The organism is Acinetobacter sp. 802_lipA (assembly GCF_058242885.1).
On record NZ_JBZAYP010000001.1, the window covers coordinates 1,960,204 to 2,075,546 of the forward strand.

A 115,343-nucleotide genomic window follows, 5' to 3' on the forward strand; every position below is an offset into this window, starting at 1 on the left:
CAGCCTACTAAACTCAGACCCGTCGCCAGTGCACAGGCGATTAAAATTTTCTTCATGAGATAGACTCCTTAGCACAGAGGGAGAAGCCGAACAGTTAAAAATGGCTGTTGGGCTGAGTCAAAAAATCCAGTTCTTCTTGGCTTGAGTTGCGGCCAAGGACTTGGTTCCGATGTGGATAGCGTCCAAAACGATCGATAATCTCTTTGTGACGCTGTTCAAAATCGAGGTTAATCGGATTGCCTAAGTCTTCGAATAATTTTAAAGCATATTGATGAATAAGTTTCGATTCACTATGCATAAAGGGCATATATAAAAAACTACGTGGGTGGCAGTGCTGCATCCAGTTTTAGCGTGATGGCTTCTTGTGCCAAAGCGTCCTGAGCAAAGACCAAAGAACTGTTGCGATACAGGTTTCTCGACAGTTGGTCGAGCACAATAATTTCAGCCAAACGCCCCTCAGCACTACTGCGCCAAGACCATAGCTCAGCATGCGCCGCTTGTTGATGAATTGTCTTAAATTTTTCTTCGATGAGTGCATCGAACGCATCATTTTGGCTAAACCACCAGCTTTGGTTTTTGGGATCGAACCAAAAATCTAAAATTTCTTGATAATTCATAAAGTTTACAATTCTTTAGCATTTATTCTTCAATACAATCACACTTTTGATATGTCTAATAGCGTAACTTTGTGATAAATATTTTCCGAAAAAATAGAACAGATGGTTTACTTGAAAATAGGACTGGGTGTAATGTGCCGAATTAAAATCACGTTATACTGATATAAACTGATGATTTTATTTTATTCGTCGTTGTAATTGTTTCTTCCAAAAAGTGAGATTGTAATGGGTCAACCCGCATCTAAATCTACAGCTGTGTTACCGACTTGGGTCAATTCATCACTTTTGCAAGGGATGTTACGTGGGATTGAGCGTGAAAGTTTGCGCATGCAAAGTGATGGTTTTTTATCACAAGCCGACCACCCTCAAGCTTTGGGTTCTGCACTGACCCATCCGCATATTACGACGGATTATTCGGAAGCTTTATTAGAATTTATTACACCGCCCCAGCCCAGCATTACCGAGGCGTTGCACTATTTAAAAGACATTCATAGCGTGGCGCATCGTCATCTGGAACATGGTGAAAAGCTCTGGCCGCTGTCGATGCCATGTATGTTGGATGACAATGACGATAAAATCCGCTTAGCCCAATATGGCAGCTCAAATATCGGAAAGTTCAAGACCTTGTACCGTCATGGTTTAGGGGTACGTTATGGTCGCCGTATGCAAACCATTTCAGGTTTACACTATAACTTATCTTTTCCTGATCAGCTTTTTGAACAATTACAACAACATGAAACAGATGAGGCACTAAAAGCCTTATCTGCACAAGACTATCGTAGTCACCGCTATTTTGGTTTGATCCGCAACTTTATTCGCCTTACGCCGTTGGTGATGTTTTTGGTCGGGGCAAGTCCATCGGTCTGCCAGTGTTTTATGACAGGGCGTGAACATCATCTGTTGCCATTGCTACGCGGGACCTTGTATTTACCGTATGCGACTGCTTTACGCATGGGACGTTTTGGTTATCAAAACTCAGCACAAAAGCAGCTCGGGATTCATTACAACAATATCGACGGTTATCTCGAAGGCCTACAAAAGGCAGTCAAAACGGCTTATGCGCCGTTTAGTCGCTTAGGCCTCAATGATGCGCAGGGCGAGCCGATTCAAATTAATGATCATGTCCTACAAATTGAAAATGAGTACTACAGTTTGGTGCGGCCAAAGCAAGTGCCGCAAGCAGGGGAAACACCATCACAAGCGCTGAGCAATCGTGGTGTCGGTTATGTGGAACTGCGTGCGGTGGATGTGAATCCGTATAGCCCAATTGGGATCAATGAAGATACCGCAGGTTTCTTAGAAGTGCTGGCGCTGTATTGCTTACTGCTGGATAGCCCAGATTTATTACCTGCAGAGCAAGATCAAATCGAGAAAAACCAAGCGGAAGTGGTCAATCGTGGTCGTGCACCGAATGCTGCAATTACTGTGGGTGAGCAGTCATTCCCGATTGAAGCATGGAGTCAGTCTCATTTAGAGGCGATGCAAGAACTGGTTGTGTTGTTAGATCAGTGCTATGGCACCACACTCTATAGCAAAGCGATGACAGTCATGCAACAGAGAGTCGCTGAAGTTGATGATACTTTGTCGGCGCAGATGATCGAAGATACTTTGGAAGCGGGTGGGACATGGGGCTTTGGTAGCCAAATGGCTGCACAACATGCATCGAGTTATGAGCGTCATCAGTTGAGTGCAGAGACATGGGCTTATTTTGACGATTTAGCTACGCAATCACTGCAACAACAACAGCAATTAGAGCAAGACAGTCAACTGAGTTTTGAACAGTATCTTGCACAATTTAGATAAAAAATTAAGAGGATTGACCATGCAATGGAGTTATCGCTTCGTGAGTGGTGTTTTGGTTTTAGCCAGTATCATCGGGATGGCCTTTGCCTTGTATTTAGAGCACGGCCCCCTACAGTTAAACCCATGCCCACTCTGTGTGTTCCAACGTGTGGGACTGATTGGACTGGGGATTATTTCGCTGATTGCTTTTTTGCATAACCCCGCATCGAATGGTTTTAAACGTTTTTATGCATTTTTAGGCAGCCTCTCGATCTTATGGTCCGCAGGTGTGGCAGCACGTCACGTTTGGTTACAGAGCTTACCACCTGATCAAGTGCCGAGCTGTGGCCCAGGCTTGGATTATTGGTTAGACACGTTGCCGCTGCGTGCTGTGTTTGAGCAAGTTTTAACAGGTTCAGGTGAATGTGCACTGGTAGATTGGACTTTCTTGGGTCAGTCTTTACCTGTGTGGTCTTTGGTGTTTTTTGTGGCACTGGCGTTGATTAGTCTGTGGCAATTGTTGCGTAAATATCCAAGCCACGCGAAGAAAAAATAATAAAGATAAAAAAAGCCAACGTGATGTTGGCTTTTTTATGAGGTGAATGAGGGGGCCTAGGTGAGCGCAATGCCCTCTAAGTCATCCAACCCGATCATATATTCATGCACTTGACCATATTCCGTTTCAGTTGGATTTGGATAGAACCAATTGACGATTTGTTCGGCAACACTGGCATGGGTGTGTAGCTCAAAATGGTTTAAGCCATAGAAAATGGCTTTATGTGAATCGGGGACTTTCAGTTGAAAGCGTGGATTCATATGCTCGCCTAATGCACTTTTCACACTGACCAAATAATCCCCAATCACATTGAGCGCACGATATTTGCGATGTTCAAACTCAATGGTACCTGCCACCAAGAAGGTATTGATATGGGAGGGTAAAGGGGCTGGCTTACGATTGTCATCAACATGACCAATACGCGCTTCATTATGTTCCCAGTCATCGTCTCGCACACTGCCATGACGTAAGTCTAAAATACCGTTGCTGCGAATGTTGACGATATGCCCAATAATTTTGACAAAAGGGAAACGTCCCAATTTGTCCTGCAAATGGAAGCCAAAACGTTCTAAAGCCGCACCATGATGAGGAGAACCAATACAGACCATGTTTTCCACCACATGAATCCAGCTTTGCATATTTTGTTTGCCGTAGAACAGCGCACTGCGCGAAACCAGTCCGCCCATACTGTGCCCAATCAGATCAATCGAGCTAATCCGTGGGTTACGGTTGAGTAAATCTTGTAGTGAGTTGGCAAAGCTACGCCCATTGGCTGAAATACGACGACCCGTGTTGTAATTGAGATATAGCATGGTATTTTGTGCACGTTGCGCCAGCAGTTTTTCCCCTATACCGCCATAACGGGCGGTGCTCCAGTACAAATGGTTCATACATAGACCATGGACCATAATCACCACGCGACCAGACAACTCGCCTTGCTGGATGGCACCGTAATGATCATAAAACACCATCGGTAGCGCCACAGGGTTGTGATATTTCAGTAAATAGTCGCCCAAAACACCATTCAGCGCCCCAACTAAATAATGCATGGTTGGGGTTAAGGGTTTGCGATGCAAATTTGGAAATTTTTCAATGATATGACGCAAACTTGGCGCCAATAAATAGCTACCGTAGTTTTGCAGAGTATTGAAGGAAAATTGGTAAATTTTTTCAATTGACCGTGTCGACAGAAACTTCTTGGAACTGGTTTCATTCATCCCAAATAAACTGATTAAAATTTCACGCTGAATGGCCTGAATTAAATCGTGGACGACATCGCCTAAGCGGTTTGTCACCAACTGAGCAATCCCTTCTAGCAGGTCGGCTTGGCTGGGAGGAGTACGATCCCATTTACAATAGGTCTCGTGCAGAGGCGTTAAACTTGGCATTTTTTCTACCCTTGTGTTTCTGTGTCCAAAGGGACTTTATTTTTTTCAACGATCACGGTATAAATTCTTAGCACTCTAGCTTATCTAATTCATCTCGAACAACTTTTACAATAGCGATGAATACACAGATGACCTTATTTTTTTGTCTGACAATTTTTATATCCATACAAAATAATACAGTCGGCTGATGCCATCTCTTTTGAGTTCAATAAAAATGATGTAGAAGAGTAAATGTACAGCATGAATATTATTTATTTACATGGCTTTCAAAGCAGTTCTTTATCGATTAAAGGTCAATTGCTGAAACGCTATTGCGAATCTCGTCCACAGTGGCATGTGCATTTGCCAGACTTGAACATGCCGCCACATTTGGCCTTAGAAAAATTGGCCGCCTTGATTCAGGAGTTGGATCAGGTGGTGCTGGTGGGCAGTAGTTTAGGTGGGTTTTATGCGACACAACTGGTCGCGAAGTTGGCAGTGCCGGCTGTGCTGATCAATCCAGCTATGCAACCATGGCATTTGTTCAGAGATCTATTTGGTGCGACTCAACTGCCCTATAGAGTCAATGAACATTGGACGCTCGATGATGCGCAATTGGACTATTTAGAGCAGATTGAGCTGCCATTTGTGCAAGATGCAGACAAAATTTTAGTGTTATTGCAACAAGGCGATGAAGTTTTGGATTATCGTGAAGCACAGCGCTATTATAATGGCGCAGCGCTCGTGATCTCGGAAACGCAAGGCAATCATGCGATGGAAGATTTCGCAGAAAAAATACCGATGGCATTACAGTTTTTATCGGACTGCTTAAAATAAGGAAACAGTACAACGTGTCTCAATATACGGCTCAATCGCTTGAAGTATTATCTGGTTTAGATCCGGTACGTCGTCGTCCCGGCATGTATACCGATACCACACGCCCAAACCATTTGGCGCAAGAGGTTATTGATAATGCAGTCGATGAGGCACTGGCCGGTCATGCCAACAAAATTACTGTCACCGTTTATAAAGATGGTTCGCTCTCAGTCGAAGACAATGGTCGTGGCATGCCTGTCGATATTCACCCTGAATACGGTCAAAGCGGGATCGAGATCATCTTAACCAAACTGCATGCTGGTGGTAAATTCAGTACCGACAACTACCAGTTCTCAGGTGGTTTGCATGGCGTAGGCATTTCCGTGGTAAATGCCTTATCTAGCCGAGTCGAAGTAGAAGTTCAGCGTCAAGGCAACCTCTACCAAATGGCGTTTGAGCAGGGTGAACCGACTGCGCCCTTGACGGTGTTAGAAGGCAAAGCTCCGAAGCGTGCCACAGGAACCACCGTTCACTTTTGGCCTGAAGCCAAATATTTTGATTCACCGAAATTCGCTCTGAAAGCGCTGAAGCACAACTTAAAAGCCAAAGCCGTTTTGGCGGCAGGTTTGCAAATCAATTACGTTGACCAAATCAATGACGAAAAAATCGTTTGGCAGTTTGAAAATGGCCTCGTCGATTATTTGATGGATGAAATTGAAGATCGTGAGATTCTGCCTCATCCAGCCTTTGTGGCAACAGGAGATGCTGAGCGTGCCAGTGCTGAATTTGCCATTTGTTGGAATGTCGATGGCGGCGAATTGGTTCAAGAAAGTTATGTGAACTTGATTCCAACGGCACAGGGCGGAACCCATGTAAATGGTCTACGCTCAGGTGTGACCGATGCGATGCGCGAGTTTTGTGAACTGCGTAATTTGCTGCCACGTAATATGAAGCTGTCGGCTGAAGATGTTTGGGATGGTGTGAACTATATTTTGTCGTTGAAGTTCCAAGAGCCACAGTTTTCAGGCCAAACCAAAGAGCGTTTATCCAGCCGTGAAGCGTCAGGCATTGTTCAAAACATTGCCAAAGATGCTTTTGCACTGTGGTTGAACCAAAACTCCGATATTGCCATGCAGTTGGCTGAAATGGCGATCTCAAAAGCGGGTCGTCGTCTGAAAGCTGCGAAAAAAGTTGAACGTAAGAAAATTGTGGCAGGGCCGACGTTACCCGGCAAACTGTCAGACTGTGTTGGACATACCTTAGAAGAGTCTGAACTGTTCATTGTGGAAGGGGATTCTGCGGGTGGTTCAGCCAAGCAGGCGCGTGATAAAAACTTTCAAGCGATCATGCCTATTCGTGGAAAAATCTTAAATACGTGGGAAGTCTCTTCTGATGAAGTCTTGGCTTCGCAAGAAGTGCATAACATTGCCATTGCGATCGGGGTCGATCCGGGGTCGGATGATTTATCCGAATTACGTTATGGCAAGATTTGTATTTTGGCCGATGCTGACTCGGATGGTCTACACATTGCGACGCTGTTGTGTGCTTTGTTTGTGAAACATTTTCCAATCTTGGTTGAAGAAGGACATCTGTATGTGGCGATGCCACCGCTGTATCGAATTGATGATGCAAAAGATGTGCACTATGCCTTGGACGATGATGAGCTTGAAAGCATGTTAAAAAAATGCAAAACCAAGAACCCGCAAATTACTCGATTTAAAGGTTTGGGTGAAATGAACGCAAGCCAACTGCGTGAAACCACGCTGGATCCAAACACACGCCGTTTGGTGCAGTTAGACTTGGATGACAGTCATTTTACCGCAGGTTTATTGGACAAATTACTGGCAAAAAAACGCTCCAGTGACCGTAAAGAATGGTTAGAGCAGAAAGGTAACTTGGCCGAGTTGGTGGTTTAATATATTGATAAGCCTGCGTAAAGTGGGCTTATCTATTATGATGACTAAAAACTAAATTGGCTTTAAGAGAATAAAAATGGAATATCAAGAAAAACATTTAGCGGAAAATATACGAAATGATATGGGCATGAATGAAGAAGAATTACAGGAAATGCGTGAAGCTGATGTGGATGATGAAACACTACATGCCTTAAGCTTAGCAGGGCGTGTCGAATGGAAAAAAAGAATTTTGTATTATGCCAATTTATTAAATTCTGAGATGAAAAAAATTTTAGACAATGAGTTAGCACTAGGTAATCGAATCAGTGATGCACATTGTGATTATCCTGAACAAGGCTCAATACACGTTACCCTTGCTGAAAAGTTTAAAGGAAATTATAAAGAACAAAATGTTAAATATACGAAAGGTAATGATCCACATTATTGGTTTGAAGATTACACATCACTAAATCAACCTAGGCATATGATTCTGCATTAAATGCATAAATTGTGTTATTTGAACACTTTTAATCTAAAAATAAAAAGCCCGTACATTGCGGGCTTTTTGTTGCGCAGATGGGCCATAAGATTGCGCTTAATCTGTGCACAATTTTTCAGTCAATCAATTGAATTAGGCGAAATGAATTGATTTGGAACAAATGATGTATACAAGTTTGTATGCAGAAAAGTAGCCATTTGGGCGAAAATCTACCTAAAATACAGTGCATTTAAAAATAAATAAATGATTGATAAATATTGAAATAATTAAAAATTTGATAATGATTTTCACATCGTAAAACCCTGCTTGGCATAGAAATTGAATTGGCACTCATAGCGCGAATAACAATCATGCATTGCAAAATGCACCCTAAGTTTCAAGTTTGGAGAAAATCAAGATGTTCCAACAAAAATTACTCACTAAAACATTCCTTGCAACTGCAATGATGGGGACTATTGCTTTGACAGGTTGTTCAAAACCTGCGGAGAAAGCGGAAACAGCAACGTCTGAGCCAACAGCGGCAGTGAGCAGTGGTGACACCATCAAAGTCGGAATTTTGCACTCGCTCTCAGGCACCATGGCAATTTCTGAAACCTCTCTCAAAGACACAGCATTGATGACCATCAATGAAATTAATGCCAACGGTGGGGTACTGGGCAAAAAGTTAGAACCTGTAGTGGTCGATCCAGCATCTGATTGGCCTTTATTTGCTGAAAAAGCACGTCAACTCATTACCCAAGATAAAGTCGCGGTGATTTTTGGTTCATGGACATCGGTATCGCGTAAGTCAGTGTTACCTGTGGTAGAAGAGTTGAATGGTTTATTGTTCTATCCCGTGCAGTATGAAGGGCAGGAGCAGTCGAAAAATATTTTCTATACAGGCGCCGCACCGAACCAACAGGCGATTCCTGCGGTGGAATATTTGATGAGCGAAGAGGGCGGTAAAGCAGAGCGCTTTGTGCTACTCGGTACGGACTATGTCTACCCACGCACCACCAATAAAATTTTACGTGCGTTCTTGAAGTCCAAAGGTGTGGCCGATGCGGACATCATGGAAGAGTACACCCCCTTCGGTCATAGTAACTATCAAACCATTGTCGGTAATGTGAAGAAATTTGCTGCGGGTAAGAAAACCGCAGTAATTTCAACCATCAATGGCGATTCTAACGTACCGTTCTATCGTGAGCTGGGTAACCAAGGCATTAAAGCTTCGGATATTCCAGTCATGGCCTTCTCTGTGGGTGAAGAAGAACTCCGTGGTATTGATACCAAACCATTGGTTGGACATTTGGCTGCATGGAACTATTTCATGTCGGTGAAAAATCCAACCAACACCGAATTTGTCAATAAAATGAAGCAGTATGCGGTGCAGTATAAGTTGCCGAATGCTGACAAAATCGTGACCAATGACCCGATGGAAGCCACTTATGTGGGCATCAATATGTGGAAGCAAGCGGTTGAAAAAGCAGGCAGTACCGATGTTGATAAAGTTCGTGTTGCGATGGCTGGTCAAGAATTCAAAGCACCTTCAGGCTATACCTTAAAAATGGATGCTGAAAATCATCATCTACAAAAACCAGTGATGATTGGTGAAATCCGTGGTGATGGTCAGTTTGATGTGGTCTATAAAACACCAACTGTGATTAAGGCGGAACCTTGGAGTCCGTACATTCCTAAATAATTTTCTTAAGCGTTGAGCCTACTGCGATCGCTGTGGGCTTTTCAGTAAGCACACCCCGATGCGGGATGTTTTAAACAAGCTTAAGGACGTCATATTATGAATCTTAAATTTTTTTGTGCTGCACTGCTGTGCGCAATGGCACAGCTCGTGAGTAGCAGTGTTTGGGCTGAAGAGGCTCAACTTTCTGCTCAGACCCAAAGCGTATCAGCATCGAATGATACGATTCAACGTTTTGTCAAGGCTGAGTTTGCTGAGCGCCGTGCCATGCTCAACCAATGGCCGGGGACGATTGAAGAATTTGATCGATTGGTGGCACTGATCGACAGTGATGAGCTGTATCGGGACAGCGCAGGCACGACGTATATTTTAAAAAATAATGAAAAATTATTGCGTTATCCCGATGAGCAAGTAATTAAAACTTGGCCGGGGGATTTGTCTCAGGTAACTTTGGTCAACACCTTACGTAAAGCCTTAAACTTTGGACAGGCACAGGCCAAATTAAAATCTGAAGAATCTGCCCAACGTTTAGCAGCCATTGATATTTTAGAAAATAATCTGTCTGAACTGAATGTTGCGCAGATTAATCAGCTCTATCTGCATGAACAAAATAATAAAGTTAAACAGCGCTTGGCACAGCTCAAAGCGCGCCTCGACTTTGAAAGTCCAGATGTTTTAGTCCAAATTCAGGCTGCTAAAGTCCTTACCGACTCCAATCGTCCCGAGGTGCTGGCACTGGTTGAGCAAGCTTTAACTCAATCAAACTTGAACCCCGAACTCAAAGCTGTGTTGGTGGATGCCAAAAGTCAGATTAAAACACGGATTCAGGCCAGTGAATGGGCTGGACATGTGTTTTCAGGTTTCAGTACAGCCAGTATTTTACTGCTAGCAGCGCTCGGTTTAGCCATCACTTATGGCCTGCTTGGTGTGATTAATATGGCGCATGGTGAGTTGATTATGATTGGGGCTTATACCACCTATGTGGTGCAAAGCCTGTTTAAGACCTACTTGGGTAGCTATGTCGATTGGTATTTGATTGCTGCCATTCCTGCGGCGTTTGTGGTAAGTGCACTGATTGGCATGTTGATTGAACGGACGGTAATTCGACCACTATATGGTCGTCAGCTTGAAACGTTGTTGGCGACTTTTGGCGTCAGTCTGATTTTGATGCAATTGGTCCGGATGATTTTTGGCGCGCAAAATGTCGAAGTCTCGAATATTTCATGGTTATCAGGCGGTATTGCGCTGAGTCCAAGTTTAATGCTGCCGTATAACCGGATTGCCATTATTGTGTTTACGGTTGCGGTGCTACTGCTGTTGGTTTACCTACTCAATAAAACCCGCTTTGGTCTGTTTGTACGTGCCGTAACACAAAACCGTCAAATGGCACGTGCTGTCGGTATTCGCTCTAGCCGTATCGATATGTTGGCCTTTGGGCTGGGTTCAGGCTTAGCTGGTCTAGCGGGCTGTGCCTTAGCACAAGTGGGCAATGTTGGGCCTGATTTGGGTCAGAACTATATTATCGATGCTTTCTTGGTTGTTGTGGTGGGTGGTGTTGGACAAGTTTGGGGAGCTGTGCTGGCGGCACTTGGTTTAGGGATCAGCGGTACAGTCCTTGAAATTGGGATGGGGGCTGTTCTTGCGAAAATTATTCTACTGGTTCTTGTGATTTTGTTTATTCAAAAACGTCCACAAGGTTTGTTTGCCATCAAAGGCCGTTTTGTGGAGTAAGCGCATGAAAATCACTTCTTTATTTTCCGATAAACCTTATAGTGCGCTCGCTATTGCGGTCTGCTTTGCGGTGATGCTGATCCTGCCTTGGTTACATTTACTACCAGTCGATTCAGCCTTTCATCTCTCTGCGTATTGGGTCACCTTGATTGGCAAAATCATGTGCTTGGCTCTGGTGGCTTTGGCGTTGGACTTGGTTTGGGGTTATGCAGGCATTTTAAGCCTAGGCCATGGCTTGTACTTTGCCCTTGGTGGTTATGCCTTCGGCATGTATCTGATGCGCCAGACGGCAGGTGACAGCCTGCCTGACTTTATGCGTTTTTTAAGCTGGACTGAACTGCCGTGGTATTGGGTGGGTAGCAATCATTTCTTATGGGCTTTGGCCTTGGTGGTGTTGGTTCCCGGTGTGGTGGCCTTCATCTTTGGTTTCTTTGCCTTTCGCTCCAAAATTAAAGGCGTGTATTTTTCGATTATTACGCAGGCGATGACATTTGCTGCGGCACTGTTATTTTTCCGCAATGAAACAGGCTTTGGCGGAAACAATGGGTTTACAGGCTTTAAGACTATTTTAGGCATGGACATCACTTCTGCACCCATGCGTGCCACCTTATGTTCCTTAACGGCTTTGGTGTTGATGCTGTGCTTCGTGGGGTTGCGTCATCTCATGAATAAACCCTACGGTCGTGTGCTGGGGGCAATTCGGGACAGTGAAAACCGCTTGCAGTATTTGGGCTATCGTACGCTGTGGTACAAGCTTTCTGCATGGGTGCTGTCCGCAGTGATTGCAGGTATTGCAGGAGCATTGTATGTGCCTCAGGCTGGCATTATTAACCCAAGTGAAATGAACCCCGTTAATTCGATTGAAATGGCGGTGTGGGTGGCTGCGGGTGGGCGTGGGACTTTGATTGGTCCAATTTTGGGTGCAGGGTTAATTAATGGCGTGAAAACCTATTTCACCGTGGCTTATCCAGAAGCATGGTTATTGATCTTGGGTGCTTTATTTATTGTGGTCACTATTTTCTTACCCAAAGGTGTGATTGGTCTATTTGACCGTTTTAAAAAGGAGCGTAGCGAATGAGTGAGCTAATTCAACCTCATGGTGGCCATGCTTCAGACGGCTATGGACGTCCCAAAGAACAAGGTGCCGACTTTAGCCATGGGATTGCACTGTACTTGGAAAAAGTCAGTGTTTGGTTTGATGCCTTTCGTGCCTTAAATGATCTGTCTCTATACATTCAAGAAGGGGAGCTACGCTGCATTATTGGGCCCAATGGGGCAGGTAAAACCACACTAATGGATGTGATTACGGGAAAAACCCGACCGACAGAAGGCTCGGCTTTTTTTGGGCAAAACTATGATTTGGCCAAGATGAGTACCGAGCAAATTGCGGAAGCAGGCATTGGGCGTAAATTTCAAAAACCAACGGTATTTGAAAACTTTACAGTGATGGAAAACTTACTGCTTGCTGCACCCAAAGATAAGCGGGTGAAGAAAAGCTTTTTTAGCAAACTAGATCCAGACGCACAGCTGGCTTTGGACGAGTCCTTAGCGCAAATTCGCCTAGAAGAATGGGTACACAAACCTGCGGGGCTGTTGTCACATGGACAAAAGCAATGGTTGGAAATCGGCATGTTGCTTATGCAACGCCCTAAGCTGATTCTACTTGATGAACCCGTGGCCGGTATGACCGATGCCGAAACGGAACGAACCGCTGAGCTATGTTTAGAGCTGAAGAAAAATCACACCTTGGTGGTGGTTGAACATGACATGAGCTTTATCGACACCATCAGTGAAAAAGTGACGGTACTGGCTCAAGGGGCGATCTTAGCCGAAGGTACATTGGCTGAGGTACAGGCCAATGAGGATGTGATTGAGAAATATTTAGGACGTTAAGGAGCCGACCATGTTAGAAGTCAAAGACGTCAATCAGTTTTACGGTGGCAGTCATATTTTAAGAGATGTTTCATTTCAGGCCCCTGTGGGAGAGTGCTCCGTGGTGCTGGGGCGGAATGGCGTTGGGAAAACCACCTTACTGAAATGTTTAATGGGGATTTTACCGATCAAGTCCGGACAGATTCTACTTGATGGTCAGGACATCTCGAAAATGAGTCCCGAGCAACGCGTGCGTGCAGGTTTGGCTTATGTGCCGCAAGGGCGTGATATTTTTTCAACCTTAACAGTTGAAGAAAATATCCTGATTGGTATGGCCAAGTTTAAGGGGGCGAAAACTCGAAAAGTGCCTGAGCATTTGTATGAAATTTTCCCAATTTTAGATGAAATGAAGCACCGCCGAGGCGGGGATTTATCAGGGGGGCAGCAGCAGCAACTGGCCATTGCGCGTGCTTTAGCATCAGAGCCTCGGGTGTTAATTTTGGATGAGCCTACAGAAGGCATTCAACCTTCTATTATCAAAGACATTGGCCGAGTGATTCGTAAACTGGCGGATGGCGGCGACATGGCAGTGGTTTTGGTCGAGCAGTTTTATGATTTTGCCGAAGAGCTGGCCGATGCATATACCGTCATGGCCCGTGGGCAAGTGATTGCGCAAGGTGCAGGCTGTGAAATGCCTGCAAAAGGTATTCGAGAATTGGTGGCGATTTAAGCTTTTTTATTCTCCCCTCTTCCAAATGGAGAGGGGGAAGCCTCCCTTTTAAAAGGGAGGTTTGGAGGGATTTATTGTTTTTAAATCTCGGTATTTTCATCCCATAGAAAATAAATACCATATTGCCCCGTTCTAAATTCGCCCCCAATAGACTTCCCTGAATCTGTAAGTAAGTGCTTTCCATTGTCTGTTAGGTTTAAATAGCCTTTATTGACTAACTTTTCTAGTAAATCTGGGGTTTTAATACCAACTTTAGCAGCAAGTTTTGCTGTAGTTAACTTAGTAAAGGTCGTAATTTCCTCTTCATTTTCTTTCATTTCTGAAACTGGAGAAGCCTCAGCTTTTACTTCATCTAGAGTAATACGTATTTCATCACTAATACGGATAATTCGTTGAGCTTCCTCATAAGCATCTTTGAAGACTTCGTTATCTTCATACTTACGAACTAAGATCCCCATTTCATTGTTATTGACTTGGCTGAACTCATAAAGGTTTAGACTTGAAATAATGCATTCACTTTCATTGACATAACATTTTGCATGCAAGTTTTTGCAGAAGCTAACGCGAACATAATCCAACTTTTGCATCCATTTAATTTCGTCTGGATGTAAATCACTTTTTCCATAAACAATACGAATATCAATTTTGAGACGATCTTTATCTTCTAGCAGTTCCTTAATTCGGTCATTTAAACGGAGATAAGGACTAATTAAAATGAGACGCTCTTTGGCATTTTTGATGAGTTCTTCAAGAAAAAAATTAGTACCGCTCGTATTTAAAAATTTTGCCATTGAACCCTCTGATTATTTTGAATAATTAAATGAGATATTAACGCATAAATACTTGGTTAGGCATGATCTAGACGTGTAATTTGAATTTTTTCATCAAGCTGAAAAATATCACAATGGTGTTCTGTCCTCATCCAGTCAAAACCGAAAACTCCTTTGGGGATTCGAATGTTTGAGTCTCAATATATACATCTGCGAGGAGGGGTAAGTTTTAGTCTGTGTTGGTCGGTCTTTGGGTTGGAAGTAAAGGTTGGTCATCTTTCAATTTGTATGAAAAATTACTCATACAAATTGATTGAGCTATCTGCTTTTAGACGCGTTAAGCTAATGCAAAGCAACAACAATAAGAGCAGCCATATGGACACATTATTATTAAGTATTCCGCCCAATGCTTTGGAAACGTTGATTTTAGAATCTATTTCTGTCGACGATGTGCTGAATTCGGAGCACATCGAGTCACATCTGCTTTTAGGTAAAAACTGGAAAATCTTACAGACCTTATTACAAGGCAGTTTTAAGTCCGGCACTTCTTTACTGGCCTTGAGTGTGCAAGCCGAGCATCACTTGGCAGAGCGCCAAAAACAACTTGCAGATGTACGTTATAACACCGCGGTGCGTGTGGTTGAAGTTCAAGAGGCTTTAGAAAAATTAGCTATCGATGACTTTAAAAAACATATGCAAACCACGTGTTTGAAACGCTTAGAACAGGAACATGGCATTCAGACTGAATCGATTGAATTGCAATTTGCCGAGTTGAGTTTAGTCTTTGCTCAGCTCAGAAACTTTTATGAACATGCGGCCAAGCATACCTATGCCGTAATTAGCGTAACCAGTGACAATTTAGTCCCGACCTCACTGATTTAGCAGCAGTTGCATCAACACCAGATCACGCCATTGCCCAAACTTCTGTCCGACTTGGGGCATATAGCCAGTTTGTACAAAGCCAAACTTTTCATGTAAAGCAATTGAAGCCAGATTGGCGTGGTCAATTCCTGCAACCATGACATGCATGTGCTGCATTTTTGCTTGTTCAATCAAATACGCTAAAAGCTGTTGACCTAAGCCCTGACGGGCATAGTTGGGTGAAATATAAATCGAGTGTTCAACGGTATAACGATAGCCTGAAAAATTACGGAAGGTGGCATAGTCTGCAAAGCCTGCAATGGCCTGCATTTCTTGGTCTTCCACCACGCAAAATGGAAATTGGTTTTGTTGAAAGTGTAGTAGTTGTTTTTGGAAATGTGCTAAATCATAGGCATGTTCATTCCAAGTGGCCATGCCATGTAAGACTTCTGCATTATAAATATTTTGGATCTCGGGCAGATCGTGTTCAGTAGCCAGACGAATGAGAAAAGACATGAAGGCAAGGTTGTATGCGTTGGGAGGGTTATCATGCTGCTTTTACATAAAAAAAAGCAAGACAGAAGTCTTGCTTTTGGATATTCACAAAAGTGAATTAGAAGTGGTATTTAATTAACGCACTTACGTCATTTTGGTCAACGCCTTTATAGCCGTATTTGTTATTCCAAACTGAGTGCTCGATACCTACGTAAAGGCGTGTATCTGGAGAAATGTGTTTACCTACATTCCATTTATACTGACTAGTCCAGTTTAACTCGCTTGCATGATTTGCATTTTCACCTGTTGACCAGTCAAGGAAGGCATCAACTAAAAAGTCTTCAGAACCAAGTTTGAACGGTACTGCATAGTTGATGGTCATTTGATAATCATCATCAGTCAGGTCGTTATCTGCTTTGTAGAAGTTGATGTTTGCATACTGTGTATATGGCACGTTTAAGGTAAAACCAATACCATAGAGGTAGTTATTGAAACCTTCACCGCCTTCCCATGTCGTTGCAACTAGCACATCTTTAACTGGGCCAAGCTCAAGTTTAGTTCCTGTCATTGCACTTAAGCTGAAACGTGGTGCAACTTCAAAGTAAGTTTCATTGCCATCAGCATCGTTGTTGGTACGGTCAGCGAAAGCGAAGAAATCGCCATATTTGAAGCCCGCTGCGTATTCTGCAGTAATGGTTGTTTGCTCAAGCTTTTCGTCTTCAGTTTTGAACGGTGATTTGTAGTTTTCACCATATAAACCAGTGAAGCTAAAGTCTTGCCAAATCGGCGCAGCTTGAGAGATTGCTGCAGCAGAAGATAATGCTACGAAAGCAGCAATTTGAGTCAGTTTCATGAATATTTCCCCAAAAAATCGGATACAGGATACCGATTATTAAGCAAAAATAAAGCCAAATTTGACGAATGTCATGGAAAATAGATATCAAAATGAGCCATTTTTTATACTTTTTTTACCAAATGGTTTAATGTTGCCTTTCAGGCATGACACTTAATTTGATATGGACCTTCATGGAAAAAATGTTAGGTGATTGAATAATAAATTTAGCAATATCGACATGATACAGCTCGGGAAAATCCTAGAATGGAACAGCGTTTGCACTTATTTGGGGATGTTTGCAAAGAGTGAATGATCGATGAGTGGAGTCATTCCTGCCGTAATTGAAGTTGTCATAATCATGAGATTTTTTTGTTCATTCTAGCCAATGAAGTCACGTGAATAGTTAGAAGATGGAATCAAATCCATCTGTTTTTAGCCATGCAAGTAAGGGCTTGTCACAATAAGTATCCTTTTCATATTTTTTTAAAAATATCACTTGCATAATTTTCAGTTAGGCCCGATATTCAAAGGAGAAGGACACAGATCTGCAGACTCAAAAGTGTTCATCATTCAATCGATGGAGGTTATATTCCAAAGCAATTGAAGATGGTCGAATACTGTTAAAACAGTAAGTTACAAGTGTGCCAAGACATAAAAATCTTCGTACAAAAAAAGAGTCGAATAAAGAAAGAGAGAGGATGTTATTTTATGAACATAGAAATCCGTACAGATAAAAACATTCAAAATAGTGACCGTTTAATTAGTTATATACGCGAAGAGCTGAATCAAGAATTTCAACGTCACAGTGAGCGCATTACCCACTTTTCAGTGCATCTAAGTGATGCCAATAGCCATAAAGGCGGAGATGACGACATTCAATGTATGATTGAAGCGCGTCCAGCAGGTTTAAAACCCGTGGTTGTAAATCATAAAGGTCATAATGTTGATACCGCGATTCATGGCGCGATCGATCGCCTTAAACGTAGTTTAGAACATACCTTTGAAAAAAATGATAAACCACGTGCTGGCCAACCTGTATATGCAGATCAGGATGATGGCCTAGTTGATGATGAGGAAGATTAAACCTCACCGAATTTAAAGAAGCCCCTCAATCAGGGGCTTTTTTAATGCTGGACACTCACTTTTATCCAACATTACGGATAACAAATGTCCCGTTTATTCGGCATAATAGAATAAACTGAATTGAAGAGCGTCATCTCCATGTTAACCGCGCAACAACAAGCTTTCGTGCAAGCACTTGAAGAATTAGATCTTCAACAAGTTCAACGTCTATTGACCGATGGGTTAAGTCTCAATTTTATCGATCCTGAAAAAGGACCTGTGATTTCTGTTTGGTCAGACGGCTTATTCAAATGGTGGGAAGCGATTTGCGAAGCGTATGAAGCAGGTGCACCACTGTCAGAACAAGAAAAACAACAGACTCTAGCGGTCCATTTAGACATTCTAGAACAACTGATTCATGGTAAAGCAAACTTGCATTTGTGGGATACAGAAGAAATTTATGGCCCACTTTGGGATGCTGCAAGTGCTGCATGTGCGCCAGCGGTCAAACGTTTGTTGGACGAAAAAGTCGATCCAAACACCAAAGATGAAGATGGCTTAACTATTTTATCTTCAATTAGCGATTTATTCTTTGATTGTGAATTTGACGAAATTAATTGGGCCGAAGCATTGGCTGAAGAAAAGCAAACTTTAGAGTTGCTTCGTCAGCATGGTGCAAAAATGACAAAAGAATTAGCTTAAACAGCGAGATCATCATGATGCAATTAAAACATTTAGGTTTATGTGTAGCCGCTGGGTTCAGTATGAATGCGATGGCTGCAGATTTTTCCTTTGACCGCCCAGGTTCGGGCATAAGGACAGGGATTACGCCTGTGGGGCAGTTGGCTTGGGAGCAGGGCTTGGCCAATGCGCACTATGCTGAATCGACCACGGCTGATGGTGAAAAAGTCAAAACCACCAGCTTAAATGCAGATATGTTATTGCGCACAGGTTTAGCTGAAAACATCGAATTGCAATTGGGTTGGGCTGGGCCCTCTTGGCAACAAATGAAAGTGGCAGGCCATAAGTCTGAAACAGATGGTTTGGGTGATGTCAGTGTGGGTGTGAAAGCGGCGATTCCTTTGGATGATGAACGCTTGACTATGGCGGTACTGGCTGAAGCGATTATTGCCACAGGTAATGATGGTTTCACCAATGAAGATGATATTTATAGCCTGTCATCTGTGGTGGCATACGATTATAGTGACCTCGTGTCGACATCCATCACCATGCGTTATGAAGTGCAAAATAGTGATTGGGCCATTTCTGCAATTCCGACTTTAGAATATCAATTTACCGATAAACTCAGTGGTTTTTCTGAATTGGTTTATCGTAAAGCAGAAAGTCAAGACAATGAATATGCGCTCGGTACAGGTGTCATGTATGCGGTGAATAATCGGATGCAGTTGGACGCAAGTGTTGGTGTCGACTTAAATGGTTCAGATAAAAGTTATTATTCAGGACTTGGCGTTTCATACTTATTTTAATTAGAAAAAAGAATATATTATGAAAAAGCATCTTCATCTGAAACAGGGGATGAGCGGCAAAACGTGGTATCTGGCACTGTCAGTATTGATCATCAATCTGTGTATCTGGACCAGTATCCTAAACGTTCATGCGGAAACTCCACTTCTTTCAGCTGAAGATGCTTTTCCATTTACAGTGGAATCCACGACTGAGCATACGGCTCAACTGCACTGGAATATCCCTGAACAGTATTATCTGTATCAGCACAAATTTGAAGTACAACAGGCAGGTCAGCCGCTCAAGCTTGAGCTACCTCCTGCGCATGATCTGTATGATGAAAACTATGGACACACCCAAGTTTATTATCAACAAGTGCAATTTGACTTAGACACGCAGGCTTCACAAACTTATAAGGTGACTTGGCAAGGTTGTGCCAAAGATCGCATTTGCTATCCGCCGCAAAGCATTGAGTTTAAAACTGATGTCAATGGCTTGGTCCGCCTACAAGACCAAGCGGGTGGATCAAAACGACTGTTAGATTTAGCCGCGCAGTCGAATCCGCAATTTGAGCCGATCAACCCCACAGTCACTGCTGAACCCGCCGCAACAGCTTCCGATGCGATGGCTGCGCAAGACCAAATTTGGTCTGAAGAGTTAGCCAAAAGCTCATTGGCTTATGGTTTATTACTGTTCTTTGGCCTTGGGATATTACTCGCGTTTACGCCGTGTTCATTACCGATGTTGCCGATTTTAACCTCTTTAATTATTCGCGATAGCAAAGGCCTGAAAGCATGGATGATTGCCTTGGTCTTTGTGTGCAGTATGGCCATGGTCTATGCCATTTTGGGCTTGGTGGCCTCATCTGCGGGTTTGAATTTCCAGCGTTGGTTACAACAGCCATCCACCCTGATTGCTTTTAGCATTCTTTTTATTTTATTCGCGCTCAATCTATTTGGTTTGTTTGAACTTAAACTGCCGCAAGCCGTGGTGAATAAACTTGATCATATCCAGTCTATGCAAAAGGGTGGAAGCCTGATCAGTGCTGCGATTATGGGCATGATCTCTGCACTGTTGGTTGGACCGTGTATGACTGCACCTTTGGCAGGCGCTTTACTATTTATTTCACAGACACAAAGTCAGTGGCAAGGGGCCATTTTGTTGTTCACCTTAGGGTTTGGTATGGGTACACCGCTGTTAGTGGCAAGCGTACTGGGTGCTAAGGTATTGCCTCGTGCTGGGCTGTGGATGAATCAGGTTCGGGTATTCTTTGCTTTCATCATGTTGGCTTTGGCGCTGTATTTTGTGCGTCCTTTGCTTTCTGAAACATGGATGCAAGCACTGAGTCTGCTGCTAGGCTTGAGCTTTATTATTTATGTGTTGTATCGTTTGATGTGGCATAAAACTCAGTTGCGTATGCTGTACATCGTGGCTCTAGTCATTGGCGGGACGTACATTGCCTATAGCCAATATCAGCAGAGTCAGCGTTTCTTTGAAGCGCCAGTGGCTGCATCTGCGCGTTGGCATGTGGCAGCGACGGCAACGGAGTTTAAGCAGCTCTTGGCACAAGCACCAAAAGGTCAAAAGATTATTGTCGATGTCTATGCGGATTGGTGTGTTGCTTGTCAGCCGATTGAACACCGTATATTAAAGTCTGCAAAGGTACAGCAAGCGCTTGCGCCATATTATTTGATTAAATTGGATTTGAGTCATTACGATGCAACCCATCAAGTACTTTTAAACCAGTGGGATATTTTAGGACCACCGACCTATTTATTCTTAGATGCCTCACAACAAGAAATTCGTGGTTTACGTTTAACGGGTGCATTTACTGAGGCTGAACTGCTAGCTCAATTACAACGTTTTTAACCTGAAGGAGAGCGGGGGATGCAACGTTTATATATTGCCAATAAAAATTACTCCAGTTGGTCGATGCGAGCATGGCTGGTCTTGACTGCATTTAACATCGATTTTGAAGAGGTACTGGTTCGCTTTGATGCGACAAATCCCAGTTTTAAAGAGCAACTGTCCCTCATTCATGCCAATGCCAAAGTGCCCGTATTGGATGTGGGCGAATTTAAAATTTGGGATTCTTTAGCCATCTGTGAATATTTGGCCGAGCAAAATCCAGATTTAGCCCTGTGGCCCAAGCTGACCCATTTGAGAGCACAAGCACGGAGTATCAGTGGTGAGATGCACAGTAGTTTTATGGCACTACGCCAATTGTGTCCAATGCATATTCAAGCGCAGTACAGCATAGCTGAGGGTCAAGCTTTGTGGGCGCAGCATGCTCAATTAAGAGCAGATGTTGAACGAATTGAACAAATTTGGGCACAGCGTTCGGATGAGCATACCTTTTTATTTGGTGATTTTTCTATAGCCGATGCCTTCTATGCCCCTGTAGTGATGCGTTTCAAGAGTTATGCACTACCTGTAGCCGAACGCAGCCAGCAGTATATGCAACACATTATGCAGCATCCTGCGGTTACACAATGGGTCGACGCGGCACGGGCAGAAGCAGTTTAGTTGGGTGAAATGTGCTGTGTGTCTGCACATGCGGCGCTATATTTGATCTCACAGGGATTGATTTCTAAATAGCATTTGATTTGATTACGTCCACTGGCTTTAGCGGCATAGAGTGCTTTGTCTGCTTGATCCAAAAGCTGTTGCGGTTTCAATTTATCCGTCGCTAGGGCAATGCCGAAACTGGCAGTAATGCGAATTGCACGTCCATCTTCATTTTGAATCACTAAATCTTCAATGGCTGCACGGCAACGTTCCGCAATTTGACGGGCTTGTAGGTCTGATGAGTGTTTTAAAATCAGAATAAATTCTTCCCCCCCAAAGCGCCCCACTAGGTCATGTTTTTGTATCTGGTCATTTAATTCTTGTAATTCTTGGCTCACAGCGATGAGCACGTTATCTCCCATATGATGTCCAAATTGGTCATTGATGTTTTTAAAATGATCGAGGTCTAAAAGCACGATGGCATAGGGGCAAATTTTATCATGATGCAACTCATCTAAGCTTTGGTTAATACTGCGGCGGTTCAAGGCGTTGGTGAGTGGGTCGGTCTGACTTAAATGTTGAATGAGTCGCTCACGATGCCGCCATTGACTGAGTAAGATTTCAAATAAAATCAGACAAGTGACAAGAATAGGGGCAATGAAATACAGCATTGAAAATAACCAAAACCCATTATAAAACAGCTTGCCGTTAATGGTGAAAAGTGGAGAGTAGGGCATGACATCTATAAAACTGAGATAGCCTGAAAAGACCAAAAAGCTGGTTGCGGGAATCAGCATGATATAAATGATTTTGCGTTTAAACAGGACTAAGCCCACGGTCAGCAAACAAATGTAGGCAATCATAGTCATTGGGCTTAATACGCCAACGAAATAACTGTCTTGGCAAAGAGAAATGACAAAAATGCCGATTGCGACATAGGGTAAAAAACGCTGTACCCAGACGCGATCATGTAGGACATAGCAGGGATAAATCAGTCCTGACAAGGTCAGTAAAAAGATAGAGTTCAGTACAAATTGGATGCGTACAATATCGAGATTGACCACCTGCCAATATTGCGGGTTTAGTAGGATAAAGCTATCCCAACCGAGCCAAGCAACATGAATAATGCAAGCCAAAACCAACATCAGAATGCACTTTTTCAAGGTGCTCCAATTCATGATGACTTCCTCTTCCAGTAAATAGTGAGAAAGTTTATTTTTATTTAATTTTTTAGAGCTGGAGGCTAGTGAATTCATTCAATCTTTTTATCCTCTTACTTTCATATTCTTTTTAATTTAAATAGTGTAATTAATTCTTAAAATTGAATTTAAAGATAGCATCTAAAATCATAGAAAAAATATCCCTATAAAAAGGGAAAAGTGTTCTATTTTTGCAACATAGTGTTTTAAATAAACCAATTATTCTAAGAGCGGGATTCTTTTAAGATGCAGCTATTCAATAAAGATTATGCGGGAACATCCCATGAAAGTTTTACACATTGATTCAAGTATTATGGCGGATGCCTCTGTATCTCGTCAGTTGAGCCAAGCCATTGTTTCGCAACTCAGCGAAAAGCATGCACAAGTTGAGGTTGAATATTTGGATTTGGCAACGCAACCGATTCCACACTTAGACGCAGAAATTTTAATGGGTCAAAATGCAGAACAATCGGCTTTGGGCGAACGTATTATTCAACAGTACTTAGATGCGGACGTTGTGGTGATTGGTGCGGCGATGTATAACTTCGGGATTACTTCGACTTTAAAAGCATGGATTGACCGCATTAGTGTTGCAGGTCGTACCTTTAAATATACGGAAAATGGTCCTGTCGGTTTGGCTGGTGACAAGAAAGCCTATATTGCCAGTAGTCGTGGTGGTGTCTATGGTGAAAATAGTCCTGTTGACTTCCAAGAAGGCTTCTTAAAAACTGTTTTTAATTTTACTGGTGTGACCGATGTTGAAATCATTCGTGCTGAAGGCGTGAATACGGGCCCAGAGCTGAAAGACAAAGCCATTGCAGCAGCTCTAGCGCAGGTGCAAACGATCTAATAACAATAACTGTAGTTCCATGATTCCTCATTTGGTCAGCGTTAAGCTGACCTTTTTTTATGTGGAATGTGTCTAATCTTGGTCGAGCGCTTGAGCAAACGTTGCTATATCATCTAACGCCATTTTAGCTTCAGGAAACCATGCATTAAACATTTGAAAGTTATGCCACATGCCTGTGTATAGTTTAAATGTCACATCTACACCTGCCTTGGTCGCTTTATCTTTAAACCGCTGGGCATCGTCCAAGAGAATTTCTTTCGAACCGACTTGTACAAGGGTAGGCGGGAGGTCTGCTAAATCATCAAATAAAGGTGAAACGAGCGGGTCCGCTGGGTCAATTTGCTCTGGAACATAATAGTCGATGCCTGTTTCAAGGGCTTCGATCGATAACAGTGCATCGAGCTTGCTGTTATAGCGAATAGATTCACTGGTTAAGCTTAAATCCAAAAATGGCGAAAGTAGAATTAATCCACTGACTTGAGGGCGTTGCTCATCACGAATTCGCAGAGCCAAGGCTAGCGCTAAATTTGCACCACATGAATCCCCCGATAAAATAATATCTTTGGCTTGTATCCCTTGCTCCAATAACAGCAGATAAACATCAAACAGCGCATCAATGGCTTCAGGATAGGGGTGTTCTGGCGACAACGGATAGTCAAGGTGAATGACTTGCATTTGTGTGATAGCTGCAAGGTCTGAGACAAAAGCGCGATGGGTATTCATTGAACCTAAAAAGAAAGCTCCACCATGAATATGCAAAATGAGCTGAGTGGCTTCAGTTTCAGGTTTTAACTCTTCCGCACGCAGGCCTGCAAGACGTAGAGGACGAATCTGGATCGACTTATTGATCGGAAATGCACGACACATTTGTTCAAGAAGAAAACGCTGACTACTGGGGGGGAGACTAAAGCGACTTGGGGTTCGAATCGTGGTTTTTAAAAACTGCTCTGTAATGATTTGTTTCCATGGATCGGCAATCTTCATAGTTATTCCATTTTGTTATTTGTTTTACCTTGAGTTTGTGTATTTACCAACATAATTTACAAGGTTACACTAATTGGTCACATTGAAAAATTGAAAAATTGTTGTGACTTTTTAATAATGATAGTCGTCTATACTAGACTAGGGAAATGAAAAAAATGAAAAAAATTGCACTTGCGTTAAGCGTACTAGGATTAACCGCTCTAGCTCATGCAGCAGATCCGCTGAATGGCACTGTTTGGAAAACGATTGATGACAAAACTAAACAAGCGAAAGCATTGGTTAAATTCACAGAGCAAAAAAATGGAACTTTAACTGCGAGTATTCAAGGTATTTTGACACCAGGTGAAGAAAATGCATGTACCAAGTGTGAAGGCCCATACAAAAACAAATCGTTGAAAGGTTTAACGATTGTACATGGTCTGAAAAACGCGGGTGGTACAAGCTATGAAGGTGGATCAATTTTAGATCCGCAAACGGGTAAAACTTATAAATTAAAAGGCAACATTGCTGCTGGTGGTAAAAAACTAGAGCTTCGTGGCTATATTGGTGTGGCTGCACTTGGCCGTAACCAAACTTGGATTCGCGCGAACTAATCTCATCCAACAAAAAAAGCCGAGCAATTGCTCGGCTTTTTTGTTTTTGTTATGCCTTTAGGGCACGAATTGCATCTTCATTGAAACCCACAATAAAACCATCGGGTGTTGCAATCACGGGGCGCTTAATGAGACTGTGATGGGTCGTGAGAGTATCTATCAGTCCTTGCTCTGAAGCTAAAGCAGTGTCTTGTTCTGCTTCAGTCAGCTTACGCCAAGTGGTACCTTTCTTATTCAGGACCACATCTGCCCCAATCTGATCGAGCCATGTTTTGACAGTCGTAGCATCAATGCCTTGTTTTTTATAATCATGAAACTCATACGCTAAACCTAACTCATTCAGTAGGTCGAATGCTTTTTTCATTGAATTACAATTTTTAATGCCATACACATTTAACATGGAAAACCCTTCTGAATTTTAAGCTGGGTTTAGAGTAACGGAAAAAGCAGAGCAGCTCTAGTGTCGCGATTTAAGCCAATAGCGTCATCGTCTTGTCATAAAAGCGTTTTAGAATCAAATCAAAGAAAAATAGAATACAAAAATAAAAAATATTAAAAAGTAGAAACTAAAAAAGAGAAAACCCGCATTTAATCATCCTGATCATGCGGGTCTCATTACAACGTCCATTGTCACATCCTTGAAAACCAACTATATCCATAGTTCGTTTTAATTTCATCCTACGGCGTCCTGTCCTTGTGCTGTCATCCTGACATCGTCCCTTTGCCGTGGAAACATAATGCACTGATTGATTGATCAGAAAAAGACTCAAAAAACGGCAGATAATGTAGGTTAAAAACGCATATTCAGTAAACAAGTGTTTACTGAATATGAGCTAAATACTTAAATTTTTCTAGATTTTGTAGTCAATAATGACAGGTGCATGGTCGCTAAACCATGTTTCTTTATAGACCCAAGCATTGACTGTACGGGCTTTCCAGTCAGGTGAGCACGCTTGATAGTCAATGCGCCAGCCCACGTTCTTCGCTCGGGCCTGTCCTCGGTTTGACCACCACGAATAAAGCTCAGCCTCTGGACGCACTTCACGGAAAGTATCGACATAGGCAAGTTCATCATAAATATGATCGAGCCAAGCGCGTTCGTGCGGTAAGCAACCTGAGGCTTTTTGGTTGCCTGACCAGTTTTTAATGTCGATGCGTTTATGCACGATGTTGTAGTCACCACAGACAATCACGGATTTATTTTCATCACGCCATTGTTTCAAAATTTGTTTGTATTCTTCTAAGAAGTGGTCTTTACGTACTTGTGCCTCTTCACCAGAAGAACCCGATGGTAAATAGAGTGAACAAATATGCACGTTTTGGTCTAAGCCTAAGTCAAACTCAGCCGAAATAAAGCGGCCTTGAGAATCGGCCAATTCAAAACCAAGTCCATCCGTGACTGAAACAAACGGTAAACGGCTATAAATAGCAGTGCCAGCATACCCTGGACGTTCAGCAGGGAACAGGTGAGTATGCCAACCTTCAGGTTTAAATTTATCGGTCCATTGTTCGTGGGTGATGCGAGATTCTTGCATGCAAATCACATCAGCATCTGATGTGGCAATCCAATCAAAAATCCCTTTTTTTTCTGCAGAACGTAGACCATTTACGTTAATTGAAACTACACGTAAAATTTTTTGATCACTTGGATAGCTACTCTTTGGTATCATGCGCAAGTCTTACCTCAATTTGAAAATACGGAGCACCGCATGACAACGCAAGCGACATTTAACCCTCAAGCTTTTATCGAACTCGCATTATCACGTGGTGTGCTTAAATTTGGTGAGTTTACTTTAAAATCGGGTCGTGTGAGTCCTTATTTTTTTAATGCAGGTCTGCTTAATGACGGTGAAGCCTTGTCATTACTGGCGTCTGGCTATGCAGCCAAACTGACAGAATGCAACAATGTTGAGGTGGTCTTTGGTCCTGCGTACAAAGGGATTCCTTTTGTTGCTGCAACAGCGGTGGCTTTGTCACAAAACCATGGGGTAAGTGTGCCTTGGGGTTTCAACCGTAAAGAAGCCAAAGATCATGGTGAAGGCGGGGTCTTGGTTGGTGCATCTGTTGCAGGCAAAAAGGTCTGGATTATTGATGACGTGATTACTGCGGGTACAGCGATCCGTGAAGTAGTCACCATTTTGAAAAATGCAGGTGCGCAGATTGCAGGTGTGTTGGTGGCATTAGACCGCCAAGAAAAAGGTCAAGGTGAACTGTCTGCGATTCAAGAAGTCCAAAAAGAATTGGAAATTCCTGTGCATGCATTGGTGACCATGAAAGATTTGATGAATTATTTAGAGGCTAAAGGTGAGACAGAAGCTTTAGCAAAAATGGAAGCCTATCGCGTGAAATATGGCGTTTAAGCGTTGAAACAAAAAAGGGAAGCTTCGGCTTCCTTTTTTATTGGCTCTCTCATTCGGTTGGCGTTTGGCTATGCGCACCTTCCCAACCAATTATCGCAGTTTTACGTGTTGTCCCCCACATATAGCCGCCACGTTGCCCTGAAGACTGAATGACCCGATGGCATGGAATTAAAAAGGCAACGGGGTTGCTGCCAATGGCTGTTCCGACCGCTCGTGAAGCACGCTCTTGCCCAATCTCTTGGGCAATATGTGCATAACTGCTGAGCTGCCCCATGGGAATTTTGAGCAGACTTTGCCACACCTTGAGCTGAAAGTCGGTGCCTTTCAGATGCAGTTTAATCTCTGATAGGCTGTGTTGATCTTGCTGAAAAATCGCGAGTGCTTTGCGTTGTAATTCATCCTGATCTTCAATAAATGTCGCACGTGGGAACTGTTTTTTCAGATAGGCCAATGCATCCCGATCTGCTTCGGTAAAGGCTATATGACAAATCCCTTTAGGGGTCGAGGCAATAATGACGGAGCCAAAAATGGTCTCGGCAAAGCTATAGTGAATGTGGAGTGCTTCACCGCCATGTTTATATTCTGCGGGCGTCATACCTTCGATTTGGACAAATAAATCATGCAATCGGCTGGTACTAGAAAGGCCAGTGTCAAAAGTTGCTGCAAAAATATTATTTTCTGTGTGATTTTTCAAAACTAACTTTGCATATTCCACACTAATGTATTGCAGAAATTTCTTCGGACTAATACCAGCCCATTCGCTAAACATACGCTGAAAATGTGTAGGACTTAAATGCACGTGTTCTGCAATCTCAGCCAAACTGGGTTGCTGTTTGAAGTTTTGTTCAATGTATTCAATTGCCTTTGCCACACGTGCGTAATTGCTATGTTCTGTCATGATTACTCGTGGAAATCATTTAACTTAAGAAAACACTAACAAATCCAGTCAGGCCTGAAAATCCGTTTCTTGCGTTTTATAACAAAAGATTCAAAGCATTTATTGATTGGCATAATCGTCCCTTGATAAGCATAAAAAAGCGGAACAGTGACCTGTTCCGCTTGAGATGGCGTTTTAACTAAAGGGGTTTAGAACTGATAGTTCAAACGCATGAGGAAGCTACGTGGTGTACCTGGCATACAGTCCGAACGCCAATATTCTTTATTGGTCAAGTTACTGACAGCTAAGGTCAGGTTCCATGGATCAGCACTATAACCAATGGCTGCATCGACACGATTGAAACCATCCATCTTGGTCAAGTTATTGATGTTTGGATAGTAAGAGCCCACATAAGTCACACCGACTTCACCATAAAGTTTTTCGGTAGGTAAGTAGCGGACAAATAGGTTGCCTGTATTTTTAGAGGTGTTAGACAATTTATTACCTACATTTTGAGGGTTTTCTTTGTCTTTCTTTACTTCGGCATTAGTATAGCCATAGCCACCACGAACAAATACATTATCCAACACACGGCCAATGAAACTAAATTCTAAACCTTGGGATTGATGTTTTCCACCAACAGCCCATTTATCAAGAATATCTGGGTTTGGTCGGTAGCGAATATTATTTTTACTGATGTCATAAACAGAAAGCTGTGTATTGAGACGCTCATCTAACCAGTCGCTTTTGACCCCAATTTCATATTGTTCATTGTATTGCGGTTCTGCATCATACAAACTTGGATCAGTGTCGACATCAATTGAAATATTGCCTCGTCCACCGTAAGGGGCAAAACTCTTGTTATAAGAGGTATAGAAGCTGTGCTGTGGTGTAGGCTGCCATACAAAGCCAATATTAGGACTTACAGTTGTATCATCATAGTGCTGGGAAATATCTTTTATTTTATTAGTCGATTTAAAATCGTATTGATCATAGCGCACACCGAGCATCATTTTGAGTTCAGGTGTAAAGCTAATCAAATCTTGCACGAAGAAACCTAAACTGCTGCCTTCGTGATAATTATGCTGTCTCATTTGCAAAGGGCCACTACCGCGACTAGATTCGCGTTCACCCGTAAGTGGGTTGACGTAACCATAAATCGCAGAGCCATTTTGATTGGTATTTGCTAAACGTGGTTCGCGCTCTTCATATGCCCAATCACTACCGAATACAAGGTTGTGTTTAATCATACCTGTATCGAACTCGCCTCGAATATCAAAGGTATTGCTGGTGGTTTTGTTGTCAGTTTGCTGCCAGTAGTAAATCTGAGAGATTTCTCCAACATGGCCCTGACATGTGCCTGCATTACGAATGACGGTTGTCTCTGTGGCGCAGTATCCGCCTAAATAGAAATGATCGAAGTTTTGCTTGGCGGTAACTTGTTGCCCAATGAAATTTCCAATTCGGCGCAAATTCGTAATTTAAATCTGAACGAATGACTTGTAGTACATCATCAACGTAATCGCCTTTTTGTGCAAAGCCCGTTTTAATGGATGTTCCAGCAGGTAAAACACTATAAGAAGGTCCACGGTCTGGTACTCGACCTAATTTGTCATAAGTATATTGTGTGGTCCACGTAAGGGTTTCATCATCATTTTTATAAGTGAAACTTGGCGAGATCATTTCAATTTTACTGTCGATGCCTGAACGGAAACTATCCGCTTCACCGTATTCACCCGTCAAGCGCACAGCCCAGTTGTCATTTACGACTTGGTTAATATCTGCTGTTGCACCGTAGTTATCATATGAGCCTACGTAAGTACCGACTGAGCTTTTTGAGTCAAAGTTGGCATATTTACTCACCATATTGACCACACCGCCGCCTGCACTACGACCATATAACACCGAGGCAGGGCCTTTTAAAATTTCAATGCGTTCAATGTTGGCTGTACTACGACGCACTTGGCCACTTTCACGGATACCATCACGGTAAATATCACCCGAGTCGGCAGAGAAACCACGGAGGGTAATGCCATCACCGCGCATATCGTAGCTGGTTGAAACCCCTGGTGTGCCTTGTAGCATTACACTGAGGTCGTTAGAGCCATAGATTTTATATTTCTGTACATCGATGGTGTCGACGGTTTGAGGAATGTCTTTTTTCTTTAAACCATTCCGTGTGACATTGGCCTGATCGTAATCAACATAGCTTTTGATTGGATCAAGTTCACTCATTGCCTCAATTTTCAAGGTAGGCAAAACTGCTGCTGTATTCGATTTGTTTGTCATCGCTTGAGAGGAGGAGTTCTCATTATTTTGTAGCGTTGCTTCATCCGCATAAGCTGCATGCGCATTTAAAATCATAAAGCTGAGAAGGCTATATTTGAATAGGTTAGAACCACAAAGCGGCTGTGGTGAAAATTTCATCATGATTTAAGGCTCGGAGAGAGTGAATTGCCAATAAAAATGAGAAGTATAATCATTTACTAAAAATGAACAAGACTTACGGTAATATTCATTTTTTCTACATAGTTTTACTGGGTTGAAAAGTACAGCTGTACAGGCTTTTTAATTTTTCTAAAAAATTGATAAATAAGCATTAAAATTTGAAGAAAATGCAAAAGAATTATTTTTGTGCATTTTCCATGCATTTTTTACAGCTTAAAAGAACGCCTATTTTTTCTTGGCGTCCTTGCTCAGTTTGTACCCAAGGGCGGTTTTGCCACGGTGGAGTATGGCGGACATGTTGTGTGTGACCACAGGTAAGCTCCGCCACCCAATGATGTTCTTCATCTAGATGAAAACCGACAATCGCTTGTTGCACTTAAGTATCTCGACTGTCGTGTTGGATCTGTTCCAAACCGTTTAAAAAACGCTGACACAGTTGATGGATGGCCACCAAATCATCGGGATCTAGACCTAAAGAACACGCCAGGTCAAATGGAATGGCCATAATTTTATCTTTGGCTAAGAGTGCTTTTTCCAGCAGAACGACTTTTTTCATACGTTCATCTTCTTTGACGGCAACACGCTTTAAAAACTGTTTTTCTTCTAGTTTTTTAATAATTGGGGTTAAGGTGCCTGAGTCAAAAAAGGTTTTTTGTCCAATCTCGGTCAGCGTCACATTGTCCTGCTCGTATAAAGCCAACAAAACAATAAATTGTGGATAGGTCAGATCGTAAGCCTGTAAGCGTGGACGGTATTGACGAACCATGGCATTGGTTGCGGAATACATGGCAAAACACACGCGGTTTTCTAAAAGAGGGGTGTCCGCCATGTTGAATGTCCTTGGGTGTTAATGTCTGTAAAGCAGTATAAATGAAATAGGGGTAAAAGTGTATTGTGCATAATAATCTTGTGCACAAGTTAATTGTGTGCGATATTATTCTGAGAATGAGGTCGATTCAGTGTTTGAAGCGACTTTAAGTAATGATATTTTGATGAATGGAAGAAATGTAATGACCACAATTTATGATTTTCAGGCCGAACTGTTGGAAGGCGAGCAAAAAAATCTGGCCGATTATCAAGGCAAGGTTTTATTGGTGGTGAATACTGCCAGCCAATGTGGTTTAACTCCACAATTTGAAGGTTTGGAGCAGTTATATCAGGACTATCAACTGCAAGGTCTGCTGATCTTAGGCTTTCCCTGCAACCAATTTGCACAGCAAGACCCTGCGAGTAATGAAGAGATCGGCAGCTTTTGCCAGCGTAACTATGGAGTCTCTTTCCCAATGTTTGCCAAGGTCGACGTGAATGGGCCTACAGCGCATCCGCTGTATCAGTATTTAACCACTGAAGCTAAAGGCATTTTAGGTAGTCAAAGCATCAAATGGAATTTCACCAAATTTCTCATTAACCAAAAAGGGCAGGTGGTGAAACGCTATGCGCCGATTGTTAAACCTGAAAAAATTGCCAAGGATATTCAACGCCTTTTGACTTAATGGAGAAGGTATGGAAAGGAGCTGTCGCGTGGTAATAGACACATACTCCCTTTGTTGAATTGAGCAGTTAGCATTTGATTTGTTACTACAATGTGTTGTAGTTATTTGAATAAAATAGATTTTTTAATCTTTAATTATTACACAACTTGTTGCACCCAAACCTGAAAACTTCGCTATACTTTTTGCCAAGTTTAAAAAATATGAGCGTGAGAATTATGCGTGTACTGGTAGTGATGGACCCGATTGAAACGGTGAATCTAAAAAAAGATTCCACCATGGCCATGTTATGGGCAGCAAGCCGTCGCGGACATGAACTGGGTTATGCATTACAACACGATTTATATATCGATCAAGGTAAAGCCTTTGGTCTGATTTCTCCCTTAAAAGTGTTTGAAGACTACGATCATTATTTTGAGTTGGGTGAACAGCAAAAAGAGTCCTTGGCCGATTACGATGTGATCTTGATGCGTAAAGATCCACCATTCGACATGAACTTTGTCTACACCACCTATATCTTGGAACAAGCGGAACGTGAAGGCGCGTGGATTATCAATAAACCACAGTCCTTACGTGACTGTAATGAAAAACTGTTTGCCACGCAGTTCCCCGAACTCCAAGTCCCTACATTAGTGACTTCACAACAAAGCCTGATCCGTGAATTTATCAAAGAACATGGTGATGTGATTGTGAAGCCTCTCGATGGGATGGGTGGCATGGGAATTTTCCGTTTATATCAAGATGGTGTGAACATTGGCTCAACTTTGGAAATGTTGACGGAAATGGGCACACGTCCGATTATGGCGCAGCGTTATATTCCTGAAATTGTGGAAGGGGATAAACGTATCTTGCTGGTCAATGGTGAACCTATTCCGTACTGTTTGGCGCGTATTCCACAAAACGGCGAAGTCCGTGGGAATTTGGCCGCAGGTGGTTTGGGTCAAGCACGTCCTTTGACTGATAATGACAAGGCGATTGCTGCAAAAGTGGGACCCTTCTTACGTGAAAAAGGTTTGGTTTTTGTCGGACTTGATGTGATTGGCAATTATGTGACCGAGATTAATGTCACTAGTCCAACCTGTATTCGTGAGATTGATGCGCAATTTGGCACCTCGATTGCCGATACTTTATTTGATGTCTTGGAAGCTGGAAAAGCCAGCTAAAACGACAGAAAAGGAACCTGAAATGGTTCCTTTTTTACTTCATGGAGATGGTCGATTTTGAAATAGAAGTGTACTTTGCTGCAAATTGTATCAATTTGGTTGAAAATAAAGCGGATTATGTTGCCAGACACTACAAATTTTCATCCTGCTCAAATGTATGCGCTCAGATGGTATTTCTAAGTACCAAAATGAAGCGAATTGGGCTTTAAAATTATGTTAAATATTTGATTCAAATCAGCTTCATTGTTTGATTTTTAAATATAGCCAATTGCGCTGTCGAGCCTGATTGTGTGCTGTAGTTTGAGTAAAAATGCACATCTGATAACAAATCTAGTTTAAACTTGAAAATCAGTAGAAAAAAACAATCAATTGCCTGTTGAAAAAAAGTAAATAATCTTTCGCGGCTATGCGTTTGTGATTACAATTGATCGCTTAAAATTGAATTTTGTTTCCATATTTTTAGAATTGAAGAATTAGACTGTGACCGAAGCAACACAAACAAAGCCGAAACATGTAATGATGATGGCTGCCGGAACGGGCGGACATGTTTTTCCAGCACTTGCTGTGGCTAAGGAATTACAGCAACAAGGCTGTCAAGTCTCGTGGCTTGCTACGCCTACAGGTATGGAAAATCGCCTGCTTAAAAATCATGATATCCCAATTTATCAAATTGATATTCAAGGTGTGCGCGGCAATGGCTTAGTCCGCAAAGTATTGGCACCCTTTAAAATTTTAAAAGCCACTTTAAGTGCAATGCGTTACATGAAGCAGCTCAAAGTCGATGCCGTCGCGGGCTTTGGGGGTTATGTCGCTGGGCCAGGTGGATTGGCTGCGCGCGCATTGGGTATTCCTGTCATTATTCATGAGCAGAATGCGATTGCGGGTTTTACCAATACGCAGTTATCACGTATTGCCAAAACAGTGTGCCAAGCTTTTCCAAATACCTTTGCTGCACAAGATAAAATTGTGACCACGGGTAATCCCGTCCGCAAAGAGATTACGGAAATTTTAAATCCGTCTTGGCGTTATCAAGAACGTGAAAAAGCTGGAGCCACGCTTCGAGTTTTAATTGTGGGTGGCTCGTTGGGTGCACAAGCGTTAAATGAGCGTGTTCCTGAAGCATTGAAGCAATTGAATGTGCCGTTAAGCATTTATCATCAGTGTGGTCAAAACCATGCAGATGCGACCCAAGCGCGTTATGCCGATGCACCTGAACAACTTCAGGTTGAAGTCCATCCTTTTATTGAAGATATGGCCCAAGCTTATAGCGATGCCGATTTAATTATTTGCCGTGCTGGGGCATTAACCGTAACCGAGATTGCGACTGCGGGGGTGGCTGCGGTGTTTGTTCCACTGCCAAGCGCTGTGGATGATCACCAAACGGCCAATGCAAAGTTTTTAGCCAATATCGGTGCAGCCAAAATTTGCCCACAAGCAAGCATGACGCCTGAGAGTTTAAAAGCATTATTATTACCCTTGATGAACCGTCAGTTATTGTCTGAAATGGCAGTGAAAGCACGTCAGCAAGCACAACCCGATGCAACCCAACATGTGGTTCGTTTAATTCAAGCATTGTAAACCGAGTATTTTATGTCGCCATCTACGCCTGCTGATCAAGCAAAAAAGTTAATTAAAGTGCCAGAAATGCGCCGTATTAAGCACATCCATTTTATTGGAATTGGTGGTGCGGGTATGTGTGGTATTGCCGAAGTGTTAAAGAACCAAGGCTACAAAGTCTCAGGTTCAGATATCAAGGCATCAAAAACCACGGCTCAGCTTGAAGAAAACGGCATCAAAGTCTATATCGGGCATACGGCTGAAAATATTCAAGGGGCAAACGTGATTGTGGTGTCGACTGCAATTGATGCAGAAAACCCAGAAATTAAAGCAGCCATTGAAACGCGTACGCCTGTGGTGCGCCGTGCAGAAATGCTGGGTGAACTGATGCGCTACCGTCATGGGATTGCTGTTGCGGGAACGCATGGTAAAACCACGACTACAAGTCTAGTCACGTGTATGTTGGCAGAAGAAAATCTCGACCCAACCTATGTGATTGGTGGGTTGCTGAACCGTACTGGTGTGAATGCTGCGCTGGGCGCGAGTCGTTTTATCGTGGCAGAGGCAGATGAATCAGATGCTTCATTCCTGCATTTGCAACCGATGGCCACCATCGTGACCAATATTGATGCAGACCATATGGACACCTATGGTGGTAGCTTCGATGTCCTAAAAGATACCTTTGTACAGTTCTTACAAAAACTACCGTTTTACGGCTTGGCTGTGGTGTGTGGCGATGATGCCAACATTCGTGAAATCATGCCGCGTATTGGTCGTCCATTGATCACATATGGTTTTAACGAAGACAATGACATTCGTGCAGTGGATATTGAACAAGAAGGCATGCAGTCGCACTTTACCGTATTACGTAAAGATCGTGAGCCTTTGCGTTTAACCATCAATTTGCCGGGTTTACATAATATTTTAAATGCGCTTGCAGCAATCGGTATTGCAACCGATGAAGGGGTATCTGATGCTGCGATTGCACGTGCGTTAGAAAGTTTCAGCGGCGTAGGCCGTCGTTTCCAAGTACAGGGCGAATTTGACATCGACGGCGGTAATGTGAAATTGGTGGATGACTATGGTCACCATCCAAAAGAAGTCGAAGCGACCATTAAAGCTGCACGAGCAAGCCATCCAGACCGTCGTTTAGTGATGATGTTCCAGCCGCACCGTTTTAGCCGTACCCGTGACTGTTTCGATGACTTTGTGGATGTATTGTCACATGTCGATCAGCTGTTGCTGCTTGAAGTCTATCCTGCGGGTGAAAAACCGATTGTGGGGGCAGATAGTCGTTCATTGGCGCGTAGTATTCGTTTACGTGGCGATGTAGAGCCGATTTTGATCGATCCAGTCGAAGGTAATTTGCAGCATGCGTTGAAAAAAGTGTTACAAGCGGATGACTTGTTATTGACGCAAGGCGCAGGTAATGTGGGGGCTATCTCGGTTGAGCTTGCAAGCAATCATTTATATTTAAAATAATCACGTTTTGTGATTACTCAATGAATAAAACAGTCATAAAGTTTAAGGATATCAACGTGTCAAATGCTTCAAAATTCGGCAAAGTAGCGGTGTTGCTTGGTGGTAAGTCTGCTGAGCGTGAGGTTTCTCTAGATAGTGGTGCAGCTGTACTTGAAGCATTGGTTCGTTCGGGTGTAAATGCAGAAGCTTTTGATCCGCAAGAGCGTAGTGTGACCGAATTGGTCGGTTATGACCGTGCGTTTATTGTGTTACATGGTCGCGGTGGAGAAGACGGTCAAATCCAAGGGGTCTTGGAGTGGCTCAATATCCCGTATACCGGAACAGGCGTACAGGGTTCTGCTATTGGTATGGATAAAGTTAAAACCAAGCAAGTTTGGCAGGGTTCAGACTTACCGACAGCACCCTATCGCATCATTAGCCAAGAGTCAGATTTAGCTGAAGTGGTGGCGAATTTGGGTCTTCCACTGATTATCAAGCCGGTACACGAAGGTTCAAGTGTCGGCATGAGTAAAGTCGAAAAAGCAGAAGATTTGGCAGCGGCAATTGCCAAAGCGACCCAACACGATGCTGTGGTGATGGCTGAAAAATGGATTACGGGACGTGAATTCACGATTTCATTTTTAAATGGTCAACCGCTACCTGTGATTCGTCTACAACCTCCTGCGGATGTGGCTTTTTATGATTATGAAGCGAAATATCAGCGTAATGATGTGGAATACGGAATTCCGTGTGGCTTAAGCACTGAAGAAGAGCAAAAGTTGCAAGCGCTTTGCCTCCGTGCATTCCAAGCGGTGGGTGCAAGTGGTTGGGGTCGTATTGATGCGATGCAAGATGAGCAAGGCAATTTCTGGTTACTAGAAGTGAATACAGTACCTGGGATGACCAGTCACTCTTTGGTGCCGAAAGCAGCAAATGCAGTGGGTTATAGCTTTGATGCGCTTTGTGTCCAAATTTTAGAGCAAACATTGACAGGTGCGGCTCACTAAATGGCGCAATTACCTGCTTCTATGCGCCGTAAACGCGCAGCGATTACTTCAATACACGATAAACCACCGACGCGTAAGGAAAAGCTTGCCAACTTTGGTGGTTGGGTGATGTTGGTCGTTGCCGTGGCGGTGCTGTTGGTTGGTATTTATGGCTTATATCAAGTCATGACAGATGCACGCGTGGCCGAACTTGATGTAGTAGGCGTACGTTCTGAGGCGGAAAAGAATCAGGTGATGGGACATGTTTCACCAGCCATTACCCATAATTATTTCACCTCAGATTTAGAAGAAATTCGTGATCGAACTTTAGAGCTGGCTTGGGTCGATCGTGTGGTGGTTTCGCGGGCATGGCCGAATGCGATTCGCGTTCGCGTCATGCCTCGGCATGCAATTGCACGTTGGGGGACAGGGCGCCTCTTAAGTGACAGTGGTGACGTATTTAGCGAAGTGACACCGAAAAATAATCAGAATTTGCCTTTATTACACGGCCCAATCAGTCAGTCTAAAATGATGATGCGCCGTTATAATGAAATTAATCAATTATTCCAACCAGTCAACCTTCGTTTAAAAGAACTATATTTAACGGAGCGTATGACTTGGTTTATGCAGTTCGATTCAGGTTTACGTGTTATCGTAGATCAGGATCAAACCATGAGTAAGCTGCAACGTTTGAGTTATTTGGCTCAAAGTGATTTGAAGCCAGTTTGGGCCAAAGTATCTGCCATTGATTTGCGTTATCGGAATGGCTTGGCCATCCAATGGAAGAATGCTGCCGCACCAAAGATAGCAAATGGTCATTTTGTTGTAACGATTGATGACACAAGCATTGCAGGTGGAGCAGCAGCAAAGCCATAATACTTGGCTTTAAAACAGAGGCATAAAGCCATAAATTAAACAAACATGTGATGGTAGTAGTAAATAATGAATGAAGCGGTTCCCTCAGTTGTTGCGATTGACATTGGGACGCACAAAGTTTCAGTTTTGATTGGTAAGGTACATGCGCCAGACAATATCCAAGTGATAGGAATGGCAACTGCTCGTAACCGAGGCATGAATAAAGGAAAAATTGTAAGTCTTGATAAAGTCATTACAGCGATAAAAAATGCCGTGCAAGAAGCAGAAGATATGGCTGAATGCCGTGTCCATTCCGCGTGGGTGTCGATCCCAAGTGCCGAGTTAAAAAGCTTTTATGCCTCTGGACGAACGCCAGTTGAAAATACTGACCATACAATTACAACAAGTGAAGTGGTTCGTGCATTAGAGTTGGCCAAAGCCAGCCACATGACCTCGGATCATTATTTGGTTAGTGCTGTTCCACTGGGCTTTGAGTTGGATGACTCCACTGAGTGGGTACAAAACCCAATACGAATGTCTGCCCACAGCATGATTGGTCATTATCAGTTGATGATGTTACCGATTAGCACCATGCAAAACCTTGATCGGGCCTTAAAAGGTGCGAACATCGGGGTGGAGAAACTGGTGGTGTCTTGTCTGGCAACGGCAGAAGCGAGCCTACTCAAAGATGAAAAAGAGTATGGCGTTTGTTTAGTCGATATTGGTGCAGGTACCACCAACATTGCGGTGTATTTGGATGGTCGTTTGGCGTTGACACATACTTTGCAGCGTGGTGGCGAACATGTCACCCGTGATATTGCTGCTGTGTTACAAACCACCACTGAAGAAGCAGAGCGAATTAAATTACTCTATGGGTGTGTCGACATTAAGTCGGTTAAACCGGACCATATGATTCAGATCCAAGGGATTGATGGTCCGCAAACGATTAGTCGTATTGAGCTGACTGAAATCGTGATTGCGCGTTATGAAGAAATCTTAGGCCAAGTTCGCCAAGAGCTAGAGCGTAATGGTGCGATTCATGGTTTGTATCATGGTGTGGTGTTAACTGGTGATGCCAGTCAAATCGAAGGTATGGTGACGTTGACCCGTCGTATGTTGGGTGTGTCTGCGCATTTGGGTAATCCACCTGTGCAAGTGACAGCAGATGAGCAGAATATTGCCGCACTGCGTCGCTCTCAGTATGCCACTGCCGCAGGTTTGTTGATGTTTAGTCAGAGCGAAACACAAGACACCATAGTGGAACCAGAAGATACAGAAAAACTGTCTCTGATTAAACGCGTTGGACGTGCTTGGTCTGGACTCAATGAAAAGCTGAAATCTGTTTTTTAAGTTGAATTTTTTTGGAATATTGTTAAGAAGTTGTACAACGCATCGCTTAAACTTGACAAGCTATGGCTTGCACAGCATGCTTAAAAGCAATTTTGTTTATTAAGATCAAGGCAGTATACGGGCTTAAGTGACTGCCAATAACGAATTAGGAAATCTATAGGTCATGGCCTCATTTGAATTTTTAGAAGATGATCAAACCGATAGCAACGGTCAAGCCCGTTTTACTGTGTTTGGTGTTGGTGGTGCAGGTGGTAACGCCGTACAACACATGCTTGAGTCAGATATTCAAGGTGTAAAATTTGTATGTGCCAATACGGACAAGCAAGCGCTAGACCGTATGAATGCACAATTCAAAATCCAGTTGGGTGAGCAAAGTACCCGTGGCTTGGGTGCAGGTGCCAATCCAAATGTCGGTCAAGCAGCGGCTGAAGAAAGTCGTGACTTGATTCGTCAACACCTTGAAGGCACTGACATGGTGTTTGTCACTGCCGGTATGGGTGGTGGTACAGGTACAGGTGCTGCGCCGGTAGTTGCTGAAATTGCTAAAGAAATGGGCATTTTAACTGTAGGCGTGGTAACGACACCGTTTAATTTTGAAGGTAAACGTCGTCTTCAGTCTGCGGAGCAGGGCATTGAAGCATTAGAAGCGCATGTTGATTCGTTAATCATCATTCCAAACCAACGCTTGTTAAAAGTTTTCCGTGACATCTCAATGAAAGATGCCTACAAAAAAGCGGATGATGTCTTGTTAAATGCGGTCCGTAGTATCTTTGATTTGGTAGTACGCCCAGGTCATATTAACCTTGACTTCGCTGACTTGAAAACTGCGATGAGCACACGTGGTTATGCCATGATGGGTGCGGGTTTAGGTCGTGGTGAAAACCGTGCACGTCAAGCGGCTGAACAAGCGATCCGTAGCCCATTGCTAGATAATGTCACCATTATGAATGCCAAAGGGATTCTGATTAATGTGACGGGTGGTGATGACGTTACGTTTGGCGAAATCGAAGAAATTACCGACGTTGTAAACCAAATTGTCGATCTAGACGAAGGCCAAGTCTTCTATGGCACCGTATTTGATCCAGATGCGCGTGATGAAATCAGTGTCACTGTCATTGCAACCGGTTTGACTCGAAATTCAGCAGATTCTGCTGAGCCAGTGAAGCGCCCAAGTGCACATGTGCAGGTAGCACAACATGGGCATGCAGCGCAAGCGGTTGTTGAAGATGATGATGTGCCTGCAATCCAGCGTCAGAACCAAGACGTGGCTGCTGCAGCAAGTTCTGCATCGACAGTGAGTGCTGCACGCTCAACTCCAATGAGTATTCAAGATTACTTGAAAAATCAACAACGTAAGTAGTGTTTGTCTATGTGGTTAAGCCGCATGTGATGAAGAAAAGGTAGTCTCTGACTACCTTTTTGTTTTTTATCAATGGCTAAATATGCTAACGTATAGCGGTTTAGTGGTGAGATGATATGAAACATGTTGAAACAAAGAACTCTACAACGTGTCGTTAAAGCAAGCGGCATTGGTTTGCATAGTGGTCAAAAAGTCTTAATTAACTTTGTGCCACATCATGCGGACGGAGGAATTGTGTTTCGTCGTATCGATCTCAATCCACCCGTCGACATTCGTGCAAATGCGATGTTGATCCAAGAAGCCTTCATGTGTTCAAACCTAGTTCAAGAAGATGCCAAAGTCGGTACCATTGAACATGTTATGAGTGCAATTGCAGGTCTGGGTATTGATAACCTGATCATTGAAGTGTCTGCCTCTGAAGTACCAATTATGGATGGCAGTGCAGGTCCGTTTATTTACTTGCTCATGCAAGGCGGCCTTAAAGAACTGGATGCCCCTAAAAAATTTATAAAAATACTCAAACCTGTTGAAGCACTCATCGACGACAAGCGCGCCATTTTCCGCCCACATGAGGGTTTTCAACTCAACTTTACCATTGACTTCGACCATCCCGCTTTTAAGAAAGAATATCAGTCTGCCACTATTGATTTTTCAACCGAAACCTTTGTTTATGAAGTCAGTGAAGCCCGTACTTTTGGTTTCATGAAAGATTTGGATTATCTCAAAGCCAATAATCTCGCTTTGGGGGCGAGTTTAGACAATGCCATTGGAGTCGATGAAACCGGTGTGGTGAATGAAGAAGGTTTACGCTTCTCAGATGAATTTGTTCGTCACAAAATATTAGATGCGGTGGGGGATCTTTACTTGCTCGGCCACCAAATTATTGCCAAATTTGATGGATATAAGTCTGGGCATGCTTTGAATAATCAATTATTGCGCAATGTCCAAAGTGATCCAAGCAGCTATGAAATTGTAACATTTAATGACGAAGATCAGTGTCCAATTCCTTATGTGAGTGTGACTTAAGTCATTGTCTTTATTGTGTGATGTTATATTGTAACAATAAAAAGTGTGATGAATTTATCATTTTAAAAACGCAATTCTGAAGCTAGTCGAGACGAGGTTACTTTTTTTTGCTTGCCAAACGGCGCATTGCTTGGCTAAGCTTAGGGTCGCTCACAAAGTCAGCAGCACCTCGAATTAAGTCTTGAGTTTCTGTGCTTAGCGATCTTGAAATAGATTGTATCTTTGCGGGTGTTTGAGAGGGGATTCTCAAACGAACTTGGAGTTTTTGTAGGTCTTTAAACTCATCAAGTTCCGACAGTTGTGCAATATATTGTTTTTGAAGGTAACCAAGTTGACTAATCATCGCTTGATTTTCGCCGGTAATCGTCAAAATACCATATTGATAACAAACAACCTGCCACTGCTCTGGTTGCGGTAGGATAGGTTGAATCAGTTTTGTAAGTTTCTGCCATGCAGTCACTTGCTTTGAGAGAAACGTTAAGTTTCCTGTTTTTATGTGTTTTCTGGTTTGTTGAAAGAGATTCACTGGTTCGGACATACATATTTCCTTCATGTTAATGTCTTAATCTTATGCGCTTCTTTCGGTAGATATCAAGGACGAGATCACGCAAGAAACATTCGTAAGAACAGTTTTAAGAGGTTTTTTATGCATATGCGACGTATTTTGTTGGCTTTTTCTTTTGCGGCATCGGCTGCTTCAGTAGCCTTCGCTGATTTGGTAGAACTCAATACAAATAATGCATCTTCGGATCGAATTGAGCAATTGACACGCACTTTATCAGAAGGTGCTTATACTGAATCTAATGATATTGATGTTCCTGCCGAAACGAAAATGACCGTTCAGCTCCGTGAAAAAACGGTTGAACTTAACAACGCTTCACTGTCGAAAAAATACGGTTCAGAATTCTCTGCAAAAAGTTTTTCAAATAATGCATATTCGTGGTTAGTGACACACCCACTTCCAAGCGCACGTGTGAGCTCAAGTTACGGCGGCCGTACTATGAATGGTCGTGCTGAGCGCCACTCAGGTCTAGATCTTGCTGCGCCAAGCGGTACACCGATTTATGCGACAGGTCCAGGGATTGTGACCAAGTCAGGTTGGGGTACGGGCTATGGTCAATACGTTGAAATTAACCATGACAATGGTTACATCACGCGCTATGCCCATGCATCACGTTTAATTGCTCGTGTTGGCGACCGTGTAGACGCGGGTGAACATATTGCCAATGTTGGTTGTACAGGTCGTTGTACTGGCCCACATTTACACTATGAAGTAGTTAAAGATGGTCAACGCAAAAACCCATCGACTTATCTAGCAATGTTGCCTTAAATCCGATTTGATCGATGATCCGAACTTACCGTTGGTCTGATGCTTGAAAAAGGAATACAGCTCTGACGAAATCTAAGTTAGCATCAAAAAGCAGCATTAAATGTATAAAAAACCGCCTAAATTGGCGGTTTTTTGTTATCTTGGGTAACGAATGGTCAATGACTATTTAGTTGCTAAATAGTATGGCTCAGCCATATTCAGCTGTAGCGATACTCTTATAGGACGAAAGTATGATACATATTAGCGTATAAGATTAGGATATCGAAATAGGTGAATTATGGCGTTTTATGGTGATACTGACGCGCAAGAAACGCAAGAATGGCAAGATGCGTTTGACTCCGTTTTACAACACATGGGGACTGAGCGTGCAGCTTTTCTACTAGAAAAACTGTATCAACAAGCAATCGCTAAACATGTCCCTATTCAGCGTTTAAACACGCCTTATTTAAATACAATTTCAGTGGCTGAAGAACCTGCAATGCCAGGCGATCAAGACATGGAGCGTCGTATCCGTGCGTTGATTCGTTGGAACGCCTTAGCGATGGTACTCCGTGCCAATAAAACGGGTGATGACTTAGGTGGTCACTTGGCAAGTTTTGCATCTTCAGCAACATTATATGATGTGGGTTTTAACCATTTCTTCCGCGCGAATAGTGATAGCTTTGGCGGTGACATGATCTATTATCAAGGTCACTGTGCGCCAGGAATCTATGCGCGTTCATTCCTTGAAGGTCGTTTGACTGAAGAGCATCTAAACAATTTCCGTCGCGAAGTGGACGGTGTTGGCTTACCTTCTTATCCGCATCCATACTTAATGCCTGATTATTGGCAGTTCCCAACGGTATCGATGGGTCTTGGCCCAATCATGTCGATTTACCAAGCACATATTCAAAAATATTTGATGAACCGTGGTTTGATTAAAGAAGAAAATCGCAAAGTTTGGGCATACCTTGGTGATGGCGAGATGGATGAGCCAGAAAGCACAGGTGCAATTTCACTTGCGGGGCGTGAAAAATTAGACAATCTCATTTGGGTTGTAAACTGTAACTTACAACGTCTAGACGGTCCAGTACGTGGTAACGGTAAAATTATTCAAGAATTAGAATCTTTATTCCGTGGTGCGGGCTGGCGTGTCATTAAAGTGGTTTGGGGCCGTCATTGGGACCCACTACTGGCTAAAGACAGCACTGGCGCTTTAAAGTCGGTTATGGAAGAAACACTGGATGGTGAATACCAACGCTTACAAGTGAAGGGCGGTGCATATGCACGCGAAAAATTCTTTGGTAAATACCCAGAAGCGGCTGAGTTGATTAAAGACTTAAGCGATGAAGATATTGATAATCTAAATCGTGGTGGTCATGATCCGTACAAAGTTTTTGCAGCCTATGCAGAAGCATGTACAGCCAAAGGTCAACCAACTGTAATCTTGGCGAAAACTGTTAAAGGTTATGGCTTGTCTGATGAAATTGAAGCAGTAAACAAAACGCATCAAATCAAAAAGATGCAAATCGAATCTTTAAAATATGTACGTGATCGCTTCAATTTGCCATTTAACGATGAGCAATTAGAAGAAGTGCCTTTCTATCGTCCAAGCGAAAACTCGCCTGAATTGAAATATATGAAAGCACGTCGTGAAGCACTAGGTGGTTACTTACCTGCACGTCGTAAAGAAAGCGAGCAGTTGGCTATTCCAGAACTTTCTGTCTTTGATGCAGTATTAAAAGGTTCACAAGGCAAAGAACAATCAACCACCATGGTGATGGTTCGTTTAATCGCTGCATTGTTAAAAGAAAAAGCAATTAAAGACCGTGTTGTTCCTATTGTTCCAGATGAAGCACGTACTTTTGGTCTAGAAGGTATGTTCCGTCAGTTAGGTATTTATGCAGCCAATGGTCAGCATTACACGCCTGAAGACCAAGAACAGTTGATGCATTACCGTGAAGCAAAAGATGGTCATATGCTTCAAGAAGGTATTAACGAAGCAGGTGCAATGAGCGCTTGGGCAGCATTGGCAACCAGTTATTCAACCAATAACTTACCCATGATTCCAATGTACATGTACTACTCTATGTTTGGTTTTCAACGTATTGGCGACATTGCATGGGCTGCAGGTGATGCACAAGCACAAGGTTTCTTATTGGGTGCAACAGCAGGCCGTACAACGCTCAATGGCGAAGGCTTACAACACCAAGATGGTCACTCACATATTCTTGCGAACACGATTCCGAACTGTGTGTCGTATGACCCATGTTTTGGTTATGAATTAGCAGTTATTGTGCATGATGGTTTACAACGCATGTATGTGAACCAAGAGCGTATTTTCTATTACTTAACGGTAATGAACGAAAACTACGAGCATCCTGAAATGCCACAAGGTGCTGAAGAAGGCATTAAACGTGGTATGTACTTACTCCAAAAAGATGAAAAAGCCACTGTTCAGTTGATGGGTTCAGGTGTAATTCTGCGTGAAGTCATTAAAGCTGCTCAAATCTTACGTGATGAATACCAAATCCATTCAAATGTATTTAGCGTAACAAGTTTCAATGAACTTGCACGTGATGGTATGGCATGTGAAGAATACAACCGCTTGCATCCAATGAGCGAGAATGTGAAAGAAGCTTGGGTGACTGAGCAACTGCGCGGCACAGAAGGGATCGTAGTTTCTGCAACAGATCATATGCGTGCTTATAGCGAACAAATTCGTGCATATCTTCCAGACAACCGTCCATTCGTAGCATTGGGTACAGATGGTTATGGTCGTTCAGATTCACGCGCTAAATTACGTAGCTACTTTGGCGTAGATGCTGCACATATTGTGGTTGCCACACTGAAGAAATTGGCTGATGAAGGTGAGGTGGATGCACGCTTAGTGAAAGATGCCATCTCTACATTTGAATTAGATACGGACCGTCCAGTAGCTTGGGCTCCTCAAGCAACGCCATCTGTACACGCTGTAGCTGACTACAAAGAGGAGAAATAAGTATGCAAATTACAACTCCTGATATTGGTGTAGATAAAGCCGTTGTTGCTGAAATTTTGATCAAAGTTGGCGATACCATTGCGGTTGATGACAGTGTTGTTCAATTAGAATCAGACAAAGCATCTGTTGAAGTGCCTAGCACTTCAGCAGGCGTTGTTAAAAGCATTTTAGTAAACTTAGGTGACTCTGTTGCTGAAGGTGCAGCGCTGATTGAGCTGGAAGCCGAGGGACAAACTGAAGCGCCAGCAGTACAAGCACAGGCTGACGTTGTACAAGCTGAAGAAAAGGCTGCACCCGCTGCTGTTGCTGAAACGGTTGCACCCGCTGCCACTACAGCATCACAAGTGATTGATGTGCAAGTGCCAGATATTGGTGTGGAAAAAGCAACCGTTGGTGAAATTTTGGTGTCGGTTGGCGATCAAATTGACGTTGATCAAAGCATCCTTGTGGTTGAGTCAGACAAAGCGACTGTGGAAGTCCCGAGTACGATTTCAGGCACAGTGGAATCAATTAGCGTTCAAGTTGGTGACAGTGTTAAAGAAGGTGTGGTGATTCTGACTGTAAAAACAGCAGCTTCAGTTGCACCAGTGACTGCTGAGCCTACTCAAGTTGCAACACCTCAAGCCACCACTGAAGCTCAGCCTGCTGAAGCGGCGCCACAAGTTGCTGCTGCGCCTGTAGGTGCAGTTGAAATTGCAGTGCCTGACTTGGGTGTGGACAAAGCGGCTGTTGCTGAAATTTTGGTGTCAGTAGGTGATACGGTTGAAAAAGACCAAAGTATCATCGTGGTTGAATCAGACAAAGCAACGGTTGAAGTACCAAGTACAACAGCAGGTGTGATTAAAGCCATTCATGTTGCATTGGGACAAAATGTATCGGAAGGTGTGGCTTTGGTGACCATTGAAGGTGAATCTTCATCAGCACCCGCTGCTGCACCTGCGGCGGCTTCTGCTCCAGCGCCTAAAGCTGAAGTTAAAGCGCAGCCTGCGCCAGCAGCACAGTCAGTTGCGGCTCCTGTGTCAGAACAGGGTGCAGACAAGCTGACGAAAGCGCAGAATGACGCCAATGCGAAAGTCTATGCAGGCCCAGCTGTACGCAAGCTGGCGCGTGAATTAGGCGTCGTATTGTCTGAAGTAAGCGCATCTGGCCCGCATGCGCGTGTCATGAAGGAAGACCTGAAAGCATTTGTCAAAGCGCGTTTAACTGCGCCTCAGGCTGCTCCAGCCGCTCAGGCTGCTGCTCAAGTTTCTGGCTTGCCAAAGCTTCCGGATTTCACAGCGTTTGGCGGTGTCGAAGAGAAAGTGCTGACACGTCTGCAACAAGTCTCTATTCCGCAGTTGTCTTTAAACAACTATATTCCGAAAGTGACTCAGTTTGATTTGGCGGATATTACTGAGCTTGAAGCTTGGCGTAATGACCTTAAAGGTAACTTTAAGAAAGATGGCATTAGCTTGACCATTATGGCTTTCATTATTAAAGCTGTTGCGCATTTGCTGAAAGAAGAGCGGGATTTTGCCGGTCACTTGGCTGATGATGGCAAGTCTGTACTCTTGCGTAACGAAATTCATATGGGCATTGCTGTAGCAACACCAGATGGTTTAACCGTTCCGGTACTACGTAATCCAGACCAGAAATCAATTAAAGACATTGCGGTGGAGCTCGGTGTATTGGGTCAGAAAGCACGTGATAAGAAGCTTTCGCCGAAAGACCTACAAGGTGCAAACTTCACGATTTCAAGCTTAGGTGCAATTGGTGGTACGGCATTTACACCATTGGTGAACTGGCCACAAGTCGCAATTTTGGGGATTTCTCCAGCGACGATGCAACCAGTATGGAATGGTCAAGGTTTTGATCCGAAACTGATGTTACCGTTGTCACTGTCTTATGATCACCGTGTGATCAATGGGGCCGATGCAGCGCGCTTTACCAATAAGCTGACCAAGTTGTTGAAAGACATCCGTACTTTGCTGATCTAATGATCTAGCTTTTAGCCCTGCTATTCTCTCTTCTCAAAAGAGAAAAATAGCGGCTGGAAGCACTGAAAAAATACCTCAATAAAGACCCTGCTTCGGCAGGGTCTTTTGTATTTATCGATTGCCAAAAAACATATTTTCGCCTAACATGGTGTTACTTCATTGGGGAGTAGCCGCTGTTCTTCAGAACAGGTGATGATCAACATATTTGCTCTAAAACGAGCATGGTCATCATAGCAAAGAACCAAATGAGCTTCTAAAGAGCTTTCTTTTGTTGGCAAGACCTTTGATTTACCACTCTGCAGATTTTGGCTAGCAGGAGAGGTGAGTCATTGGTATTTGTTATGCTAGCCAGAGAAAGACATCATGTATGAATTCCTCCTCTCCACAGCCATCGTGGCTTTAGCTGAAATGGGCGATAAGACCCAACTGCTTGCATTGTTACTTGCTGCACGTTTCCGTAAACCCGTCCCAATTCTATTGGCTATTTTGCTGGCAACCATTATTAACCATGGCGTCTCTGCCGTTTTAGGTCAATGGATCACCACAGTTTTAAGTCCTGATGCGCTGATCTGGATTCTCTCGATTGGTTTCATTGCTATGGCGGGTTGGATGTTGATTCCTGATCAGTTGGATGATGAGTCAGGCAGCATTAAGAAATGGCAGAAACTTGGGGTGTTTGGCGCAACGTTTGTGTTGTTCTTTTTGGCCGAAATTGGAGATAAAACCCAAATTGCTACCGTGGCTTTAGCGGCACGTTTTGACAGTATAGTTTGGGTGATGTTGGGTACGACTTTCGGGATGATGTTGGCCAATGCACCGGCGGTCTTTATTGGTGATAAGTTGGCGACCAAGTTACCAATTGCTTTAATTCATAAAATTGGTGCGGCTATTTTCTTGGCCATTGGTGTTGCGACACTTGTACAGCATTATTTCTTCTAATTCACCGTAAAAAACAGGAATCCCGACTTAAAAAATCGGGATTTTTTATTGAAAAATGATCTTCAATTTATTGATATATCAAATGATATTGGTCGCAAATGCATTGTAAGTTTGTGTAAATCCATATATGTTGTAGGTATTAAAAAGTCTTTTAAGAAAAAACAGCATTTTGAGGGGATGGGCATGGCATTTGACCGCACAACGTCACAGGTTTTATATGATGATGGCACACATAAGTGTATTAGCTTTACCAGCTTGGTCAAAGGCGAGGGTGTACAGGCAAATCAGTTTTTAATTATTGACCATGAGCGTGCTGCGGTCTTAGATCCGGGTGGTGATTTAACCTATGTGCCGCTGACCATGGAGTTGAATAAATATACGCGTTTGACCAATCTTGATTTTGTGATGGCCTCACACCAAGACCCCGACATTATTACCTCAATGCCGCGTTGGTTGGTTTATACCGAAGCGAAAGTGGTGGCATCTAAACTTTGGGCACGCTTTTTACCCCACTTGAACTCTGCTTTTATGAGTGAGCGGATGAAAGGTAACTGGCTGGATCGTTTAGTGGAGCTGCCTGACCACGGTCAGGTGATTACGTTGGGGCAATCTTCGATTATTGCTGTGCCTGCCCATTTTCTACATTCGGTGGGTAATTTTCAGTTTTATGACCCGATTGCCAAGATTCTATTTTCAGGCGATATGGGGGCATCGATGGTGGATGATGCCTCAAAACCTTTGGAAAACTTTGCTGCGCATATTCCTAAAATGAAAGGGTTTCATCAGCGTTATATGTGCAATAACAAAGTGATTCGTTTATGGGTCAATATGGTCCGCACCATGGATGTTGAAATGATTGTGCCGCAGCATGGTACACCGTTTATTGGGCAAGAGCAGATTCATCAATTTTTAGACTGGATTGAGACTTTGGAGTGCGGTACCGACTTGATGGATGAGAGTGTTTTTACCTGCCCAACTTGAGTGACAAAATAGTCGTAAATTTTGCTTGTTTGGCAACCACAATTTTTTTAATATTTTCTTCCAAAAAGAGTTTTTGAAAATGAGAATATAAAGGATGTTGTCTCAAGTTCCAACGGAAGATGCCTGTTTAAGCTGCGGGGCATGTTGTGCCTTTTTTAGAGTCTCATTTTACTGGGCTGAAGGCATCTCCATGCCTGAACATTATACAGAGCCAGTGACGGCTGTGTATTCATGCATGGCTGGAACCAATCAAGCCAGCCCACGCTGTATTGCACTGCAAGGTACCATTGGTGAGCAGGTGAGTTGTGGGATGTATGAACAGCGTAGCTCTTCATGTAAAGAAGTTCAAATCGCTGATGATCAATGCAACAAAGCGCGACGTGCGCACAATATGATTCCATTTGTGCAATTGGAAGCGAGCATTGCCGTCAATGATGAAGGTTTTGATCAAGTGTGTTAATCGGTAAAAGCAGAGTCAAGGCTCTGCTTTTTTAGTTTTAGAAAGTAAATCAAATTCATCTTAAAACAAGAAATAAAAAATAAAGGTGAAAATGAAGGTGTCAAATAAAATATGGGTTTTATCACTTTATTTTCTAAGATAAAAAAATAAATTTTCAATTGAAATGAAATTTAAGTTCATATTTGTTTATAATAGCGCACGGAAATTACCAGTGAGACTGCCATGTTGACCATCGTTCAAGACGCGTTAACTTTTGATGATGTCCTATTACTCCCTGCCTATTCTACTGTTCTCCCAAAAGATGTCTCATTAAAGACACGATTCACGCGCGGCATTAATTTAAATATCCCCCTTGTTTCAGCAGCAATGGATACGGTGACTGAATCACGTATGGCGATTGCGATGGCGCAAAACGGTGGTATTGGTATTTTGCACAAGAACATGGATATTGCTGCACAAGCTGCAGAAGTCCGTCGTGTGAAAAAATTTGAAGCAGGAATGGTGAAAGATCCAATCACTGTGACACCTGAAACCACAGTACGCGAATTGATCTCGATTACTCAAGCCAACAACATCAGCGGTGTGCCTGTTGTGAAAGATGGCAAAGTGGTCGGTATTGTCACAGGTCGCGATACACGCTTTGAAACGAACCTTGAGCAACCTGTAAGCAACATCATGACCGGCCAAGACCGCCTTGTGACTGTTCGTGAAGGTGAGTCGAAAGAAAATATTCAAGCATTGCTACAAAAGCATCGCATTGAAAAAGTTTTGGTCGTTGGTGAACACAACGAACTCAAAGGTTTAATTACAGTCACTGACTTCCGTAAAGCGGAAAGCTATCCAAGCAGCTGTAAAGATGATCTTGGTCGCTTACGTGTGGGCGCTGCCGTCGGTACAGGTGTAGAAACACCAAGCCGTGTAGAGGCTTTGGTTGAAGCGGGTGTAGATGCAATTGTCGTAGATACGGCGCATGGCCACTCTGCGGGTGTGATCGAGCGTGTACGTTGGGTGAAAGCGAATTACCCACAAGTCCAAGTGATTGGCGGTAACATTGCAACTGGTGATGCTGCATTGGCACTCCTTGATGCAGGCGCAGATGCGGTCAAAGTCGGTATCGGCCCAGGTTCAATTTGTACCACTCGTATTGTGGCGGGTATTGGTATGCCGCAGATTTCTGCGATTGATAGCGTGGCTAATGCACTAAAAGATCAAATTCCATTAATTGCAGATGGTGGTATTCGTTTCTCTGGCGATATGGCGAAAGCGATTGGCGCGGGTGCGAGTACGATTATGGTCGGTTCACTCCTTGCTGGGACTGAAGAAGCGCCAGGTGAAGTGGAATTCTTCCAAGGTCGTTACTATAAAGCGTATCGGGGTATGGGGTCATTGGGCGCGATGGCAGGCGCAACAGGTTCTGCGGATCGTTATTTCCAAGACTCTAAAGCAGGTGCTGAGAAACTTGTTCCTGAAGGGATCGAAGGTCGTGTGCCATACAAGGGACCAATGGGCAACATTGTGCACCAAATGATGGGCGGTTTACGTTCTTCTATGGGTTATACAGGTTCATCTGTGATTGAAGATCTTCGTCAAAATGCGAAGTTTGTGAAAATCACTTCGGCAGGTATGTCGGAGTCACATGTTCACGACGTGACGATTACCAAAGAAGCACCGAACTATCGCGTTGGCTAATTCAGCTATACCAATTGTTCAAAGTAAAAGCCGTCATTTTTATGACGGCTTTTTCGTTTTGGTGTAAAGTGTTGGCAGTAAAAAAGTGATGATTTAGATCACCATTAAGAAGTGAGTAGAACATGAGTTATTTTGGTACCGATGGTATTCGCGGTAAGTTTGGCGTCCTCCCTATTACCCCTGAATTTGCCCTTAAGTTAGGCTTTGCCGCAGGGAAAGTTTTAAAACGCCACAGTAAAAAATCAAAACCATTGGTGGTACTCGGTAAAGACACACGTTTATCGGGTTATATTTTAGAGTCAGCATTACAAGCGGGTTTAAACGCAGCAGGGGTGTATGTACATTTACTAGGCCCATTGCCAACCCCAGCGATTGCACATTTGACCCGTGCTTTACATGCAAGTTTGGGTATTGTGATTTCGGCATCACATAATCCTTATTTTGATAATGGGATCAAGTTCTTTTCCAGTGAAGGTAAGAAACTACCAGATGCTATTCAAGAAGAAATTAATCAAGAACTTGAAAAAGAATTAGTGATTGAAGACACGGCAAACTTGGGTAAAAGTGTCCGCGTAAAAGATGCCAATGGGCGTTACATCGAGTTTTGTAAATCCACATTTCCATACCATTTAGACTTGAATGATTTAACCATTGTGGTGGATTGTGCAAATGGTGCTGCATATAACGTGGGTCCATCGGTCTTTCGTGAGCTCGGCGCCAAGGTCATTGCCATTCATAATGAGCCTAACGGTGTAAATATCAATGAGCAATGTGGTTCAACACACCCTGAAAGTTTGCAACAAGCTGTAGTTGAAAGTGGTGCAGATTTGGGTATCGCTTTTGATGGGGATGCAGACCGTGTTATTTTGGTGGATAAAGATGGCAAGCTAATTGATGGCGACCATATTTTATATATCTTGGCGACACAGAGCGCTAAAAAACCTGCTGGAATAGTGGGTACCTTAATGTCAAATATGGCTTTAGAGCTGGCTTTGGAAAAAGCCGGTGTAGTGTTATTACGTGCCAAAGTGGGAGATCGCTATGTATTACAAGGTCTAGAAGAAAAAGGTTGGGTCATTGGTGGTGAGCCATCAGGACACATCTTAACCTTGGATAAAAGTACCACAGGTGATGCCATTATTGCCGCCCTTCAAGTGCTTACGGTGATGGTCGAGCAGAAGAAAGCGCTGCATGAATTGGTTGCTGACTTTAAGCTTCTACCGAATGTGTTGGTGAATGTACGTTTAGAGGCGATGTTTGACCCTTATGCGGTGCCTGCTTTGGTGGCTGAATTTGAGAAAGCCGAACAACAACTTAAAGGTCGTGGTCGTTTGTTGATTCGTAAATCAGGTACTGAGCCTGTGATTCGTGTCATGGTGGAAGGAGATGATCTCGATGAAGTCAGCACTTTAGCCCATACATTGGCTGATGCTGTACGTGCGAATGCAGCTTAATAAGGAGTGAAAAATGAGTGATTTAATTAAAGATCTCAGTGAGCTTCGTTTAAGTTATCAAAAAGGCGAGCTGCATGAAGATCGAGTAGAAACCCATCCACATGCTCAGTTCTTGCTTTGGTTTAATCATGCCTTAGAAGCACAACTGCACGAACCCTATGCCATGTCATTGGCGACAGCAAGTGCGCAGGGTCGCCCACATGTGCGAACGGTATTGCTACGTGGTGCAACTGAAGCAGGTTATGATTTTTATACCAATTATGACAGCCAAAAAGGCAATGATTTGGCAGAAAACCCATATGCAGAGTTACTGTTTTATTGGCAAGAGCAGGAACGTCAGATTCGCATTGGTGGTAAAGTAGTCAAAATTTCTGAAGCAGAATCGACGGACTACTATCATAAGCGGCCACGAGATAGCCAAATTGCAGCACATATCAGTACACCACAAAGTGGTGTGATTGAAAGCCGTGAGGTATTGCAACAACGTTTTGAGCAATTGCAAAGCCAAGTTGAAGGTAAATCAGAACTGAATAAACCTGTCTTTTGGGGTGGCTACCGTCTCGAGCCTGACTATTATGAGTTTTGGCAAGGGCGTCCGAACCGTTTACATGACCGTTTAAGTTATGAAAAACAGCAAGATGTTTGGATGCTGAAGCGTTTGATGCCATAAATGTCAGCCATTCAAATTAAGCAAAGACCCTTCATTACCCGTCCTGAATTATTTCAGGACATTCCTGCGTTTATTGCAGAAATTTTAGCCCGTCGTGGGGTGGCGTCAACGGAGGAGCTGGAGTTAAAGCTCAAGCATTTACTGGCCCCTAGTCTGAAAGGCTTAAATGAAGCGATTCAGTTGATGGATGCTGCAATTGATCAGCAACACAAAATCGTGATTGTGGGTGATTATGATGCAGATGGTGCAACTAGCACCGCTTTAATGATCTTGGCTTTGCGAAAAATGGGGGCGCAGGTAGAGTATCTGGTTCCAGATCGCTTTAAATATGGTTATGGCTTAACGCCTGCGATTGCGGATTTAGCATTTACCAGCTTTACACCTGATTTATTGATTACTGTGGATAATGGTATTTCCAGTCATGACGGCGTGAAACAAGCACAAGATCATGGTATGCAGGTGATTATTACCGATCACCATTTGACCACCAAGCCGACTCCCAGTGCCCAAGCGGTAGTGAATCCGAACCAGTTGGGGTGTGATTTTCCAAGTAAAGCCTTAGCTGGGGTAGGTGTGGCCTTTTATGTCTTGGCTAACTTATCAACCTATCGTAAAAAACTGAATAAGTCTTCGGCAGTTATGAGTCAGTATTTGGATTTGGTGGCATTAGGCACCTATGCCGATGTTGCTAGTCTTGACTATAACAATCGTATCTTGGTCGATGTTGGCCTGAAGCGTATTCAACAACATTTATGTCGTCCGGGCATCAGCGCTCTACTGGAGATTGCAGGTCGAGAAGCTGCAAGTTTAAAAGCGCAAGATTTGGGGTTTGTACTGGGACCACGTATTAATGCGGCAGGTCGTATGGAAACCATGGATATCGGCATTGAATGTCTGTTGGCACAGGACTTTGCTTCCGCTTATCCATTGGCAGAACAACTGAATCAGTTGAATGTGGAACGTCGTCAGGTTGAAGCGACGATGAAACAAGAGGCATTAATAGCCTTGGATCAAATTCAACTGGATGATACGGTCTTACCTGCGGCTTTAATTATGTTCGAGCCGCATTGGCATCAAGGGGTGATTGGCATTGTTGCAGGGCGTTTAAAAGAACAGTTTCATCGTCCGAGTATTGTGTTTGCTGCAGATGAAGATGGGATACATATCAAAGGTTCTGCCCGTTCGATTGAAGGAGTGCATATCCGCGATGCCATTGAGTGTGTTGCTGAGCAATATCCACATTTGGTTAGCCACTTTGGGGGACATGCTGCGGCAGCGGGTTTAACCATTCAAAAAGTCCATTTTGAAGAGTTCAAGCAGGCCTTTGAAGTACTGATGGCAGCTCAGGATGAACGTTTATTTACTGCGACTTTATGGACCGATGGTGAGTTAGCTGCACAGAATATTCAAGTTGAAACGGTCGATCTTCTACAGCAGATTAGTCCATGGGGGCAAAAGTTTCCAGCGCCTATTTTTGAGGGAAATTTTCAAATTTTAGATTTTCGCTGGCTGAAAGAAGTGCATTTAAAATTACGTGTTGCTTTAGACAATGGACAGGTCGTGGATGCCATTGCTTTTAATGCGGCAGACAAATACCAGTTCAATGAGATGAACCATCAAATTCGTTTGGTCTATGAGCTGGATAAAAATGAATTTCGTGGCAATGTCAGCGTACAACTTCGCATTTTGCATTTAGAACAACACTAAAAAACCGCTCTAATAGAGCGGTTTTTTTTAATACATTTTAGTTGCAATTAGAAGCGATAAGCACCACGTAGGCCAAACACATTGTCTTCATCAGCAAAGTCAATAGAACCTTCTAGACTGACTTGTTGAGTGAAGAACTTTTTCGCACGGATGGTAAATATTTCAGCATCTTTTTCATCGGTATCAGAGAAACCGAGGCCCACACTAAAAGTTTTATTTAAGTATAAGTCAGCATCAAGGTTGTAGTAATCGATGTCACCAAAGACTGCACCACCTTCAAAGTTCATGTCATAAGCACCCACTTGAGTGACATATTTGGCGCGTAAAGTTGGATCGACATCATCGCCATTATCATTATCGTAGCCAAATAAACCAGCTGCAACCAATAAGCCAGGAACAGGTAGATAACCTACTTCAGCAGAATAAATCGTGGTATCTAGGTCTTCAACACCATCGGCTTCGTGTTTGGTTTGCCCAATATTACCGTTCAGGTAAAAATCAGAGTTTGGAATAAAATACTCAAGTCCAACATTAAAGTCTGTGACTTCGTAATAATCATAATCAATGTATGAAACTTCGCCGTTGAGATTACTTGAGCGATTTAAGAATGCAGCTTCATTCAGTGGACTGTTTTTGACTTGAACAGGGTTGAAGTAGTACGTGCCATCTACGCCAAAACCTATTGAAGTGTCCCCATGATCAGGATCCGCCACAGCAATGGTGCCGCCGATTTCCGCTTGGTAAGCATGTGCAGTCCCAAAGCTTGCGATCAGTGCTGTAGTCAGCGCAATTTTTTTAAGCATTTTAGAGGTTCTCTCTTTGTTATAAAAATATGACTGTTCTATGACAGTTGTAACGAAGTGTACAAAAAAGTAGCAGGGAGTCAATCTTTATTTATAACAATGCTTTATCAGAGTGCAAAAAGCCCATTCGAAAATGGACTTTGAGTATTCAAGGTTTTTAATTGGTTTTAGAAACGATATTTTGCCGCTAAGCCAAAGCTGTTGTAGTCATTATTGAATTGTTCACCGAAGCCTACACGACCCTCTAAGCTCACTTGTGAAGTAAAGAATTTACGTGCATTGATACCAAACTCATTACGATCATTGATGTCGTTGCTGTAATAATCAACACCTACGCTTAGGGTTTTATCAATGAAGTAGTCTGCAGCCAGATTGTATTCATCTAGATCACCAAATGCAGCACCTGCTTCTAAATTGATGTCTTTACCATTAGATAATGTAGTCACGTATTTGGCACGTAGAGTTGGATCTACACCATCATCTTCATCAGTATCCCAACCTTTAACACCTGCTGCAATCAACAAGCCAGGTGCTGGTAAATAACCCACTTCTGCACCATAGGTGGTCAAGTCATTGTTTAGGTCATCATTATCTTTCAGGTCATGACCGCTCACATTACCACTTAAATAAAAGTCTGAATTAGGCACATAGTATTCAGCACCTACGCCATAAGTATGCGCTTCAGAATCACCGACTTCGTCGTATTGGTATTTTGCGTTAACGTTACTTGTACGGTCTAAGAACGCTGCTTCTGCAAGTGGCGCATTACGTGTTTGAACTGGGTTGAAATAGTATGTGCCATCTACGCCAAAAGAGCCGCTTGAACTACCGTTGTCTGGATCAATTAGGCCAGCTGAAGCACCCACCTCTGCTTGGTATGCATGTGCAGTACCTGTGATCGCTAGAGCGGAAAGTAATGCTGATGCAATTGCTAATTTTTTCATGGTATGTACCCCTCGTAAGTGGAACTGTATTTCATTAATTTTTTGTTACAAGTTCAGTCTAGGGCAAAATAAAAAAGCGTCAACCAAAGGAAAGTTACCGCTTTGTTGCAAGCGTAAACTTGTGTAATATTTTTTATTTAAGTTATTGAAATAAAAATGAAATAATTAAATGTTTTGTTTTATTAAAATTGTGTAGATTCTGTGGATTTCATAATTATTGATGTTATTTCAATCAATTTTAACTCAAAATGTTTATTCCGTTTGTATGTTTAGAACACTTCTCAGGTATGTATTTTATTAGATGGTTCGTATTTATATGCAGCTTGATTGCGGTTCAAGAGAATGCTTTTTTGGAGGTTAAATAGTCTTAAGCTCTAGAAAGAAGGGTGTGATTTTGTCGAATTTGAGATGAATAATCCTAGCCGTCGACTGTGATATAATCAGCGGCTATTTTTCGCTTTATATTGATTGAGAGTAATTCACGTGGAAATTAATCCGTATCTAAACCAATTAAAAGACTTAAACGACCGTGGTCTCACATTACGGGGGTATCTTTGACTACGATCTGAAAAAAGAGCGTTTAGAAGAGGTTCTCCGTGAATTAGAAGACCCAGCGATTTGGAATGATCAAAGCCGTGCACAAGCCATGGCAAAAGAAAAAGGCGAACTTGAAAACGTCTTAAATGTGTTAGATGGTTTGGCAACGCAGCTTGAAGATGCGCAAGCGATGCTTGATTTGGCAGTCGAAGCTGATGATGAGAGTCTGTTGGCTGATGTGCAGGCTGAATTGACCTCTGCAGAAGAAGAGTTGGCGAAGCTTGAATTCCGCCGTATGTTCAGTAACCCAATGGACCCAAATCCATGTTATGTGGAAATTCAAGCCGGTTCAGGTGGGACAGAAGCACAAGACTGGGCTTCAATGCTACTGCGTATGTATATGCGCTGGATTGAACGTCATGGTTTTAAAGCTGAATTGATGGAAGAATCCGACGGTGATGTGGCAGGGATTAAGTCAGCAACCATTCGTGTGGAAGGTGAATATGCCTATGGTTGGTTACGTACCGAATCGGGCGTGCATCGCTTAGTACGTAAATCGCCATTTGACTCGGGTAACCGCCGTCATACGTCATTCTCTGCTGTGTTTGTCTCGCCAGAAGTCGATGACAACATTGAAATTGATATCAACCCATCTGACGTACGTACCGATACTTACCGTGCTTCGGGTGCAGGTGGTCAGCACATTAACAAAACAGACTCTGCGGTACGTTTAACCCACGCGCCAACAGGGATTGTGGTGGCGTGTCAGAACCAACGTTCACAGCATGCCAACCGTGACCATGCTTGGAAACAGTTACGTGCTAAGTTGTATGAGTTGGAAATGAGCAAACGTAACGAAGCGGCTCAAGCACTTGAAGACTCGAAGTCGGATATTGGTTGGGGCAGCCAGATTCGTTCTTATGTGTTGGATGACTCGCGTATTAAAGACTTACGTACGGGTGTTGAAAACTCCAACACCGGTGCAGTACTAGATGGTGACCTTGATAAGTTTATTGAAGCAAGCTTAAAACAAGGTTTGTAATTTAAATGATGAATGAAAGCAAAGGGTTATCAGTTATTTTACAATATATCTAAAAAAATCGATATTAAAATCGAAAAAATGCGATATATTAGGTAAAACAAGCTGACAACGCTTTGTTGCCCATTAAACGTGTCTTGAGTATGGATATAGATTTAATTTTTAAAGCCTTGGCTAATCCAACGCGTCGCCAAATTTTGGAATGGTTAAAAAAACCGGAACAATTTTTATCGAGTGACGAATGTGGTGACTTTAGACGCGGCGTATGTGCAGGTCATATCGAACGGTTGGGAAATGTATCGCAATCGACGATGTCGAACCATTTGTCCGTTTTACAGCAGGCCGGTTTAATTCAAGTGGAAAAATATGGACAATGGTCTTATTTTTCTCGCAATGAAGCGTTGATTCAGCAATTTATCGAACACCTACAACAACACCTTTAACAGGTGGGAGTAACGATGGCTGAATTAAATTCTCCTTTAACGCTCGGTGCGTTAGAGCTTAAAAACCGTGTCATCATGGCGCCGCTGACCCGTAACCGCGCAACTGCTGATCGCGTTCCAACCCCAATGATGGTTGAGTACTATGCGCAACGTGCAAGTGCTGGCCTGATCATTTCTGAAGCTACAGTGATTTCTGAAGAAGCCAATGGCTATTTGAATACTCCAGGATTGTTTACCGATGCTCAGGTCGAAGGCTGGAAAAAGGTCACTCAAGCGGTTCATGAGAAGGGCGGTCTGATTATTGCCCAGCTTTGGCATGTTGGTCGTGTATCGCATCCGGATCTGTTAAATGGTGAAACACCAGTCTCTGCAAGTGCAGTACAACAGGCGGGTCATGTCAGCTTACTACGTCCAAAACGTCCTTATGTATTGCCACGTCCTTTGGAGGTTTCTGAAATTCACGCGATTACCGAGCAATATAAGCAAGCCGCGATTCGTGCTAAAGAAGCCGGTTTTGATGGTGTGGAATTACATGCTGCCAATGGTTATCTGATTGACCAGTTCTTGCAAAGCAAAACCAATCAGCGTGAAGATGAATACGGCGGTTCAGTGGAAAATCGTACACGGTTCCTGTTAGAAGCAACTGATGCACTGATTGAAGTATGGGGCGCAGATCGTGTAGGGGTGCATTTTGCGCCGCGTTGTGATGACCATGACATGGGCGATGATAATCCACGTGAAACATTTGGCTATGCCATGGAGCAGCTGGGCAAACGCAAGATTGCCTTCTTCTTTACCCGTGAATATCTGGCTGAAGACAGTATTTCTGAATATATGAAAGAGCGTTCTGGTGGAGTGCCTTATATTGCCAATATGCAACTGAGTCGTGAAGATGCGATTGAGCTGTTGGCAGCTGAAAAGGCAGATGCCGTTGCATTTGGTAAAGCCTATATTGCGAATCCAGATCTGTATGAGCGTCTACTGCAAGATGCACCATTGAATGAATTGAAACTGGAAAACATGATTGGAACAGATGTCGCGGCAGGCTATGTGGACTATCCAACTTTAGCTGAAATGGAAACTGCTGCGGTTTAAATTGCTTTTCCGTTAAATTCGCGACAAGATAACAGCGCAATTCATGGGATAATATGAGTTGCGCTGTTTTATTTTTGCATTGATTTTTGGAGCACGTATTTGGCTACTCCTTTTTGGTATAACGCAGCACTTGCGCTGATCAAACCGCTGTATAAGTCTAAAATAAAAAAACGTGCAGAGAGTACAGAACAATTTCAACAAGAATGTCTCGAACGTTTCGGGCCGTTTCAACCGGTTAAAAATCGCCAAGCGATTTGGTTCCATGTGGTGTCGGTGGGTGAAACCAATGCAGCGCAGCCTCTCATCGAGCATTATTTAAAAGCGGGTCATCCAGTCTTGGTGACCAATACCACCAAAACGGGTCAGGCGCGGGCCAAATCACTATTTTTAAAAGCACCGTATCTAGATCTGTTCCAAGCTGTATATTTACCTGCGGATCAAAAACCTTTAGTTCGTCAGTTTTTCGCATTGTATCAGCCCAAACTTTTGGCTTTGGTTGAAACTGAACTCTGGCCGAATTTAATTGCCCAAGCGGGGCAGAGTCAGGTGCCATGTATCTTGATTAATGCACGTCTTTCTGAAAAATCAGCCAAAGGCTATGCCAAAGTATCTAGCCTTACGCAGCCGATGTTACACGGACTAGATCAGCTTTTGGTACAAGATCAGGCAACTGCAGAGCGCTTTATTCAGCTTGGTTCAGTGCCATCGCTAACACAGGTGGTGGGGAGTATTAAGTTTGATATTCATGCGCCAGAATCGTTTGTCAAACAGGCAGCTCAGCTCAAGCAAGAATGGTCACTCGCTGGGCGTAAGATCATCACTATTGCCAGTACTCATGCACCCGAAGAACAAAAACTGTTAAGCGCATTTAAGCCATATTTGGATGCACAGCCTGAACTGTTGTGCATTGTTGTACCACGTCATCCAGAGCGTTTTGATGAGGTCTTTGCTGTTGCACAAAGTTTAAATTTAAATACCACTCGCAGAAGTACGGGACAAAGCATAGAGGCGGACACCCAAGTCTATTTAGCCGATTCGATGGGGGAGATGTGGTTATGGTATGCCTTATCTAATGCCTGTTTTGTCGGGGGATCACTAAATGAACCGGGTGGCGGACATAATATTTTAGAGCCAATTGCGTTACATGTGCCGACGGTTTTGGGCAAAAACTATTTTAATTTCCAAACAATTGTCGATGAATTTGTACAAGCCAACGCGGTGAAAGTTGTTGAGGATGCTGAACAAGCTGCTGCGGTGTTGATGATACTGTTAGAGGATACTGAGCAGGCCAACACACTGAATGAATCTGCACAAAAGATTATGCAGTTAAATACGGGCTCTTTGAAAAAGCATATTCAAGTGATTGATGCTTATTTATAAAACTTGAGTGAGTTTGTCATTACTACAAATACTGTAGATTTTATGGATGGTTTTGCGTAGGTGGTTCTTACTTTTCAAAGATGACAAATAACAAAAATCTTTTGCTGTGCTAAAGGTACATCCTGTACCTCAGCACAACGGGCGACATTCTTGTCGCCTTTCACGATGACATGTGCTGATGAGGCCTCCACTGTTTGGATTTTTTCTATTTATTATGAATATTGTTCTCTTAGATTCGCGCCAAACTGAATCGGAATTTTGGTCCATTAGCGCCAAGCGTCAGCTGGAACATTTACAGGCTCATTTACAGATTAAGGTTGGCGATACTTTAAAAGTTGGCATTCGAAACCAAAAGCGTTATGTGACAGAAGTTGTAGAGATCTCTGAAACAGTTGTACGTATAAAACCCTTATATAAAGAGCCTGTACCAGCCAAACTCCCAGTAACTTTAATTGTCGCGATGCCACGTCCTAAAGTTCTACGTCGTTTGGTCATGGACGCGGTGACTTTAGGGGTTGAAAAAATCATTTTGCTGCACAGCTATCGGGTCGATAAAAGTTATTGGCAAACCCCATTTTTACAACAGTTGGATCAATATGTGACTTTGGGGCTAGAGCAGGCAGGCGATACGATTGCACCGAAAGTTGAAATTTATAAACGCTTTAAGCCTTTTGTGGAAGACATTTTACCTAGCCTGATTTCAGCTAATTGTCCTGCCTATGTGGCACATCCCTATAGCGATGCCAAAATGCCTTTTGCGATTCAACATCCCTGTACGATTGTGATCGGGCCGGAAGGTGGATTTATCCCTTACGAAGTTGAACTACTTGTAAAAAACGGCTGTCAAGCGATGAGCTTAGGCAGCCGTATTATTCGGACTGAAACCGTGATCCCTTATGTTTTAGGGCGCTTATTTAGCGGTTGAAGTTTCTGTCGGGTAGCTGTCATTTTTTGCGACGCGAACTTCTTGGACTGGGTAAGGAATAGAAATTCCTTGCTCAGCAAAGGCTTGAACCACATATTCTTGTACTGAACTGATCGAGCCAGATACCGTAGTTTCTGTGGTGTTGACCCACCATTGAACTTTAAGATTTACTGAAAAATCTGCAAGTGCAGCGACGTTCACGCTAAAACCCGGTTGACTTAAAATGGTCGTATCTCGGTCTAAAATGCCTAAAATAATATCTTTGGCTTTTTTGATGTCATCTTCATAACCAATACCGACCAAGAACTCGCAGCGACGACGTGGATAGGCGGTGTTAACAGTGACCGCACTGGTATACACAGTCGCATTCGGAATCACGATACGACGACCATCTGGCGCACGTAAGTAAGTGGCACGAATTTGAATATCTTCAACGTTGCCTTCCATACCCGAGACAATAATGTCATCGCCAATCTTAAACGGTTCACCCAGTAAAATCAGGATCCCTGAAAGAAGGTTTTGGAAGATATCTTTAAATGCAAAACCAATGGCAACCGAGCCAATCCCCAAAGCACTCATCAGCTGACCAGGGGTGAAACCCGGAATCGCAATCACCATGGCAATCAGGAAGCCAATAAAGACGATGGCCGAACTGCCGACACGGTTCAGGACAAGGACAAGGTTTTGTTTGGTATAAGAACGATCAGATAGTGCTTTACGAACAAAAAGCTTAAACAGTTTGGAGAGCAAATAAAAAATGACGAAGGTAATCAGCGCAATACAAAAATAAGGCATACGCTCCCAAAAACTATCGACAAATTTGTCGATGGTGGAATAGGCGTCATTATATTTTGCTGTATGTGCAATTACACTTTGGGTGGTTTTCGCTGTCGCGTCATGTAGCATCTCTGACGTACCTTGAGCAACCTCGCTCAAGGTATGGGTTTGTTCTGACACTGGTGCTCCAATCGCTGAAAATTTGGCATATTTTGCCTGAAAATTGTGTGTATTTAATAGAGAAAAGCGTATGAAATTATCGCATTCTGAGTGATTGATAAACGGATAAAAATCTATCTGTCTGTTTTTTAAATGCTTGATTTTTTGAATCAAGGTGCTGAGCCATGCTCCTATGTATGAAATAGCACAGCCTGAAGTGTAACAATATGCTTAAAAAGCCTAGCTGGAGCCACTTTACGGAGTTCGACGTTGTTCATGTTACGGATTAAACACAGGATCTCATTGAAAGATCACTATAAAATGTGTTTTAAATTGTAGAAATAATATACGACCAAAGCCGTGTTGATCTGTTTAAAAAACAATCGTCATACTGTGGTTATGCAGTCCAATAATAAACCAATAACTGTGGCATGAACTCTCGCGATGAGAGTCAGAATATAAGGAAGTATGATATGAAAGAAGTATATCCTGTACCTGCAGAATTTGAAAAAACTGCGCGCACCAATGAACAAGAATATTTTGAACGCTATCAAAAATCGATAGAACAACCTGACGAGTATTGGGCTGAACAAGCGTTGAAGCTAGATTGGATCAAGCCTTTTAGCCAAGTTAAAAACACCAGTTATGATAAAGACAATTTTAAAATTGAATGGTTTGCCGATGGCCAGTTAAATTTAAGTGCCAATTGCCTTGATCGCCACTTAAAAGAGCATCCGTATAAACCTGCCATTATTTGGGAAGGTGACCATCCCTCACGCCATAAAATCATTTCCTTTGCTGAACTGTATGACGAAGTGTGTCGTTTTGCCAATGTCCTGAAAAAGCATGGCGTGGTGAAGGGTGATCGTGTGGTGCTGTATATGCCAATGATTTCAGAAGCGGCCATTTCGATGTTGGCCTGTGCCCGAATCGGTGCCGTGCATTGTGTGGTGTTTGGTGGTTTCTCGCCTGATTCATTGGCAAGCCGAATTGATGACAGCCAAGCCAAAATTGTGATTACCGCAGACTCTGGAATGCGCGGGGGTAAACCGATTCCGCTGAAAGAAAATGTAGACGCAGCATTGAATCTACCCGGGACAGACTCAGTACAGAACGTGATTGTGGTACACCGGACAGGCAATCCAATCATGCTTAAAGAAGGGCGTGACTTGTGGTATCACATGGAAATCATGACGGTCAACGAGATTTGTCCAGCTGAACCGATGAATGCCGAAGATCCCCTATTTATTTTATATACCTCAGGTTCAACCGGTAAGCCCAAAGGTGTGTTGCATACCACTGGGGGCTATTTAACTTATGTGAATAGTACCTTCCGTGAAGTGTTCGACTTAAAACAAGATGATGTGTTTTGGTGTACAGCCGATGTGGGCTGGATTACGGGACACTCTTATGTGCTGTATGGCCCCTTGTCGAATGGAACGACGACAGTGATGTTTGAGGGGATTCCACAGTATCCAAGTTGGGCACGTACAGGCCATATTGTCGACAAACACAATGTGACGATTTTATATACGGCTCCGACAGCGATCCGCGCCATGATGCGTGAAGGGGATGCCTTTGTCCGTGAGAGTGACCGTAGCAGTTTACGTTTGATTGGTTCCGTTGGAGAGCCGATCAACCCAGAAGCATGGAATTGGTTCTATACGGTAGTGGGAGAAAGCCATTGCCCAGTGGTGGATACTTGGTGGCAAACGGAAACTGGTGGAATTTTAATCTCTCCACTTCCGGGTGCGACACCACTTAAACCGGGGTCTGCAACGCGTCCTTTATTTGGAATTCAACCCGCTTTGGTCGATGCAGAAGGCAACGAGTTAGAAGGTGAGGCTGAAGGCAATCTGGTGATTAAGGATTCATGGCCGGGACAAATGCGAACCATTTGGGGTGATCCTGAGCGGTTTATCGAAGCGTATTTTGCAACCTATCCGGGAACATATTTCACGGGGGATGGTGCACGCCGTGATAAAGATGGTTATTACTGGATCACAGGACGGGTAGATGATGTGCTGAATGTGTCAGGGCACCGCTTAGGTACGGCCGAAGTAGAAAGTGCTTTGGTGGCACATGAGGCGGTGGCTGAGGCTGCGGTAGTGGGAATGCCACATGAGATCAAAGGACAGGGGATTTGTTCCTTTGTTACTTTACAAGCGGGCACTGCACAAACAGAAGAACTTCGTGCTGAACTGATTCAGTGGGTACGAAAGGTGCTCGGTCCTGTGGCAACCCCAGATGCCTTACATTGGGCACCGTCTTTACCGAAAACACGTTCAGGTAAAATTATGCGTCGTATTTTAAGAAAAATTGCAGCGAACGAGTTAGATAGTTTGGGTGATACATCGACACTGGCTGAACCGCAAGTGGTCGAAGTGTTGATTAAAGAAGTGTATCCAAACGGATAAAAGCGACCTAAAAAATACCGTCTCAAGCAGACGGTATTTTTATTTTGGTGTACCGATGGAATACATCGGGTTGCTTTATAGCAATTTGTAAGTGCAAGACGTTTAGAAATTAAATAGTTCTAACGCTGATGGATGCTTTCTAAGGTATCCACCATCGTCCGTGTCATCTGATCAATTTCATAATTGACCGCATCGCCGACTTGTACCGATGCCCACGTGGTCAGACGCAAAGTTTCAGGAATCAAATCAACTGAAATTTCATGGCTGTTACGATCAACACGGTTGACGGTGAGGCTACAACCATTCAGACCAATAAAACCTTTTAAGAAAAAGTATTTGATATTACCCTCGGGAATGTGGAGATCCACATGCAGAGTCTCGCCGTGACGGCTCAGCTGCTTTACTGTAGCCGTTCCTTCGATATGTCCATACAAGTTGTGTCCCCCATTTTCCATCCCGACTTTGGCTGAACGTTCGATATTCACCTCATCGCCTGTCTGTAAAGCCCCTAAAGTGGTCAGGCGTCGAGTCAAATCTGAGACATCAAAATGGACTTGACTGGTGGTCAGATCGATGTGCGTTGCAGTTAAGCAGGTGCCATTGATGGCTACACTTGCACCGATGAAGACATCGTGAAAAAAGTTGTGTGTATTTGAAACTACAAGGGTGCTAAAACCGTCGCCTTGACGGACATCTAAAATTTTCTCTAAGCCTTGTACGATACCTGTGTACATCAGAAGTTTTCCTAATTCGGGGTTTATGTTTAATGTAAATGATCTATCACTTGATGTGGCATTATTTTGAATGGAGATGTGCTAAAGCTGTATCTTTGATGGGATTCCGCCGCCAATAATAGGGCCGCAAAAATCGGAGCAACAGACGTAATGGCGTCATCCATATGATTCGAGTATGACGACGTTTATTCTCTAAAATACGTTGAGCCATATAGCGACAGACCACTTCGGGAGGATCGATAATAAACAAAAAAAGCCGTTTCATTTTGTTCCAGTGCTGAACATTGCCATTTTGCCAAGAGGATACCAGTAGTTCAGTTGCTACCATTCCGGGACTGAGCGTACCGACTTGAATGTGGGTCTGTTTGGTTTCTTTAAACAGGGCTTGACTAAAGTAACCTACGGCACGTTTGGTGGTGGCATAGGTAGTCATGCCTGCACTCCATTCGCCTCGAGTGCCCCAACCTTCCATATTGAAAATTTGACCATAGCCTTGTGCTAGCATGCCGTTTAAGGCCACTTGTGAGCCGAACATACTGCCTAGAATATTGGTCTGAACCACAGTCTGTATGTCTGTTGCTGCGAGATCTTTAAAGTCTAGTGTCGCTGTACAACTGCCTGCATTATTAATCCAAATCTGAACAGCACCAAATTGTTGAATGGCTTCATCCCAAAGCGTTTGTACTTCATGGATCTGCGTGACATCACAAGTGACGGCATGAATCAGTGCAGTGGGAAAGCGATGCCGTAGCTGTTGCAGGGTGCGCTGTAAATCTGTGCTATTTCGCCCAGAAATCACGACGGCTTGTTGTTGTTCTAAGAAGGCTTGAGCTAAACCCAAGCCGATACCTTTAGAACTGCCTGTAATGACGATGCAACCTGATTCTGAATTCATATGGATCCTTTACTTTGTGAACTAAAGGAAGTCGCTTTTTGACTGTGAAGCATACAATAACAAATGGATAGGCTGATCATTGCAAGGTTCATAACCACAGGATTAAAAGCACGAATGAGACTGTCTGGGATCAGAAAAGCGACCAGTGCGAATAAAAACACTAAGCTAAAGATACTGAGGTAATGCAGATATTTACTGGAATTAAAGAGGAACAATAAAGCAAAAACACACTCAAGCATACCTGAGCCCTGACCTGCCAGTTGGGCCTGTGTGTAGGAAAGCCCAAAAGTTTGCCAAATGGCAATCTCATCGGGATTGATAAAAAGGATTTTAGGAACTAAACCTTGATAGCCCCATAAAAAGGCCAAAGAAAGATTAATGAATTTAGAGGGTTGGCTGTTGTTCATATAAAATGGTTATTTTTTACTTTGTGCGGATTATACACCAATAAAAAAACCCTCAAGCCGAGCCCTGAGGGAAGAATAGAGTCACCTATCATTATTATTTTTTAGTTCGTGTCTGTTGCTTACCGAGCTAAGCAGATTTGGCAGTCTCAACGGATTGCTGTTGAGCTTCCAACTCACGAACCAATGGCAACACTTTGGCACCGAAGTATTCAACCTCTTCGATAAAATGTAAAAAACCTGAAAGGATTAAATCCACACCAACGGCTTTTAATTCCACAATACGTTCAGCAATTTGGCGTGGTGTACCAATCAAATTGGTTTTAAAGCCATCATTGTATTGAACCAAATCTTCAAAGGTCGATTTGGCCCAATTGCCTTCACCTTCCAGTGTTGCTGCACCCGCTTCACGGGCGGCCTCGCCAAAGGCATGAACCGCTTGAATATTGGCTTTATCAATAATTTCTTGCAGAACCGTTTTCGCTTCTTCCTCGGTATCTCGGGCAATGATAAAAGCATTCACCCCAATTTTGACCTGATGGCCATTCTGTTGGGCTTTTGCACGAATATCATCAATCTGTTTTTTGAGTTCATCAGGGGTATTGCCATTGGTAAAATACCAGTCTGAAACTCGTGCAGCCATATCCCGTGCAGCACGAGAGCTGCCGCCTTGGAAAATTTCAATATGCGGCTTTTGCACAGGTTTGGGGGACAAGGTGTAGTCTTTGAACTGGTAGTATTTTCCATTGAAACTATAGTTGTCTTGGGTCCAAACGCCTTTTAATGCACGAATAAACTCTTCCGAGCGGGCATAGCGTTGGTCATGTTCAGGCCATGCTTCACCAATCGCATCAAATTCGCCGCGAAACCAACCACTAACCACATTAATCGCAATACGTCCTTGGGTTAAGTGGTCGATGGTTGCAAGCTGTTTTGCGGCAAGCACGGGTTTCCACGGGCCAGGTAAAATAGCGGCAATGACTTTGAGTTTGCTGGTTTTGGCTAAGATACCGTGACTAAAACTGACCGATTCATGTTGGTTTTCTGCATTATAACCCGCAGTAAAACGAATCTGAGTTAGAGCATAGTCAAAGCCATTTTTTTCCGCAGCCTGCGCTAAACGGACGTTATAGTCATAACTCCAGTCTGTGCGCTGCTCAATATTACTCACCACTAAGCCACCGCTGACATTGGGAACCCAATAAGCAAACGTAATATTTTTATTCTGTTGTGACATGTGAAAACCCTCTCAATGCTTTTTGCGTTAAGCGACCTGTGGTTTGGCTTTTTTCTGATGCAAGCGAGACTCGGCTGCATCTAAATTCGGGACCGCGGCTGAAGGCAGTACATCGTCTTGTTCGATTTGCGTGTTGATACCCAAGTTCTGATTGGCAAGTTGGGTTTTTTCTTTCACCACTTCTGCACGCTGACCTTTGGCAGGTGCCCATTCTAGGATGGGTAAAGCACGAGCTACGGCAAGAGTAATGCGATCTCGTAATAATTCACTGTGGATGGTATACGCTGGGGTAAAGTCTTTGTCTGTGGCATAGACCCCAATAGGTAAAGTTTGCGCTTGGAAGAAACTAAATAGTGGGCGAAGTTGATGCTCCAGTACCAACGCATGACGCTCACTGCCGCCTGAGGCTGCAAGTAGTACGGGTACATCGACCAGCGCCGTTTGCTCAACAAAGTCGAAAAAGTGTTTAAACAAACCAGTAAATGAAGCACGGTAAACTGGTGTTCCAACAATCAACGCATCGGCAGCTTCGACTGCGGCTAAATCATCTTGCACACGTTGTGGCAGTTGATTGCGGTAAATCGCGCCACCGAGTAAATGGCCAATTTCGCTGAATTTAATGAAATGTACATGGATTGGGGTTGCATCGCCCAGTTCATTTAATATTTCTTGTACCAATGCCTCAGTTTTAGACGGGGTATTTAAACCACCTGACACAGCGACAATATTGAGTGGTTTTTGCAGTAAAGTAGACATAAGGACAGCCCTAAAGTGTTGTATCTCGGAATGGGCTTATTTATCTAATATTTGCATTTGGTCTGTAAAATAAAGAAATAGCGTTAAGTTATCTGATTTTAAGATATATCTGTTGAGCTTGAAAAAGGCTGCTTAAATTTTTATTAAATTGTTGTATTTTATATATATATATAAAATAAATAACCTTTTCCGATGTGCTGATAAATTTTATATCAAAATGTGATTAGTTATTTATATTTCAAGATCGACTTGGAATTGAGGCTATTTTTCTGAATAAAGCGTGATAAAGTGAAAAAAAGTTAGACTTTGCATATCCTTATCGGCACTTGTATGGTTAGAATAGTCAAGACTAGTGCACTCGAAATCTCTCGTTGCTTATGAATATATTAATCGTTGATGACCATCCGCTGTTTCGCCATGCGTTAATCCAAGCTGTTCGTTATAGCTTACCGCAAGCTCAAATTCATGAAACAGCCGCAGTAAACGAGTTTTATGAACGCCTTGAAAAAGGTCCTGAACCTGATTTGGTGCTATTGGACTTAAACTTACCAGGTGCTTCAGGTTTTTCTGCATTGGTACACGTTCGTGCCCAGTATCCATCATTACCGATCATTGTCGTTTCAGCGCATGAAGAGACGTCGATCATTCAGCGTTCAATTGCGCATGGAGCGATGGGGTATATTCCAAAGTCGGCACATCCAAGTCATATTGGCGAAGCAATTCGCGAAGTCTTAGATGGTGAAATTTGGTTGCCACCAAATTTACCCGCTAACATGAACTTTGACCCACGTGCTGCCGATGAAACTGCACTGGCTGAGCGAATTCAATCCTTAACACCGCAGCAGTTCCGTGTTTTGATGATGGTGGCAGAAGGTTTGCTGAATAAGCAGATTGCTTATGAACTTGATGTTTCAGAAGCGACGATTAAAGCGCACGTGACTGCGATTTTCCGTAAGCTTGGAGTACAGAACCGAACTCAAGCGGTCCTTGCGATCAATGCTTTAAATATTGAAGAAAAACGCATGTAAGCTGATCTATTGAATTAAAAAAAGCGCTGAATCATCAGCGCTTTTTTTCGTTTTTGAGTTTAAGCCAAGCAGTTTTGTTTGCTGGTGAAATCGGTACAAAATAAAGGATTTAAAGCACATTGCAGATCATCAATTTGCTCTTCAGAGACATAGCCCTGTTGTTTCAAATAAGCCGCAACACGGTCATCACGCAGACTTAAAAAGGCCGCATCATACACGCCAAGATCGACAAATAAAGCCGCCGTTTCCAAGCTGTTGAAATGGTCTAAGTAGATTTCGTTGTCATACATAAGGAAAATATGGTCTTGTGTTCCTTGCGCATCAATACTTAAGCGATCCGCCAAGACTTGCGGTGGTGTTTTAATAAAGAGCAGATCCGACAATTGGTCAAACTGGGTGGTGTCGAGTTGATCCTGATCGGTTTTGACTTTACCGAGCCATGCTTTAAACACCAAAACTGCACCGCCGCGAAGGAGCATGCTCCAAATTTGATGGCGCACATCTTCACTGAGTCCGCTGGATTCGGCTTCCAATGCCAGCAAGAACGGGTCTTCTTGTTGCTGAAGTTTTTCAAATAGACCTAAACCTTGCGGTTGGTAAGCCGCGGGGCGAAACACATCAAAGTCGAGTTGTTCAAACACTTGTAATGCGAGGGGAATAGCGGTGTGATACAGCGTATCTAAGGCCTGAACATGAGTCTCGTTGAGTCTACTTTGTTTAAAGAGTTCGACCCAGTCAATACTGGGTAAAAAGGCATTGGCACTATACTGGCGCAGAAATTGTTGTGACTGATCTGAGCCATGTGGCATTGCTTTAGAAATGTTCATCATAAAACTCCAAGAGAAGGATGATCAGTTTCTTCAGCGAAGGAAGGGGTATATAGGTAGAAAAACTGATCTTTTCTTAGTCCTAGTTATCTGCCAATCCCCTGTGGAGATGAATACGACTAAAGTCGTAGTTTGTGTTTTTATGTATATTTAGTTTAAATAAAACAAATACTTGAAAAATTGTAACTAAGTATACAAGTGTTCACTAATGTAACTGGTGTATTTTGCCATAGTAAAAATAGATGTGTAATTTTTAGTCAATACTGTGGGGCTTCAACGTGCTGAAAATGAGCACTTTGGTAGAAATCTTTAAAATTTTAGTCAGTTTGCCATGTATACAGAGCCTAAAAAAGACAAAACCCAAGTCAAGTGACTTGGGTTTTGTGAGTAAATGTAGTGAATTTATTCAGGATTTGAAATTTTTAAACCCGATAACCATGCTCGTAAAGAAGCAGGTTTTAATGGTTTTTTCAAAAGCACGATATTCATATCTTTGACCCGTTGTGGCAGTTCAGGATCTGAGTCTGCGGTAATCAAAGCGACGGGGACATTTTCTTGACGATTGGCCAAAATAAAGTCCAAACCAATTTTGTCATGGTTTAAGTGTTGATCGACCAACCAGACCTGAATGTTTTCTTGTTGAATCATCTCAAAAGCCTGTTCAGGCTCGGTTGCCTTAAACACTTGATAGCCCCATTTGGTCAGGAGAGTCGACATCCCTTCTAAAATGGTTTCGTCATTGTCCAAGCACAAAATCTTATAGGCTTTGGTTTTGAGTGGAACTGCTTGTACAGGCGCTGCTACGACTTTTGGTGGGTCAATGATTGGTACTTCAATCATAAAGCATGACCCTTTGCCATACTCTGAATAGACATGCACTGGGTAGTCGAGCAGGCTGGTCATCCGTTGTACGATGGCCAAGCCCAAGCCAAGCCCTTGCTCACCCCACGGTGAGGTATGGCCACAGCGCTCAAACTCTTGGAATAGTTTAATCCGTTGTTCTTCTGCAATCCCAGGTCCTGTATCCCACACCCCAATCCGAATATGGCGTGGCTTGTCCGTGGAGCGGAGTACCCCCACCACCACTTTGCCTTTGGCGGTATAGCGTAGGGCATTACTGACAAAGTTTTGAATAATACGGCGAATCCACTGTGGGTCAGTATCAATCCAGAACTGAGCATCATGTACGCTGAAACGAATACTGCGCTGTGCTGCAATGGATTTAAACTGCAATTCGAGGTCACTGAGTAAATCATGCAGCGGATAAGCCTGACGGTTGGGTTGAATGGTGCCACCTTCCAGACGGGCAATATCCAACAGGGCAGACAACATACTTTCAGCACCATGTAAGGCACGATCAAGCTGTTGTAGCGTTTTACGGTCTTCCTCACTTTGTACGCTTTGTTCTAAAGCCGTACTGAACAGACGCGCGGCATGCATCGGTTGCAATAAGTCATGACTGGCCGCGGCAATAAAGCGGCTTTTCGACATATTGGCTTTGTCGGCTTGTTCACGTGCCAGTTGTTGCTCAGATAATGCATCTGCTAACTGTTGAGTTCGGTCTTGGACACGCGCCTCCAGCATGGCTTCATTTTCACGGAAGGCGGTAATGTCGGCAAATGTGGTGACAAAGCCACCACCTTCAATTGGGTTGCCACGCATTTGAATGACACGACCATCTTTACGAATCCGTTCAAACTCGTGTGCGCTACCGACTTGCATCCAGTGCATCCGTTTCCGCACATGTTCTTCAACCGAACCCGGGCCACACTCGCCGCGTTCTGCGTTATATCGAATCAAATCGGAAATTGGACAGCCGACATAGACAATGTCTTTCGGATAATCAAACAGTTTTAAATATTGGTTATTCCATGCCACCAAACACATATTTTCATCGACCACACTCACGCCTTGGGTCATGTGGTCAATCATGGTCATGATCAGGTTTTGATTAAAACGTTGCCACTGTGAGGCTTGGTCTAGAATGTTTGCCACTTGCCCCAAAGCGAGGCCATTGTTGACCATTGCGGTGGTGAGCAGGGTACGTGCCGATGCAGCACCAATAGTGCCTGCCAAATATTGTTCGGTAAAACGCCACCACATGCCGTTGGCATTGCTGTTTTCATTCAGCACCACATTGTTCTGGGCACAGAACTGTTGGAAAGCGCGCATAGTTGCGCCATCGCCTGTAATCCGTTTGGCTAAGGTAATTAAATCACCAACTTTTAAACGTGCAACATCGTGATGAATGTAGTTGATGTCTGTAGATGTACTCTGTGTTGGCAGTGGCTTAGTTTCATAATAGAAAAAGCTTTCTGCTTGAATTTGTTCGGCCACGCTGGGGCGGAAAACTCGGGAAATCCAAATGTATAAAACAATATTCAGACCCAGTGCCCACACTACTCCATGGGTGAGTGCGGCAAAGGATTCAAAACCGAGCAGGGCTTCAGGGCGTAACCAGTTAATGCCCATTGGCCCGAAATTGAGAAAGCTTTCGGTAAAGTGTGAATATTCAGCAGGCAAACTGCGCAGTACAGTGGGTAATAGCAGGGTGTAGGCCCACATACCAAAACCGGCCAATAAACCTGCATAGACGCCTTGTTTACTGCCGCCACGCCAGTACAGACCACCTATGAGGGCAGGTGAGAACTGAGCCACCGCACTAAAGGCCAACAAGCCAAAGACTGAAAGTTGGTCAATGTCATTGAAAAAATGGAAGAACAAAAAGCCCAATAACATGACGGCTAAAATACAGACCCGACGGGTAAATTTAAGCACCAAAGGTAAGCGTTTATCGTGGCGGGACAGTAAATTAGTACGCCATAAGGCAGGCATGATCAAGTCATTACTGAGCATGATCGATAGCGCCACTGAAGACACCAACAGCATACCCGTAGAGGCAGAGAAGCCGCCTAAAAAGGCTAATAAGGTTAACCAGTCTTGGCCATAACTTAAGGGTAAAGACAAAACCGCTACATCGGGGATCGCTAAGTAACCTGGCGTTGCATGCAGCGCCCAACTGGCAATCGGAATAATGGCAATGATGGTTAAAACTAAATAAACTGCGAACCAGCGACGTGCCCCGCGAATATGCTTTTCATCACGCAATTCGACCACAGCGACGTGGAACTGACGCGGTAAGCAAATGATCGCGAGTCCAGCCAACAAGGTTTGAATCCAAAACGTATCGGGTACACCAATGAGTTGTACTTGATGGAAAGTCTCTGCAACATCCTTAGAGATTTGATGAATGTTTTCAGGTGCAGCAAACACGAAAAAGAGCGCGACACACAGCAAAGCAAACAGTTTGACAAAAGACTCGAAGGCAACCGCCAACATCAGACCGCCATGTTGTTCTGTATTGGCAATCTGTCTGGTCCCGAAAATCATGGCTAAAATGGCCAAGATACCGGTGAGGAACAGCACACCGTTGGTGGTTGAGGCGATACTGCCTGCGGTGGGTTCTAAAATCACCGCGGCACTGAGTGCAATGGCACGTAGCTGTAGGGCTAAGTAAGGGATAATCGCAATGACGGCGAGGATGGTCACCATCGAGGCCAAAGGCCCACTTTTACCATAGCGTGCAGCAACAAAATCGGCAATCGATGAAATAGCATGGTGCTGACGGACGCGGCCTAAACGACGCCAAATGTCATAGCCCAGTGCGACGAAGAGTAGTGGGCCAAGGTAGATCGGCAGAAAGATAATGCCTTCACGAACCGCTGCACCTGTGGCGCCATAAAAGGTCCAAGATGAACAGTAGACCCCTAAAGTTAAACTAAACAATAGCATGCGCCCACGCGTGCTTAGGCGGCTGGCGTGTTTCTCACCAAAAAAGGCGCAGATAAAGAGTAAGACGATATAGAGGGCCAATACCCCGATAATGAGCCAGCTGTTCATTTTACCTAAAGTTTTTCCTTCATCTCGGCCATCATAGCGCATCTCGGATAGAGGCTGCTGAGCTTGTTTAAAATTTACAGACCAAAGTCTAAATTACAACCAATACAGAAGCTTGCTACTTTAGCAAATGTAATAATTCGAATTAAAAAATTGTATCTACGGTTGGATACAGACAGGAGTATGGTTATGGATGAGAGACAAGTAGAACAGATTCTACAAAATCCCAAATTCAAGGAAATGGTTAGTCGTAAAAGTAAACTGAGCTGGACACTGACAACTATTATGTTGGTTGTATACGTTGGTTTCATGTTGTTGGTCGGCTACAACAAAGAATTTTTAATGACTTCAGTCAGTGGTGGGGTGACCACGATTGGCATGCCATTGGGTCTAAGCATTATTGTATTGTCTTTTGTTTTGTGTGGTGTTTATTCGTATATCTCGAATAACAAACTCGACGCATTAAATGAAGAAGCAATGCGTGAAGTCGAAGCCATTGCGCAAGAGAAAGGACAGCACTAATGAAATGGAATTCATTGAAAGCGCTTACAGTCGCTGCTACAGCACTGTTGGCTTCGAGCCTAGCACTTGCAGGCCCAGATTTGGGTGAGGCTCAACAGCAAGCGACAAACTGGCATGCCATTATCATGTTCGGTATTTTTGTCGGATTTACTTTGCTCATCACCAAATGGGCAGCAAAACAAACCACCAACACTGCTGACTTCTACACAGCGGGTGGCGGGATCTCAGGTTTCCAAAATGGTTTAGCGATTGCGGGTGACTATATGTCCGCAGCATCATTCTTGGGTATTTCCGCAATGGTTTTCAGTTCAGGCTTCGACGGCTTGCTGTATTCATTGGGTTTCATGGTCGGCTGGCCAATAGTATTGTTTTTGGTGGCTGAACGTCTACGTAACTTAGGTAAGTTCAACTTATCTGACGTAGTGTCATTCCGTTTAGCGGAAAAACCAGTGCGTACGCTTGCAGCAGTGAGTTCATTGGTTGTCGTTGCTTTCTATCTGATTGCTCAGATGGTGGGTGCAGGTCAGCTGATCAAACTGTTATTTGGTTTGAACTATAACATTGCTGTAGTAATTGTTGGTCTTCTGATGATGGCTTACGTGATCTTCGGTGGAATGTTGGCAACAACTTGGGTACAGATTATTAAAGCTGTGATGCTTTTGTCTGGCGCGACATTCATGGCTTTCATGGTGATGAAAGGCGTAGGCTTCAGCTTCTCTGAAATGTTCACGCAGTCAATTCAAGTTTTCTCTAAAGTACATGACATTTCTTTAGCAGAAGCGGGCAATATCATGGGCCCAGGTAAACTTGCAGCGAACCCAATTGATGCCATTTCTTTAGGTTTGGCTTTAATGTTCGGTACAGCGGGTCTACCACACATCTTAATGCGTTTCTTTACCGTTAAAGATGCTAAAGAAGCACGTAAATCAGTGGTTGTTGCAACGGGTTTCATTGGTTACTTCTACCTTCTAACCTTCATCATTGGTTTTGGTGCGATCCTTTATGTATCGAACAATCCACAGTTCCTTGATGTCGCGAAAATGGCAGTAACTGGCAAGCTAGAGCTTGTTGGTGGTAACAACATGGCGGCGGTTCACTTGTCTGATGCATTGGGCGGTGACTTGTTCATGGGCTTCATTTCAGCAGTGGCGTTCGCAACGATTCTTGCTGTTGTTGCAGGTCTGACTTTGTCAGGTGCTTCAGCAATCTCACATGACTTGTACGCAAACGTGTTCAAGAAAGGTCAAACGACTCCTGAATCTGAACTTCGTATGTCTAAAATCGCGACTTTAGGTCTTGCTATTTTTGCAATGATTTTAGGGATTCTGTTCGAGAAACAAAACGTTGCCTTCATGGTTGGTTTAGCATTCTCTGTAGCAGCATGTGCCAACTTCCCAGTGCTTGTACTGTCAATGTTCTGGAAAGGTTTAACCACACGTGGTGCGGTGATTGGTGGTGTGATTGGTCTAGTGACTGCAGTAACACTAATTATCTTATCTAAAGCCGTTTGGGTCGATACATTGGGCATTTCTGAAACGCCAGTGAATCCATTCAATGGTCCAGCAATCTTTGCAATGCCATTGGCGTTCTTCTGCTGCTGGTTGTTCTCTGTGACTGATAACTCAGCACGTGCACAAGCAGAACGTAAAGCATTTGATGCGCAGTATGTACGTTCACAAACAGGTATTGGTATCTCAGGTGCTTCAGATCACTAATCTGAACCTGAACTAAAAAAAGCCCCTTCATCGGGGCTTTTTTTTATGGTGTTGATGCTCTTAACTGTGTTGGCTTTGAATGCTGAAAGACCTAGATTGTGATATTCAGTACTCAAGCAGTACTCAAATTGTTGGGCAAAATGAATCGACTGACACGAATAAAAAGCATCGGTTTCATTGGCTATTCATGCTAAGTTAAAAAAAGCGAGAACAAGAAACAATCAAACTTGGCTTTAAAAACAACAGGCTACATATGCAAGTATTTGTCGAATTTTGGAAAGGCTTCCGTCTACTACCTTCAGCATGGTTACTGCTGTTGCAATTTATTATGCTGATTTTGGCGCTGTTGAGCGGCCATAGCCTGTCCTTACGTGTATTGGTTTGGGGCTTAGGTGTTTTGGTCCTGTTACTCATTGCCAAGGTCATTCGCCAAACCCCAGTGTTTACTATCCTCGGGTTGAGTTTTGTTGGTGGGGCATTGTTCTTTTCCTTACTGATTTTGCTGGGTGCGCGAGACCCAATGCTTTTGGTGATTAGTCATGCCTTTGAGGCGATGGCCTATTTTATTGCGGCCTATGGCTTGCTGCGCTATATGTTTGCAGACCGTTATTTGACCAAAGATGAGCTATTTGCTGCAGGGGCAGTGTTTACGCTTATTGCATGGGGTTTTGCCTTTTTATATAGCATTTGCCAGATTTTAGAACCCAATAGCTTTTTAAATCCCAATGTGGCGGGTGCACAGTCATGGCTCGATTTATTATTTTTAAGCTTTAGTTTGCAGTCGGCGACAGGTTTGTCCGATCTAATGCCACTGACACCGCTGGCTCGTATGATTGCGATGTTACAGATGTTTTGTGGGGTGATGTATTTGGCTTTAGTCGTCTCACGCTTGATTGCCTTGCAGTATATTCAGCATCGACCCAATGATAATAAAGAGAATTAAACTGTTACAGGATTCGCACTGCCTTATTTTTAAACATAAATTATGATGGAAAAGAATCGTTAAATTTTAAGCTATTCATTCTTCACTCTTTATTAGACTCGTCTAATTAACCATTTTGGTTATATCTTTGTACTAAAAATAATTTTCTGGGGGAATTATGCCTTCCATAAAGCCATCGCTGTTTGCAAACATCAAACGGAATGTATTTCTCAGCACTGTCGTGATTCTGGTGCTTTTTCTGGCCTTGATTCTTTTTGACCCAAGTGGTTTTGAGGCTTTAACCAAACATTTAAATCAATGGATTATTGACTCATTTAGCTGGTTTTACGTTTTATCTGTCGCGTTATTTCTGATCTTACTGATCTTTATTGCACTCTCCGATATGGGGAAAATCAAACTCGGCCCTGATCATAGTCTGCCTGAATATAGCAGTGGTTCTTGGTTCGCCATGCTGTTTACCGCAGGGATGGGGATTGGTTTGATGTTCTTCGGTGTCGCTGAACCCGTGATGCACTATGTCAACCCGCCCACGGGAGACGGGCAAACCTTAGATGCCGCACAACAAGCGATGCGGATCACCTTTTTCCACTGGGGATTACATGCATGGGCCATTTATGCACTTGTGGGCTTGTCACTGGCTTATTTCTCTTTCCGACATAATTTACCTTTAAAGGTTCGCTCCGCTTTATATCCTTTGGTGGGCAAAAAAATCTATGGTGTAACGGGAGATGCGGTTGATACCTTTGCAACCTTAGGCACCATTTTCGGGGTTGCGACCACACTTGGTTTTGGGGTGACCCAAATTAATTCGGGACTGAATTATCTTTTTGGCATTCAGCAAAGTATTGGCATTCAGGTCGGGCTAATCATTTTTGTCACTTTTTTAGATTCGCTCTCAGTCGGTTTTGGTTTGGACAAAGGCATTAAACGGCTATCTGAATTGAATTTGGTGCTGGCAGTGGTTTTACTGCTATTTGTGTTTTTTGCCAGTTCTTCCATTTATATCTTACAAACCAGCATTCAAAATGCAGGGCAATACGTATCCAATCTGTTCACGATGACCTTCAACCTCTATGCCTATCAACCCAATGGTTGGATTGGTGGTTGGACCATTATGTATTGGGCCTGGTGGATTTCGTGGTCGCCTTTTGTTGGAATGTTTATTGCCCGAGTGTCTAAAGGTCGAACTATTCGCGAGTTCATTGTCGGGGTGTTGTTCATTCCAACAGGTTTTACCCTGATTTGGATGGGCTTCATGGGGAATGCAGCGCTGTTCAGTATTATTCAAGATGGGCATACTTCTTTAATCTCAGCGGTACAACAAGACTCATCCGTCGCACTGTTTGAATTTTTGACCCACTTACCTTTCTCTCAAATATCGAGCCTGATTGCGACTGTTCTGGTGGTACTATTCTTTGTGACTTCAGCCGACTCAGGCTCATTGGTGATTGATTACTTAACCGCAGAAACAGAAAATTCACCCTTATGGCAAAGGCTATTTTGGACCATTTTGATTGCGTTACTGTCGATTATCTTACTGATGGCAGGCGGACTTTCGGCCTTACAATCGGCTACCATTATGAGTGCCTTACCCTTTACTTTGATTATGTTGTTGGTCTGTTGGGGCTTACTGAAAGCACTGCGTTTGGATGTCACCAAAATGCGTGCACTGCAAGATGCACGAATCACCCCTCGTGCAATTCAAAATCCACGCAGTTGGCAACAGCGTCTAGGTCTGATTATGCATTATCCGCATACCCAGTCTGAGGTCGAAGAATTTATTAGCCAGCAAGTACAACATGCTTTTTCAGCGGTACAAAAGGAATTTCAGCGCCGTCAGCTAGACGTGACCATTCAACCGATTGAGCAAGGTTTGCAGTTACGCGTGGACCATCATAACGAAATTAATTTTGTTTATCAGGTGGTTGCCCGTGAAACCCAGCCACCCAGTTTTATGGCAGATCGACTGGAGGAACAGCAGTTTTATCAAGCTGAAGTTTTCTTAAGAGAAGGTGGGCAGAATTATGATGTGATGGACTGGACTTTAGAAGATCTACTGCAAGATATTATTGACCAATATGAGCGCCATTTACATTTCTTAAATTTAGTCAGAGCCACAAACTAAAAAAAGGACGCTTCAAGCGTCCTTTTTTAGTACTCAATTTCTAAATTGAATTAGAAACGGAATTTAGCATTTACGCCAACAGTTTGAGTATCAAGATTTACAACTTCTTTAGCGTTAGCGTTTACATAGCTTGCGCCTACAGCAACTGCTGGAGTGATGAAGTAGTTAACGTTTGCACCCCAAGCTGAATCTGGAGTACCAGCAAAGCTTGATTCAACATAAGAAGCGCCAACACTTAACGCAGGAGTTAAGTAAAGGTCAGTTTTAAGTTGGTAAGCGGTGTCTTCACCGTAAACAAGACCAGCTTCTAAGCCGAGCGCCATGTTTGTACCGTCGATGTTACCTACGTATTTAGTACGTGCAGTAATCGCATCTTGGTCATCACCGATTGTTACAGTTTCACCAACAGCTTTAACAGCGCCATTGCTCATTACGTTGAACGCATCAAGAGCAAATTGGTCAGCAACGCTAGTATAACCTACAGCAACCAAGAAGTTTGGCGCAGCTAAAGCACCCACTTCAAGTGCATAACGGTCGCCATTGTCATCAGGAGTTTCGCTGTTTTTACCATCGAAATGCGTGTGGCTATAAGACGCACTTGCATATGCTGGAACGAATTTAGTAGGAATATACGCTTCAGCTTTAGCGCCGTAGTTGTGTGCGATGAAATCAGTACCGTCAGTGCCTAATTCAGCATAGTTATATGCCAAAGAAACATTAGACGCTTGGTTTAAAAAAGCAGCTTCAGCTAAAGGACCTTTAGATGAATCAACATCTTTAAAGTAGAAAGTACCTTGTAAACCGCCAGTAAAATCTTTGTCATTTGCATCAGATGCATCGATGTATTCAGATTGACCTTGTACTTCGAATTGGTATGCTTGAGCACCGGTCATGGCTAATAATAAAGCAGTGGCTAAACCGAGTTTTTTCATGATATTTACCAGATTGTTAACATTGGATTAAACTAATGCTATTCTATTGTAACAATTTATTAAGTCAATGAGCTCTAATGGTATTATATTATTGAGTAATTACTCTAGCTATGTTAGAGGTTAAAAATTGCTCAATTGAGTGTATCCATGTCAACCAAAAAAAACTTACAGCAGAACAATAGGGTATACCTATTTAGAAAACAGAGAATGCAGGAAAATGAATTGTACTGAACTTGGTTTTTAATTGGTAAATTAGATTGAATATATGGATATAAACGGTAAAAAAGTTAAATAAGGCACCTCAAATATAGGCGTTTTTGTGTCCTAAATCTAAAAAACGCCTAAAATTAGCGCAAAAAGCTCGTTTTTTGCTTGCATAATGTACATATCCTCTGAGTATTTGTGATAATTTTCACGCTAATTATAGCGTTGTGTTAATCCATAGTGCTTTAGTTGGCTTTACAAGTGAACGGATTTATTTCATAATGATTTTAGCGAATCATTTAACAATATTGTTTTTTTCTGAGAAGCTAATTCTCCTCAAACAGTTTTTGTTTATCTGCCCAACTTTCCCCAAGGTTGGGCTTTTTTTTATTTAAATTTTCAAGATCTTATTTTTTCTGAATAAAAATCTATTGGAATTTAATGCACAATAATGGTGCGAATTTGAGGCTATATTTTTCATTAAAAACTTTTATTTGAGCAAAAAAAAACCAACTTCTAAAAGAGGTTGGTTTTTTCCGCCAAAATTTGTGGGAAAATTAGAATATTTGCTGAGGATATACTCTAATTCGCCCCAATACTGTGCATTATGCACTTAAATGTTGCATGTGTAAATATAGGCACTTTAAAAAATGGGAATTAAAAATATTGAATGAAATTCACACTAAACATGAATATTATTAAGGATGGATTGACTCAGCTTTCATAGGTGCGTGAAAGTTTAGCCATGATTATTTGGGGATGATGAAATCTTAAAACGATGCAAAACAAAGAATTAATCACTTAAATACACGATATACTGTTCGTATAATAAACAGTTAATTTAGTTTTCTTTTATTTAGGAATGGGGGCGTGGTTGAAGTATGCGAGAAATACGCTCTGAGTATTTGAGTCAAAAGCTGTATATTGCAATGAGCATTATTATTTTGTCATTGTGCAGCTTATCCATTCCGTTGATGGTTAAAAGTTATCGTGATTACATCAAAACTAACCAAGCTTTAACTGAAATACAAGCCTTACAGGCTGTTGCAGACTTGGCCAATAAGATTTCACGAGAGCGTGCGCCAGCCAACAAACTGATGTCGAGTAATCAACAAGACTTTGCCAAACACGTGCTTGAGTTAAAACTATATCGGCTCACGGTGGATGAGCAGATGAAAAAGACTTTAGAGGTTTTAAAGCATTCGAACCTCCCAAATTTAGATTTAAGTTTATTTGACCGTTTAGATGAAGCTTTAACGCAAGGCAGACAGCAGGTGGATGCTTATGCAGCTCTACCACGTGAGCAACGTAATGCCGAGACCATGGATCAAGCCATCCTAAAAATGTTTAGTGCTTGGGATCGTAGTCATGATGTTTTAAAAGATGTGATCGCTGTATCTGAAGGCAAAGACACCGCTGTTTCAAACTTCTATGTCCAAATTTTATTATTAGCGGACTTACGCGATCAGGCTGGTCGTGCTGCATCCAATGTGATGGCGCATGTAGCTTTTAAACAACCGATTCCTGAAACCAATTTAGCGCGTTCTTTACAGACTCGGAAGCAAGTGATGTATTTGTGGGAACTCATTGATACCTTACAGCCCGAGCGTGATAAAACTGAAGAATTTAAAGTGCTGCATCAAGCGGTTTATAACGAGTTTTTAGCCAAAGGGCTATTGATTGTTGAGCGCTTGATGAATGAAAGTATTTACCATCGACCGTACTATTTAACGGGGACACAGTTAACCGAAGCAATCGTTGATAAATTTTCGACCGTGGTGGAATTGCAAAATTATTTACTCAAATATAGCGTTGAAAAAGCCATCATTGAAAAGCATAAAGCACAAAATATTTTGCTCACAACGGTGGGTATTTCACTTATTTCAATTTTTGCGGCACTGTTTACCATGATCTATGCGCGCAAGAGAGTGTTTAGTCCACTCATTCAAGCGCGTGAAATTTTGTTTGATTTATCCCATTCCAGTATTCGGCCCAACCCGATGGATACTAAAGATCAACCCGCCAATATGTATTCTTTATTTACAGCGATTCAGCAGTTAAAACAGTCACTTCAGCAGCGAGATGCGTTGGAGTTTCGACTCAAGAATATTGCGCATTTGGATTCATTAACCGGGGTTGCAAACCGTTATGCGTTGAATGAATACATTAAACTTTTGGAAAATCAGCCGACTCAGTTTTCGGAGACTTGTTTAATGGTGATCGACATTGATCATTTTAAACAGGTCAACGATGTGTATGGGCACCTGATGGGGGATCAGGTGATTCAGTTTGTGGCTGAAAAATTAAAAGAAAATATTCGGACATCTGATCTACAGGTACGTTACGGTGGCGATGAATTTATCGTACTGATTGAAAATATTGGGATGGAGCGCGCTTTAAAAATTGCAGAAAAGATTCGTTCTGAGATTTATGAAGCGAAGTCGGTGGATAGTGTCCGTTGCCCTGATTTGAAAGTCAGTATTAGTATTGGGGTGGCAATTGGTGCGACCAGTTGGATGGCACTGTTAGAAAAAGCCGATCGTGCTTTGTTTCAAGCCAAAGAGCAGGGGAAAAATAAGGTTGTGGCTTATTCAGTCGATGAAGTGAATGAGTCATATTATATTTAAAAGAACTAGATCAAAATAAATAAGTAAATTAGGGTGTGTTGACACTTTTAGCTTAAAAAAATAGCGAAGTAGTAAAATCAAATCGCCAAACCCAATTTTACTATTCGCTATGCCTCGTACCATGCTGACAGATCAACACTGGCAAAAGTTGAAAGTTATTCTGCGTAATTTATCCATTCACCACAACTCAAATTTACGCAATTTTATTGAAGCTATTCTCTATAGAATTAGAACAGGCTGTCCGTGGCGAGATATTCCTTGTTGTTTTGGTCATTCAAACTCTATTTTCAAACGTTTTAATCGTTGGTCAAGCAGCGGTAAGTTACTTAGATTATTCAAATTACTAGCCTCATGCCCCGATATGGAGTGGATTTTTATTGATGGCTCTCATGTACGTGCTCATCAACATTCTGCCGGCATAGCGAATCAATCTATTTCTAAAAGTGTAGGAGGAAACTCCTCAAAAATACATTTGATTGTTGATGCACATGGCAATCCTATTGATTTCATGATTACCGATGGAACCACACATGATGTTAAAGTTGCACCTGATTTAATATCAACATTAGATTTAAAAGAGACAAAAGTGGTATGTGCAGATAAAGGCTATGATTCAGAACCACTGCGTGAACAGATCAGGAAAACAGGGACTAAAGCGAATATACCAAAGAAAACAAATAGCCAATCGAACAATGACCATATGGACTGGTATTTATATAAAATCAGGCATTTAGTTGAAAATATGTTTTGTAGATTAAAGCAATTTAGAGGAATAGCTACTCGATATGACAAGCTCAAAAGAAATTATCAAAGTTCTGTTGCTTTAGCCTGTATATTTTTATGGCTACCTTTATAGGGTTAATTATGAACAGTAAATGTCAACAGACCCTAAATAACAGTACAAAAGAATAAATGAGGGGAAAATGGGAACAGGCTGTATTTTTTGTCAGATGACACGAAATGAAATATCTTGCCATATTATTGATAGTAATAATGACTACATGGCATTTTTAACAATTTTTCCGAATACGTTAGGTGCAGCTGTTGTAATCCCCAAAAAGCATTATTCAAGTTATGCTTTTGATTTGGATGATGATGTTTTAACTGGATTGATGCTATATACCAAGAAAGTTGCGAAAAAGTTAGATGGATTTTTTGAAGACGTTGGGCGTACAGCAATGGTATTTGAAGGTTTTGGTGTGGATCATGTTCACGCTAAGTTATTTCCAATGCATGGTACTAAGCAAGTGCATGAAAACTGGCAAGCTGTGAACTCTAATGTTGATAAGTATTTTGAGCAGTACGAAGGCTATATTTCATCACATGATTTTCAGCGAGCGGATGATGATACGTTGGCGAAGTTGGCTGAAAAGATGAGGGGTTTTGGATTGTCTTAGATTAATAAGGAGTAAGTAGTTTTACTCCTTAAATGTTATTTTTTTTTCTCAATCAAATAATTGATGAAATTGGTACATGCTACCAACATGAATTTGGCATCTATATAACTTAAATTTGATTCTTCGAGCATGGCATGGCGAATACCGTCTGCATCTGAAGTATAACCATAAAGTTGGCTTAAGCTTTTTTTTAGAGCTTCATGTAATCCATATTTACTTTCAATGATTTTTAAAGCTTGCCCTAAAGTCGCTTTCTCATCGTCTGTCACGATTTTACAAATAGATTCGACAGCACTAATGGACTCTTTAATCGAGTTTCGATAATCAGGTTTTTGACGATCTGACATCAGTTTTAAAGCTTGATTAAGATGTTGTTGAATGCCTGTATATGGATGTGTATTTTCTAAAGCATCTTCTATAGATTGGATTTCTTGTTCTGAAGTGATTGGAGTAATTTGATAATTAATTACTCTATAAGCAGAGTTCTCAATTTCCAAGCAATCATTCAAGAGGATGATAAAACCCTCTTTTTTTTCATCAAAAGGAAAATATTCTATACAGGCCTCAATAAAATTATAAATTTCATACCATTTGTATGTTTTAAAAAATAAAGTGTCAATTTCAGCAATAGTAGATTCTATCGAATATGGGATTTGGTCAATTCGTTTTTTGAAGTAGCGATGAAATAGTAATTTAAAAAATGATTCTAGATTGCTACCAGGAATAATATTAATTCGAGCAAGATAAGGGCGAGAATATTCATTAAAAATACATTCACTAATTGTATTCCATAACGAATTTTTTAAGTTTGTATTAATTGATTCTTTCTGAATAATTCCACGAATAGGTTGATAACCATTTCTTTCTGAAAATCGCATTTTGTATCCAACAAATTTAATATCTATTTTTGCTTTTTTAATCCTCCCTAACCCTCACTTTGAAAAAGGAGGGAATTTATCCTCTATAAAAAAGGAGTTAGGGGGAGATTCTAAAACTACTTCAACAACGGCTTCAAAAACTTCGCGGTATGCGAAACTTTATTCTTCGCCACGTCTTCAGGTGTTCCTTCCGCAATAATCATCCCACCACCTGAACCCCCTTCAGGGCCTAAGTCTACGATCCAGTCAGCAGTTTTAATTACATCCAAATTATGCTCAATCACCACAATGGTATTGCCCTTATTGCGTAGCTCATGAAGAATATCTAACAGTTTAGCAATGTCATGGAAATGTAGACCTGTAGTGGGTTCATCCAAGATATATAACGTTTTACCTGTATCACGTTTTGCCAATTCACGTGCTAATTTCACACGTTGCGCTTCACCACCTGATAGAGTCGTTGCTGACTGACCTAAACGAATATAGCCCAAACCCACTTGATTCAGTGTTTCCAAACGACGATGAATCACTGGAATAGCATCAAAGAAATGCATGGCATCTTCAACTGTCATGTTCAGAACATCGGAAATATTCTTACCTTTATAACCCACTTCTAAAGTTTCACGGTTATAACGTTCACCATGACAATTATCACAAGGCACATACATATCAGGTAAAAAGTGCATTGCCACTTTGATCATGCCGTCACCTTCACAGGCTTCACAACGACCACCTTTCACGTTAAACGAGAAACGTCCCGCAGCATAACCACGTGCTTTGGCTTCAGGTGTTTGCGCAAATAATTCACGAATAGGAGTAAACAAACCCGTATACGTCGCAGGGTTAGAACGAGGTGTACGACCAATTGGGCTTTGGTCAATATCAACAACCTTATCAAGGAATTGCAGACCATCAATCGAGTCAAATTTTTCAGCAGTTAAAGTGGTTGCACCATTGAGCTGTGTCGCGGCCAAAGGCAATAAAGTACGGTTAATCAGCGTAGATTTACCTGAACCAGACACACCAGTCACACATGTCATCACACCCAAAGGAATGGTTAAATCCACATTTTGTAGGTTATGACCCGCAGCACCCATTAATTTAATTTGCTCTTCAGGCTTTGGCGGTTCAGTACGCTTTTTCGGCACTTCAATTTTCAGTTTGCCTGATAAATATTGACCCGTGAGAGATTCACTATTCGCAAGGATTTCATCATAAGTCCCTTCAGCAATCACATGACCACCATGAATCCCTGCACCAGGGCCAATATCGATAATATGATCTGCTGCACGAATCGCATCTTCATCATGCTCAACGACTAAAACGGTATTCCCCAAATCACGTAAACGAACTAAGGTTTCTAATAGGCGATCATTATCACGTTGATGCAGACCAATCGACGGTTCATCGAGTACATACATCACACCCATCAAACCTGCGCCGATTTGCGAAGCCAAACGAATACGTTGCGCTTCACCACCAGACAATGTTTCTGCTGAACGAGAAAGACTTAAATAATTCAAACCCACTGAAACTAAGAAATGTAAACGCTCACGAATTTCTTTAAAAATCTTATCGGCAATTTCGCCTTTTGCGCCATCAAGATTCAAATCTAGATAATAACTTTCCGCATCACCAATCGACATTTTGGTAATTTGGGCAATGGTTTTGTCTTTCACTCGAACATGACGTGAAATTTCATTCAGACGTGATCCACCGCAGGCATCACATGCAGCATTAGATAAATACTGCGCCAAATCATCACGTACATAATTTGATTCTGTTTCACGATAGCGACGTTCTAAATGTGGCAAAATCCCTTCAAAAGGTTGCACACGATTATGTTTACGACCCCGTTCATCGATATAACTTAAATCAACTTTTTCTTTGCCTGTACCGTAGAGAAATTTCTTTTTGGTGTCGGCATCCAGTTCATTCCAAGGTGTATCCAAAGAAAAACCGAAATGCGACGCCACTTTTTCAATCATGCTGTAGTAGTACGGACGTTGTCTGTCCCAACCGCGAATTGCGCCTTGGCTAATGGAAACCTCAGGGCTTGGAATGAGTTTTTCGGCACTAAAATGGCTACGAGTACCTAAACCATCACAGGTTGGGCAGGCACCAAAGGGATTGTTAAATGAAAATAAACGTGGTTCAAGTTCTGCAACGGCACGGTCACATTCAGGACATGAGTGTTTAGCCGAAAAAACCCGATCTGGGTGTTCGCCGTTCATCCACGAGAGAATGGCAATATCACCGCCCAAACGTAGAGCAGTTTCAAAAGATTCTGCAATACGGTTGCCGAGGTCATCACGAACTTTAAAACGATCCACCACCACTTCAATGGTGTGTTTTTTCTTTTTATCGAGTTCTGGAATTGGGTCGAGATCAACAATTTCACCATCGACGCGCGCTCGGACAAAACCTTGACTTTGTAATTGTTCAAACAAGTTGGAATATTCGCCTTTACGCTCACGCACCACTGGTGCAAGCAGCATCAGTGCTGTCCCTTCATCCAATCCTTTTACGGCATCGACCATTTCCGATACGGTCTGTGCCACCATCGGCAAATCATGCTCTGGGCAAAATGGCGTGCCGACACGTGCGTAGAGTAGACGTAAATAGTCATAAATTTCGGTAATGGTTCCCACCGTAGAACGTGGGTTATGGCTGGTTGACTTCTGTTCAATCGCAATGGCAGGGCTTAAACCTTCAATTGAGTCAACTTCAGGTTTTTCCATTTGTGACAAGAACTGGCGCGCATAGGCCGAAAGCGATTCGACATAACGACGCTGGCCTTCGGCGTACAGCGTATCAAATGCAAGCGATGACTTACCTGAACCAGAAAGTCCCGTGATCACCACGAATTTGTCGCGGGGAATATCAAGGTTCACATTTTTTAAGTTATGGGTACGTGCGCCTCGAATACGGATATGACTTTGGCTCATAAAACTATCTCGAAATTGTGCAGATGAAGGAGGTATATGATAACGACTTATGCTTTATTCAAGTGTTAAACATGATTTTATAGCGACAAATCATGTCGGCCAAAAGAAAAGTGATGCTGCTAGACTGTAGCTAGATTTCAGTGTTGAAACAAGTCTCAACGTATCGACATTGGCTGCGACTGAAAACTGGAAGGTATTTATAAGTTGCGTAAATAAAGAGATGATCACCCATTCGGCGTAGCGTAAAAGTTGAATCATGGCTGTGCTATTTTTGGTTTGCCGTACGCCTTCAGGGATAGAGTATTGTTATAGTTGCAGCATTTAGCATGCTAGCGCATAAGGACGTTCAAAGATTGAATCGACCGTCTCAAAAGCAAAGGGACGGATAATGTCATGATGGAGACGGGCATAGAAATTGACTTCATGCTCAAGAGTTTGTAAGAAGGCGTCGTAGTCATCTTCAAAGTCTGGCAGGTCGAGTAAGTCTTGTTCTCGACTTAAAACGCAATGATATTTTTTAATAAAAGCCAACATCAATTTTTGAATATGTGGATTGGTATAATAAATGAGATAGGTCGCGGCAGAACCGCAGTGTAAACAGCCTTTTTCAAGGTAAATTTCTTCGTTATTCAGCCAGCAACATTGTACGGTAAAAAATGCAGAATGGCTTCAGTACCTAGAGTATCAGGATGCATGAGAACGGCCCTCGAAAGTTAATTATGCAAATGATAATTATTATCATTATTGAAGTTTAGTTTTAAATGCTTAAAATAGCAATCGCGCCTTCTGAAAAAATACGATATTCGGTAAATAAAAAGCCCTGAAGGGTTCAGGGCTTTTTGGATCATTTTCGCTTTTAAGCGTGGTCTAAACCGAGCCATTGCTGCTGTTTATAAGCGCTGTCCCAGAACAACCATTCCAGTTCAGCCCCTTTACGGTAGGCTTTATGCATTTTCTCAATGGTATCCGCATCGCAACGTGCAGCCACTTTATCGATGGTTGCAATCACATTACGTACCGCTTGGTTGAATTCCTCACCTGCGTAAGTATCAATCCACGCTTGGTACGGGTTGTTGGCGATAGAGTTACCCACAATGTCTTTACCGACTTCAGCATAAATCCAAAAACAAGGTAAGAGTGCTGCTAACACCACAGGGTAGCTTTCAGACCAAGCGGTTGCCGTTAGAAATGAAGTGTAATGGTGACATGCCAAAGTCAGCGGGGTTTCTTCAAACTGCTGTTTTGAAATATCAAAATTTTTCATAAAGCCATCATGTAAACTGCGTTCCACCACAATCGCTTCTTTAGCCCCTTGGCTAAACTGAATAATGTCGTCAGCCTCATACGCTTTGGCACCACACACCGCTAAAGCACGACCATAAGCCACCAAGTAGTGTGTATCTTGAATCACATAATGGCAAAACGCTTCTTTATTAAGTGTGCCTGAAGCCAATTCTTGGTTAAAAGGTAAAGCCAGTGTTTTTTGATATAAGTCGACATTACGTTGCCAAACGTCTTGAGAAAAAGCCATGATTAGATCCTAAGGGAAGCCAAAATATGGGCAAGACTATAACAACAGTTTACGCTGAACAACAATCCATCTCCGTACATCGGTGAGATAAGTAAAAATTAACGAAGATGTTTTGGTTTCAGGCGCAAAAAGCGTCATAATTGCGGCAATAAAACTCAACCTGTTTTTTAAGTTTTCGTTCATCTCCAAATTTTTTATAGGTCGATCTGTCATGATGAAACATTTTGGTTTCTCTATCATTTTTACGATCGTGTGTCTTGCGTTGTCTGCGTACTGGGGTTTTACCCATGGACCAGAAGCGGGCTTAAAGACCATGTTTACTGCTTTGACCATTACTGCAATTTTAGCGGTGATGGAGGTCTCGTTATCTTTTGATAATGCCGTAGTCAATGCATCTGTGTTACGTGGTTGGGATCATTTCTGGAAAACCTTGTTCCTGACCGTGGGTATTTTAGTCGCTGTATTTGGTATGCGTTTAATCTTCCCTGTCGCAATTGTGGCGGTAACTGCAGATATGGGCTTCGTTGAAGTTGTTCAATTGGCTTTAAATGATCCAAAAACCTACTCACAACGTCTGATGGATCACCACCCTGAAATAGCTGCATTTGGTGGTGCATTCTTGTTACTCGTGTTCTTAAATTTCTTCTTAGATGAAGAGAAAGATACACACTGGTTCCGCTGGTTAGAACGTCGTTTGACTAACTTAGCCAATGTTCCTGCAATGTCAGTCTTCCTTGCACTGATTGCACTTTTGGTGATGGCGGCTAATGTCGATGAAGCTAAACGTCTCGTGGTGACCATGGCGGGAATCTGGGGCATCGTGGTTTACATTGGCGTACAAGTCTTGAGTCATTTGTTGGGTGGTGAACCTGAAGTTGATGAAGACGGCAATGCAGTTACACATGATGCCAATGGCGCAACCACGGGTGTGGTCAAAGCAGGTATTGGTGGTTTCTTATACCTAGAAGTACTTGATGCATCGTTCAGTTTTGATGGCGTAATTGGCGCGTTTGCCATTACTTCCGATGTCGTGATTATTATGTTGGGTCTCGCGATTGGTGCGATTTTCGTGCGTTCGATGACGATTTACTTGGTAGAAAAAGGGACTTTGGATGCCTATGTCTTCCTTGAGCATGGTGCACACTACGCAATTGGTGCTTTAGCATTCATTATGCTGGCAAGTGGCACAGGTCTACATGTACCAGAAGTTGTCACGGGTTTAATTGGTGTGGCCTTTATTGTTTGGGCTGTTATTGCTTCTATTCAATACAAAAAACATCAAGCCGCTTAAAGCAGATTGCTTTAAACCGTGGAAAAGCGCAGCTCAGGCTGCGCTTTTTGTTTTTCAGATCAGGAAGGCTTTTATTAAACATAAAATTCATGCCGCTAGTCGGATTGAATAGCCTATAATCTTGATCCAAGATTAATTCAATACAGTCTGTCCTCGTTTATGATGAATGCTTTAGAACGTCGTTCAACTTTTGCCTTAAGCAGTATTTTTGCCTTACGCATGTTGGGTTTGTTCATGATCATCCCTGTATTTTCTGTGGCAGGGCAGACCTATGAATATGCAACGCCTGCGTTGCTCGGTTTGGCTGTGGGGATTTATGGCTTAACACAGGCCATTTTACAGATTCCTTTCAGCTTGATTGCCGACCGTTATAGCCGTAAGCCTTTGGTGGTTTTTGGGCTACTTCTATTTGCTTTAGGTGGTGCAATTGCCGCGATGTCCGACACCATTTATGGGGTGATTATTGGCCGTGCCATTGCAGGTGGGGGGGCAGTGTCTGCAGTGGTGATGGCACTACTGGCGGATGTGACCCGTGAAGAAAATCGTATGAAAGCCATGGCAACCATGGGCATGAGTATCGGAGTTTCTTTTGCTGTGGCTTTTAGTTTGGGGCCGTGGCTTACCGGTTTGGTGGGAATTTCAGGATTATTCTGGGTAACGACTATCATGGGTTTGGCAGCTATTTCGATGTTATTTTTGGTGCCCAAAGTCACTCGCCATCATCGTAATTATCAGCAAGGCTATTTGGCTCAGCTCAAACAAGTCTTAAAAATGGGTGATCTGAACCGTCTGCATGTGTCGGTGTTTAGCTTACATTTATTGCTGACAGCAATGTTTATTTATGTTCCCTCACAGCTCATCGATTTTGCAAAAATTCCACTAAATTCGCATGGCTGGGTGTATTTACCGTTGTTGGTGATTAGCCTATTTTTTGCCTTTCCAAGTATTGTGTTGGCTGAAAAATATCGCAAGATGAGAGGCATCTTTTTAACGGCCATTGGCGGCATTATTTTAGGCTTGGGCATCCTAATTTTTGGCTTTGAGTCGAAGTATATTTTGCTGACAGGTTTAGGCTTATTCTTTATTGCTTTTAACGTCATGGAAGCGTTGCTGCCGTCATGGTTATCGAAAGCTGCGCCGATTCAGTCTAAAGCCACCGCGATGGGCGTAAATGCCAGTAGTCAGTTTTTAGGCGCATTCTTTGGTGGTGTCACAGGTGGTCAGTTGTTGCTGTTAAACAATACTGCCTTGGGTTGGAGCATCCTGACTGGACTGGCAATTATTTGGTTATTGATTAGTTTTGGCTTGGCACAACCGCGCTATTTGTCTTCGATGGTGTTACGTTTACCTGAACATAAACAAACGGACGAATGGACTTCACAGCTTTTAGCGATTCGTGGTATTGAAGAGGTCGTGGTGATGTCTGATCAGCAAGTAGCGTATGTAAAAGTCGATAAGCAGCAAATAGATGATGCTACGCGACAAGATTTAACGCAGTTGTTGGGGAAAGAGGTAGCCATTTAAGCATAACTCTTATAAAGTAAATAATAGAAATAGATAGGAAGTAAACATCAGATGCGCGGTGTAAATAAAGTTATTTTAGTGGGCACATTAGGCCGAGATCCAGAGACGAAAACTTTTCCAAACGGTGGTTCGTTGACCCAGTTTTCAATTGCCACGAGCGACTCTTGGACAGACAAAAGCACAGGTGAGCGTAAAGAGCAAACCGAATGGCACCGTATTGTGTTACACAACCGTCTAGGTGAAATTGCGCAACAATACCTACGTAAAGGTTCGAAAGTTTATATTGAAGGTTCACTGCGTACTCGTCAGTGGACCGATCAAAATGGTCAAGAACGCTACACCACAGAAATTCGTGGTGAGCAAATGCAGATGCTCGACAACAACCGTCAGCAAGGTGAGCAAATGCAAGGCGGAAATGATGGTTATGCACAACCACGTTTCAACAATAACCAAGGTGGTGGTTATAACAATAACAACAACCAAGGTGGTTACGGCGGCAACCCTGCAGCAGGTAATAGCAACAACCAACAAAGTGGTTATGCGAACAATAACCCAAGCGGTTTTGCACCAAAGGCGGCTCCTCAGTCAGCGCCTGCGGCAGCACCAGCAGATATGGATGATGATCTTCCGTTCTGACTTGTATAATATGTAAATATTGTATGAAGTGAAAAAGAACTTGATTTATATCAAGTTCTTTTTTTATGACTAGGCAAATTTGGTATTTAAAAAAGAGCTTTATAGAATAAAAATGTTCAGTTAATACGAGTGACATAGCATACTTTTCCTCTCTATAAAAAGGGACCTCTGATGAGATCCCTTTTTAAAAATACGAAATGCTAATAAATCATGATAAAGATTGCTGAGGATGAACCATATTTTTGATCGATAGCACATCAGCCAAAATTTGATCAGACAATAGGTTTTCAGCTTTAATTAAAGCCAATACACTTTGACCAGTTTCATTCGCTTGTTTTGCAATACGAGTCGTTGTTTCATAACCCAAATATGGGTTGAGTGCAGTAATAATGCCAATTGAATTATCTACATTGGCCTGACAGTGTTCAGCATTGGCACGGATGTTTTCAATACATTTGTATTGGAACATTTGCATCGCTTTACCTAACAAATCGATCGATTCGAACAGTTTAAAAGCAATTAACGGCTCCATCGCATTGAGCTGTAGCTGACCTGCTTCGGCCGCCAAAGTAATGGCCAAATCATTTGCAATCACTTGAAAACACACTAAATTCATTGCTTCTGGAATAACTGGGTTCACTTTGCCAGGCATAATTGAGCTGCCTGGTTGACGCGGTTCTAAATGGATTTCATTCAGACCAGTACGAGGGCCACTAGAAAGCAAACGCAGGTCATTGGCAATTTTTGAGAGTTTAGTCGCGGTACGTTTTAAGAAGCTCGATAATAAAACGAAATCACCCATATCTGAGGTTGCTTCAATTAAATCAGGTGAACTGTTGATCTGCTTTTGCGTAATTTCAGACAATGCTGCGATGGCATATTCACGATACTTAACTTCGGTATTGATCCCTGTTCCAATAGCTGTTCCGCCTAAATTTACAACACTTAAAGCAGACGGCATGATGTCATTGAGCTTGTTTAAATCATTTTGTAAGGTATTTGCAAATGCGCCAAATTCTTGACCCAAGGTCATTGGAACGGCATCTTGCAATTGGGTACGACCCATTTTTAAGATATGCGAAAACTCATCTGATTTATTCTTAAAACTTTGAATTAAATTTTGAAACGGGCTATTCAATTGATCTATTGCAAAAATTAAACCCACTTTAATTGCTGTTGGATAGACATCATTGGTTGATTGAGACATATTAATATCATTATTTGGATGTAAATATTGATATTCGCCTTTTAAATGCTCTAAATGTTCTAATCCAATATTAGCCAGTACTTCATTGATATTCATATTGGTGGATGTTCCCGCACCACCTTGAATCATATCAATTGGAAATTGGTCATGATATTTATAATTAATAATTTGTTCACATGCATACTGAATAGCATTGTATTTATTTTCTTCAAGTTTATTGAGTTTAAAGTTGGCTTCTGCGCATGCAGCTTTAACCATTGCAAGGGCATTAATAAAAACAGGGAATTGATTGAGTTTATTTGGACTTAAATTAAAGTTCTCTAAAGCTCTTAAAGTTTGTACACCATAATAGCAATGAGCAGGAATTTCTTTATGTCCTAATAAATCCTTTTCAACGCGTGTGTTAATCTTAATGTTCATTTAAATAGACTCTAATCTCGAATAAATCGATATTAAAGTGTGCACGGTTTTTTTTCTAATGTAAAAATATATTACTACATGCATTTTTTGCATAATAGATTATAATTGATCAAAGGATGAGTGAAGAATGAGTTATGACTTTAGAAATTCGATGGATTGAAGATTTACTTGCATTAGAGCAAGAAAAATCGATATCTCAAGCAGCAGCTCTACGACATGTCACGCAGTCTGCCTTTACGCGCAGAATTCAGAATATTGAAAACTCATTGGGTTTCCAAATTTTGAAAAGATATAGTAAAAATATTGATTTCACAGAAGCGGGGCAAGTTTTACTGGCTTCGGCAAAAAATATACAAAATCAACTCACTACAACAATAAAATATTTAGAAAAGAATGTGAAACATGATGAGTTAACCGTCAAGTTTGCAGTGTCACACTCGCTCATTACCCAGTTTTTCCCCCGCTTTATTCATGAGTTATCTATGGATATGACGGACTTAAAATTGGAAATTATTGCCTCAAATTTCAAACAGGGGATGCGCTTATTAAAAGATGGCTCGTGTGATTTTTTAATCAGTTATTGTGATCAAAAAACATTAGAACAATTCGATCGTTCTTTGTTCGAATTTCATAAAATTGTTGAAATGGAAATACTCCCGGTGACGGCCTTAGATCATGACGGGACTGCCAAATATTCACTCGATCAGTCTTTTCCTTTGTTGTCTTATAGTAAACAAGCATATTTAAGAAACTGTGTGGATGAAGCAATTGAAAATAAGTTGGATTATAGAACTTTATATGAGACGGATAATGCAGGCGATTTAAAAGAGTTGGTATTGCAAGGTTTGGGTGTGGCATGGCTACCTAAGTTATTGGTTGAAAGAGAAATCCAAGAAAATAAATTAAAAGTGCTGGACGGTAAGCAGTACTATTTATTTCAAGATGTCTATCTGGTTAAACGAGAAATGTCATTTTCAAATAGAATTAATTATATTTGGAATGTTTTAATTCATAAAAATAAATAATTGGATTTTATGGATTATTTTAGTTAATCGTTGTGAAAACTCTTGTTAATAATAAATACGGTGATTTTATGAATAGTAAATAAAGGACTTTACTTACTATTTAAAAATCACCTTTTATTTTCTCTATAAATAATTCTAACTGTTATCGGCCAATTGGTTTGCGGGAGGAATGTTGTTCACCATAATACCTTCTTGCTCCGCAAGCTCATCTTTATTGCCCTCAGTACGTGCAATCACGGCAGTTGCAATACTATTTCCAATCACATTGGTTGCCGTACGGCCCATATCTAAAAACTGATCAATCGCTAAAATTAATAGAATACCAGCTTCAGGAAGCTTGAACATAGCCAGAGTGGAGGCAATCACCACTATGGAAGCCCGTGAAACACCTGCAATCCCTTTACTCGTAATCATGAGGGTAAAGAGTATGAGTGCTTGCTGGGAAAAACTTAAATCAATGTTGTAGGCTTGTGCAATAAATAACACGGCAAATGCCATATACATCATCGAGCCGTCGAGGTTGAAAGAATAACCTAAAGGGAGAACGAAACTGGTAATACGTTTAGGCACACCGAATTTATCCAAAGCTTCCATGGTCTTTGGATAAGCCGATTCACTACTTGCGGTCGCAAAGGCCAACATGGTGGGTTCACGCACGATTCGCATCAATCTAAAAATATCTTTTTTCAAGAAGATATAGCCGAAAGCAATCAGGAGAGTCCAAAGCACCAGTAATCCCACATAGAACTGTCCAATGAAAATACTATAATCGATAATCAGTTTAGGGCCTTGGATGGTAATCGCGGAAGCAATGGCTGCAAAAACGGCGATAGGTGCAAATGCCATGACATAATCTGTAATTCGGAACATGACCTTACAGAGTTCATCAATTATTTTGCCAATGACGGTCACTTCACTTTGATGTTGAACATAGGCCAGTGCAGAACCAAAGAAAATTGAAAAAACCAAAATCTGTAATATCTCATTATTGGCCATGGCTTCAGCAAAACTACGCGGGAAGATATGCGTAATGAAGCTTTCTAAGCTCAGACTTGTCGCACTGACACCGATATCAACCGCTGTTTGAGGGACGGTGAGATTCATCCCAGCGCCAGGTTGGAATAAATTGGCTAAGCCCATGCCCAGTAAAAGTGAAATAAATGATGCACCAATGAACCAACTCATGGCCTTTAAGGTAATTGATCCCAAAGAAGAAGATTTTCCCATCGAGACAAGACCGGAAACGATTGTTGCAAACACTAAGGGTGCAATAATCATTTTAATTAATCTTAAGAATACATCGGTCACAATTTTAAAATAGGCGGCAAGTTCTGTGGTTTGTGCAGTTGTTAAAGTGCTATGAAAGGCCCAACCAATCAGTATTCCTGAGATCATGGCAATCAGAATATATTTCAGTAATTTCTTCTGCTTCATACTTATCGTTCCTTCTTTAATCTTCTTTTCATCAACTTTTGGCCTGATATAGCAAGGCATTGATGACATTCCATGTTGATCAATTTATAGAGGCATTGCTTTAGATATTGAGTGCTAAATCGTCGATTGGGGATTTAACTGTGGCAAGTGTTACTTTTTTTTAAAAAAAACGACAATGCAATTTTTAATTCAGTTATGCAAAAAATGCATGAGATGATTCTTTAGTTTTACTTGATATAGGTGAGCTGTTCTTAATATAACGACCGAATGTTTGTTTTTTTAATTCTGATTGGTGATAGGAAAGATACTATATTTCCTGATTCTGTGAGGAAGAGCCAAGGTCAGAAAGCGAAGTCAAAGTTAATGAATGCACGAACTCAAAACCAAGCTTTCGCTCATAATTTTCCCACGGACAAAACCATTGAATTGCCCGTTTTATCTAATATTTTAATAATCAGCTCATGAATTTAAGTTGCTGATATAAATAGATAATTAAAATAGAGAGGTAGCGTGTTGATGACGTTGATTGAGCAATATCATGACTTTTCACAGCTCATGCACAAGGGCTTGATGTTTTCATTCTTTCCTTTCGTACATCCACAAAAAATTATCTATGCGCAATTCATTGTTAAAGCGACAGAATTTCTAAACATGAATTTAGTTCACTTTTGTGTGAGATTAAATCATTTTTATTCATGTGATCATTCAGGTATAAATTAAACCACGCTCTTAACGATAGATCATATTCATCGTTGCTTCTTAGCCTGACGATCAGAAAAAGCTGAGAAGGCTGGAAAGACGATTCGCTAGAAAGATCCAACAAGAAAATTGGACAGTCTAGAAAGAGCATGAAAGAAATTCAGTTTTATCGCAGAAATATAGGGTAACAGATCGCCATGAGTACAGAGTTTGCATGTTCAATTAAACGCATTCGTTTTGATGAAAACTATCAACCAGCAGATAACACACGTCTAACGACGAACTTTGCTAACTTGGCGCGTGGTGAAAGCCGTGAGCAGAACCTACGTAATACACTTCGTATGATTAACAATCGTTTCAATGCCTTAGCACAAACAGATAACCCGAATGGTGATCGTTATTCGCTTGAAATCGATATTATTTCTGCAAATTTAGACATTGAGGGAAATGGTCAAACTTTCCCAATCATTGAAATGCTGAAAAGCACGATTAATGATCATTATACCCATCAACGTATTGAAGGCATGATTGGCAATAGCTTCTCGTCTTATGTACGTGACTACGATTTTAGCGTGGTGCTGAAAGAACATAATAAAGAGAATTCGACGTCGTATGCGCCTGAAGGTTTTGGTGATCTACATGGCAAACTGTATCAATACTTGGTGAACTCAGAGACGTTTAAAGCAGAGTTTAATCAACAGCCTGTGATTTGTTTGAGTGTTTCAACAGCGAAGAAGTATCACCGTACTACCAATGAGCATCCTGTGTTAGGCGTTGAGTATAAACAAGATGAATATTCACGTACCGATGAGTATTTCCATAAAATGGGCTTACAGGTTCGCTTCTTTATGCCGAAAGGGAGCGCTGCACCTTTAGCATTCTATTTTGCGGGTGATTTACTGCGTGATTACACCGATCTTGAATTGATCAGTGTGATTAGCACCATGGAAACTTTCCAAAAGATTTATCGCCCTGAAATTTACAATGCAAATTCATCAGCAGCTCAAGTCTATCAAGCCAGCCTAGAGTACCCAGATTACTCATTAACGCGAATCGTCTATGACCGCGTTGAACGTGGTCAGCTCGCGGTCAAGCAAGGTAAATGGACAGAAGAAAACTTTATCAAGCCGTATCAAGACATCCTTGAAAAATGGGCTGCGAATTACACCGTAAACAGCAACGCTGCTTAATTTACCTGAAACAGAATATTGAAATAGAGATTTAAAATGGCCATTTTATTACCAACATCAACTGCGGGCAGTTTACCGAAACCTTCTTGGCTTGCTGAGCCTGAGAAACTTTGGTCACCTTGGAAACTCGAAGGTGAGGCATTACTCGAAGCGAAACAAGATGCTTTACGTTTGTCATTGCAAGAACAACTCCATGCAGGCATTGATATCGTTAGTGATGGCGAACAAACCCGCCAACATTTTGTGACGACGTTTATTGAACATCTGGATGGCGTTGATTTTGAGAAACGCGAAACGGTGCGTATCCGTAATCGTTATGATGCGAGTGTGCCGTCTGTAGTCGGTGCAGTAAGCCGTCAAAAGCCTGTTTTTATTGAAGATGCTAAGTTTTTACGTAGCCAAACAAATCAGCCGATCAAGTGGGCATTACCTGGCCCGATGACCATGATTGATACGCTGTATGATGGTCACTATAAAAGCCGTGAAAAACTGGCTTGGGAATTTGCCAAGATCCTGAATCAAGAAGCACGTGAGTTAGAAGCTGCGGGCGTGGATATCATTCAGTTCGATGAACCTGCATTTAATGTGTTCTTTGATGAAGTGAATGACTGGGGTGTTGCAACGCTTGAACGAGCACTTGAAGGTCTGAAATGTGAAACTGCGGTTCATATTTGCTATGGCTACGGCATTAAAGCCAATACCGATTGGAAAAAGACCTTGGGTTCAGAGTGGCGTCAATACGAAGAAGCATTCCCTAAACTGCAACAATCTAAAGTTGATATCATCTCACTCGAATGTCAAAACTCGCGTGTACCAATGGATCTGATTGAACTGATTCGCGGTAAAAAAGTCATGGTCGGTGCGATTGATGTGGCAACCAACACCGTTGAAACACCAGAAGAAGTTGCGAATACACTACGTAAGGCGCTTCAGTTTGTCGATGCAGATAAACTCTATCCTTCGACCAACTGTGGCATGGCGCCTTTAGCACGTGAAGTCGCACGTGGTAAGCTGAATGCGTTAAGCGCAGGTGCAGAAATTATTCGTAAAGAACTTTCGGCTTCATACGCAGCAAGAGCGTGATGTGAAAGGGCTACCTGTTTGATAAAATGGGTAGCTCGTATTCCATTTAAAAGCATGTGTCCGTTCTACTGAGGAATAAAATGATGATTGAAGCAACAGACTTTAGAGATGCAATGTCTTTGTTAACCAGTGCCGTGAGTGTCGTAACTACGGCAGGCATGGCTGATCGTCATGGATTCACAGCATCTGCCGTATGCAGTGTGACGGATACACCACCGACATTATTGGTCTGTATGAATAAAGCATCGCGTTCACATGCACATTTTGTCGACAATAAAATCCTCACTGTGAATGTGTTAGGCGCACAACATCAGCATATTTCGAATGTCTTTGCATCTAAAATGACGTCTGAAGAGCGTTTTAAACATGGTGTGTGGACAGAGTTAGAAACGGGCGCGCCTGTTTTAAAGGATGCTTTGGTCAATTTTGATTGTGAAATTGATGATATTCAAGAAGTGGGAACACATACGGTTTTTATGTGTCGTATTGTCGCGATTCAACAAAGCCAACATGAGCAAAGTTTAGTTTATTTTAATCGTGCTTATCATCAGGTGGGGCAGACCGAAACGGCTTAATTTCACTTTTTATTGAACATCAAGGCTCTGAAATGGCTTCCCAAATCATAGCTTTTCCACTGCTAGACTCTAGATTTGACTGTATTGCGCTCATTTGAAAAATCGAAAGGTTTTCATTTAGACCACAAGATAGTGAAAATCGGGCAACAGTGTCGGGAAATAATAAATCTAAAAATCCGATAAAAATAATAAAAACTTACTGTTTTACCAATTTTTGGTTTGTGCGTATTCTTGCTTCATCACTTAAGCACTCTCACAAATCTTTTGAGGACGAATACATGAGTTTAATCAATACTGAAGTTAAGGCGTTTAATGCAACAGCTTACCAAAATGGTGAATTCATTGAGTTGTCTGAGCAAAACTTGAAAGGTAAATGGTCTGTCGTATTTTTCTATCCTGCTGATTTCACCTTTGTGTGTCCAACAGAATTGGGCGACTTAGCCGATCACTATGCTGAATTTCAAAAACTCGGTGTGGAAATTTACGGTGTATCGACTGATACCCACTTTACCCATAAAGCATGGCACGACACTTCAGATGTGATTGGTAAAATTCAGTATCCATTGATTGGTGATCCAACTTGGACTTTGTCTAAAAACTTTGACGTGCTGATTGAAACAGAAGGTCTAGCAGACCGTGGTACTTTTGTGATTGATCCTGAAGGTAAAATTCAAATTATTGAAATTAATGCCGGCGGTATTGGTCGCGATGCGTCTGAACTATTACGCAAAGTGAAAGCAGCACAATATGTGCATGCACACCCAGGCGAAGTATGTCCTGCAAAATGGAAAGAAGGTGAAGCAACGCTTGCGCCGTCAATCGACTTGGTTGGTAAAATCTAAGTCAACCTCAATGGTTGCATCGTGCTGAGTCATGAGCATGATACCTGTAAAAAATCAGCCCAAGTGGCTGATTTTTTTTATGCAAGGTTCTTTTAGCTTTTACAGATGGTAACCCTTGCTGGTGCTGGCAAAGTCTCTTAAACCCTGAATCAAATGCTCAATCAGTTTTTCCATGACCAAACGTTGTCCTTTACGTGAAGCATAGACCAACTGTACGGTTCCAATATTGGAACACCAGTCGGGCAAAATGTGAATCAGGCGACCTGAAGCAATATCTGCCTCTACCGTTAAGTAAGGCAGGTTGGCAATGCCGAGTCCATCTAGAGCCGAGTAATACACACCTGCGACATCATTACTTTTGACCCGTGGTTCTAAAGGAATCACGATCTGTTCATCACTCTGGGTATGATGCAGTAACCATTGATAATTGGACTTTTGTACCCCCAGTGCGAGCGTTGGAAAATCATTCAGCTCAGTGGCAAATTGAATTTCACGGCCTTGTAGCAAATCAGGACTGGCCACTAAACAATGCGTGGTTTTGACCACATCACGGACCATAATACTCGAGTCTTCGTTGGCACTAAAATTGGTCCGAATGGCAAGATCAATGTCATCATGCAAGACATCGACACGACGGCTGGTCAGCTCCATTTCCACTTGGACTTTGGGATATTGTTTTAAAAAATGATTGAGTAAACTTTGCACTTGATAGCGCATCATCACAGAAGGGCAGCTGATCTTGATTAAACCTTGCGGTTCACTTTTCTGTTTCAGTAAAACATTGTGTGCACTTTCGACTTGCTGAATGATTTGACGACATTCTTCAAACAGCTCTTGTCCCAAGGGGGTGACTTTAAAATGTCGCGTTGAACGCTGAATCAGGGTTACGTTGTACTTGGCTTCAAGGTCTAAAATACGGCGACTAAGCTTAGACTTGGTGATGTTCGAGGCATCGCTTGCAGCACTGAAACCGCCGTGCTTGACCACAAGATAAAAATAATAATAGTCGTCAAATGAATGCATGATGGGTTCAAGCCTGTATTGATTTGTGACCGAAGGCAGTCTGCGATGGATGATCTGATACTGTATCATCGCTAACGATTGCACACGACAAAAAAAGCGATCCGAAGATCGCTTTTACTGAGGTCTGATTATTTTTGCGCTGTATTTCTGCTATAGCTTTGAATCAGGTTTTTATAGTCTGGAATATGCGCTGCAAAGAGTGAACCGAGGCCTTCAATATCATTACGCCAGTCGCGGTGTAATTCGCAAGCTGCCCCAAACCATGACGCCTGCCTGAGACATGCGATCCCATGCTGCATCACGGGTGATGGGGTTAAAGGTTCCCGACGCATCTGTAATCACAAAGACGTCAAACTCTTCTTCCAGTGCAGACAGTGCAGGGAAAGCCACACACACTTCAGTCACCACACCCGCAATAATCAATTGTTTTTTACCTGTGGCTTTCACGGCTTGAACAAAGTCTTCATTGTCCCATGCATTGATTTGCCCTGGGCGTGCAATATAGGGTGCATGGGGGAACATTTCGACCAATTCAGGGACCAAAGGACCGTTTGGACCCTCTTCAAAACTGGTGGTCAGAATGGTGGGAAGATTAAAATATTTCGCGGCAGCAGCCAGTGCGAGTACGTTATTTTTAAATTTGTCAGGGTCAATGTCACGGACCAATGAAAGGAGACCCGCTTGGTGGTCAACCAAAAGAACCGCTGCATTATCTTTATCTAAACGAATATAAGGTTTCGCCATTTTTCTGTCCTCGTTGTGATTATCAGTCGAGTCTCAGGGCAATCAGTAAGAAGGTTAGTGCCTTGAGCTTGAACATCATCATAGGTAGGAAAATGAGACAATAAAATAAGCCAAACGAGATGCTTAATCTTAAAAATAGGAAAATTTGAGCAAAAATATGCCATAAAGATAAAGAAAGGCTTTGTTTTTAAATTGGTTTTTATGTGGGTGATACGATTTTAACGAGATTGTCCTATTCGTGTGATTGTGTGTACTAGCGCAGTGCTATAAGACGGATGAGGAAAGGGGTAGTATAGATTGCATATTCATCCTATCGATATAGGAGTTCCAAGATGAAAAAAGTAATTGGTGTTTATCGTAATCAAGACATGCATTGGGTGGGTGATGGTTTTCCTGTCAAAAACCTCTTTTCATATGACCGCTTAGGACAAGCGATTAGCCCGTTTCTACTTTTGGACTATGCAGCACCTTACAAATTTGATCCAACCACATCGCAACGTGGTGTGGGTTCACACCCGCATCGTGGTTTTGAAACGGTTACCATCGCCTATAGTGGTGAAGTGACGCACAAAGACTCTAGCGGCGGCGGTGGTACCATCAATACTGGCGATGTACAGTGGATGACTGCAGGTTCAGGTGTGGTACATGAAGAGTTTCATTCTCCAGCCTTTGCTGAGCATGGTGGTTTGTTTGAAATGGTGCAACTTTGGGTGAATTTGCCAGCCAAAGACAAAATGACCACACCGCGTTATCAAGCCTTGACCGTGGCGGATATCCCGCGCATCGAAATGGATGATAATGCTGGACATCTCCGCGTGATTGCGGGTGAGTTTGGTGGTCATCATGGCCCTGCTCAAACGTATAGTCCTGTCAATGTTTGGGATGGTGAATTAAAAGCAGAGTACGAAACTTTTATCCATGTACCCGTCACGCATAACACGATTGTGGTGGTGCTCAGTGGTGAAGTGCTGATTAATGGCACGCAAAAAGTGGTGGATAGTTCCATTGTGATGTTCGCTCAAGATGGCGAAGCTGCAATTCAACTACAAGCGCTGCAAGACACTAAGTTTTTGGTGTTGACCGGTGAACCCCTGAATGAACCGATTCAAGGTTATGGTCCATTTGTGATGAATAGCAAAGCGGAAATTGTGCAAGCTTTTGATGATTTTAATCGTGGCAAGTTTGGTGAAATCCCTGTTGCTGTGGTGGACTAAAATCTTGTCGCTAAAAAGAAGAAATCCCTACTCGGTCAAGGGTAGGGATTTTTTAGGCGCTGTAGTCTTCTTGTTTTGCATAGTTGGTCATGGATTATTGTGTGATGTATTTATCGTTTTTATGCGAGGCGCATCTTAGCGCCTTTTCGCCAGTTTGTAAAACAGATGTTATAAAAATAGTTAATTTATATACCTTGTTTTTAAACAACTTATATTTTTATTTGAAATAAAATCTATAAAAAACGCGTGCTTATTTGAGTGATTTTTTACTGTAATGAAATGTAATTTAAGCAGATATCGTCCTATCGGTGCGGCACATGAAAAAATGTGATTCTGGTATTTTTTAATAGCCCTATTTTTTCGACATTGGGTCATAATTTCAGTCAATATAAGTCAGACTGACGGATCATAATTTTGGATATTGCAGTTATTGGTAGCGGCATGGCCGGTCTTGCTACCGCAAGAATTCTAAAGGATGCTGGGCATAATATTACTATTTTCGAAGCAATGACTGGGCGAGGGATGGATAGCCACAGTACAGAGTTTGAAGGCGGTCTGATTGATGCTCCATTACGTGTCATGAACCCACACTTATGGAAAAACACCTTAAGTCTTGCGACTTATTTAGGCATCAAAACGTATCCAGTACGCACCTACATGGCGTGTAGTTGGTTGTTTGAAGACCGTACAGAAACATGGTTAACTACTACGCGTAGCCGCATTGGCAATTTCCCAATTATTAATAACCGTAAAGGCCTACAGCAGTATGGATGGCGCTTGGTTAAAGGTATGTTGCAGCTTAAAACCGCGATTGCTAAATTTTTCAAATCTAAAGATCAAGACATTACCTTGGCTGAATTTATCAACCAGCATGACATTGAAGAAGTGTTTTGGCATGGCGCAGTGATGCCTGTGCTCTACACCATCTGTACCTGTAATCCAAAAACCATCGGCGAATGGCCAGCGAAACCGCTATTGATCTTTTTACGTCAGTTGACGGATGGCGATGCTTTATTGCGTATACAAGGGGGAACACCTGCCTTGGTCGATAAATTGATTGAAAACATCAATATCCAAAGCGGATCTGCTATTAGCAAAGTCACTGAACAAGGTGACAAGGTTTTGGTTGAAAATAATAAGGGCGAACAGCAACTGTTTGACCGTGTGGTGGTGGCAACGCCAACCACAAAAATTGAAGAGTTTTTAGATCCTGTTCAGTTTGCAGATGATATTGCGCTGTTAAAGCAGTTCCGTTTTGAGCAAGGTCAGTTGGTGATCCATACTGATCCTTCTGTGATGCCGCCTAAGCGTAAAGATTGGTCGGTGCTGAGCTATATGATGGACCGTAAGTTTACCCGTCAACAGTTCACGGTTTGGCTCAATTCAGTCGAACCAAGTCTGGTCGGTAAAAACGCCGTGTTCCAAACGTGGCAGCCAGTGACCGAGATTGATCCGAAAAAAGTGATTTCAACTGTAACTTTGACCCGTGCGGTGGTGGACTCGCAAACTGTGGCTTTGAATAAAGAGTTACAACAACGCCATAAGAGTGCTAACCGAAAAGTCTTCTTCTGTGGTTCATGGTCGTGCGATGGTCTGCCTATTTTAGAGTCTGCCGTCACTTCAGCAATGCATATTGCAGAAATTTTCGGTGCACCATTGCCGTTTGTTGGATTAAAACCTAAAGTTGAGGTTGCCCCACAACTCGGCTACTAAAGCATGAAATGGCTCCAAACCTTACAGCGACATTTGCCCAAACATAAATATGCAATTGATGCAAAACAATTGGGAGATCACGCTGTATTGGCTTGGAGCAATCTTGGCTATTGGGATGATGCAAGGTCATCCTATCCTGAGGCTTGCCAAACACTGGCAATACACCTTGCTGATCGATTACAGCTAAAATCAAATGACCGTGTTTTAGACTTGGGTTGTGGGCAGGGCGCGAGTCTATTGCTGTGGCAGCAGCATTACCATGTTCAGCAACTTTGTGCGGTTGAGTTACAAGCCGAATGTGTTCAGCGTATACAACACACTTTAAATTCAAAGATACACATCATTCAAACGTCATTTTTAAATTTAAATTCAAAGCTATTTTCAGTACCTTTTAATGTGGTGTTGTGCCTTGATGCCGCTTATCACAGTGATTTAAATTCATTTCTAAGATCAACCCATTCTGTTTTAAATTCAAAAGGTCGGATTGGTTTTCACTATCTGATGCTGAGTAATGCATTTTTGAATTTAAATCGTTTTGAGAAACTTCAACTGAAAATGCTGTTAAAGGCAGCCGATGTTCATTTGGAACATCTTCAGTTAGAGACGAATTTGCAGCATTCGATAGAAGCACAAGGCTATCAGCAGGTTGCTATTGAAGATTTATCAGATGCAGTTTTGGCTGGTTTTTCTCGTTATTATCATGTGCATTTAGCACAGCAGGTCGCTCAAAGTTTAGATCATTTCAAAATTAAAATGACCGCTAAGCTCTGCCAGAAATTATTTGAACAGGGCATCGTGCGCTATGTTCAAATTACGGCAATGAAAGACATTTAAAATGAAATAAAAAACCAAAAGGCCAGAAACAACAAAGCCTCACTAAAAAGCGAGGCTAAGTATAAAATGGTGCCGGCACACGGATTCGAACTGTGGACCTACTGATTACAAGTCAGTTGCTCTACCAACTGAGCTATGCCGGCAACGTGGTGAGAATAATAGCGGATTTTCTTGAAAACGCAAGCCAAAAAGTGAGCGATTGAAATGCACATGATTTTTTGTGCAAACTTCACCCACCAAAGGGTGGGTGAAAGCTAAGAATAAAATTCGGGGGCTGTGATGAAACTGTTTTTAAATAGGGTTAAGTGAAAACATGGAACTTATTTGCTCCTTAAAATTTGATCGAGGTCTTGGGCACACTCTTCCAACGTAAAAGCCATGTCGAGTTGCATTTGAGGTTTGAGTTCATTGGCCAGCGTTCTCCATTGTTCAATCAGACGAATTGCTTTTTGAATTTTGTGTTTGTTGACATCCTTTGCAAGGGTTGGGGTATAACCGCCTCGTTTAGCGTTTTTAATTTGTTTGACATAATTGGTGCTGTTATTCATTCTGACTCCCGAATAGCAGTTTTATTGGTCAATTTAGTGTTTCGCTAGTTATATACCGCAAATGAATTGTGCTTCATAAACATTGCATCTAGATGATCATTGATGATTTATTTTAACCTCCCTTAGAAATTGTTTTAGCTCAAGTTTGAATCAGGTTCAAGCGTTTATTTTTGAATAAATATTTCACTTTGTGGTGCAAATTATCCTGTTTTGTGAAGAGTCGTTTTTATGAAGCAGACTTTGTGCCAAGTCTAAATAATAATGTTCAGCATAAAAAAAGACCTTAATCTTTCGATTAAGGTCTTTAAAATTTTGGCGGTGAAAGAGGGATTCGAACCCTCGAAACGCTATAAACGTTTACACACTTTCCAGGCGTGCTCCTTCAGCCACTCGGACACTTCACCATGGCGGAGGATAATATCGAAAAACATAGCCATCGACAAGGTGAAACAATTGAATTCGAGCAAAAGTTTTAGCTCAATGATATGATTCGCAAAAATAGTGTCGATAATTGAAGACAAGCTTATGCAAAGTACTGCAAAAAAAGCCGCCTTGCCTGCGATGACCTTGGCAGCATTAGGGGTCGTGTTTGGGGATATTGGAACCAGTCCACTCTATGCATTGAAAGAATCCTTTCACGCTGCACATGGCTTGGGCATCACCCCTGCAAACGTATTGGGTATTTTGTCCATTATCTTCTGGACCATGACCATGGTCATTACCATTAAATATTCTGCAATTGTCATGCGTGCAGATAACAATGGTGAAGGTGGGATTATGGCTTTGCTTGCACTCAATTTGCGCAATACCAATTTTAGCCATCGGAAAAAATTACTGTTAATTTCGATTGGCTTTATTGGGGCGTCACTATTTTTTGGGGATGGGATCATCACCCCAGCCATTTCAGTCTTATCTGCCGTAGAAGGCTTATCCATCGCAACCGATGCACTTGACCCTTATATTGTGCCAATTGCGATTAGTATCGTCACTGCTGTATTTGTCATGCAAAAGTATGGGACAGCCTTTGTTGGTAAGTTCTTTGGCCCACTGACCTTATTGTGGTTCTTCTCTCTCGGTATTCTTGGGATTTCGAGTATTATTCAAACGCCTTTGGTTTTGGGCATGCTGAGCCCACATTGGGCATTTCAGTTTATCGTGACCAACCCTTTAATGGCTTTTTTCATTATGGGTGCGGTAGTGTTGACCGTCACAGGTGGCGAAGCCCTGTACGCAGATATGGGACATTTTGGTCCTGTGCCGATTCGTTTGGCTTGGTTTATTGTGGTTTTGCCGTGTTTACTGCTCAATTATGCAGGACAAGGTGCATTGCTGCTGCGTGATCCGACTGCGATTGAAAATCCATTTTACCTGTTGGTGCCAGAGTGGGGCTTGTACCCAATGATCTTCTTGGCCACTATGGCCGCCGTTATTGCTTCACAGGCCGTAATTTCAGGCGTCTTCTCTTTAGCGCGTCAGGCCATTCAATTGGGCTATTTACCACGTTTAAATGTGAAACATACTTCAGACTCGGAACAGGGGCAGATTTATGTACCTTTACTGAACTGGATATTGTTGGCATCGATTATTATCTTAATTTTAATCTTCCAAACCAGCTCACAGCTTTCGCATGCCTATGGTCTAGCGGTCACCATGACCATGCTATGTGATACCTTATTGATTGCGGTATTTATTCGTTATACATGGAAATGGAGCATGCCAAAATTGGTGTTGCTGATTATTCCATTCCTTGTTCTAGATTTGGTCTTGGTGAGTGCAACCTCACTTAAAGTATTATCGGGCGGTTGGGTTCCATTGCTGATTGGTGGTATTGCATTCATGTTATTAATGACATGGAAACAAGGTCGCGAGTTAACCTTTGCCAAGCTTCAGCAAGATACATTGCCACTCGATTTATTTGTACAAAGTATTGGTGATCAAGCCAATTGGGTTGAAGGCGAGGCGGTCTTTTTAACAGGAACGCCAACCGTTGTGCCACATGCGATGTTGCACAATATGAAGCACAATAAAGTACTGCATCAAAAGAACATCATTCTCACAGTTAAAATTCAAGATGTTCCTTATGTGGAAGAGTCTGATCGTTTCCATGTTGAAACCATGAATCAGCATTTTTATCGTCTTGAATTGTACTATGGCTTTAAAGATGAAATGAATATTCCACAAGCACTTGAAGCGGTGTATCAAGCGATTGATTTGGAATATAACTTAATGCAGATCAGCTTCTTTGTATCGCGTGAACGGATTATCAGTACCGTGGGTGATGGTATGGCGCCGTGGCGTGAAAAGCTCTTTATCTCAATGCAAAGGAATACCAGTCCTGTGAGTGACTTCTATCAGATTCCACCTAACCGTGTGGTTGAGCTCGGTAGTCAGATCGAGATTTAAAACCTCAATAAAAAAACCAGCATATATGCTGGTTTTTTTGGAGGATAAATCAGTTGAAGTCTTAGTTCATTGGATCATTTAAAGGTGCTTCAGGCATCGCTTGAGCAGGGGCATCTGGTGATGGCAGTGAATCAGGCTCAACCGCATTGACAGGTGCCTCTGCTGATGAATCTAATGGCGGTGCAGCAGCTGGGGCAGCATTCATGTCTGTATTTACCGTGGGTGCGACAGCATCATTTAATGCCGCTTCAGCTTGTTGTGCTGAGAGTTCTGCATTCGGTGCCAGTGGATGTTGCTCCGTTGGAGTCGCAGCGACTTGTTGTTGCACTGTGGTATCAGGTGCGGCCTGTTGAACAGGGGCTTCACTCTGTGGTACGGTTGGCATCACTGCTTGGTCATTGGGTGCACCTCGGCCCGCTGGACTGATAGGTGCAGCATTTGGATCAAGTAATTTAATTTGCCCTGAGCTTACGAGTTCTTGAATAGAACCTGGTTGACCATTAACGGTAGTCATGACTTTGGCTTGAGAGAGACTTTCTAAGGTATCACCCGGTTGGATAGGTGGCTCGGCGAAGGCTGAAGCACTTATCACTGTGCCGATTAAACCAAGAGAAGCTAAAATCTTAGAATGCATAAGAACTCCGTAAATTGCATGTATTATTTCCTTGAATTCATTTTTACCTTGGCATATTTTTTGAAGCGACAGCAATCAAAGATACGCAATCGCATCATGTTGTCGTAGAAAAACTCTACAAAAAAGACATTTTGTTACATGCAAAATCATCAAAATATGGCGTTTTGTTTAATTGTTATGCGAATAGAACTCGAGCGATATACTTCGTATACGCTGATTGTTAAGCTCGTGAAAAACCGATGTTTATTGTAGTTGTTATGGCGAAGAAGAAAAGCAGTTCAGGTAAGTCAGTCTTTAACATGTTTAATCAAAATGGCCTGAAAGTGATTTTAGGATTGGTGGCAACGGGAAGTTTTGCGATTGCCTTTGGTCAAGAAAAAATTCAGCAATACGTGTCTTTAAGCCCAAGCTCAAATTCAGCCTGTTTAGAACAATTTTATCGGGAAATTCCGCCTTATTTACTCAAAGAAAGTTTAAGTAAACACAGCTATGCACTGTGCTTTAACGGTTTTAATGTGATGTATTCGGGCGTTTCGAAAACTCCCCTCTGGGTTGCAGAGGCTCTGACGCCACAGCGCCTGAGCCAAAAAATTCCACGTGAAGATAGTTTTCACGAAGAAAATAATGTTGCAACCGAACATCGAGCGACATTGTCGGACTACCGTGGTTCAGGCTATGACCGTGGACATATGGCACCGAATGCTGATATGCCCAACAAAGCCGCACAATTCGACAGTTTTTCTTTGGCCAACATGGTGCCACAGGCCCCTAAAAATAATCAGCAAGTGTGGCGTGAATTGGAAGAAGCCACACGGGCGCTTGTGACCAAGCAAAAGCTGGATGTTTTTGTGGTGACTGGGCCAGTATTTCAGGGCAAAAAACTCAAGACCATTGGTCAGGGAGTGATTGTTCCGAGTGCGGTTTACAAAGCGGTCTATATGCCAAAAACGGGTGCAATCGGCGCTTATTACGCACCGAATGATAATTCACAGCAGGTGAAAATTGTCAGTGTCTGTTATTTGGAAGAGCAGTTGGGTGTGAATTTATTTCCGCAACTGACAGAAGAGCAAAAACGTAATACCTATAAACTACCGTTGACAGCAACGGCGGTAAAAGCCAATAGTGCAATTCAATACTCACATTGGGATGCGGAAAGTCAGTGTGCAGAAGAGGTTTCATCCGAGCAGCTCAAAGCCTTACAAAAAAACTTTAAATCGGGCTCTACTCAGTCGAGTAGTGGCAGCACAGTAACTAAGGGCACGAGTATTGATGCGGCGGATCAAGATGCGATTGTGAAACAATTGGTCGACGCCTTATTGCAATATATTTCGCAGCTGTTACGTTAAAGTTCTATGCAGTTGGATGTATAGACCTTCGACTGCAGTGCCCAATGCCTGAAAAACAAACAAGAGTAAAAATAAAATGTTTAAACCTTTTGTACAAGGTAACGAGTCCCATGCCATTCATGATTTGACCCTTGAAAATGACACGGACTGCGTCAGTATTTATGGCAATTTACAACTCACCAAAGACCAAGCTGGCCTAGCTGCGGCCAAAGCATTGCAGGCGTATCTGAATGCCATTGTGCAACAGCTTGAAAGTGAAGCTCAGCTTCCTGAGAAAATTGAACATCCGCAGTCGGGTGAAATTGACAATCCATTTTTATAACATAAGCCTATCTATGTTCCATGTGGAACAATAAGAAAAGCCCACAGATTGTGGGCTTTGTTATTAATGGGGAGAGAAAAAATTAATCCTCGCCAGAGATATGTCTAAGTGCAAAGGCACCCGTTAAAACGGTTAAATCAAAGGCAAGTGCAACGCCAAGAAAGCCGATGCGCAACTCGGGAAAAGCTGCTGCAAAAATGGCACTGCCACAGCCTCCGAAGACCAACCAAAACG

General features: G+C 42.4%; 97 protein-coding genes, 2 tRNA genes, 6 pseudogenes and 1 riboswitch (2 of these 106 only partly in view). Of the genes and pseudogenes, 66 read left to right on the top strand and 39 right to left on the bottom strand.

Annotated features, from left to right (window positions below; all coding sequences use genetic code 11):
- Together AC4CU3_RS09590 and AC4CU3_RS09595 are read right to left on the bottom strand one after the other, a co-directional pair.
- Positions 1-56 carry the 5' portion of a CC0125/CC1285 family lipoprotein gene (locus tag AC4CU3_RS09590; RefSeq protein WP_125273763.1) on the bottom strand. It extends 514 nt beyond the left edge of the window, so only the first 56 of its 570 coding nucleotides appear in the window; its start codon is at positions 54-56; the stop codon falls past the left edge of the window.
- A gap of 38 nt (positions 57-94) precedes the next feature.
- Positions 95-617, bottom strand: a pseudogene (locus AC4CU3_RS09595) (DUF924 family protein).
- Between the two features lie 225 nt (positions 618-842).
- Here AC4CU3_RS09595 and gshA point away from each other — a divergent pair.
- Positions 843-2,420, top strand: coding sequence for a glutamate--cysteine ligase (gshA, locus tag AC4CU3_RS09600; protein ID WP_004691780.1), 1,578 nt, complete (start codon positions 843-845; stop codon positions 2,418-2,420).
- 19 nt (positions 2,421-2,439) lie between these two features.
- Positions 2,440-2,955 (top strand): disulfide bond formation protein B, encoded by a 516-nt coding sequence (locus AC4CU3_RS09605; RefSeq protein WP_058870537.1) that lies wholly within the window; start codon positions 2,440-2,442, stop codon positions 2,953-2,955.
- A 56-nt stretch (positions 2,956-3,011) separates the two neighbouring features.
- Here AC4CU3_RS09605 and AC4CU3_RS09610 read toward each other — a convergent pair whose 3' ends face one another.
- On the bottom strand, positions 3,012-4,343 hold the full coding sequence (locus tag AC4CU3_RS09610) for a PGAP1-like alpha/beta domain-containing protein (RefSeq protein ID WP_325086803.1): 1,332 nt from the start codon (positions 4,341-4,343) through the stop codon (positions 3,012-3,014).
- Positions 4,344-4,583: 240 nt separating this feature from the next.
- On the opposite strand from AC4CU3_RS09610, the gene AC4CU3_RS09615 reads away from it, so the two are divergent.
- The 8 genes from AC4CU3_RS09615 to urtE all read left to right on the top strand — a co-directional run bounded on the left by AC4CU3_RS09615 (position 4,584) and on the right by urtE (position 13,543).
- Positions 4,584-5,159 carry a YqiA/YcfP family alpha/beta fold hydrolase gene (locus AC4CU3_RS09615; RefSeq protein ID WP_335998349.1) on the top strand — a complete coding sequence of 192 codons (576 nt, stop codon included), beginning with the start codon at positions 4,584-4,586 and terminating at the stop codon, positions 5,157-5,159.
- A gap of 14 nt (positions 5,160-5,173) precedes the next feature.
- The gene (parE, locus tag AC4CU3_RS09620; protein ID WP_130235480.1) at positions 5,174-7,054 is read left to right on the top strand and encodes a DNA topoisomerase IV subunit B; all 1,881 of its coding nucleotides are present in this window, start codon (positions 5,174-5,176) and stop codon (positions 7,052-7,054) included.
- A 76-nt stretch (positions 7,055-7,130) separates the two neighbouring features.
- On the top strand, positions 7,131-7,532 hold the full coding sequence (locus tag AC4CU3_RS09625) for a hypothetical protein (protein WP_078388292.1): 402 nt from the start codon (positions 7,131-7,133) through the stop codon (positions 7,530-7,532).
- Positions 7,533-7,929: 397 nt separating this feature from the next.
- Positions 7,930-9,213 (top strand): urea ABC transporter substrate-binding protein, encoded by a 1,284-nt coding sequence (urtA, locus tag AC4CU3_RS09630; RefSeq protein WP_094148416.1) that lies wholly within the window; start codon positions 7,930-7,932, stop codon positions 9,211-9,213.
- A 96-nt stretch (positions 9,214-9,309) separates the two neighbouring features.
- Positions 9,310-10,941 (top strand): urea ABC transporter permease subunit UrtB, encoded by a 1,632-nt coding sequence (gene urtB, locus AC4CU3_RS09635; protein ID WP_335998345.1) that lies wholly within the window; start codon positions 9,310-9,312, stop codon positions 10,939-10,941.
- A gap of 4 nt (positions 10,942-10,945) precedes the next feature.
- On the top strand, positions 10,946-12,019 hold the full coding sequence (gene urtC, locus AC4CU3_RS09640; protein WP_005401483.1) for an urea ABC transporter permease subunit UrtC: 1,074 nt from the start codon (positions 10,946-10,948) through the stop codon (positions 12,017-12,019).
- A complete protein-coding gene (urtD, locus tag AC4CU3_RS09645) occupies positions 12,016-12,834 on the top strand; it encodes an urea ABC transporter ATP-binding protein UrtD (protein ID WP_087526658.1) in 819 nt (272 codons plus the stop codon). Before urtC ends, urtD begins: the two co-directional genes overlap by 4 nt.
- Positions 12,835-12,844: 10 nt before the next feature.
- Positions 12,845-13,543, top strand: coding sequence for an urea ABC transporter ATP-binding subunit UrtE (urtE, locus tag AC4CU3_RS09650; protein WP_004691766.1), 699 nt, complete (start codon positions 12,845-12,847; stop codon positions 13,541-13,543).
- Positions 13,544-13,623: 80 nt separating this feature from the next.
- On the opposite strand, the gene AC4CU3_RS09655 is transcribed toward urtE, so the two are convergent.
- Positions 13,624-14,334 carry a phospholipase D family protein gene (locus AC4CU3_RS09655; RefSeq protein WP_078425112.1) on the bottom strand — a complete coding sequence of 237 codons (711 nt, stop codon included), beginning with the start codon at positions 14,332-14,334 and terminating at the stop codon, positions 13,624-13,626.
- A 354-nt stretch (positions 14,335-14,688) separates the two neighbouring features.
- On the opposite strand from AC4CU3_RS09655, the gene AC4CU3_RS09660 reads away from it, so the two are divergent.
- A complete protein-coding gene (locus tag AC4CU3_RS09660; RefSeq protein ID WP_279743723.1) occupies positions 14,689-15,195 on the top strand; it encodes a DUF1877 family protein in 507 nt (168 codons plus the stop codon).
- Here AC4CU3_RS09660 and AC4CU3_RS09665 read toward each other — a convergent pair.
- Entirely contained in the window at positions 15,184-15,690 is a 507-nt protein-coding gene (locus AC4CU3_RS09665; protein ID WP_333654272.1) for a GNAT family N-acetyltransferase, read from the bottom strand. The genes AC4CU3_RS09660 and AC4CU3_RS09665 overlap by 12 nt on opposite strands.
- Before the next feature lie 97 nt (positions 15,691-15,787).
- Positions 15,788-16,522, bottom strand: coding sequence for an outer membrane protein OmpK (locus AC4CU3_RS09670; protein WP_335998339.1), 735 nt, complete (start codon positions 16,520-16,522; stop codon positions 15,788-15,790).
- A 690-nt stretch (positions 16,523-17,212) separates the two neighbouring features.
- Between AC4CU3_RS09670 and AC4CU3_RS09675 the strand changes: the two genes are divergently transcribed.
- The 5 genes from AC4CU3_RS09675 to AC4CU3_RS09695 all read left to right on the top strand — a co-directional run bounded on the left by AC4CU3_RS09675 (position 17,213) and on the right by AC4CU3_RS09695 (position 21,556).
- On the top strand, positions 17,213-17,587 hold the full coding sequence (locus tag AC4CU3_RS09675; RefSeq protein ID WP_004691760.1) for an HPF/RaiA family ribosome-associated protein: 375 nt from the start codon (positions 17,213-17,215) through the stop codon (positions 17,585-17,587).
- Positions 17,588-17,725: 138 nt separating this feature from the next.
- Entirely contained in the window at positions 17,726-18,268 is a 543-nt protein-coding gene (locus AC4CU3_RS09680; protein ID WP_004978318.1) for a hypothetical protein, read from the top strand.
- 14 nt (positions 18,269-18,282) lie between these two features.
- Positions 18,283-19,053 carry a transporter gene (locus tag AC4CU3_RS09685; protein WP_490738169.1) on the top strand — a complete coding sequence of 257 codons (771 nt, stop codon included), beginning with the start codon at positions 18,283-18,285 and terminating at the stop codon, positions 19,051-19,053.
- A gap of 19 nt (positions 19,054-19,072) precedes the next feature.
- Positions 19,073-20,899 (top strand): protein-disulfide reductase DsbD, encoded by a 1,827-nt coding sequence (dsbD, locus tag AC4CU3_RS09690; RefSeq protein WP_335998334.1) that lies wholly within the window; start codon positions 19,073-19,075, stop codon positions 20,897-20,899.
- A gap of 18 nt (positions 20,900-20,917) precedes the next feature.
- A complete protein-coding gene (locus AC4CU3_RS09695) occupies positions 20,918-21,556 on the top strand; it encodes a glutathione S-transferase family protein (protein WP_125273749.1) in 639 nt (212 codons plus the stop codon).
- Here AC4CU3_RS09695 and AC4CU3_RS09700 read toward each other — a convergent pair.
- Positions 21,553-22,794: a GGDEF domain-containing protein gene (locus AC4CU3_RS09700; protein WP_171455632.1), complete on the bottom strand. Its 1,242-nt coding sequence runs from the start codon at positions 22,792-22,794 to the stop codon at positions 21,553-21,555. The two genes, AC4CU3_RS09695 and AC4CU3_RS09700, sit on opposite strands and share 4 nt — an antisense overlap.
- A gap of 226 nt (positions 22,795-23,020) precedes the next feature.
- Here AC4CU3_RS09700 and AC4CU3_RS09705 point away from each other — a divergent pair, with 226 nt between their 5' ends.
- Entirely contained in the window at positions 23,021-23,587 is a 567-nt protein-coding gene (locus AC4CU3_RS09705; RefSeq protein WP_125273747.1) for an FMN-dependent NADH-azoreductase, read from the top strand.
- A 72-nt stretch (positions 23,588-23,659) separates the two neighbouring features.
- Here AC4CU3_RS09705 and AC4CU3_RS09710 read toward each other — a convergent pair whose 3' ends face one another.
- A complete protein-coding gene (locus AC4CU3_RS09710) occupies positions 23,660-24,571 on the bottom strand; it encodes an alpha/beta hydrolase (RefSeq protein WP_125273746.1) in 912 nt (303 codons plus the stop codon).
- A 155-nt stretch (positions 24,572-24,726) separates the two neighbouring features.
- Here AC4CU3_RS09710 and AC4CU3_RS09715 point away from each other — a divergent pair, with 155 nt between their 5' ends.
- Positions 24,727-25,164, top strand: a complete 438-nt coding sequence (locus tag AC4CU3_RS09715; protein WP_004691748.1) for a DUF2147 domain-containing protein — start codon at positions 24,727-24,729, stop codon at positions 25,162-25,164.
- A gap of 49 nt (positions 25,165-25,213) precedes the next feature.
- On the opposite strand, the gene AC4CU3_RS09720 is transcribed toward AC4CU3_RS09715, so the two are convergent.
- Together AC4CU3_RS09720 and AC4CU3_RS09725 are read right to left on the bottom strand one after the other, a co-directional pair.
- Positions 25,214-25,564, bottom strand: coding sequence for a Spx/MgsR family RNA polymerase-binding regulatory protein (locus AC4CU3_RS09720; RefSeq protein WP_125273745.1), 351 nt, complete (start codon positions 25,562-25,564; stop codon positions 25,214-25,216).
- A gap of 451 nt (positions 25,565-26,015) precedes the next feature.
- Entirely contained in the window at positions 26,016-26,834 is an 819-nt protein-coding gene (locus AC4CU3_RS09725) for an exodeoxyribonuclease III (RefSeq protein WP_125273744.1), read from the bottom strand.
- Positions 26,835-26,873: 39 nt separating this feature from the next.
- Between AC4CU3_RS09725 and pyrE the strand changes: the two genes are divergently transcribed.
- Positions 26,874-27,524 (top strand): orotate phosphoribosyltransferase, encoded by a 651-nt coding sequence (pyrE, locus tag AC4CU3_RS09730; protein WP_004691742.1) that lies wholly within the window; start codon positions 26,874-26,876, stop codon positions 27,522-27,524.
- A 49-nt stretch (positions 27,525-27,573) separates the two neighbouring features.
- On the opposite strand, the gene AC4CU3_RS09735 is transcribed toward pyrE, so the two are convergent.
- The 4 genes and pseudogenes from AC4CU3_RS09735 to AC4CU3_RS09750 form a co-directional block, all read right to left on the bottom strand.
- Entirely contained in the window at positions 27,574-28,422 is an 849-nt protein-coding gene (locus tag AC4CU3_RS09735; RefSeq protein WP_395475003.1) for a methylated-DNA--[protein]-cysteine S-methyltransferase, read from the bottom strand.
- Positions 28,423-28,610: 188 nt separating this feature from the next.
- Positions 28,611-30,831: pseudogene (locus tag AC4CU3_RS09740) on the bottom strand (TonB-dependent receptor).
- A gap of 196 nt (positions 30,832-31,027) precedes the next feature.
- Positions 31,028-31,225: a DUF3565 domain-containing protein gene (locus AC4CU3_RS09745; RefSeq protein WP_176536770.1), complete on the bottom strand. Its 198-nt coding sequence runs from the start codon at positions 31,223-31,225 to the stop codon at positions 31,028-31,030.
- Positions 31,226-31,678, bottom strand: a complete 453-nt coding sequence (locus AC4CU3_RS09750) for a MarR family winged helix-turn-helix transcriptional regulator (RefSeq protein ID WP_262469744.1) — start codon at positions 31,676-31,678, stop codon at positions 31,226-31,228.
- Between the two features lie 181 nt (positions 31,679-31,859).
- On the opposite strand from AC4CU3_RS09750, the gene AC4CU3_RS09755 reads away from it, so the two are divergent.
- The 9 genes from AC4CU3_RS09755 (at position 31,860) to lpxC (ending at position 42,097) form a co-directional block, all read left to right on the top strand.
- Positions 31,860-32,342: a glutathione peroxidase gene (locus tag AC4CU3_RS09755; RefSeq protein ID WP_262469745.1), complete on the top strand. Its 483-nt coding sequence runs from the start codon at positions 31,860-31,862 to the stop codon at positions 32,340-32,342.
- 215 nt (positions 32,343-32,557) lie between these two features.
- Positions 32,558-33,502, top strand: coding sequence for a glutathione synthase (gene gshB / locus AC4CU3_RS09760; protein WP_262469761.1), 945 nt, complete (start codon positions 32,558-32,560; stop codon positions 33,500-33,502).
- 480 nt (positions 33,503-33,982) lie between these two features.
- Entirely contained in the window at positions 33,983-35,080 is a 1,098-nt protein-coding gene (murG, locus tag AC4CU3_RS09765) for an undecaprenyldiphospho-muramoylpentapeptide beta-N-acetylglucosaminyltransferase (RefSeq protein WP_490738170.1), read from the top strand.
- A 12-nt stretch (positions 35,081-35,092) separates the two neighbouring features.
- Positions 35,093-36,541, top strand: a complete 1,449-nt coding sequence (gene murC, locus AC4CU3_RS09770) for a UDP-N-acetylmuramate--L-alanine ligase (RefSeq protein ID WP_005401502.1) — start codon at positions 35,093-35,095, stop codon at positions 36,539-36,541.
- Positions 36,542-36,597: 56 nt separating this feature from the next.
- Positions 36,598-37,527: a D-alanine--D-alanine ligase gene (locus tag AC4CU3_RS09775; RefSeq protein ID WP_078425094.1), complete on the top strand. Its 930-nt coding sequence runs from the start codon at positions 36,598-36,600 to the stop codon at positions 37,525-37,527.
- Positions 37,528-38,382, top strand: a complete 855-nt coding sequence (locus AC4CU3_RS09780) for a cell division protein FtsQ/DivIB (RefSeq protein ID WP_058870508.1) — start codon at positions 37,528-37,530, stop codon at positions 38,380-38,382.
- Between the two features lie 66 nt (positions 38,383-38,448).
- The gene (gene ftsA / locus AC4CU3_RS09785; RefSeq protein ID WP_058870507.1) at positions 38,449-39,711 is read left to right on the top strand and encodes a cell division protein FtsA; all 1,263 of its coding nucleotides are present in this window, start codon (positions 38,449-38,451) and stop codon (positions 39,709-39,711) included.
- A gap of 163 nt (positions 39,712-39,874) precedes the next feature.
- Entirely contained in the window at positions 39,875-41,071 is a 1,197-nt protein-coding gene (ftsZ, locus tag AC4CU3_RS09790; protein WP_078388315.1) for a cell division protein FtsZ, read from the top strand.
- Between the two features lie 123 nt (positions 41,072-41,194).
- Positions 41,195-42,097 (top strand): UDP-3-O-acyl-N-acetylglucosamine deacetylase, encoded by a 903-nt coding sequence (gene lpxC / locus AC4CU3_RS09795; RefSeq protein ID WP_062031958.1) that lies wholly within the window; start codon positions 41,195-41,197, stop codon positions 42,095-42,097.
- A gap of 97 nt (positions 42,098-42,194) precedes the next feature.
- On the opposite strand, the gene AC4CU3_RS09800 is transcribed toward lpxC, so the two are convergent.
- Positions 42,195-42,635 (bottom strand): hypothetical protein, encoded by a 441-nt coding sequence (locus AC4CU3_RS09800; RefSeq protein WP_058870506.1) that lies wholly within the window; start codon positions 42,633-42,635, stop codon positions 42,195-42,197.
- Positions 42,636-42,743: 108 nt separating this feature from the next.
- Here AC4CU3_RS09800 and AC4CU3_RS09805 point away from each other — a divergent pair, with 108 nt between their 5' ends.
- The 10 genes from AC4CU3_RS09805 to recJ all read left to right on the top strand — a co-directional run bounded on the left by AC4CU3_RS09805 (position 42,744) and on the right by recJ (position 56,283).
- Positions 42,744-43,427: a M23 family metallopeptidase gene (locus AC4CU3_RS09805; protein ID WP_078388316.1), complete on the top strand. Its 684-nt coding sequence runs from the start codon at positions 42,744-42,746 to the stop codon at positions 43,425-43,427.
- Positions 43,428-43,704: 277 nt separating this feature from the next.
- A complete protein-coding gene (gene aceE / locus AC4CU3_RS09810) occupies positions 43,705-46,407 on the top strand; it encodes a pyruvate dehydrogenase (acetyl-transferring), homodimeric type (protein ID WP_490738173.1) in 2,703 nt (900 codons plus the stop codon).
- Positions 46,408-46,409: 2 nt separating this feature from the next.
- On the top strand, positions 46,410-48,383 hold the full coding sequence (locus AC4CU3_RS09815) for a 2-oxo acid dehydrogenase subunit E2 (RefSeq protein ID WP_490738175.1): 1,974 nt from the start codon (positions 46,410-46,412) through the stop codon (positions 48,381-48,383).
- A 139-nt stretch (positions 48,384-48,522) separates the two neighbouring features.
- Positions 48,523-48,672, top strand: a riboswitch (yybP-ykoY riboswitch).
- Positions 48,673-48,746: 74 nt separating this feature from the next.
- Positions 48,747-49,322, top strand: a complete 576-nt coding sequence (locus AC4CU3_RS09820; protein ID WP_104221805.1) for a TMEM165/GDT1 family protein — start codon at positions 48,747-48,749, stop codon at positions 49,320-49,322.
- Between the two features lie 183 nt (positions 49,323-49,505).
- On the top strand, positions 49,506-50,303 hold the full coding sequence (locus AC4CU3_RS09825) for an oxygen-binding di-iron domain-containing protein (protein WP_004691719.1): 798 nt from the start codon (positions 49,506-49,508) through the stop codon (positions 50,301-50,303).
- 94 nt (positions 50,304-50,397) lie between these two features.
- The gene (locus AC4CU3_RS09830; protein ID WP_078388319.1) at positions 50,398-50,763 is read left to right on the top strand and encodes a YkgJ family cysteine cluster protein; all 366 of its coding nucleotides are present in this window, start codon (positions 50,398-50,400) and stop codon (positions 50,761-50,763) included.
- Positions 50,764-50,985: 222 nt separating this feature from the next.
- Positions 50,986-52,452 carry an IMP dehydrogenase gene (gene guaB, locus AC4CU3_RS09835; RefSeq protein WP_004691717.1) on the top strand — a complete coding sequence of 489 codons (1,467 nt, stop codon included), beginning with the start codon at positions 50,986-50,988 and terminating at the stop codon, positions 52,450-52,452.
- 122 nt (positions 52,453-52,574) lie between these two features.
- Complete coding sequence (glmM, locus tag AC4CU3_RS09840) at positions 52,575-53,906, top strand: phosphoglucosamine mutase (protein WP_490738176.1); 1,332 nt, start codon at positions 52,575-52,577, stop codon at positions 53,904-53,906.
- A gap of 13 nt (positions 53,907-53,919) precedes the next feature.
- Entirely contained in the window at positions 53,920-54,576 is a 657-nt protein-coding gene (pdxH, locus tag AC4CU3_RS09845) for a pyridoxamine 5'-phosphate oxidase (protein ID WP_348927134.1), read from the top strand.
- Complete coding sequence (gene recJ / locus AC4CU3_RS09850; protein WP_490738177.1) at positions 54,577-56,283, top strand: single-stranded-DNA-specific exonuclease RecJ; 1,707 nt, start codon at positions 54,577-54,579, stop codon at positions 56,281-56,283.
- A gap of 47 nt (positions 56,284-56,330) precedes the next feature.
- Here recJ and AC4CU3_RS09855 read toward each other — a convergent pair whose 3' ends face one another.
- Both AC4CU3_RS09855 and AC4CU3_RS09860 read right to left on the bottom strand, forming a co-directional pair.
- Positions 56,331-57,086, bottom strand: coding sequence for a putative porin (locus AC4CU3_RS09855; protein WP_078425084.1), 756 nt, complete (start codon positions 57,084-57,086; stop codon positions 56,331-56,333).
- Positions 57,087-57,253: 167 nt separating this feature from the next.
- Positions 57,254-58,030: a putative porin gene (locus AC4CU3_RS09860; protein ID WP_395000310.1), complete on the bottom strand. Its 777-nt coding sequence runs from the start codon at positions 58,028-58,030 to the stop codon at positions 57,254-57,256.
- Between the two features lie 483 nt (positions 58,031-58,513).
- Here AC4CU3_RS09860 and prfB point away from each other — a divergent pair.
- The 5 genes from prfB (at position 58,514) to AC4CU3_RS09885 (ending at position 63,449) form a co-directional block, all read left to right on the top strand.
- Positions 58,514-59,609 (top strand): peptide chain release factor 2 gene (prfB, locus tag AC4CU3_RS09865; protein ID WP_100222790.1). Its coding sequence is split into 2 segments (ribosomal slippage): positions 58,514-58,585 and positions 58,587-59,609, totalling 1,095 coding nucleotides; the frame shifts between segments, so codons are not numbered across the junction.
- Between the two features lie 140 nt (positions 59,610-59,749).
- Positions 59,750-60,049 carry an ArsR/SmtB family transcription factor gene (locus AC4CU3_RS09870; RefSeq protein ID WP_004978252.1) on the top strand — a complete coding sequence of 100 codons (300 nt, stop codon included), beginning with the start codon at positions 59,750-59,752 and terminating at the stop codon, positions 60,047-60,049.
- 15 nt (positions 60,050-60,064) lie between these two features.
- Entirely contained in the window at positions 60,065-61,144 is a 1,080-nt protein-coding gene (locus AC4CU3_RS09875; protein ID WP_148825331.1) for an alkene reductase, read from the top strand.
- Positions 61,145-61,243: 99 nt separating this feature from the next.
- Positions 61,244-62,524, top strand: a complete 1,281-nt coding sequence (locus AC4CU3_RS09880) for a 3-deoxy-D-manno-octulosonic acid transferase (protein WP_279737373.1) — start codon at positions 61,244-61,246, stop codon at positions 62,522-62,524.
- A gap of 214 nt (positions 62,525-62,738) precedes the next feature.
- On the top strand, positions 62,739-63,449 hold the full coding sequence (locus tag AC4CU3_RS09885) for a 16S rRNA (uracil(1498)-N(3))-methyltransferase (protein WP_490738178.1): 711 nt from the start codon (positions 62,739-62,741) through the stop codon (positions 63,447-63,449).
- On the opposite strand, the gene AC4CU3_RS09890 is transcribed toward AC4CU3_RS09885, so the two are convergent.
- Entirely contained in the window at positions 63,435-64,406 is a 972-nt protein-coding gene (locus AC4CU3_RS09890) for a mechanosensitive ion channel family protein (protein WP_004691703.1), read from the bottom strand. The genes AC4CU3_RS09885 and AC4CU3_RS09890 overlap by 15 nt on opposite strands.
- Positions 64,407-64,858: 452 nt before the next feature.
- On the opposite strand from AC4CU3_RS09890, the gene acs reads away from it, so the two are divergent.
- Entirely contained in the window at positions 64,859-66,802 is a 1,944-nt protein-coding gene (gene acs, locus AC4CU3_RS09895) for an acetate--CoA ligase (protein ID WP_490738179.1), read from the top strand.
- A 119-nt stretch (positions 66,803-66,921) separates the two neighbouring features.
- Here acs and AC4CU3_RS09900 read toward each other — a convergent pair whose 3' ends face one another.
- From AC4CU3_RS09900 to msuE, 5 genes are all read right to left on the bottom strand, one after another.
- Positions 66,922-67,536: a riboflavin synthase subunit alpha gene (locus AC4CU3_RS09900; RefSeq protein WP_490738180.1), complete on the bottom strand. Its 615-nt coding sequence runs from the start codon at positions 67,534-67,536 to the stop codon at positions 66,922-66,924.
- A 61-nt stretch (positions 67,537-67,597) separates the two neighbouring features.
- Positions 67,598-68,431 carry an SDR family NAD(P)-dependent oxidoreductase gene (locus AC4CU3_RS09905; RefSeq protein ID WP_490738181.1) on the bottom strand — a complete coding sequence of 278 codons (834 nt, stop codon included), beginning with the start codon at positions 68,429-68,431 and terminating at the stop codon, positions 67,598-67,600.
- A complete protein-coding gene (locus AC4CU3_RS09910; protein WP_490738182.1) occupies positions 68,428-68,838 on the bottom strand; it encodes a DoxX-like family protein in 411 nt (136 codons plus the stop codon). Before AC4CU3_RS09910 ends, AC4CU3_RS09905 begins: the two co-directional genes overlap by 4 nt.
- A 127-nt stretch (positions 68,839-68,965) precedes the next feature.
- Positions 68,966-70,072 carry a dimethylsulfone monooxygenase SfnG gene (sfnG, locus tag AC4CU3_RS09915; protein WP_151836431.1) on the bottom strand — a complete coding sequence of 369 codons (1,107 nt, stop codon included), beginning with the start codon at positions 70,070-70,072 and terminating at the stop codon, positions 68,966-68,968.
- Between the two features lie 27 nt (positions 70,073-70,099).
- On the bottom strand, positions 70,100-70,828 hold the full coding sequence (gene msuE, locus AC4CU3_RS09920; protein ID WP_078425075.1) for an FMN reductase: 729 nt from the start codon (positions 70,826-70,828) through the stop codon (positions 70,100-70,102).
- A 377-nt stretch (positions 70,829-71,205) separates the two neighbouring features.
- Between msuE and AC4CU3_RS09925 the strand changes: the two genes are divergently transcribed.
- Positions 71,206-71,856, top strand: a complete 651-nt coding sequence (locus AC4CU3_RS09925) for a response regulator (protein WP_004691689.1) — start codon at positions 71,206-71,208, stop codon at positions 71,854-71,856.
- A 59-nt stretch (positions 71,857-71,915) separates the two neighbouring features.
- Here the strand turns inward: AC4CU3_RS09925 and AC4CU3_RS09930 are convergent, their stop codons facing one another.
- Positions 71,916-72,683 carry a hypothetical protein gene (locus AC4CU3_RS09930; RefSeq protein ID WP_490738464.1) on the bottom strand — a complete coding sequence of 256 codons (768 nt, stop codon included), beginning with the start codon at positions 72,681-72,683 and terminating at the stop codon, positions 71,916-71,918.
- Positions 72,684-73,085: 402 nt separating this feature from the next.
- Complete coding sequence (locus AC4CU3_RS09935) at positions 73,086-76,583, bottom strand: hybrid sensor histidine kinase/response regulator (RefSeq protein ID WP_490738465.1); 3,498 nt, start codon at positions 76,581-76,583, stop codon at positions 73,086-73,088.
- 186 nt (positions 76,584-76,769) lie between these two features.
- Between AC4CU3_RS09935 and AC4CU3_RS09940 the strand changes: the two genes are divergently transcribed.
- The 4 genes from AC4CU3_RS09940 to AC4CU3_RS09955 all read left to right on the top strand — a co-directional run bounded on the left by AC4CU3_RS09940 (position 76,770) and on the right by AC4CU3_RS09955 (position 81,885).
- The gene (locus tag AC4CU3_RS09940) at positions 76,770-77,102 is read left to right on the top strand and encodes a DUF485 domain-containing protein (protein WP_004691685.1); all 333 of its coding nucleotides are present in this window, start codon (positions 76,770-76,772) and stop codon (positions 77,100-77,102) included.
- Positions 77,102-78,817 carry a cation acetate symporter gene (locus tag AC4CU3_RS09945; protein WP_062032020.1) on the top strand — a complete coding sequence of 572 codons (1,716 nt, stop codon included), beginning with the start codon at positions 77,102-77,104 and terminating at the stop codon, positions 78,815-78,817. Before AC4CU3_RS09940 ends, AC4CU3_RS09945 begins: the two co-directional genes overlap by 1 nt.
- A 253-nt stretch (positions 78,818-79,070) precedes the next feature.
- Complete coding sequence (locus tag AC4CU3_RS09950; RefSeq protein WP_490738183.1) at positions 79,071-79,760, top strand: ion channel; 690 nt, start codon at positions 79,071-79,073, stop codon at positions 79,758-79,760.
- A 157-nt stretch (positions 79,761-79,917) separates the two neighbouring features.
- Positions 79,918-81,885, top strand: a complete 1,968-nt coding sequence (locus AC4CU3_RS09955) for a glycine betaine transporter (RefSeq protein WP_490738184.1) — start codon at positions 79,918-79,920, stop codon at positions 81,883-81,885.
- 50 nt (positions 81,886-81,935) lie between these two features.
- Here the strand turns inward: AC4CU3_RS09955 and omp33-36 are convergent, their stop codons facing one another.
- Positions 81,936-82,817: a porin Omp33-36 gene (omp33-36, locus tag AC4CU3_RS09960; protein ID WP_490738185.1), complete on the bottom strand. Its 882-nt coding sequence runs from the start codon at positions 82,815-82,817 to the stop codon at positions 81,936-81,938.
- A gap of 1,085 nt (positions 82,818-83,902) precedes the next feature.
- Between omp33-36 and AC4CU3_RS09965 the strand changes: the two genes are divergently transcribed.
- From AC4CU3_RS09965 to AC4CU3_RS09975, 3 genes and pseudogenes are all read left to right on the top strand, one after another.
- Positions 83,903-85,648: a GGDEF domain-containing protein gene (locus AC4CU3_RS09965; protein WP_490738186.1), complete on the top strand. Its 1,746-nt coding sequence runs from the start codon at positions 83,903-83,905 to the stop codon at positions 85,646-85,648.
- 109 nt (positions 85,649-85,757) lie between these two features.
- Positions 85,758-86,523, top strand: a pseudogene (locus tag AC4CU3_RS09970) (IS5-like element ISAba31 family transposase).
- Between the two features lie 48 nt (positions 86,524-86,571).
- Positions 86,572-87,045, top strand: a complete 474-nt coding sequence (locus AC4CU3_RS09975; protein ID WP_201952828.1) for an HIT family protein — start codon at positions 86,572-86,574, stop codon at positions 87,043-87,045.
- A gap of 35 nt (positions 87,046-87,080) precedes the next feature.
- Here the strand turns inward: AC4CU3_RS09975 and AC4CU3_RS09980 are convergent, their stop codons facing one another.
- The 4 genes and pseudogenes from AC4CU3_RS09980 to tenA all read right to left on the bottom strand — a co-directional run bounded on the left by AC4CU3_RS09980 (position 87,081) and on the right by tenA (position 92,402).
- Positions 87,081-87,923 (bottom strand): AbiJ-NTD4 domain-containing protein, encoded by an 843-nt coding sequence (locus AC4CU3_RS09980; RefSeq protein ID WP_201706892.1) that lies wholly within the window; start codon positions 87,921-87,923, stop codon positions 87,081-87,083.
- Between the two features lie 116 nt (positions 87,924-88,039).
- The gene (gene uvrA, locus AC4CU3_RS09985; protein WP_201706891.1) at positions 88,040-90,871 is read right to left on the bottom strand and encodes an excinuclease ABC subunit UvrA; all 2,832 of its coding nucleotides are present in this window, start codon (positions 90,869-90,871) and stop codon (positions 88,040-88,042) included.
- A gap of 321 nt (positions 90,872-91,192) precedes the next feature.
- Positions 91,193-91,566 (bottom strand): annotated as a pseudogene (locus tag AC4CU3_RS09990) (hypothetical protein).
- 161 nt (positions 91,567-91,727) lie between these two features.
- Positions 91,728-92,402 (bottom strand): thiaminase II, encoded by a 675-nt coding sequence (gene tenA, locus AC4CU3_RS09995; protein WP_490738187.1) that lies wholly within the window; start codon positions 92,400-92,402, stop codon positions 91,728-91,730.
- A gap of 211 nt (positions 92,403-92,613) precedes the next feature.
- On the opposite strand from tenA, the gene AC4CU3_RS10000 reads away from it, so the two are divergent.
- From AC4CU3_RS10000 to ssb, 3 genes are all read left to right on the top strand, one after another.
- A complete protein-coding gene (locus AC4CU3_RS10000; RefSeq protein ID WP_058870674.1) occupies positions 92,614-93,693 on the top strand; it encodes a DUF475 domain-containing protein in 1,080 nt (359 codons plus the stop codon).
- A 159-nt stretch (positions 93,694-93,852) separates the two neighbouring features.
- Positions 93,853-95,217, top strand: a complete 1,365-nt coding sequence (locus AC4CU3_RS10005; RefSeq protein WP_087011846.1) for an MFS transporter — start codon at positions 93,853-93,855, stop codon at positions 95,215-95,217.
- 51 nt (positions 95,218-95,268) lie between these two features.
- Positions 95,269-95,853, top strand: coding sequence for a single-stranded DNA-binding protein (gene ssb / locus AC4CU3_RS10010; RefSeq protein ID WP_004691666.1), 585 nt, complete (start codon positions 95,269-95,271; stop codon positions 95,851-95,853).
- 208 nt (positions 95,854-96,061) lie between these two features.
- Here ssb and AC4CU3_RS10015 read toward each other — a convergent pair whose 3' ends face one another.
- Complete coding sequence (locus AC4CU3_RS10015) at positions 96,062-97,480, bottom strand: aspartate ammonia-lyase (protein ID WP_004691643.1); 1,419 nt, start codon at positions 97,478-97,480, stop codon at positions 96,062-96,064.
- Positions 97,481-97,614: 134 nt separating this feature from the next.
- On the opposite strand from AC4CU3_RS10015, the gene AC4CU3_RS10020 reads away from it, so the two are divergent.
- On the top strand, positions 97,615-98,505 hold the full coding sequence (locus tag AC4CU3_RS10020; RefSeq protein WP_490738188.1) for a LysR substrate-binding domain-containing protein: 891 nt from the start codon (positions 97,615-97,617) through the stop codon (positions 98,503-98,505).
- 135 nt (positions 98,506-98,640) lie between these two features.
- Here the strand turns inward: AC4CU3_RS10020 and AC4CU3_RS10025 are convergent, their stop codons facing one another.
- Positions 98,641-99,939, bottom strand: a complete 1,299-nt coding sequence (locus AC4CU3_RS10025; protein WP_490738189.1) for a dicarboxylate/amino acid:cation symporter — start codon at positions 99,937-99,939, stop codon at positions 98,641-98,643.
- Between the two features lie 896 nt (positions 99,940-100,835).
- On the opposite strand from AC4CU3_RS10025, the gene AC4CU3_RS10030 reads away from it, so the two are divergent.
- From AC4CU3_RS10030 to ahpC, 4 genes are all read left to right on the top strand, one after another.
- The gene (locus AC4CU3_RS10030; protein WP_058951580.1) at positions 100,836-101,828 is read left to right on the top strand and encodes a DUF1852 domain-containing protein; all 993 of its coding nucleotides are present in this window, start codon (positions 100,836-100,838) and stop codon (positions 101,826-101,828) included.
- Positions 101,829-101,864: 36 nt separating this feature from the next.
- Complete coding sequence (locus AC4CU3_RS10035; RefSeq protein ID WP_262471355.1) at positions 101,865-102,911, top strand: methionine synthase; 1,047 nt, start codon at positions 101,865-101,867, stop codon at positions 102,909-102,911.
- A gap of 83 nt (positions 102,912-102,994) precedes the next feature.
- The gene (locus AC4CU3_RS10040) at positions 102,995-103,486 is read left to right on the top strand and encodes a flavin reductase (protein WP_035326242.1); all 492 of its coding nucleotides are present in this window, start codon (positions 102,995-102,997) and stop codon (positions 103,484-103,486) included.
- Positions 103,487-103,764: 278 nt separating this feature from the next.
- A complete protein-coding gene (ahpC, locus tag AC4CU3_RS10045) occupies positions 103,765-104,328 on the top strand; it encodes an alkyl hydroperoxide reductase subunit C (RefSeq protein ID WP_005401564.1) in 564 nt (187 codons plus the stop codon).
- A 99-nt stretch (positions 104,329-104,427) separates the two neighbouring features.
- On the opposite strand, the gene AC4CU3_RS10050 is transcribed toward ahpC, so the two are convergent.
- Together AC4CU3_RS10050 and ycaC are read right to left on the bottom strand one after the other, a co-directional pair.
- Entirely contained in the window at positions 104,428-105,351 is a 924-nt protein-coding gene (locus AC4CU3_RS10050) for a LysR substrate-binding domain-containing protein (RefSeq protein WP_262471356.1), read from the bottom strand.
- A 128-nt stretch (positions 105,352-105,479) separates the two neighbouring features.
- A pseudogene (gene ycaC, locus AC4CU3_RS10055) lies at positions 105,480-106,095 on the bottom strand (isochorismate family cysteine hydrolase YcaC).
- 332 nt (positions 106,096-106,427) lie between these two features.
- Between ycaC and AC4CU3_RS10060 the strand changes: the two are divergent.
- From AC4CU3_RS10060 to AC4CU3_RS10070, 3 genes are all read left to right on the top strand, one after another.
- Positions 106,428-107,309, top strand: a complete 882-nt coding sequence (locus AC4CU3_RS10060; RefSeq protein WP_004978180.1) for a pirin family protein — start codon at positions 106,428-106,430, stop codon at positions 107,307-107,309.
- Between the two features lie 414 nt (positions 107,310-107,723).
- Positions 107,724-109,022 (top strand): FAD-dependent oxidoreductase, encoded by a 1,299-nt coding sequence (locus AC4CU3_RS10065; protein WP_262471358.1) that lies wholly within the window; start codon positions 107,724-107,726, stop codon positions 109,020-109,022.
- 3 nt (positions 109,023-109,025) lie between these two features.
- Positions 109,026-109,856: an SAM-dependent methyltransferase gene (locus AC4CU3_RS10070; protein ID WP_291389822.1), complete on the top strand. Its 831-nt coding sequence runs from the start codon at positions 109,026-109,028 to the stop codon at positions 109,854-109,856.
- Between the two features lie 67 nt (positions 109,857-109,923).
- Here the strand turns inward: AC4CU3_RS10070 and AC4CU3_RS10075 are convergent.
- The 3 genes from AC4CU3_RS10075 to AC4CU3_RS10085 form a co-directional block, all read right to left on the bottom strand.
- Positions 109,924-109,999 (bottom strand) — tRNA-Thr (locus AC4CU3_RS10075).
- A 177-nt stretch (positions 110,000-110,176) separates the two neighbouring features.
- Positions 110,177-110,404 (bottom strand): hypothetical protein, encoded by a 228-nt coding sequence (locus AC4CU3_RS10080; protein ID WP_004691623.1) that lies wholly within the window; start codon positions 110,402-110,404, stop codon positions 110,177-110,179.
- 313 nt (positions 110,405-110,717) lie between these two features.
- Positions 110,718-110,808: transfer RNA gene (locus AC4CU3_RS10085), tRNA-Ser, on the bottom strand.
- 121 nt (positions 110,809-110,929) lie between these two features.
- Between AC4CU3_RS10085 and AC4CU3_RS10090 the strand changes: the two genes are divergently transcribed.
- Entirely contained in the window at positions 110,930-112,807 is a 1,878-nt protein-coding gene (locus tag AC4CU3_RS10090; protein ID WP_087011831.1) for a potassium transporter Kup, read from the top strand.
- Positions 112,808-112,868: 61 nt separating this feature from the next.
- On the opposite strand, the gene AC4CU3_RS10095 is transcribed toward AC4CU3_RS10090, so the two are convergent.
- Positions 112,869-113,441 (bottom strand): hypothetical protein, encoded by a 573-nt coding sequence (locus AC4CU3_RS10095; RefSeq protein WP_039890721.1) that lies wholly within the window; start codon positions 113,439-113,441, stop codon positions 112,869-112,871.
- 257 nt (positions 113,442-113,698) lie between these two features.
- On the opposite strand from AC4CU3_RS10095, the gene AC4CU3_RS10100 reads away from it, so the two are divergent.
- Complete coding sequence (locus AC4CU3_RS10100; RefSeq protein WP_490738466.1) at positions 113,699-114,787, top strand: DNA/RNA non-specific endonuclease; 1,089 nt, start codon at positions 113,699-113,701, stop codon at positions 114,785-114,787.
- 76 nt (positions 114,788-114,863) lie between these two features.
- A complete protein-coding gene (locus AC4CU3_RS10105; RefSeq protein ID WP_005006328.1) occupies positions 114,864-115,109 on the top strand; it encodes a hypothetical protein in 246 nt (81 codons plus the stop codon).
- A 91-nt stretch (positions 115,110-115,200) separates the two neighbouring features.
- Here AC4CU3_RS10105 and AC4CU3_RS10110 read toward each other — a convergent pair.
- Positions 115,201-115,343: pseudogene (locus AC4CU3_RS10110) on the bottom strand (aquaporin); its annotated part runs 31 nt beyond the window's last position; the annotation flags it as partial.

Coding starts and splice junctions, on each gene's coding strand:
- gshA (WP_004691780.1), top strand. CDS start 843: ATGGGTCAACCCGCATCTAAATCTACAGCTGTGTTACCGACTTGGGTC.
- AC4CU3_RS09605 (WP_058870537.1), top strand. CDS start 2,440: ATGCAATGGAGTTATCGCTTCGTGAGTGGTGTTTTGGTTTTAGCCAGT.
- AC4CU3_RS09610 (WP_325086803.1), bottom strand. CDS start 4,343: ATGCCAAGTTTAACGCCTCTGCACGAGACCTATTGTAAATGGGATCGT.
- AC4CU3_RS09615 (WP_335998349.1), top strand. CDS start 4,584: ATGAATATTATTTATTTACATGGCTTTCAAAGCAGTTCTTTATCGATT.
- AC4CU3_RS09625 (WP_078388292.1), top strand. CDS start 7,131: ATGGAATATCAAGAAAAACATTTAGCGGAAAATATACGAAATGATATG.
- urtA (WP_094148416.1), top strand. CDS start 7,930: ATGTTCCAACAAAAATTACTCACTAAAACATTCCTTGCAACTGCAATG.
- urtB (WP_335998345.1), top strand. CDS start 9,310: ATGAATCTTAAATTTTTTTGTGCTGCACTGCTGTGCGCAATGGCACAG.
- urtC (WP_005401483.1), top strand. CDS start 10,946: ATGAAAATCACTTCTTTATTTTCCGATAAACCTTATAGTGCGCTCGCT.
- urtD (WP_087526658.1), top strand. CDS start 12,016: ATGAGTGAGCTAATTCAACCTCATGGTGGCCATGCTTCAGACGGCTAT.
- urtE (WP_004691766.1), top strand. CDS start 12,845: ATGTTAGAAGTCAAAGACGTCAATCAGTTTTACGGTGGCAGTCATATT.
- AC4CU3_RS09655 (WP_078425112.1), bottom strand. CDS start 14,334: ATGGCAAAATTTTTAAATACGAGCGGTACTAATTTTTTTCTTGAAGAA.
- AC4CU3_RS09660 (WP_279743723.1), top strand. CDS start 14,689: ATGGACACATTATTATTAAGTATTCCGCCCAATGCTTTGGAAACGTTG.
- AC4CU3_RS09665 (WP_333654272.1), bottom strand. CDS start 15,690: ATGTCTTTTCTCATTCGTCTGGCTACTGAACACGATCTGCCCGAGATC.
- AC4CU3_RS09670 (WP_335998339.1), bottom strand. CDS start 16,522: ATGAAACTGACTCAAATTGCTGCTTTCGTAGCATTATCTTCTGCTGCA.
- AC4CU3_RS09675 (WP_004691760.1), top strand. CDS start 17,213: ATGAACATAGAAATCCGTACAGATAAAAACATTCAAAATAGTGACCGT.
- AC4CU3_RS09680 (WP_004978318.1), top strand. CDS start 17,726: ATGTTAACCGCGCAACAACAAGCTTTCGTGCAAGCACTTGAAGAATTA.
- AC4CU3_RS09685 (WP_490738169.1), top strand. CDS start 18,283: ATGATGCAATTAAAACATTTAGGTTTATGTGTAGCCGCTGGGTTCAGT.
- dsbD (WP_335998334.1), top strand. CDS start 19,073: ATGAAAAAGCATCTTCATCTGAAACAGGGGATGAGCGGCAAAACGTGG.
- AC4CU3_RS09695 (WP_125273749.1), top strand. CDS start 20,918: ATGCAACGTTTATATATTGCCAATAAAAATTACTCCAGTTGGTCGATG.
- AC4CU3_RS09700 (WP_171455632.1), bottom strand. CDS start 22,794: ATGAATTCACTAGCCTCCAGCTCTAAAAAATTAAATAAAAATAAACTT.
- AC4CU3_RS09705 (WP_125273747.1), top strand. CDS start 23,021: ATGAAAGTTTTACACATTGATTCAAGTATTATGGCGGATGCCTCTGTA.
- AC4CU3_RS09710 (WP_125273746.1), bottom strand. CDS start 24,571: ATGAAGATTGCCGATCCATGGAAACAAATCATTACAGAGCAGTTTTTA.
- AC4CU3_RS09715 (WP_004691748.1), top strand. CDS start 24,727: ATGAAAAAAATTGCACTTGCGTTAAGCGTACTAGGATTAACCGCTCTA.
- AC4CU3_RS09720 (WP_125273745.1), bottom strand. CDS start 25,564: ATGTTAAATGTGTATGGCATTAAAAATTGTAATTCAATGAAAAAAGCA.
- AC4CU3_RS09725 (WP_125273744.1), bottom strand. CDS start 26,834: ATGATACCAAAGAGTAGCTATCCAAGTGATCAAAAAATTTTACGTGTA.
- pyrE (WP_004691742.1), top strand. CDS start 26,874: ATGACAACGCAAGCGACATTTAACCCTCAAGCTTTTATCGAACTCGCA.
- AC4CU3_RS09735 (WP_395475003.1), bottom strand. CDS start 28,422: ATGACAGAACATAGCAATTACGCACGTGTGGCAAAGGCAATTGAATAC.
- AC4CU3_RS09750 (WP_262469744.1), bottom strand. CDS start 31,678: ATGGCGGACACCCCTCTTTTAGAAAACCGCGTGTGTTTTGCCATGTAT.
- AC4CU3_RS09755 (WP_262469745.1), top strand. CDS start 31,860: ATGACCACAATTTATGATTTTCAGGCCGAACTGTTGGAAGGCGAGCAA.
- gshB (WP_262469761.1), top strand. CDS start 32,558: ATGCGTGTACTGGTAGTGATGGACCCGATTGAAACGGTGAATCTAAAA.
- murC (WP_005401502.1), top strand. CDS start 35,093: ATGTCGCCATCTACGCCTGCTGATCAAGCAAAAAAGTTAATTAAAGTG.
- AC4CU3_RS09780 (WP_058870508.1), top strand. CDS start 37,528: ATGGCGCAATTACCTGCTTCTATGCGCCGTAAACGCGCAGCGATTACT.
- ftsA (WP_058870507.1), top strand. CDS start 38,449: ATGAATGAAGCGGTTCCCTCAGTTGTTGCGATTGACATTGGGACGCAC.
- ftsZ (WP_078388315.1), top strand. CDS start 39,875: ATGGCCTCATTTGAATTTTTAGAAGATGATCAAACCGATAGCAACGGT.
- lpxC (WP_062031958.1), top strand. CDS start 41,195: ATGTTGAAACAAAGAACTCTACAACGTGTCGTTAAAGCAAGCGGCATT.
- AC4CU3_RS09800 (WP_058870506.1), bottom strand. CDS start 42,635: ATGTCCGAACCAGTGAATCTCTTTCAACAAACCAGAAAACACATAAAA.
- AC4CU3_RS09805 (WP_078388316.1), top strand. CDS start 42,744: ATGCATATGCGACGTATTTTGTTGGCTTTTTCTTTTGCGGCATCGGCT.
- aceE (WP_490738173.1), top strand. CDS start 43,705: ATGGCGTTTTATGGTGATACTGACGCGCAAGAAACGCAAGAATGGCAA.
- AC4CU3_RS09815 (WP_490738175.1), top strand. CDS start 46,410: ATGCAAATTACAACTCCTGATATTGGTGTAGATAAAGCCGTTGTTGCT.
- AC4CU3_RS09820 (WP_104221805.1), top strand. CDS start 48,747: ATGTATGAATTCCTCCTCTCCACAGCCATCGTGGCTTTAGCTGAAATG.
- AC4CU3_RS09825 (WP_004691719.1), top strand. CDS start 49,506: ATGGCATTTGACCGCACAACGTCACAGGTTTTATATGATGATGGCACA.
- AC4CU3_RS09830 (WP_078388319.1), top strand. CDS start 50,398: ATGTTGTCTCAAGTTCCAACGGAAGATGCCTGTTTAAGCTGCGGGGCA.
- guaB (WP_004691717.1), top strand. CDS start 50,986: ATGTTGACCATCGTTCAAGACGCGTTAACTTTTGATGATGTCCTATTA.
- glmM (WP_490738176.1), top strand. CDS start 52,575: ATGAGTTATTTTGGTACCGATGGTATTCGCGGTAAGTTTGGCGTCCTC.
- pdxH (WP_348927134.1), top strand. CDS start 53,920: ATGAGTGATTTAATTAAAGATCTCAGTGAGCTTCGTTTAAGTTATCAA.
- recJ (WP_490738177.1), top strand. CDS start 54,577: ATGTCAGCCATTCAAATTAAGCAAAGACCCTTCATTACCCGTCCTGAA.
- AC4CU3_RS09855 (WP_078425084.1), bottom strand. CDS start 57,086: ATGCTTAAAAAAATTGCGCTGACTACAGCACTGATCGCAAGCTTTGGG.
- AC4CU3_RS09860 (WP_395000310.1), bottom strand. CDS start 58,030: ATGAAAAAATTAGCAATTGCATCAGCATTACTTTCCGCTCTAGCGATC.
- AC4CU3_RS09870 (WP_004978252.1), top strand. CDS start 59,750: ATGGATATAGATTTAATTTTTAAAGCCTTGGCTAATCCAACGCGTCGC.
- AC4CU3_RS09875 (WP_148825331.1), top strand. CDS start 60,065: ATGGCTGAATTAAATTCTCCTTTAACGCTCGGTGCGTTAGAGCTTAAA.
- AC4CU3_RS09885 (WP_490738178.1), top strand. CDS start 62,739: ATGAATATTGTTCTCTTAGATTCGCGCCAAACTGAATCGGAATTTTGG.
- acs (WP_490738179.1), top strand. CDS start 64,859: ATGAAAGAAGTATATCCTGTACCTGCAGAATTTGAAAAAACTGCGCGC.
- AC4CU3_RS09900 (WP_490738180.1), bottom strand. CDS start 67,536: ATGTACACAGGTATCGTACAAGGCTTAGAGAAAATTTTAGATGTCCGT.
- AC4CU3_RS09905 (WP_490738181.1), bottom strand. CDS start 68,431: ATGAATTCAGAATCAGGTTGCATCGTCATTACAGGCAGTTCTAAAGGT.
- AC4CU3_RS09910 (WP_490738182.1), bottom strand. CDS start 68,838: ATGAACAACAGCCAACCCTCTAAATTCATTAATCTTTCTTTGGCCTTT.
- sfnG (WP_151836431.1), bottom strand. CDS start 70,072: ATGTCACAACAGAATAAAAATATTACGTTTGCTTATTGGGTTCCCAAT.
- msuE (WP_078425075.1), bottom strand. CDS start 70,828: ATGTCTACTTTACTGCAAAAACCACTCAATATTGTCGCTGTGTCAGGT.
- AC4CU3_RS09925 (WP_004691689.1), top strand. CDS start 71,206: ATGAATATATTAATCGTTGATGACCATCCGCTGTTTCGCCATGCGTTA.
- AC4CU3_RS09930 (WP_490738464.1), bottom strand. CDS start 72,683: ATGAACATTTCTAAAGCAATGCCACATGGCTCAGATCAGTCACAACAA.
- AC4CU3_RS09935 (WP_490738465.1), bottom strand. CDS start 76,583: ATGAACAGCTGGCTCATTATCGGGGTATTGGCCCTCTATATCGTCTTA.
- AC4CU3_RS09940 (WP_004691685.1), top strand. CDS start 76,770: ATGGATGAGAGACAAGTAGAACAGATTCTACAAAATCCCAAATTCAAG.
- AC4CU3_RS09945 (WP_062032020.1), top strand. CDS start 77,102: ATGAAATGGAATTCATTGAAAGCGCTTACAGTCGCTGCTACAGCACTG.
- AC4CU3_RS09950 (WP_490738183.1), top strand. CDS start 79,071: ATGCAAGTATTTGTCGAATTTTGGAAAGGCTTCCGTCTACTACCTTCA.
- AC4CU3_RS09955 (WP_490738184.1), top strand. CDS start 79,918: ATGCCTTCCATAAAGCCATCGCTGTTTGCAAACATCAAACGGAATGTA.
- omp33-36 (WP_490738185.1), bottom strand. CDS start 82,817: ATGAAAAAACTCGGTTTAGCCACTGCTTTATTATTAGCCATGACCGGT.
- AC4CU3_RS09965 (WP_490738186.1), top strand. CDS start 83,903: ATGCGAGAAATACGCTCTGAGTATTTGAGTCAAAAGCTGTATATTGCA.
- AC4CU3_RS09975 (WP_201952828.1), top strand. CDS start 86,572: ATGGGAACAGGCTGTATTTTTTGTCAGATGACACGAAATGAAATATCT.
- AC4CU3_RS09980 (WP_201706892.1), bottom strand. CDS start 87,923: ATGCGATTTTCAGAAAGAAATGGTTATCAACCTATTCGTGGAATTATT.
- uvrA (WP_201706891.1), bottom strand. CDS start 90,871: ATGAGCCAAAGTCATATCCGTATTCGAGGCGCACGTACCCATAACTTA.
- tenA (WP_490738187.1), bottom strand. CDS start 92,402: ATGGCTTTTTCTCAAGACGTTTGGCAACGTAATGTCGACTTATATCAA.
- AC4CU3_RS10000 (WP_058870674.1), top strand. CDS start 92,614: ATGATGAAACATTTTGGTTTCTCTATCATTTTTACGATCGTGTGTCTT.
- AC4CU3_RS10005 (WP_087011846.1), top strand. CDS start 93,853: ATGATGAATGCTTTAGAACGTCGTTCAACTTTTGCCTTAAGCAGTATT.
- ssb (WP_004691666.1), top strand. CDS start 95,269: ATGCGCGGTGTAAATAAAGTTATTTTAGTGGGCACATTAGGCCGAGAT.
- AC4CU3_RS10015 (WP_004691643.1), bottom strand. CDS start 97,480: ATGAACATTAAGATTAACACACGCGTTGAAAAGGATTTATTAGGACAT.
- AC4CU3_RS10020 (WP_490738188.1), top strand. CDS start 97,615: ATGACTTTAGAAATTCGATGGATTGAAGATTTACTTGCATTAGAGCAA.
- AC4CU3_RS10025 (WP_490738189.1), bottom strand. CDS start 99,939: ATGAAGCAGAAGAAATTACTGAAATATATTCTGATTGCCATGATCTCA.
- AC4CU3_RS10030 (WP_058951580.1), top strand. CDS start 100,836: ATGAGTACAGAGTTTGCATGTTCAATTAAACGCATTCGTTTTGATGAA.
- AC4CU3_RS10035 (WP_262471355.1), top strand. CDS start 101,865: ATGGCCATTTTATTACCAACATCAACTGCGGGCAGTTTACCGAAACCT.
- AC4CU3_RS10040 (WP_035326242.1), top strand. CDS start 102,995: ATGATTGAAGCAACAGACTTTAGAGATGCAATGTCTTTGTTAACCAGT.
- ahpC (WP_005401564.1), top strand. CDS start 103,765: ATGAGTTTAATCAATACTGAAGTTAAGGCGTTTAATGCAACAGCTTAC.
- AC4CU3_RS10050 (WP_262471356.1), bottom strand. CDS start 105,351: ATGCATTCATTTGACGACTATTATTATTTTTATCTTGTGGTCAAGCAC.
- AC4CU3_RS10060 (WP_004978180.1), top strand. CDS start 106,428: ATGAAAAAAGTAATTGGTGTTTATCGTAATCAAGACATGCATTGGGTG.
- AC4CU3_RS10070 (WP_291389822.1), top strand. CDS start 109,026: ATGAAATGGCTCCAAACCTTACAGCGACATTTGCCCAAACATAAATAT.
- AC4CU3_RS10080 (WP_004691623.1), bottom strand. CDS start 110,404: ATGAATAACAGCACCAATTATGTCAAACAAATTAAAAACGCTAAACGA.
- AC4CU3_RS10090 (WP_087011831.1), top strand. CDS start 110,930: ATGCAAAGTACTGCAAAAAAAGCCGCCTTGCCTGCGATGACCTTGGCA.
- AC4CU3_RS10095 (WP_039890721.1), bottom strand. CDS start 113,441: ATGCATTCTAAGATTTTAGCTTCTCTTGGTTTAATCGGCACAGTGATA.
- AC4CU3_RS10100 (WP_490738466.1), top strand. CDS start 113,699: ATGGCGAAGAAGAAAAGCAGTTCAGGTAAGTCAGTCTTTAACATGTTT.
- AC4CU3_RS10105 (WP_005006328.1), top strand. CDS start 114,864: ATGTTTAAACCTTTTGTACAAGGTAACGAGTCCCATGCCATTCATGAT.